At 61.0% G+C, this 113,812-nt stretch carries 110 protein-coding genes and 1 tRNA gene (2 of these 111 running past the window's edge); 71 read left to right on the forward strand and 40 right to left on the reverse strand.

The annotated features are described in order from the left end of the window. The 6 genes from B9A97_RS09570 to rlmN form a co-directional block, all read left to right on the forward strand. On the forward strand, window positions 1-122 hold the 3' portion of the coding sequence (locus tag B9A97_RS09570) for an ABC transporter permease (RefSeq protein WP_084365101.1). The gene continues 2,422 nt to the left of window position 1, outside the view; the window shows 122 of its 2,544 coding nt (coding positions 2,423-2,544); its start codon lies off the left edge, out of view; the stop codon is at window positions 120-122. 212 nt (window positions 123-334) lie between these two features. Next, window positions 335-1,078 (forward strand): Bax inhibitor-1/YccA family protein, encoded by a 744-nt coding sequence (locus B9A97_RS09575; protein WP_084365102.1) that lies wholly within the window; start codon window positions 335-337, stop codon window positions 1,076-1,078. 110 nt (window positions 1,079-1,188) lie between these two features. Beyond that, on the forward strand, window positions 1,189-1,491 hold the full coding sequence (locus B9A97_RS09580; protein WP_084365103.1) for a 4a-hydroxytetrahydrobiopterin dehydratase: 303 nt from the start codon (window positions 1,189-1,191) through the stop codon (window positions 1,489-1,491). Window positions 1,492-1,570: 79 nt separating this feature from the next. Further along, window positions 1,571-1,951, forward strand: a complete 381-nt coding sequence (locus B9A97_RS09585) for a YkvA family protein (protein ID WP_084365104.1) — start codon at window positions 1,571-1,573, stop codon at window positions 1,949-1,951. Between the two features lie 307 nt (window positions 1,952-2,258). Next, on the forward strand, window positions 2,259-2,762 hold the full coding sequence (locus B9A97_RS09590; RefSeq protein ID WP_084365105.1) for an invasion associated locus B family protein: 504 nt from the start codon (window positions 2,259-2,261) through the stop codon (window positions 2,760-2,762). Between the two features lie 372 nt (window positions 2,763-3,134). Next, window positions 3,135-4,307, forward strand: a complete 1,173-nt coding sequence (rlmN, locus tag B9A97_RS09595) for a dual-specificity RNA methyltransferase RlmN (RefSeq protein WP_179145262.1) — start codon at window positions 3,135-3,137, stop codon at window positions 4,305-4,307. A gap of 15 nt (window positions 4,308-4,322) precedes the next feature. Here rlmN and B9A97_RS09600 read toward each other — a convergent pair whose 3' ends face one another. Beyond that, window positions 4,323-4,964 carry a LysE family translocator gene (locus tag B9A97_RS09600; protein ID WP_084365106.1) on the reverse strand — a complete coding sequence of 214 codons (642 nt, stop codon included), beginning with the start codon at window positions 4,962-4,964 and terminating at the stop codon, window positions 4,323-4,325. A 62-nt stretch (window positions 4,965-5,026) separates the two neighbouring features. Then, window positions 5,027-5,890, reverse strand: coding sequence for an SDR family NAD(P)-dependent oxidoreductase (locus B9A97_RS09605; protein WP_084365107.1), 864 nt, complete (start codon window positions 5,888-5,890; stop codon window positions 5,027-5,029). 89 nt (window positions 5,891-5,979) lie between these two features. Here B9A97_RS09605 and B9A97_RS09610 point away from each other — a divergent pair, with 89 nt between their 5' ends. Then, the gene (locus tag B9A97_RS09610) at window positions 5,980-6,231 is read left to right on the forward strand and encodes a type II toxin-antitoxin system ParD family antitoxin (RefSeq protein WP_084365108.1); all 252 of its coding nucleotides are present in this window, start codon (window positions 5,980-5,982) and stop codon (window positions 6,229-6,231) included. A gap of 164 nt (window positions 6,232-6,395) precedes the next feature. Then, complete coding sequence (locus B9A97_RS09615) at window positions 6,396-7,619, forward strand: argininosuccinate synthase (protein WP_084365109.1); 1,224 nt, start codon at window positions 6,396-6,398, stop codon at window positions 7,617-7,619. A 55-nt stretch (window positions 7,620-7,674) separates the two neighbouring features. On the opposite strand, the gene B9A97_RS09620 is transcribed toward B9A97_RS09615, so the two are convergent. Both B9A97_RS09620 and B9A97_RS09625 read right to left on the reverse strand, forming a co-directional pair. Next, a complete protein-coding gene (locus B9A97_RS09620; protein ID WP_084365271.1) occupies window positions 7,675-8,853 on the reverse strand; it encodes a multidrug effflux MFS transporter in 1,179 nt (392 codons plus the stop codon). A gap of 168 nt (window positions 8,854-9,021) precedes the next feature. Beyond that, complete coding sequence (locus B9A97_RS09625; RefSeq protein WP_084365110.1) at window positions 9,022-9,444, reverse strand: hypothetical protein; 423 nt, start codon at window positions 9,442-9,444, stop codon at window positions 9,022-9,024. Between the two features lie 206 nt (window positions 9,445-9,650). Between B9A97_RS09625 and B9A97_RS09630 the strand changes: the two genes are divergently transcribed. The 3 genes from B9A97_RS09630 (at window position 9,651) to B9A97_RS09640 (ending at window position 14,412) form a co-directional block, all read left to right on the forward strand. Next, window positions 9,651-11,714, forward strand: a complete 2,064-nt coding sequence (locus B9A97_RS09630) for a M3 family metallopeptidase (protein ID WP_084365111.1) — start codon at window positions 9,651-9,653, stop codon at window positions 11,712-11,714. A 157-nt stretch (window positions 11,715-11,871) separates the two neighbouring features. Continuing rightward, window positions 11,872-13,695 (forward strand): translational GTPase TypA, encoded by a 1,824-nt coding sequence (typA, locus tag B9A97_RS09635; protein ID WP_084365112.1) that lies wholly within the window; start codon window positions 11,872-11,874, stop codon window positions 13,693-13,695. A 207-nt stretch (window positions 13,696-13,902) separates the two neighbouring features. Beyond that, window positions 13,903-14,412 carry a GNAT family N-acetyltransferase gene (locus B9A97_RS09640; protein WP_084365113.1) on the forward strand — a complete coding sequence of 170 codons (510 nt, stop codon included), beginning with the start codon at window positions 13,903-13,905 and terminating at the stop codon, window positions 14,410-14,412. Window positions 14,413-14,456: 44 nt separating this feature from the next. Here B9A97_RS09640 and B9A97_RS09645 read toward each other — a convergent pair whose 3' ends face one another. Beyond that, window positions 14,457-14,993 carry a hypothetical protein gene (locus B9A97_RS09645; protein ID WP_244564170.1) on the reverse strand — a complete coding sequence of 179 codons (537 nt, stop codon included), beginning with the start codon at window positions 14,991-14,993 and terminating at the stop codon, window positions 14,457-14,459. 305 nt (window positions 14,994-15,298) lie between these two features. Here B9A97_RS09645 and ppa point away from each other — a divergent pair, with 305 nt between their 5' ends. Then, window positions 15,299-15,832 carry an inorganic diphosphatase gene (ppa, locus tag B9A97_RS09650; RefSeq protein WP_084365115.1) on the forward strand — a complete coding sequence of 178 codons (534 nt, stop codon included), beginning with the start codon at window positions 15,299-15,301 and terminating at the stop codon, window positions 15,830-15,832. A gap of 2 nt (window positions 15,833-15,834) precedes the next feature. Here ppa and B9A97_RS09655 read toward each other — a convergent pair whose 3' ends face one another. Together B9A97_RS09655 and B9A97_RS09660 are read right to left on the reverse strand one after the other, a co-directional pair. Next, the gene (locus tag B9A97_RS09655; protein WP_084365116.1) at window positions 15,835-16,149 is read right to left on the reverse strand and encodes a DUF167 domain-containing protein; all 315 of its coding nucleotides are present in this window, start codon (window positions 16,147-16,149) and stop codon (window positions 15,835-15,837) included. Beyond that, a complete protein-coding gene (locus B9A97_RS09660) occupies window positions 16,146-16,490 on the reverse strand; it encodes a YggT family protein (protein WP_084365117.1) in 345 nt (114 codons plus the stop codon). The genes B9A97_RS09655 and B9A97_RS09660 overlap by 4 nt, the downstream gene beginning before the upstream one ends. Window positions 16,491-16,604: 114 nt before the next feature. On the opposite strand from B9A97_RS09660, the gene B9A97_RS09665 reads away from it, so the two are divergent. Further along, complete coding sequence (locus B9A97_RS09665) at window positions 16,605-17,852, forward strand: MFS transporter (RefSeq protein WP_084365118.1); 1,248 nt, start codon at window positions 16,605-16,607, stop codon at window positions 17,850-17,852. A 5-nt stretch (window positions 17,853-17,857) separates the two neighbouring features. Here B9A97_RS09665 and B9A97_RS09670 read toward each other — a convergent pair whose 3' ends face one another. The 6 genes from B9A97_RS09670 to hemC form a co-directional block, all read right to left on the reverse strand. Continuing rightward, complete coding sequence (locus B9A97_RS09670) at window positions 17,858-18,589, reverse strand: glutamine amidotransferase (RefSeq protein ID WP_084365119.1); 732 nt, start codon at window positions 18,587-18,589, stop codon at window positions 17,858-17,860. After that, complete coding sequence (locus B9A97_RS09675) at window positions 18,579-19,058, reverse strand: tellurite resistance TerB family protein (protein WP_084365120.1); 480 nt, start codon at window positions 19,056-19,058, stop codon at window positions 18,579-18,581. The genes B9A97_RS09670 and B9A97_RS09675 overlap by 11 nt, the downstream gene beginning before the upstream one ends. Window positions 19,059-19,075: 17 nt before the next feature. Then, entirely contained in the window at window positions 19,076-20,659 is a 1,584-nt protein-coding gene (locus B9A97_RS09680) for a heme biosynthesis protein HemY (RefSeq protein WP_179145259.1), read from the reverse strand. 10 nt (window positions 20,660-20,669) lie between these two features. After that, entirely contained in the window at window positions 20,670-22,004 is a 1,335-nt protein-coding gene (locus B9A97_RS09685) for a COG4223 family protein (protein WP_084365122.1), read from the reverse strand. Window positions 22,005-22,167: 163 nt separating this feature from the next. Further along, the gene (locus B9A97_RS09690; RefSeq protein WP_179145260.1) at window positions 22,168-22,914 is read right to left on the reverse strand and encodes a uroporphyrinogen-III synthase; all 747 of its coding nucleotides are present in this window, start codon (window positions 22,912-22,914) and stop codon (window positions 22,168-22,170) included. A 4-nt stretch (window positions 22,915-22,918) separates the two neighbouring features. Further along, complete coding sequence (hemC, locus tag B9A97_RS09695; protein ID WP_084365124.1) at window positions 22,919-23,848, reverse strand: hydroxymethylbilane synthase; 930 nt, start codon at window positions 23,846-23,848, stop codon at window positions 22,919-22,921. 73 nt (window positions 23,849-23,921) lie between these two features. Between hemC and tsaD the strand changes: the two genes are divergently transcribed. Genes tsaD through B9A97_RS09720 form a run of 5 tightly spaced genes read left to right on the forward strand, consistent with a single transcriptional unit; the run spans window position 23,922 to window position 27,412 of the window. Next, complete coding sequence (gene tsaD / locus B9A97_RS09700; protein ID WP_084365125.1) at window positions 23,922-25,019, forward strand: tRNA (adenosine(37)-N6)-threonylcarbamoyltransferase complex transferase subunit TsaD; 1,098 nt, start codon at window positions 23,922-23,924, stop codon at window positions 25,017-25,019. Continuing rightward, entirely contained in the window at window positions 25,016-26,005 is a 990-nt protein-coding gene (locus tag B9A97_RS09705; protein ID WP_084365126.1) for an NAD(P)H-dependent glycerol-3-phosphate dehydrogenase, read from the forward strand. Before tsaD ends, B9A97_RS09705 begins: the two co-directional genes overlap by 4 nt. Window positions 26,006-26,029: 24 nt before the next feature. After that, on the forward strand, window positions 26,030-26,323 hold the full coding sequence (locus tag B9A97_RS09710; protein WP_084365127.1) for a YciI-like protein: 294 nt from the start codon (window positions 26,030-26,032) through the stop codon (window positions 26,321-26,323). 3 nt (window positions 26,324-26,326) lie between these two features. After that, complete coding sequence (locus tag B9A97_RS09715) at window positions 26,327-26,758, forward strand: EVE domain-containing protein (RefSeq protein ID WP_084365128.1); 432 nt, start codon at window positions 26,327-26,329, stop codon at window positions 26,756-26,758. A gap of 9 nt (window positions 26,759-26,767) precedes the next feature. Next, window positions 26,768-27,412, forward strand: coding sequence for a class I SAM-dependent methyltransferase (locus B9A97_RS09720; RefSeq protein ID WP_084365129.1), 645 nt, complete (start codon window positions 26,768-26,770; stop codon window positions 27,410-27,412). A 10-nt stretch (window positions 27,413-27,422) separates the two neighbouring features. Here the strand turns inward: B9A97_RS09720 and B9A97_RS09725 are convergent, their stop codons facing one another. Next, on the reverse strand, window positions 27,423-27,812 hold the full coding sequence (locus tag B9A97_RS09725; RefSeq protein ID WP_084365130.1) for a hypothetical protein: 390 nt from the start codon (window positions 27,810-27,812) through the stop codon (window positions 27,423-27,425). A 308-nt stretch (window positions 27,813-28,120) separates the two neighbouring features. Here B9A97_RS09725 and sdhC point away from each other — a divergent pair, with 308 nt between their 5' ends. The 16 genes from sdhC (at window position 28,121) to B9A97_RS09805 (ending at window position 45,284) form a co-directional block, all read left to right on the forward strand. Further along, window positions 28,121-28,516, forward strand: coding sequence for a succinate dehydrogenase, cytochrome b556 subunit (gene sdhC / locus B9A97_RS09730; protein ID WP_084365131.1), 396 nt, complete (start codon window positions 28,121-28,123; stop codon window positions 28,514-28,516). A gap of 12 nt (window positions 28,517-28,528) precedes the next feature. Further along, window positions 28,529-28,909 (forward strand): succinate dehydrogenase, hydrophobic membrane anchor protein, encoded by a 381-nt coding sequence (gene sdhD, locus B9A97_RS09735; RefSeq protein ID WP_084365132.1) that lies wholly within the window; start codon window positions 28,529-28,531, stop codon window positions 28,907-28,909. A gap of 6 nt (window positions 28,910-28,915) precedes the next feature. Then, entirely contained in the window at window positions 28,916-30,760 is a 1,845-nt protein-coding gene (sdhA, locus tag B9A97_RS09740) for a succinate dehydrogenase flavoprotein subunit (RefSeq protein WP_084365133.1), read from the forward strand. Window positions 30,761-30,763: 3 nt separating this feature from the next. Continuing rightward, the gene (locus B9A97_RS09745; RefSeq protein WP_084365134.1) at window positions 30,764-31,687 is read left to right on the forward strand and encodes a glycosyltransferase family 25 protein; all 924 of its coding nucleotides are present in this window, start codon (window positions 30,764-30,766) and stop codon (window positions 31,685-31,687) included. Beyond that, window positions 31,680-32,459, forward strand: coding sequence for a succinate dehydrogenase iron-sulfur subunit (locus tag B9A97_RS09750; protein WP_084365135.1), 780 nt, complete (start codon window positions 31,680-31,682; stop codon window positions 32,457-32,459). Before B9A97_RS09745 ends, B9A97_RS09750 begins: the two co-directional genes overlap by 8 nt. Before the next feature lie 261 nt (window positions 32,460-32,720). Further along, window positions 32,721-33,242, forward strand: a complete 522-nt coding sequence (locus B9A97_RS09755) for a protease inhibitor Inh/omp19 family protein (protein ID WP_084365136.1) — start codon at window positions 32,721-32,723, stop codon at window positions 33,240-33,242. Window positions 33,243-33,379: 137 nt separating this feature from the next. After that, window positions 33,380-34,543, forward strand: a complete 1,164-nt coding sequence (zapE, locus tag B9A97_RS09760) for a cell division protein ZapE (RefSeq protein WP_084365137.1) — start codon at window positions 33,380-33,382, stop codon at window positions 34,541-34,543. Window positions 34,544-34,722: 179 nt separating this feature from the next. After that, window positions 34,723-35,685 carry a malate dehydrogenase gene (gene mdh, locus B9A97_RS09765; RefSeq protein ID WP_084365138.1) on the forward strand — a complete coding sequence of 321 codons (963 nt, stop codon included), beginning with the start codon at window positions 34,723-34,725 and terminating at the stop codon, window positions 35,683-35,685. 19 nt (window positions 35,686-35,704) lie between these two features. After that, window positions 35,705-36,898, forward strand: coding sequence for an ADP-forming succinate--CoA ligase subunit beta (gene sucC / locus B9A97_RS09770; protein WP_084365139.1), 1,194 nt, complete (start codon window positions 35,705-35,707; stop codon window positions 36,896-36,898). A gap of 17 nt (window positions 36,899-36,915) precedes the next feature. Further along, a complete protein-coding gene (sucD, locus tag B9A97_RS09775) occupies window positions 36,916-37,818 on the forward strand; it encodes a succinate--CoA ligase subunit alpha (RefSeq protein WP_084365140.1) in 903 nt (300 codons plus the stop codon). 169 nt (window positions 37,819-37,987) lie between these two features. Further along, entirely contained in the window at window positions 37,988-40,984 is a 2,997-nt protein-coding gene (locus tag B9A97_RS09780) for a 2-oxoglutarate dehydrogenase E1 component (RefSeq protein ID WP_084365141.1), read from the forward strand. Between the two features lie 64 nt (window positions 40,985-41,048). Then, a complete protein-coding gene (gene odhB / locus B9A97_RS09785; RefSeq protein ID WP_084365142.1) occupies window positions 41,049-42,284 on the forward strand; it encodes a 2-oxoglutarate dehydrogenase complex dihydrolipoyllysine-residue succinyltransferase in 1,236 nt (411 codons plus the stop codon). 18 nt (window positions 42,285-42,302) lie between these two features. Further along, complete coding sequence (locus tag B9A97_RS09790) at window positions 42,303-42,713, forward strand: MAPEG family protein (protein ID WP_084365143.1); 411 nt, start codon at window positions 42,303-42,305, stop codon at window positions 42,711-42,713. A 4-nt stretch (window positions 42,714-42,717) separates the two neighbouring features. After that, window positions 42,718-43,221 (forward strand): hypothetical protein, encoded by a 504-nt coding sequence (locus B9A97_RS09795; RefSeq protein WP_084365144.1) that lies wholly within the window; start codon window positions 42,718-42,720, stop codon window positions 43,219-43,221. 41 nt (window positions 43,222-43,262) lie between these two features. Next, entirely contained in the window at window positions 43,263-44,669 is a 1,407-nt protein-coding gene (lpdA, locus tag B9A97_RS09800) for a dihydrolipoyl dehydrogenase (protein ID WP_084365145.1), read from the forward strand. 114 nt (window positions 44,670-44,783) lie between these two features. Then, a complete protein-coding gene (locus B9A97_RS09805; protein WP_084365146.1) occupies window positions 44,784-45,284 on the forward strand; it encodes a cytochrome b in 501 nt (166 codons plus the stop codon). A 28-nt stretch (window positions 45,285-45,312) separates the two neighbouring features. On the opposite strand, the gene B9A97_RS09810 is transcribed toward B9A97_RS09805, so the two are convergent. Together B9A97_RS09810 and B9A97_RS09815 are read right to left on the reverse strand one after the other, a co-directional pair. Further along, window positions 45,313-46,407, reverse strand: coding sequence for a TraB/GumN family protein (locus B9A97_RS09810; protein ID WP_084365147.1), 1,095 nt, complete (start codon window positions 46,405-46,407; stop codon window positions 45,313-45,315). Window positions 46,408-46,499: 92 nt separating this feature from the next. Beyond that, on the reverse strand, window positions 46,500-47,435 hold the full coding sequence (locus B9A97_RS09815; protein WP_084365148.1) for a tyrosine recombinase XerC: 936 nt from the start codon (window positions 47,433-47,435) through the stop codon (window positions 46,500-46,502). A 140-nt stretch (window positions 47,436-47,575) separates the two neighbouring features. Here B9A97_RS09815 and B9A97_RS09820 point away from each other — a divergent pair, with 140 nt between their 5' ends. The 8 genes from B9A97_RS09820 (at window position 47,576) to B9A97_RS09855 (ending at window position 56,500) form a co-directional block, all read left to right on the forward strand. Beyond that, window positions 47,576-48,514 carry a GNAT family N-acetyltransferase gene (locus B9A97_RS09820; protein WP_084365149.1) on the forward strand — a complete coding sequence of 313 codons (939 nt, stop codon included), beginning with the start codon at window positions 47,576-47,578 and terminating at the stop codon, window positions 48,512-48,514. Between the two features lie 76 nt (window positions 48,515-48,590). Beyond that, window positions 48,591-50,807, forward strand: coding sequence for a primosomal protein N' (locus B9A97_RS09825; RefSeq protein ID WP_084365150.1), 2,217 nt, complete (start codon window positions 48,591-48,593; stop codon window positions 50,805-50,807). Between the two features lie 107 nt (window positions 50,808-50,914). Next, complete coding sequence (locus B9A97_RS09830; protein ID WP_084365272.1) at window positions 50,915-51,298, forward strand: AGROH133_08824 family phage infection protein; 384 nt, start codon at window positions 50,915-50,917, stop codon at window positions 51,296-51,298. 268 nt (window positions 51,299-51,566) lie between these two features. Next, a complete protein-coding gene (locus tag B9A97_RS09835) occupies window positions 51,567-52,127 on the forward strand; it encodes a F0F1 ATP synthase subunit delta (RefSeq protein WP_084365151.1) in 561 nt (186 codons plus the stop codon). After that, entirely contained in the window at window positions 52,127-53,656 is a 1,530-nt protein-coding gene (gene atpA, locus B9A97_RS09840) for a F0F1 ATP synthase subunit alpha (RefSeq protein WP_084365152.1), read from the forward strand. The genes B9A97_RS09835 and atpA overlap by 1 nt, the downstream gene beginning before the upstream one ends. Before the next feature lie 28 nt (window positions 53,657-53,684). Further along, complete coding sequence (locus tag B9A97_RS09845) at window positions 53,685-54,563, forward strand: F0F1 ATP synthase subunit gamma (protein WP_084365153.1); 879 nt, start codon at window positions 53,685-53,687, stop codon at window positions 54,561-54,563. A gap of 24 nt (window positions 54,564-54,587) precedes the next feature. Next, entirely contained in the window at window positions 54,588-56,027 is a 1,440-nt protein-coding gene (gene atpD / locus B9A97_RS09850; RefSeq protein WP_084365154.1) for a F0F1 ATP synthase subunit beta, read from the forward strand. A 65-nt stretch (window positions 56,028-56,092) separates the two neighbouring features. Then, window positions 56,093-56,500: a F0F1 ATP synthase subunit epsilon gene (locus B9A97_RS09855; RefSeq protein ID WP_084365155.1), complete on the forward strand. Its 408-nt coding sequence runs from the start codon at window positions 56,093-56,095 to the stop codon at window positions 56,498-56,500. Window positions 56,501-56,557: 57 nt separating this feature from the next. On the opposite strand, the gene B9A97_RS09860 is transcribed toward B9A97_RS09855, so the two are convergent. Then, on the reverse strand, window positions 56,558-57,457 hold the full coding sequence (locus B9A97_RS09860; protein ID WP_084365156.1) for a LysR substrate-binding domain-containing protein: 900 nt from the start codon (window positions 57,455-57,457) through the stop codon (window positions 56,558-56,560). A 109-nt stretch (window positions 57,458-57,566) separates the two neighbouring features. On the opposite strand from B9A97_RS09860, the gene B9A97_RS09865 reads away from it, so the two are divergent. The 12 genes from B9A97_RS09865 (at window position 57,567) to B9A97_RS09925 (ending at window position 70,736) form a co-directional block, all read left to right on the forward strand. Continuing rightward, window positions 57,567-58,706, forward strand: a complete 1,140-nt coding sequence (locus B9A97_RS09865; protein ID WP_084365157.1) for an iron-containing alcohol dehydrogenase — start codon at window positions 57,567-57,569, stop codon at window positions 58,704-58,706. Window positions 58,707-58,710: 4 nt separating this feature from the next. Beyond that, window positions 58,711-60,210, forward strand: coding sequence for an aldehyde dehydrogenase family protein (locus B9A97_RS09870; protein WP_084365158.1), 1,500 nt, complete (start codon window positions 58,711-58,713; stop codon window positions 60,208-60,210). A 198-nt stretch (window positions 60,211-60,408) separates the two neighbouring features. Then, window positions 60,409-61,533 carry a mandelate racemase/muconate lactonizing enzyme family protein gene (locus B9A97_RS09875; RefSeq protein ID WP_084365159.1) on the forward strand — a complete coding sequence of 375 codons (1,125 nt, stop codon included), beginning with the start codon at window positions 60,409-60,411 and terminating at the stop codon, window positions 61,531-61,533. Window positions 61,534-61,629: 96 nt separating this feature from the next. Continuing rightward, window positions 61,630-62,562: an L-lactate dehydrogenase gene (locus B9A97_RS09880; protein ID WP_084365160.1), complete on the forward strand. Its 933-nt coding sequence runs from the start codon at window positions 61,630-61,632 to the stop codon at window positions 62,560-62,562. A gap of 112 nt (window positions 62,563-62,674) precedes the next feature. Further along, window positions 62,675-63,031, forward strand: a complete 357-nt coding sequence (locus B9A97_RS09885) for an ArsR/SmtB family transcription factor (protein ID WP_084365161.1) — start codon at window positions 62,675-62,677, stop codon at window positions 63,029-63,031. 93 nt (window positions 63,032-63,124) lie between these two features. Further along, entirely contained in the window at window positions 63,125-64,018 is an 894-nt protein-coding gene (locus B9A97_RS09890; RefSeq protein WP_084365162.1) for a LysR family transcriptional regulator, read from the forward strand. A gap of 164 nt (window positions 64,019-64,182) precedes the next feature. Further along, on the forward strand, window positions 64,183-64,662 hold the full coding sequence (locus B9A97_RS09895; protein WP_084365163.1) for a formate dehydrogenase subunit gamma: 480 nt from the start codon (window positions 64,183-64,185) through the stop codon (window positions 64,660-64,662). Beyond that, the gene (locus tag B9A97_RS09900) at window positions 64,659-66,215 is read left to right on the forward strand and encodes a formate dehydrogenase beta subunit (protein ID WP_084365164.1); all 1,557 of its coding nucleotides are present in this window, start codon (window positions 64,659-64,661) and stop codon (window positions 66,213-66,215) included. Before B9A97_RS09895 ends, B9A97_RS09900 begins: the two co-directional genes overlap by 4 nt. Then, the gene (locus tag B9A97_RS09905) at window positions 66,212-66,439 is read left to right on the forward strand and encodes a DUF4287 domain-containing protein (RefSeq protein WP_084365165.1); all 228 of its coding nucleotides are present in this window, start codon (window positions 66,212-66,214) and stop codon (window positions 66,437-66,439) included. The genes B9A97_RS09900 and B9A97_RS09905 overlap by 4 nt, the downstream gene beginning before the upstream one ends. Next, window positions 66,439-69,318, forward strand: coding sequence for a formate dehydrogenase subunit alpha (gene fdhF, locus B9A97_RS09910; RefSeq protein ID WP_084365166.1), 2,880 nt, complete (start codon window positions 66,439-66,441; stop codon window positions 69,316-69,318). Before B9A97_RS09905 ends, fdhF begins: the two co-directional genes overlap by 1 nt. A 265-nt stretch (window positions 69,319-69,583) precedes the next feature. Beyond that, window positions 69,584-70,411, forward strand: coding sequence for a formate dehydrogenase accessory sulfurtransferase FdhD (gene fdhD, locus B9A97_RS09920; RefSeq protein ID WP_084365167.1), 828 nt, complete (start codon window positions 69,584-69,586; stop codon window positions 70,409-70,411). Continuing rightward, a complete protein-coding gene (locus B9A97_RS09925; RefSeq protein ID WP_084365168.1) occupies window positions 70,401-70,736 on the forward strand; it encodes a formate dehydrogenase subunit delta in 336 nt (111 codons plus the stop codon). The genes fdhD and B9A97_RS09925 overlap by 11 nt, the downstream gene beginning before the upstream one ends. An 80-nt stretch (window positions 70,737-70,816) precedes the next feature. Here B9A97_RS09925 and B9A97_RS09930 read toward each other — a convergent pair whose 3' ends face one another. The 6 genes from B9A97_RS09930 to B9A97_RS09955 form a co-directional block, all read right to left on the reverse strand. Then, window positions 70,817-71,296: a chemotaxis protein CheW gene (locus B9A97_RS09930; protein WP_084365169.1), complete on the reverse strand. Its 480-nt coding sequence runs from the start codon at window positions 71,294-71,296 to the stop codon at window positions 70,817-70,819. Beyond that, window positions 71,296-73,095, reverse strand: coding sequence for a methyl-accepting chemotaxis protein (locus B9A97_RS09935; protein WP_084365170.1), 1,800 nt, complete (start codon window positions 73,093-73,095; stop codon window positions 71,296-71,298). Before B9A97_RS09935 ends, B9A97_RS09930 begins: the two co-directional genes overlap by 1 nt. A 274-nt stretch (window positions 73,096-73,369) precedes the next feature. Continuing rightward, window positions 73,370-74,305 carry an arginase gene (rocF, locus tag B9A97_RS09940; RefSeq protein ID WP_084365171.1) on the reverse strand — a complete coding sequence of 312 codons (936 nt, stop codon included), beginning with the start codon at window positions 74,303-74,305 and terminating at the stop codon, window positions 73,370-73,372. Window positions 74,306-74,451: 146 nt separating this feature from the next. Then, window positions 74,452-78,615 (reverse strand): translocation/assembly module TamB domain-containing protein, encoded by a 4,164-nt coding sequence (locus B9A97_RS09945; RefSeq protein WP_084365172.1) that lies wholly within the window; start codon window positions 78,613-78,615, stop codon window positions 74,452-74,454. A gap of 63 nt (window positions 78,616-78,678) precedes the next feature. Next, complete coding sequence (locus tag B9A97_RS09950; RefSeq protein ID WP_244564171.1) at window positions 78,679-80,631, reverse strand: autotransporter assembly complex protein TamA; 1,953 nt, start codon at window positions 80,629-80,631, stop codon at window positions 78,679-78,681. Window positions 80,632-80,767: 136 nt separating this feature from the next. Beyond that, entirely contained in the window at window positions 80,768-81,019 is a 252-nt protein-coding gene (locus B9A97_RS09955) for a YMGG-like glycine zipper-containing protein (RefSeq protein WP_084365173.1), read from the reverse strand. Between the two features lie 312 nt (window positions 81,020-81,331). On the opposite strand from B9A97_RS09955, the gene B9A97_RS09960 reads away from it, so the two are divergent. From B9A97_RS09960 to hemA, 4 genes are all read left to right on the forward strand, one after another. Beyond that, window positions 81,332-81,820, forward strand: a complete 489-nt coding sequence (locus B9A97_RS09960) for a (2Fe-2S)-binding protein (RefSeq protein WP_084365174.1) — start codon at window positions 81,332-81,334, stop codon at window positions 81,818-81,820. Window positions 81,821-81,952: 132 nt separating this feature from the next. After that, window positions 81,953-84,301, forward strand: coding sequence for a xanthine dehydrogenase family protein molybdopterin-binding subunit (locus B9A97_RS09965; RefSeq protein WP_084365175.1), 2,349 nt, complete (start codon window positions 81,953-81,955; stop codon window positions 84,299-84,301). A 15-nt stretch (window positions 84,302-84,316) separates the two neighbouring features. Further along, entirely contained in the window at window positions 84,317-85,111 is a 795-nt protein-coding gene (locus tag B9A97_RS09970; RefSeq protein ID WP_084365176.1) for an FAD binding domain-containing protein, read from the forward strand. A gap of 238 nt (window positions 85,112-85,349) precedes the next feature. Beyond that, on the forward strand, window positions 85,350-86,564 hold the full coding sequence (hemA, locus tag B9A97_RS09975; protein ID WP_084365177.1) for a 5-aminolevulinate synthase: 1,215 nt from the start codon (window positions 85,350-85,352) through the stop codon (window positions 86,562-86,564). Window positions 86,565-86,603: 39 nt separating this feature from the next. Here hemA and dxr read toward each other — a convergent pair whose 3' ends face one another. From dxr to B9A97_RS10010, 7 genes are all read right to left on the reverse strand, one after another. Next, entirely contained in the window at window positions 86,604-87,797 is a 1,194-nt protein-coding gene (gene dxr / locus B9A97_RS09980; RefSeq protein WP_084365178.1) for a 1-deoxy-D-xylulose-5-phosphate reductoisomerase, read from the reverse strand. A gap of 211 nt (window positions 87,798-88,008) precedes the next feature. Continuing rightward, on the reverse strand, window positions 88,009-89,379 hold the full coding sequence (locus B9A97_RS09985; RefSeq protein WP_084365179.1) for an IS1182 family transposase: 1,371 nt from the start codon (window positions 89,377-89,379) through the stop codon (window positions 88,009-88,011). 120 nt (window positions 89,380-89,499) lie between these two features. Then, window positions 89,500-90,513: an NAD-dependent epimerase/dehydratase family protein gene (locus B9A97_RS09990; protein ID WP_084365180.1), complete on the reverse strand. Its 1,014-nt coding sequence runs from the start codon at window positions 90,511-90,513 to the stop codon at window positions 89,500-89,502. Continuing rightward, complete coding sequence (locus B9A97_RS09995; protein WP_084365181.1) at window positions 90,513-91,829, reverse strand: UDP-glucose dehydrogenase family protein; 1,317 nt, start codon at window positions 91,827-91,829, stop codon at window positions 90,513-90,515. Before B9A97_RS09995 ends, B9A97_RS09990 begins: the two co-directional genes overlap by 1 nt. 329 nt (window positions 91,830-92,158) lie before the next feature. Beyond that, window positions 92,159-92,392 carry a hypothetical protein gene (locus tag B9A97_RS10000; RefSeq protein ID WP_084365182.1) on the reverse strand — a complete coding sequence of 78 codons (234 nt, stop codon included), beginning with the start codon at window positions 92,390-92,392 and terminating at the stop codon, window positions 92,159-92,161. Between the two features lie 138 nt (window positions 92,393-92,530). Further along, window positions 92,531-92,607, reverse strand: a tRNA-Arg gene (locus tag B9A97_RS10005). 68 nt (window positions 92,608-92,675) lie between these two features. Continuing rightward, complete coding sequence (locus tag B9A97_RS10010) at window positions 92,676-93,839, reverse strand: M20 aminoacylase family protein (RefSeq protein ID WP_084365183.1); 1,164 nt, start codon at window positions 93,837-93,839, stop codon at window positions 92,676-92,678. A gap of 215 nt (window positions 93,840-94,054) precedes the next feature. On the opposite strand from B9A97_RS10010, the gene B9A97_RS10015 reads away from it, so the two are divergent. Both B9A97_RS10015 and B9A97_RS10020 read left to right on the forward strand, forming a co-directional pair. Beyond that, complete coding sequence (locus tag B9A97_RS10015) at window positions 94,055-95,107, forward strand: D-alanyl-D-alanine carboxypeptidase family protein (protein WP_084365275.1); 1,053 nt, start codon at window positions 94,055-94,057, stop codon at window positions 95,105-95,107. Window positions 95,108-95,124: 17 nt separating this feature from the next. Continuing rightward, window positions 95,125-96,237 (forward strand): CobW family GTP-binding protein, encoded by a 1,113-nt coding sequence (locus tag B9A97_RS10020; protein ID WP_084365276.1) that lies wholly within the window; start codon window positions 95,125-95,127, stop codon window positions 96,235-96,237. Between the two features lie 22 nt (window positions 96,238-96,259). On the opposite strand, the gene B9A97_RS10025 is transcribed toward B9A97_RS10020, so the two are convergent. The 5 genes from B9A97_RS10025 to B9A97_RS29770 all read right to left on the reverse strand — a co-directional run bounded on the left by B9A97_RS10025 (window position 96,260) and on the right by B9A97_RS29770 (window position 100,055). Further along, the gene (locus B9A97_RS10025) at window positions 96,260-96,493 is read right to left on the reverse strand and encodes a sulfurtransferase TusA family protein (RefSeq protein ID WP_084365184.1); all 234 of its coding nucleotides are present in this window, start codon (window positions 96,491-96,493) and stop codon (window positions 96,260-96,262) included. Window positions 96,494-96,498: 5 nt separating this feature from the next. Continuing rightward, window positions 96,499-97,749, reverse strand: coding sequence for a L,D-transpeptidase family protein (locus B9A97_RS10030; protein WP_084365185.1), 1,251 nt, complete (start codon window positions 97,747-97,749; stop codon window positions 96,499-96,501). Between the two features lie 166 nt (window positions 97,750-97,915). Further along, window positions 97,916-98,869, reverse strand: a complete 954-nt coding sequence (locus B9A97_RS10035) for an acetyl-CoA carboxylase carboxyltransferase subunit alpha (RefSeq protein WP_084365186.1) — start codon at window positions 98,867-98,869, stop codon at window positions 97,916-97,918. A gap of 63 nt (window positions 98,870-98,932) precedes the next feature. Further along, on the reverse strand, window positions 98,933-99,880 hold the full coding sequence (gene xerD / locus B9A97_RS10040; protein ID WP_084365187.1) for a site-specific tyrosine recombinase XerD: 948 nt from the start codon (window positions 99,878-99,880) through the stop codon (window positions 98,933-98,935). A gap of 13 nt (window positions 99,881-99,893) precedes the next feature. Continuing rightward, window positions 99,894-100,055 carry a hypothetical protein gene (locus B9A97_RS29770; protein ID WP_179145256.1) on the reverse strand — a complete coding sequence of 54 codons (162 nt, stop codon included), beginning with the start codon at window positions 100,053-100,055 and terminating at the stop codon, window positions 99,894-99,896. 147 nt (window positions 100,056-100,202) lie between these two features. Between B9A97_RS29770 and B9A97_RS10045 the strand changes: the two genes are divergently transcribed. From B9A97_RS10045 to B9A97_RS10055, 3 genes are read left to right on the forward strand one after another with little or no spacing between them, the layout of a single operon-like run. After that, window positions 100,203-100,805: a shikimate kinase gene (locus tag B9A97_RS10045; protein ID WP_084365188.1), complete on the forward strand. Its 603-nt coding sequence runs from the start codon at window positions 100,203-100,205 to the stop codon at window positions 100,803-100,805. After that, on the forward strand, window positions 100,798-101,925 hold the full coding sequence (gene aroB / locus B9A97_RS10050; RefSeq protein WP_084365277.1) for a 3-dehydroquinate synthase: 1,128 nt from the start codon (window positions 100,798-100,800) through the stop codon (window positions 101,923-101,925). The genes B9A97_RS10045 and aroB overlap by 8 nt, the downstream gene beginning before the upstream one ends. Beyond that, window positions 101,922-103,229 (forward strand): HlyC/CorC family transporter, encoded by a 1,308-nt coding sequence (locus B9A97_RS10055; RefSeq protein WP_084365189.1) that lies wholly within the window; start codon window positions 101,922-101,924, stop codon window positions 103,227-103,229. The genes aroB and B9A97_RS10055 overlap by 4 nt, the downstream gene beginning before the upstream one ends. Before the next feature lie 37 nt (window positions 103,230-103,266). On the opposite strand, the gene B9A97_RS10060 is transcribed toward B9A97_RS10055, so the two are convergent. Beyond that, a complete protein-coding gene (locus tag B9A97_RS10060) occupies window positions 103,267-103,548 on the reverse strand; it encodes a BolA family protein (RefSeq protein ID WP_084365190.1) in 282 nt (93 codons plus the stop codon). 95 nt (window positions 103,549-103,643) lie between these two features. Here B9A97_RS10060 and B9A97_RS10065 point away from each other — a divergent pair, with 95 nt between their 5' ends. The 4 genes from B9A97_RS10065 to B9A97_RS10080 all read left to right on the forward strand — a co-directional run bounded on the left by B9A97_RS10065 (window position 103,644) and on the right by B9A97_RS10080 (window position 108,378). Continuing rightward, entirely contained in the window at window positions 103,644-104,270 is a 627-nt protein-coding gene (locus tag B9A97_RS10065; protein ID WP_084365191.1) for a J domain-containing protein, read from the forward strand. Window positions 104,271-104,335: 65 nt separating this feature from the next. Beyond that, a complete protein-coding gene (gene cobS, locus B9A97_RS10070; protein ID WP_084365192.1) occupies window positions 104,336-105,328 on the forward strand; it encodes a cobaltochelatase subunit CobS in 993 nt (330 codons plus the stop codon). Window positions 105,329-105,339: 11 nt separating this feature from the next. Further along, entirely contained in the window at window positions 105,340-107,238 is a 1,899-nt protein-coding gene (gene cobT, locus B9A97_RS10075; protein WP_084365193.1) for a cobaltochelatase subunit CobT, read from the forward strand. A 147-nt stretch (window positions 107,239-107,385) separates the two neighbouring features. Then, window positions 107,386-108,378: an esterase-like activity of phytase family protein gene (locus B9A97_RS10080; RefSeq protein WP_084365194.1), complete on the forward strand. Its 993-nt coding sequence runs from the start codon at window positions 107,386-107,388 to the stop codon at window positions 108,376-108,378. A 4-nt stretch (window positions 108,379-108,382) separates the two neighbouring features. On the opposite strand, the gene B9A97_RS10085 is transcribed toward B9A97_RS10080, so the two are convergent. After that, window positions 108,383-109,018 (reverse strand): VUT family protein, encoded by a 636-nt coding sequence (locus B9A97_RS10085; protein ID WP_084365195.1) that lies wholly within the window; start codon window positions 109,016-109,018, stop codon window positions 108,383-108,385. A gap of 112 nt (window positions 109,019-109,130) precedes the next feature. Continuing rightward, window positions 109,131-109,421, reverse strand: coding sequence for a 50S ribosomal protein L28 (rpmB, locus tag B9A97_RS10090; protein WP_084365196.1), 291 nt, complete (start codon window positions 109,419-109,421; stop codon window positions 109,131-109,133). A gap of 244 nt (window positions 109,422-109,665) precedes the next feature. Here rpmB and B9A97_RS10095 point away from each other — a divergent pair, with 244 nt between their 5' ends. From B9A97_RS10095 to B9A97_RS10105, 3 genes are all read left to right on the forward strand, one after another. Further along, window positions 109,666-110,439 carry a DUF3108 domain-containing protein gene (locus B9A97_RS10095; RefSeq protein ID WP_084365197.1) on the forward strand — a complete coding sequence of 258 codons (774 nt, stop codon included), beginning with the start codon at window positions 109,666-109,668 and terminating at the stop codon, window positions 110,437-110,439. A 35-nt stretch (window positions 110,440-110,474) separates the two neighbouring features. Beyond that, a complete protein-coding gene (locus B9A97_RS10100; RefSeq protein WP_084365198.1) occupies window positions 110,475-111,344 on the forward strand; it encodes an aromatic amino acid exporter YddG in 870 nt (289 codons plus the stop codon). A gap of 111 nt (window positions 111,345-111,455) precedes the next feature. Further along, the gene (locus tag B9A97_RS10105) at window positions 111,456-112,088 is read left to right on the forward strand and encodes a lysoplasmalogenase family protein (protein ID WP_084365199.1); all 633 of its coding nucleotides are present in this window, start codon (window positions 111,456-111,458) and stop codon (window positions 112,086-112,088) included. Here B9A97_RS10105 and B9A97_RS10110 read toward each other — a convergent pair. Continuing rightward, complete coding sequence (locus tag B9A97_RS10110) at window positions 112,085-112,510, reverse strand: cupin domain-containing protein (protein ID WP_084365200.1); 426 nt, start codon at window positions 112,508-112,510, stop codon at window positions 112,085-112,087. The genes B9A97_RS10105 and B9A97_RS10110 overlap by 4 nt on opposite strands. Next, on the reverse strand, window positions 112,510-113,280 hold the full coding sequence (gene gloB, locus B9A97_RS10115) for a hydroxyacylglutathione hydrolase (RefSeq protein WP_084365278.1): 771 nt from the start codon (window positions 113,278-113,280) through the stop codon (window positions 112,510-112,512). Before gloB ends, B9A97_RS10110 begins: the two co-directional genes overlap by 1 nt. Window positions 113,281-113,364: 84 nt before the next feature. On the opposite strand from gloB, the gene B9A97_RS10120 reads away from it, so the two are divergent. Further along, on the forward strand, window positions 113,365-113,812 hold the 5' portion of the coding sequence (locus tag B9A97_RS10120) for a class I SAM-dependent methyltransferase (protein WP_084365201.1). 317 nt of this gene lie beyond the right edge of the window; 448 of the gene's 765 nt are visible here — the first part of the coding sequence; it begins with the start codon at window positions 113,365-113,367; the stop codon falls past the right edge of the window.

Here is a 113,812-nt window from a genome sequence, read left to right on the forward strand (position 1 = left end):
TCCTGCCGGAAATCGCGCTGGGCACGCTCGTGGTTTCGCTTGTCCTGACGATTGGAATAGGACTTGCCGGTACATGGCGGGTGCTTGGCCAGAAGGCAGCGCCGGTTCTGCGAGAACTCTGACAGGTTGACAGCTGTCACCGGATTAAATCTTTGTAAGAAGGCACGCCAAACGGCCTTCTGACGGACAACCCGCCGCTTTTTGCGCGGGTTGCTCTTGTTCCCCGTGCATTAAAGCATCATATTCGCTTCAGGCATGCTGGAGCTCCGCAGCGGCGCCTGACGATCGATCGTCCTCGCACCGTCAACACCTCGGAGCTTGTAAAGAGGAAATTATGTCTGATCTTCGTAACTACCAGAACCGGATGACGCCCGCTGGCGCTCAGTCGGCGACGATGATTGATGAAGGTCTGCGCGCCTATATGCTGAAGGTTTACAACCTGATGGCGCTCGGCCTTGCAATCACCGGCGTGGCCGCTTTCCTGAGCTTCCAGCTCGCCTTTGCTGACGGCCAGCTGACCGCCTTCGGTCAGGCCATCTATGTGAGCCCGTTGAAATGGGTCGTGATGCTGGCGCCGATCGCGCTGGTATTCTTCATGAGCTTCCGCATTAACTCCATGAGCGTCTCTGCCGCGCAGACCACGTTCTGGGCCTATGCGGCTCTGATGGGCCTGTCGCTGTCGTCGATCTTCCTGATCTATACGGGTCAGAGCATCGTCCAGACCTTCTTCGTCACGGCGGCTTCGTTCGGCGCTCTGTCGCTCTACGGCTACACCACGAAGCGTAACCTGTCGGCCATGGGCTCATTCCTGATCATGGGCCTGTTCGGCCTGATCATTGCCTCGCTGGTAAACCTGTTCCTGGCATCGTCGGCGCTTGATTTCGCGATCTCCGTGATCGGTGTGCTGATCTTTGCCGGCTTGACGGCGTGGGATACGCAGAAGATCAAGGAATCCTACTTTGAAGCCGATAGCGGCGACGTCGCAGGCCGCAAGGCTATCATGGGCGCCCTGCAGCTCTACCTCGACTTCATCAACCTCTTCCTGTTCCTCCTGCGCTTCCTTGGCAACCGCGAGTAACGGGCAAGGTCGGTAGGACCAGAGTTTTCGGGCCGCATCGCTTCGATGCGGCCTTTTTCATGCACTAGACATGTACGCCCATCGGTCCGATGGCACAGCGAGGAGCCCAGATGAAGCAGCCGAGACTGACTGAGCAGACGATCGCCGAAAGACTTGCCGAGGTGCAGGACTGGCAATTGACTGAAGATGGCAAGGCTATCACCCGCAGCTTATCCTTCGGGAACTTCATTGAGGCTTTCGGCTTCATGACCCAATGTGCATTGGTGGCCGAGAAGATGAACCATCATCCGGAATGGTCGAACGTCTATCGACGGGTCGATATCCTGCTGACGACCCATGATGCCGGTGGGTTGACGGAACTCGACTTCAAGCTGGCGGCGGCGATGGACAAGGCAGCCGCGCGTCGCGGCTGACAGGACAGGATTGTGGTCCCGCGATTGAAATGGGCAGGACCTGGGACCATATGATTCAATGGTACTTGAGGAAGCCACGATGGATGATGTGAAGATCGGTGAAATTCTGCTGCCCGGCGACGAAGACACGCAACGGGACCAGGAGCAGCAGGTCAAGGCAAAGTTCTGGCCGACGATGAAGCGGGCCATCCGTCGCATTCCGTTTTCACGCGATGTGGTCGCGGCCTTCTACTGCGCCACGGATTCCCAGACACCTCTGAGGGTCCGCGGCGTCTTGCTGGCGGCGCTCGGCTATTTTGTGCTGCCGATGGATGCCTTGCCGGATATCTTCGCCGTGATCGGTTTTACCGATGATATCGCTGTCTTGACCGCAGCCTTTGCTCTGGTCAACAGGCACATCCACGAGCGCCATTACGAAGCGGCGGATCGGGCGCTGGCGGAGAACGATCTCAAGGATTGAGCTCCTGTCTTGGTCGTGACTTCACGCCTGCGTGACTCGCCCGTTGTGCGGACGCTTTTGTCATGGGGGCCTAACTCTCGCCCGATTCCTTGTGTTTCAACTTGAACACATGTTCGGCGCCGGCACCTGCTTTCCAAAATGGTCGAATTCGTCGCGGCAGACACAAAATGAGGCGTTCCAGGCGCTCATTTGCTGTCTCGTTGACGGTTTGGTAACCAAAATTAAGTCAAACTGAATGCGGTTATGATTTGGAAAGCTCGGCTCACCCGGTTCGGGCGGAGGACGGCAATACAAACGGCAGGAAATCATGTTCGCACGCACTATCGCCATCGCACTTTCTCTCACGCTGGCCGGCGCGACGGGCGTCTTCGCCCAATCACCTAGCCTCATCAAGCAGTTCAGTGCTTGGGGCGCCTATTCCTACAAGGCGGGCAACGGGACGGTCTGCTATGTCCTGTCGGTGCCCAAGACCAAGGAGCCGGCGTCGGTCAATCATGGTGATATCTTCTTCATCGTGTCGCAGCGCCCGGGACAGAACATCGCCTACGAACCGCAGGCTATGATGGGCTATCCCCTGAAAGAAACATCCAAGGTCAACGTCACAATCGATTCCAAGAATTTCGTCATGTTCGTCAAGGACACGGCGGCCTGGGTGGAAAATGCCGCCGAGGAACCGGCCCTGGTGGCGGCCATGAAGAACGGCAAGGAAATGTCGGTCAAGGCGACATCGTCGCGTGGCACGGCAACCAACTACACCTACAGCCTTTCCGGGATCTCGGCTGCCTTGAAGCAGATCGAAGGCTGCAAGTAACTCCCAGGGCCATGACAGAAAATTTGAAGGCCGGCACATCGCATTGCCGGCTTTTGCATTTGCGGCGCATGCCATTGTAGCGCTTGCCGTGATGCACCATATTCCAGGTGACGCCGGGGCAAAGAGATGCTAAAGCGCCGGCCTTGGATGCGATATGCCGGGCGACGGGATAATCAGAGCGAGCCGATGCTCCTCGAGAATGCCCAGGTTCCGTGAATAGCTCAGTGTTTCTTTTTCCGCGACTGCTGCTTCTCCCAGGGCTTCCACCGTGGGAACGCGAAGGTCGTGCCGAAGGGTTTTGATGATATGGCAGTCATGGATGCGACGGTAGAAAAGCAGACGGCAAAGCCCGTCCTGCCGCAGAAATCGGGGATGACCGAGAAGCCCGTTCTGATCGGCCTGTCGCGCGAGGATCTTGCAGCGGCGCTCAAGGAACGCGGCGTGCCGGAGCGCCAGATCAAGATGCGGGTCAGCCAGCTATGGAACTGGCTTTATGTGCGCGGCGTATCCGATTTCGATGCCATGGCCAACGTCTCCAAGGACATGCGGGAGATGCTGAAGGCGCATTTCACCATCGCGCGTCCTGAGATCGTCGAGGAGCAGATCTCCAATGACGGTACGCGCAAATGGCTGTTGCGCTTTCCCGCGCGCGGTGCCGGCCGGCCTGTCGAGGTCGAGACCGTCTATATTCCCGAAGAAGGACGCGGGACGCTCTGCATTTCCAGCCAGGTCGGCTGCACGCTGACCTGTTCCTTCTGCCATACCGGCACGCAGCGCCTGGTGCGAAACCTCACGGCCGAGGAGATCCTGTCTCAGCTTCTTCTGGCGCGCGACCGTCTCGGCGACTTCCCCGACCGTGACGTGCCGCAGGGCGGCATGATCCCTTCGAGTGATCGCAAGATCACCAACATCGTGATGATGGGCATGGGAGAGCCGCTCTACAATTTCGAAGAGGTCAAGAAGGCGCTGCTGATCGCCTCAGATGGCGATGGCCTCTCGCTGTCCAAGCGCCGCATCACGCTTTCCACCTCCGGTGTGGTTCCGGAGATTTACCGGACCGGTGAAGAGATCGGCGTTATGCTCGCGATTTCGCTGCATGCCGTTCGCGATGACCTGCGCGACATGCTGGTTCCGATCAATAAGAAGTATCCACTGGCTGAGCTGATCGAAGCCTGCCGTGCCTATCCGGGTCTTTCGAATGCGCGTCGCATCACCTTTGAATATGTGATGCTGAAGGACGTCAATGACAGCCTTGAAGATGCCAAGCGGCTGGTGCAATTGCTGAAGGGCATTCCGGCCAAGATCAACCTGATCCCGTTCAATCCGTGGCCGGGCACCAACTACCAGTGTTCCGACTGGTCGCAGATCGAGAAGTTTGCGGATTTCATCAATGCGGCTGGCTATGCCTCGCCCATCCGTACGCCCCGAGGCCGGGATATCCTGGCGGCTTGCGGCCAGCTCAAGTCCGACTCCGAGCGCATGCGCAAGACCGAGCGGCTCGCCTTTGAGGCGATGATGATTGTCGGCCACGGCGAAGACGATTGAGCTGATAGGGCTGCCCTACCGCGCCTGCGTCAACAGTATCTTTGCGGCGAAGATCGAGAAGACTCCGGCAAAGGTGTAGTCGATACCGCGCAGGACCCGTCGGTTCGCCTGCAGCCAGCCCGACAGGAAGTCGGCGCCGAAGATGATCGCCACGCCGAGCGGCAGCGACAGGATGATCGACCAGATCCCGAGGAACAGCAGCTTGCCCTGCACATGGGGGTCTGAAGCGCTGACGAATTGCGGCAGGAAGGTCATGAAGAACAAAATGACCTTCGGGTTGAGCAGATTGACCCACAGCCCGTTCAGAAACGCCTTTGTTGCAGAGGTTTCGCTAGCGCCCTCGGCGCGCACGACGAAGGCGGAACCATGCCGGACCGCCTGGATTGCCAGCCAGAGCAGATAGGCGGCGCCCCCTGTCTTCAACAGCGTGAAAGCGGTTGGCGATGCGACGATCAGCGCCGAGATGCCGAAGGCCACCAGTACGGTGTGAACGCAGATGCCCAGGCTCGTGCCGGCCAGCGTCATGAGGCCGATCGACCTGCCATCCCTCAGCGAACGGCTGATCCACAGAGTCATGTCGGGACCCGGCGTAATCGCGAGGGCAAAGATGGCGGCGCTGAAGGCCATAGTCGTGGCAAGATCGGGAACGAAGTCCATGGGGCATCCGCGGGAATGGAGTTTGTTACCGCTTCCTTACCGACCTTCACGCGCCTTGCCAATCACTCCTTGCCGGCTTGCAGGTAGCTCGCGAATTTTTCCTTGTAATCGTCATGCCAGCGCGACAAGGGCGGACGGTTTTCAACGATGTCGCCGATGGCCCATTGCATGCGCAACTCATCAGTCCGGCGGTCGACGTCATTATCCGGGCAGAGAATGTAGAAATCGCCGCGCGCGAGGCTTTCCAACATGAATTCCACCGTCTGTTCGGGCGTCCAGGCGGCTGCGGGCTTTTCGGTCCGTCCGTTTGCGGTCAGCCCGGTATAGACGAAGCCGGGGATCAGCAGATGGGCCGTCACCTTGCTATCCCTGGTGTTGCGCAACTCATGCTGCAGGGCTTCGGTGAAGGTCTTAACGCCCGACTTGGAGACGTTGTAGGCGGGGTCGCCGGGCGGCGTCGTAATGCCCTGCTTGGAGCCGGTGTTGATGATCAATGCCGGTTCGCCATGGGCGATCATGCCAGGGCCGAAGATGCGGCTACCATGGATCACGCCCATGAGGTTGACGGCGAGCACGTTTTCCCAATTGGCGTCCGGTCCAAAAAGCGCGCTGCCTGGCTGGATGCCGGCATTGTTCATAAGAACATGCACGCGGCCGAAACGCTGGATGACGGCCCTTTCCAGGGCTTCCAGTTCGTCCTTGCGGCTTACGTCAGTGGGAATGCCAACCACGTCGGTCGCTCCATTGGGGGCGAGCGCGGCCACTTCCTTCTCAGCCTCTGCGAGCCTGTCGCCGACGAGATCGGCAATCACGACGCTCATGCCGCGGGCAGCAAAGACCTTGGCGGCGGCAAGCCCGATACCGGATGCTCCGCCCGTGACGACGGCGACATTCGATCTGGCAATAGCAGGATGAATACTGACCATATAGCGCATCTCCTTTGGGCCGTTTGGTGTTCGCACCGGTTTTGATATGGTAAGGTGCAAAGCGAAGTCAAACAGCGGAGTGGTTCGGGATGGGCAAGGTAACCTCGGTCACTATCGACGAGCAGCTCGATATGTTCATTGGCGAGCAGGTCACCCAGGGTCGTTTCAAGACGGCGGACGCTGTCGTTGAAGCAGGCCTGCGATTGCTGCAGAAACGTGAAGCGGAGATAGAGGCCATCCGCGCTGCCATCATCGAGGGAGAGGAATCCGGCGAGCCGGTGGAGTTTGATTTTGATAAGTTTTTGGAAGAAATGAACCTACGATACGTCAGAGCTCAATAAGCTTGGCGTATCGGACTTGCGCATGAACATTGCCGCGCATCTCTAACCCGAAGGGGCCTTGCGAGGCGCCCGATCCCCTTGCACGGCGCGTCAATCTCGCTAAAAGTGCGGCAAACCAACGGGCTTGGGTTCCGAGCCTCCCGCACACGAACGGACTTCTCATCATGGCATCCAGAAAAGACGTGAAGAAAGTCGTCCTCGCCTATTCCGGCGGGCTCGACACCTCGATCATCCTGAAGTGGCTTCAGACCGAACTCGGCGCTGAAGTCGTCACCTTCACGGCCGATCTCGGTCAGGGCGAAGAGCTTGAGCCTGCCCGCAAGAAGGCCGAGATGCTGGGGATCAAGGAGATCTTCATCGAAGATGTGCGCGAAGAATTCGTGCGCGACTTCGTCTTCCCGATGTTCCGCGCCAATGCCGTCTATGAAGGCGTGTACCTGCTCGGCACCTCGATTGCGCGGCCGCTGATTTCCAAGCACCTGATCGAGATCGCCAAGAAAACCGGCGCCGACGCAATTGCCCACGGCGCGACCGGCAAGGGCAATGACCAGGTTCGCTTCGAGCTTTCAGCCTATGCGCTGAACCCCGACATCAAGATCATCGCCCCTTGGCGCGACTGGTCTTTCAAGAGCCGCACGGATCTCCTGAACTTCGCCGAACAGCACCAGATCCCGGTGGCCAAGGACAAGAAGGGCGAGGCGCCGTTCTCGGTCGACGCCAACCTGCTGCACTCCTCGTCCGAGGGCAAGGTTCTGGAAGATCCGAGCCAGGAAGCGCCGGAATATGTGCATATGCGCACGATTTCCCCGGAAGCGGCTCCGGACAAGGCGACCGTCATCAAGGTCGGCTTCCGTAGGGGTGATGCCGTCTCGATCAACGGCGTCGAGATGAGCCCTGCGACGCTGCTCGCCGAACTCAACAATTACGGTCGTGACAATGGCATCGGCCGTCTTGATCTCGTTGAAAACCGGTTCGTCGGCATGAAGTCCCGTGGCGTCTATGAGACCCCCGGCGGCACGATCCTGCTCGCCGCCCACCGTGCGATCGAGTCGATCACGCTCGACCGCGGTGCTGCGCATCTCAAGGACGAGTTGATGCCGCGCTATGCCGAGCTGATCTATTACGGCTTCTGGTTCTCGCCGGAACGCGAGATGCTGCAGGCGCTGATCGACAAGAGCCAGGAGCATGTCGAAGGCGAAGTGACGCTGAAGCTCTACAAGGGCAATGTCATGGTCACGGGCCGCGAGTCCTCCAAGTCGCTCTATTCCGACAAGCTCGTCACCTTCGAGGACGACCAGGGCGCTTATGACCAGAAGGACGCCGCAGGCTTCATCAAGCTCAACGCGCTGCGCCTTCGCACGCTCGCCAAGCGCAACCTGTCCAAGTAAGCCAGTTTCGCAGATCCGTTTTCGTGGCCCGTCGCATCTCTGGTGCGGCGGGTTTTTATTTGCGGATCGGATTGGTGGCTGTCAGTGCGATATAGGCGATCAGCGCCACGAGTTGCATGGCCGGGATAATGGTGCCAAAGGCGGCCAGGGGATCCCCCATCATTGCCGCCACCACGCCGCCCATGAAGCCCGCGCTCATCTGGATGAAGCCGATCAGCGCGGCCGCAGAGCCGGCAATCTCCGGATGGGGGGCCAGTCCCGCCGTGGTGATCTGGGGCGAGATGAAGGCAAAGCCGAAGGTGGAAAAGGCAATCGGTCCCATGATCGACAGGAAGTTGGGCTCCAAAAGTGCGACCGATAGGGCAACAAGCGTGCCGCCAATCGCGATGAGGCCGAAGCCCGCATGCACCGATCCCTGGGGCCCGAGGCGTTTCGAGAGCACCCGCAGCAACAGGGAACCGAGAAAGAACGAGCCCGATTGCATCAGCATGCCGATCCCGAACTGGGTCGGCGTTAGCCCGATCCTGTCGATCATGATGAAGGGCAGCATGGCGGCCTGGGCATAGAGGCTGCCGATGGTGCCGGCCATGATGATGGCTGGCAACATGACGCGCGGATCCCGAAGCAGCCGGCCATAGGCCCCGAACAGTTGGCGCGGCTGGATCAACCGGCGGTCCGGAACGGCCGTTTCCGGCATGAACAGCATGGTGACCACGCTCGCGACGATGCCGAAGACGACCATCAGCGCAAACACCGCCTGCCAGCCGGATAGCGATAGCGCCAGGCCACCAATGGAGGGGGCGGCGGCAGGGCCGACGGCGAGGAATATCCCGATCAGGTTCAGGATGCGCGCGGCCTGTTCTCCGAGGAACTGGTCGCGGACGATGGCGCGTGAAATGGTAATGCCGACGGAGGCGCCGATGCCCTGGATCAGCCGCCCTGCAAGGAGAAAATCGATTGTCGGCGCAAAGGCCGCAACCAGGCTTCCCAGGAGATAGATCAACAGAAAGCCCGTGGTCGCCGGTCGACGCCCGAACGCATCGGACATCGGCCCAGCCAGCAGTTGCGCACAGGCAAAGCCCGCGAAATAGAGCGACAGGCTTAACTTGATCGCGGAATCCGTGGTTGCGAATGCATGGACCAGTTCCGGCATTGCTGGCGTGTAGACGGCCATGGAGACGGGACCGATGGTGGTCAGAAGCGCGCCGATCAATGCGGTGCGACGTTCACTCATGCGCGGATTGGTCATTTCGGTGGCATTACTCGGCAGCAGGGACAGGGGCAAGGAGCCTGGCCATGGCCAAGTTCAACGCGCTGATCCTAAACCGACACGGCTGTTATGGAAACCATCGTGTTGATCAACAGTGAGTATTCTTATCGACTGGCTATGAAAAACAGGCGCTTACGTATCGAGAAAATTCACCGCGGCGCGCAATACGCCGATATTGTCCTGATCGCCCACATTGAGTGCGATCTCAAGCTGGTCCTGATAAAAATCACGGAAGTTGAAGGGCGTATCGTCTGTCACGGCGGAGAGGTCGACTATCCGACCCTGCTGATCAATCGCCTGCATCGGCAGTTCGGCAGATAGCTGGCGATAGGTATCCTGATCGATCGCCCCGTTTTCGAAGCCGTGCAAGGCGCGTTCGCGCAATTGACGTGGTGTAATGGCACCGTATCCGGTGACCACTTCCTCGAACTTTTCGGTCGCGCTATCATTTCCGACAAGGGAAGACGTCTGGGAATAGGACGTCTGGTCGCGCTGGCTCTTGTTTTCGTTTTTGTATAAGAAATTCCCAATGGAACGCAGAGAATATATTTCCATGAAGGATATCCTCCGATTGATCGGCAGTTGAGAAAGCCTATCTTTGGCCGGAGATTAGCGTCAATCGTTAACGAAACGTCAAAGTTCAAATATTGGTGTTATCCACCAGTTTTGTTGGAATTAACGAGGCTCAGCTACACCGCTTGATAACTAACTTTCAGTCTATCTCCGCCTGACACATAACAGTTTTACAATAAGGAATGCCGATGTCGTCGAATTCACATGTCAATCCCGCTTTGGTCGAGTGGAGTGGCGTCCATGGTCTGCCGCGATTTGAGGCCGTTCACGATGACGATTTCGCGGCGGCCTTCGATGCAGCGCTGGCCGAGCATGATCGGGAGATCGATGCCATCGCCGGTGATTCGCAGGCGCCAAGCTTCAGCAACACGATCATTGCTCTGGAGATAGCCGGTGACAGCCTGTCGCGGGTATCGTCCTTGTTCTGGAACCGGGCGGGCGCCCATACCAACGAGACTATCCAGGCGCTGGAGCGGGACATCGCGCCCAAGATGTCGCGTCACTACTCGAAGATCGGCATGAATGCCGCACTGTTTGCGCGGATCGATGCGCTTTGGGAAAAGCGCGACACCCTGGGCCTGACCGGCGAGGAAATGCGGGTCCTGGAGCGGCATTGGAAGGGTTTCGTCAAATCGGGCGCGAAACTGCCGCGCGAACAGCAGGAGCGGCTGGCTGGCATCAATGAGCGTCTGGCGAGTCTTGGTGCGAAGTTCGGCCAGAACGTACTGGCCGACGAAAAGTCCTGGACGCTGCCGCTGGCGACCGAAGCCGATCTTGAGGGTATCCCCGCGTTTCTGCGCGATGCCATGGCATCGGCGGCGGCCGAACGAAAGGTCCATGCGCCTTACGCCGTCACGCTGTCGCGGTCGATCATCGAGCCTTTCCTGACATTCTCAAGCCGCAGGGACCTGCGCGAGCAGGCGTTCCGCGCCTGGGTGGCGCGCGGTGCCAATGGCGGGGAGACGGATAATCGCGACATCGTCAAGGAGACGCTGGCGCTGCGTGCGGAGAAGGCTGCGTTGCTGGGTTATGCCAATTATGCTGCCTACAAGCTCGACAATACCATGGCCAAGACGCCAGAGGCGGTGAATGGCCTTCTGCGAAAGGTCTGGGACAAGGCTCTTGCTCGCGCCCAAGACGAGGAGCAGGAACTGGCGCAATTGATCGCCGAGGAAGGCCGTAACCATGAGGTTCTGCCCTGGGATTGGCGTCACTATGCGGAAAAGCTGCGCAGCCGGAAGTTCAACTTCTCCGAGGCGGAGTTGAAGCCCTATCTCCAGTTGGAGAAGATCATTGCCGCCTGCTTCGATGTGGCATCGCGCTTGTTCGGCATCACGGCCGTGGAACTGCCTGATGTGGCGGCTTATCATCCCGATGCGCGGGTATTCGAGATCCGGGATCGCGACGGGCGGCTGGTGGCGATGTTCATCGGCGATTACTTCGCCCGGGCGTCCAAGCGGTCTGGCGCCTGGATGAGTTCGTTCCAGTCGCAGCACAAGCTCAAGCTGAAGAATGGCGCGGATGGCGAAATCCCCTTTGTCTACAATGTCTGCAACTTCGCCAAGCCCGAGGAGGGCAAGCCCGCGCTGCTGTCGCTCGATGATGCCCGCACCCTGTTCCACGAATTCGGACACGCGCTGCATGGCATGCTGTCCAACGTGACCTACCCGTCGGTCTCGGGAACCGGCGTATCGCGCGATTTCGTGGAGTTGCCGTCCCAGCTCTACGAGCACTGGCTGACGGTGCCCGAGATTCTGAAGCAGTATGCCGTTCATTTCGAAACCGGCGAGCCGATCCCGCAGGCGCTGCTGGACAAGGTTCTCGCCGCGCGAAACTTCAATTCCGGTTTTGCCACGGTCGAGTTTACCGCCTCGGCGCTGGTGGACATGGCCTTCCATACCGCCGATGCAGTGGAAGACCCGATGGCCGTGCAGGACAAGGTGCTGGCCGAGATCGGCCTGCCGCAGTCCATCGTCATGCGTCATGCAACGCCGCACTTCCAGCATGTCTTTGCCGGCGACGGCTACTCCGCAGGCTACTACTCCTACATGTGGTCTGAAGTGCTGGATGCCGACGCGTTCGCTGCTTTCCAGGAAAAGGGCAGCGCCTTCGACGGCGAGACGGCCCGGAAGCTGCGCGACAATATCTATTCGGTGGGCGGCTCCATCGATCCGGAAGAGGCTTACCTGGCGTTTCGCGGCAAGATGCCGAGCCCGGATGCCATGCTGGCCAAGAAGGGTCTCGCAGCCTGAAAGCGCGTGCAATGCGATAAATTCGGCGCCGCCGGTAACCATTGATTGGTTGCCGGCGGTTTGCCCTCTTTCGCAAATGCAAAAAACAAGGTATGAGCGCCGCAAAGTAAATCGGCGCCTCCTCCCATGTGCGCCCCAGCTATCAGAGATCATTGTCATGAAAATGCGCAACATCGCGATTATCGCGCACGTCGACCATGGAAAAACGACCCTAGTGGACGAGCTTCTCAAGCAGTCCGGTTCTTTCCGTGAAAACCAGCGTACCGCTGAACGCATGATGGATAGCAACGATCTCGAAAAGGAACGTGGCATCACCATTCTCGCCAAGGCGACGTCGATCGAGTGGAAGGGTCATCGTATCAACATCGTCGATACGCCCGGCCACGCCGACTTCGGTGGCGAAGTCGAGCGTATCCTGTCGATGGTGGATGGCGCGATCGTTCTGGTCGATAGCTCGGAAGGCCCAATGCCGCAGACCAAGTTCGTGGTCGGCAAGGCGCTGAAGGTTGGCCTTCGCCCGATCGTGGCGATCAACAAGATCGACCGTCCCGATGGCCGTCATGAAGAAGTCATCAACGAAGTCTTCGACCTCTTCGCCAATCTCGACGCAACCGACGAGCAGCTCGACTTCCCGATCCTCTACGGTTCGGGCCGTGATGGCTGGATGAACGTCAATCCGGAAGGTCCGAAGGAACAGGGCCTTGCCCCGCTTCTCGACCTGGTTCTCGAGCACGTGCCGGCACCCACCGTTGAAGAAGGTCCGTTCCGCATGATCGGGACGATCCTCGAGGCAAACCCCTTCCTCGGCCGCATTATCACTGGTCGTATTGCCTCCGGCTCGATCAAGCCGAACCAGTCGGTCAAGGTGCTTGGCCAGGACGGCAAGACCATCGAAACCGGCCGTATCTCCAAGATCCTCGCTTTCCGCGGCATCGAGCGCACGGCCATTGAAGAGGCGCATGCAGGCGACATCGTCGCCATCGCCGGCCTTTCCAAGGGCACTGTTGCCGACACCTTCTGCGATCCCTCCGTTACCGAGGCGATGAAGGCCCAGCCGATCGACCCGCCGACCGTCACCATGTCGTTCATCGTCAATGACAGCCCGTTGGCCGGCACCGAAGGCGACAAGGTCACGAGCCGCGTTATCCGCGACCGCCTGCTGAAGGAAGCCGAAGGCAATGTTGCGCTGAAGATCGAGGAAGCAGAAGGCAAGGATTCGTTCTTCGTTTCCGGCCGTGGCGAATTGCAGCTCGCCGTGCTGATCGAAACCATGCGCCGCGAAGGCTTCGAGCTGGCCGTGTCCCGTCCGCGCGTCGTCATGCACAATGACGAGAACGGCAACCTGATGGAGCCGATCGAAGAAGTCGTGATCGACGTCGATGAGGAACATTCCGGCGTGGTCGTTCAGAAGATGTCCGAGCGCAAGGCTGAGATGACGGAACTGCGTCCTTCGGGCGGCAACCGCGTTCGCCTCAAGTTCCTGGCCCCGACCCGTGGCCTGATCGGCTACCAGTCTGAACTGCTGACGGATACGCGCGGCACGGCGATCATGAACCGCCTGTTCCACGACTACCAGCCCTACAAGGGCCCGATCAACGGCCGCGTCAACGGCGTGCTGCTGTCGAACGGCTCGGGCGAGGCCGTTGCCTATGCCATGTTCAACCTCGAAGACCGCGGCCCGATGATCATCGAGCCGGGCGAAAAGGTCTATCAGGGCATGATCATCGGTATCCATACCCGTGACAACGACCTCGAAGTCAACGTTCTCAAGGGCAAGCAGCTGACCAACATCCGGGCTGCCGGCAAGGATGAAGCCGTGAAGCTGACCCCGCCGATCCGCATGACGCTGGACCGCGCGCTGTCTTGGATCCAGGATGACGAGCTGATGGAAGTCACGCCGAAGTCGATCCGGCTGCGCAAGATGTTCCTCGATGCCAACGACCGCAAGCGGTTCGAGAAGCAGCGGGCCGCGCAGGGATAAGCCCTGGGAATTTCGCTTGATACCTATTCAATGCCCCGGTCTTGCGATCGGGGCATTTTTGTTGTGGCCCATGTGCCGCGCGGCCTTGCGGCAAACCTTAAAGATGCGTTAAATTTCTTGCCAAGGTCCAGCGGATGGATCGAGGACGGAGCAGCTTTTGGCATGATGCCTGGGGCTAGCCCGCGCCGACGGGGCAAGAGAAGCGTTATGAAGACGTTGTCAATCGATGTCCGCCCTGCGGAACAGCAGGACGCGCGGGCTATTTCAGAGGCGCATCGCCTATCCTGGCAATCGGCCTATGCCGGTCTCATTCCGCACAAGCCTTTGACGAAGATGATCGAGCGTCGCGGAGAAACCTGGTGGCGCAAGGCGACCGTTGGACCTGCGACGGTGATGGTTGTCGATGTGGCCGGCGTCATCGCGGGTTACGCAACCATGGGCCTGAACCGGGCCCGTGCCCTGCCGCAGGAAGGCGAGATCTACGAGATTTATCTGCGGCCGGAATATCAGGGCATTGGCCTTGGCTATGTTCTCTTTGGTGAAGCGCGGCGTCTGCTGAAGTCGCTCGGCTGCAATGGACTGGCCGTTTGGTGCCTTGAGGACAGCGAGCACGCTGCACAGTTCTTCCGGTCTAATGGCGGCATCGATGCCGTCGAGGGCATGGAGGATTTCGGCGACGTGAAGCTCAAGAAGCTTGGTTTCATCTGGGAGCAATAAGGTTTGGCGCGGGCATGCCGTTTGGCGCCCGCGCCCTCTTTTTCCTACTGCTCTACCTCGGTCTCTGTCTCTTCACCCGGCCAGGAATGGGTTGCATCCGCAGCCTTGTCGCCGCGGCGACCGTGCCATAGCGCTTCTTGCTCCATGCATGCAAAGCTGGTTGCGTATTTGTCCGCCACCGCGCGGGCCAGTTCGTTGGATTGCGGGTTCGCAAGAGCATCGACATAGCCCACCACGCACCCCATTCTGTCATTCGGCTGGGCGACGCGGGAAATCACCAGGACCTGACCCAAGGACTTTTCGTCCGGCACGCCATTCTCACCGACATTCTCGATGAACCAGCGCAAGATGGCGGCATAGGGTTTGCCGGTGCCATCGACGCGCCATTCGATGCGGTTGTTGACGCGATTGAAGGGTTCGAAGGATTCAAATCCCTGCTCCAGGATGTCCTTGCGAATGGGCCCGTAGAAAACGCTTTGCCGCAGGTCGCCCTCGGAAAAGTGAACCTGATAGCTGCGATAGCCAGTACATGTCAGGACCGCCCCCATGTCGTCCGATGTCACGGTCTTGCAGCGGTCCAAATCTAGGTCCGTATAAACGCTATCGGCTGCGGATGCAGGCACGGTCATCATCGCTTGCAAAGCAATGACCGACAAAACCAAACTTACATGTTCTCGCCGCAAGCTCATCCCAACTCCCTCGATCCGCTTCGCGCCTTTTCATAGCACAGCCAAATAACAATTTCTGCCGGGGTTCGATCACCAAATATAGCGGCCTGTCACAGTAACCAAATGCTGCGATTCTATCGGGCTAGCCGAAAGCCGTGTTGCAATGCGCAAGAAATCCCATTACCAAGCGCCAGAAATCAAACCTCATGGGGTAGAACATGCGTATCGATGCAATTGCCATTGGTAAAAATCCGCCTGAAGACGTGAATGTCATCGTCGAAGTTCCGGTAGGCGGCCACCCCATCAAGTACGAGATGGACAAGGATGCCGGCGCACTGGTCGTCGACCGCTTCCTCTATACGCCGATGACCTATCCGGGGAACTACGGCTTCGTGCCCCACACGCTGTCGGAAGATGGCGATCCGGTCGATGTGCTGATCTGCAACACCCGTCCGCTGGTGCCCGGTTGCGTCATCGCCGTCCGTCCGATCGGCGTCATGATCATGGAAGACGATGGCGGCAAGGACGAGAAGATCCTGGCCGTGCCGGTTCCGAAGCTCACCCAGCGCTACGACAAGATCCACAACTACACCGACCTGCCTGAGATCACGTTGAAGCAGATCGAGCACTTCTTCGAGCACTACAAGGATCTCGAGCCCGGCAAGTGGGTCAAGATCGGCGGATGGCAGGATGTCACCGTCGCCAAGCGCCTGATCGTTGAAGCCATCGAGCGCTACAAGGCCAAGAAGTAACGCTAGCCGCCGGCCAAGACATCAAGTCTATTTGACAAATCCTCCGGGTCGCCAGCGATCCGGAGGATTTTTTGTCTCGAGGTGTCGCCCGAAATTATCTGTATCGAGGATTTTGGCGTGCCGAGGGTCTTGGCGAGAAGCTCGATCAGAGCCTTGTTGGCCTTGCCCTTTTCGGGAACGGCGGAGACACGCACCTTGAGGTGGATCTCCCCCGCGGCATTGGTTTCAACGCCGTCAATAGCATTGCGTCCGCCTGAAGGCGTCAGGCGGACGGCCAGTCTGATGTGATCGCGATGGACGATGAAGGCCTTGCTCAAGACACCAGTGACAGCAGTGCCGGCTGAATCGGGTTCGAGATGATCATCTGCAGGAAATAGATGATCAGAATCAGGACGATCGGCGAAATATCGATGCCGCCCAGATCGGGGAGAATACGACGGATCGGGCGCAGGACGGGTTCGGTTACGTTGTACACGAACGAGCCGACCGAGTTGACGAAGCGGTTGCTGGAATTGATGACATTGAAGGCATAGAGCCAGGAGAAAATGGCGCTGGCAATCAGGATATAGACAAACAGCGATAGCGCCATCTGAATGACTTGGATAAAGGCAAAGACTATTCCGGCCATTGAGCACTCCATTTCTCGGTTGACAGACATGTAGACATTGGCAACTAAGCGGGCAAGTACTGCGGGCCGGCGGATAACGAATCATGTTTAACGGGCGGCGCGGCCGCACGTTTTTTGTCATCGCCCCTGTAGGAAAGACCCTCGATGATCATCGCGGCCTCAGGCGATCGGTTTGCCGCATTCCGGCATGCGTCGTATACTAAATTCTTCATCGCGCGATTTCTTGGCGGTTTTGCCACGCAGATCCTCAGCGTCTCTGTCGGCTGGCAGATGTATGACGAAACCAAGAGCGCCTTTTATCTGGGCCTGATCGGCCTAGTGCAGTTCCTTCCATCGCTTCTGCTGATCCTTGTCACAGGCTCGGTTGCGGACCGCTACAATCGCCGCGCCATCGTCACGATCTGCATGGCGGTCAGTGCCGGCTGCGCCGGCGCCATGCTGTTCATCACGCAGACGGACAGCTTCGACCCCACGCTGGTGTTTATCATTCTCACCGTGTTCGGCATCGAGCGGGCTTTCAATGCGCCGGCCGTGCAATCCTTGGCGCCAAACCTGGTGCCGCCCGCCGACCTGCCCAATGCCGTGGCGTGGAACTCGTCGTCGTGGCAGATCGCCTCCATCCTGGGTCCTGTCGCTGGTGGCCTTCTCTATGGTTTCAGCCCCGTCATGGCCTATACGGTGTCGTTGGTCTTCTTTGCGGGCGCTGCCATCCTGGTGCTGCTGGTGAAGAAGCCGCATCAGCGGTCGTCGTCGAAGGCGGTGAGCTGGGGGACGATCCTTGCGGGGTTCCGATTCATCTTCGGCGAAAAGGTGGTGCTGGGCGCCATTTCGCTCGATCTCTTTGCGGTCTTGCTTGGCGGTGCCGTCGCGCTGATGCCGGTTTTCGCCAGCGATATCCTGACCCTCGGCCCTTGGGGTCTCGGCCTGCTTCGGGCAGCGCCGGGCATCGGTGCGATCGTGGTGGCGGTCGCGCTAGCGAGCTTCCCCATCCGTCACAATGCCGGCCTGTTCATGTTCATCGGCGTTGCCCTGTTTGGCGCGGGAACCATCATGTTCGGCCTGTCCGAGACCGCCTGGATCTCGATTGCTGCGCTTATGCTGATGGGGGCTGCCGACATGGCGTCGGTCTATGTGCGCGAGACCCTGATCGCGCTCTGGACGCCTGACGAGGTGCGCGGCCGGGTGAATGCCGTCAACATGGTGTTTATCGGCGCCTCCAACGAACTGGGCGAGTTCCGCGCCGGCACCATGGCCCACCTCATCGGGCCTGTCCCGGCTGTGGTGTTTGGCGGAGCGGGAACGCTGGCCGTGGCTTTGATCTGGGCGCTCGGTTTCCCGCAATTGCGCAAGATCGACAATCTTGACCTGCCGACGAGCCAGAGCAAGGGCTGAGCGGCTTATTGCGCCGCCTGTTCTTGCTTTTCGAACACCAGATCCAGGAAATCCGATAGCCATGCCTTGAGCGGGGCGTCGAACAGCATTCGCCCTTCGAGATGAACGCGCCCGACCTGGGCATTGGGCATGACGAAGCGGTGCGCGCCATGCACGACCCAACGCTGCATCATCGCGCGGGTCAGTTCCGCATGGAACTGCAGCCCCCAGGCGTTCTCGCCGTAGCGAAAGGCCTGGTTGGGGTAGGTATCGCCGGTGGCCAGAAGTTTGCTTCCGTGCGGCAGGTCAAAGCCTTCGCGGTGAAAGTGGTAGACCATCCTAGGCCAGTGCATCAGCAGACGGCCATGCTCCGTGGGATGGAGCGGATACCAGCCGATCTCCACCTGACCATCCGGCCTTGGGGCCACCATGCCGCCGAGATGACGGACGAGCATCTGCGCGCCGAGACAGATGCCGAGATAGGGGCGGTTCTCCTTGAGCGGCACGTCGAGCCAGTCGATTTCCGTGCGCACGAAAGCATCGGGATCATTGGCGCTCATCGGACCGCCGAAGACCACGGCGCCGGCATGCTGCTGCAAAGTATCGGGCAAGGATTGGCCGAGCACCGGCCGTCGGATGTCGAGCGGAAAGCCCTTTGCCTCCAATAGCTGTCCGACGCGACCCGGACTTGACCGTTCCTGATGCAGGACGATCAGGACAGGCCGTTTCCGACTAGGTCGCGACGGGTTATGGAGCATCGTCTTCTCGGGGATTGTCGGCACGGGCGGCTGCGTCGATGCGCTGCTGCACGCGCTCCCGGTCGGACACACCAAGGAGATCGGCGACGCGCCAGACAACATGGTCTTCCAGCTCGTTGCGCTGGCCGTCCGCATAGACGATATCCCAGAGCACACCGATCAACTGGTGGCGCTGGTCCTCGTCCAGCGTGCGCTTCAGGTCCGAGGTAAAGCGATAATAGTCGACCGCCTCGCTTTCGGCCTGGTGGCCGGCCTGGAGAACGGCATCCAGTTTCGCTTTGTCGAGACCATATTGTTCGCTGAGCAGCTCGCGAAGGCGCTTTGTCTCGACATCCAGCACGATGCCATCGGCCTCCATCACCTGGATGCACAGGGCAGCCACGGCAATCAGGGGATCATCGGGCGCAATTTCTCCTGCAGGACGGCTGGAAGCAAGGTTCTGGAAAAAGGATTGGAGGCGTTCAAGCATGAGCGGGTCGCGGTCACCTAAAAAAGTTTCAATCGGTTCTGGCCATCTGCGGGCTGGCTGCCGGCACGAACGCCGGGATCGTCAGGCGGGCGGCCGAAGAAAGGGTCGGCTGGACCCAATTTTTGTGATGGCGAGGCCTCCGCCGGCTTGGCGACGGGCGCAGACGACCCTTCTGGCATCACGATGGTCTCTGCGGCAGGTTCTGTCTTCGCGGGCTGCTCGACCACGATCTCGGTCCGCGATTGCAGCGGCGGCAGGGTGCTGAGCGCTCGGTCCACATTCGCTGACCGGCCATTTTCAAGCGCACCTTCCAGCTGACCGAAAGGCATCTTCCATTCGAATGCGTCGAGACGGCCCGAGACCGGCGACAGCGGAAGCCATTTGTCCGAGACGATGCCATCCGCCACCCAGGCCGGATCACCCGGCGCCTTCAGGGCCTGGCCCATCCAATGGCGCACGCGGCCCTGGTCGCCGGTTTCCGCTTCTTCGATATCGGCCAGCAGCAGGTAGACCCGCTCGCTCTGCTCCATACGGGCGGCGGCTTCCGCCTTGGCGCGAGCCTTGGCAAAATCCTGGGCGCTCAGTGCCGCCTCGGCCACGGCGAGCAAAGCCTCGGGATTGTTGGGTTTCAAGGATTCCAGCCGCTCGGCCCGCTTGACGCGGTCGACGGCTGCATCGCCGCTGCGCAGACGCAGATAGACGGTGGCGAGTTCCGGATGTGGGGCGAGCTTCCAGGACTGTTCGATCACGGAGGCAGCCTTCTTCAGATTGTCCTCGCGGATATAGGCCTTTGCCGCGACGACGGCGGCCGGCACCAGATCCTTGGCAAGCTTGAGCGCCTGCACGGCATTGTCGCGCGCGACGGCCGGATCGCCCTCCAGGGCATCCTGTGCCTTGGCGGTCAGCAGCACGGCCTTGAGGCGGTCGGCCTCCTTGCGATCCAGCACATGGGCGATGCGCTGCTGGTCGAGAAGGCGGATGGCGTCGTCCCATTGGCCGGACTGGCAGCGATATTCCAGTGCCGCCTTGGCAGCCCAAGGGAGATAAGGTGCCTGATCGGCTGCCTTTTCGGCATATTGCCGCGCGGCTTCATAAGCGCCGAGCCGTGTTGCTTCGGCATAAAGCCCACGCAGGCCTAGTTCGCGGGTTTCCGGGTCATTGGCCATCTGCTCAAAGAGCCGGCGGGCCTCTTCATGCTTACCCTCCGCTATCGCGGCCTGGGCCTCCAGCACCAGGATCAGCGGCTCCTGGTCGGCGCGCAGCAGACCACGGGCGCGGGCGCTCATCTTGCGCGCCATGACCGCATTGCCGGCGCCAGCCGCAATCAGCCCTGTCGAAAGCGCCTGATAGCCGCGGTCGCGGGTGCGTGCGCGGAAATAGCGACGGACGGAATGCGGCGAGGTCCAGAGCGTGCGAAGCAGCCACCAGGAGATCATGACGACCGCGACGATGGTGACGACCAGCGTTGCGGCGACCGTCAGGCTCATTTCGATGAGCTGACCTTCCCAGAGAACCGAAAGCTGTCCGGGACGATCGGCAAGCCAGGCAAAGCCGAAGCCAAGCGCGAGGACGACGAGGATGAATGCGAGAATCTTGATCACGTGTTCGCCCTCAACCCTTGCCGTTGACCGCATCCGTCAGCGCGGTGCTGACGATGGTCTCGACCTCAAGCCGCGTCTGGAGCGCGGAATGGAAATCCGTCGATGCCGCCTTGCCGGCCTCCGGCAGGGTCTGCCATTCGAGTTCGGCCCCCTTCAGGTCGCCGTTTCGCAACTTGTCTTCCATGCGGGCGACAATGGCTTCGGGTGCATCGCCTTCGATATTGCCGACAGGGCGGACCTTGACGACGGACATGGCGCTGGAGAGCAGGCGGTCGGTCCAGCCTTCGCCTTGAACCGGCTGGTTGATGGCATTGAGGATGGCGTCTGCCGTGGCCGGCATGCGCCGCACAAGTTCCGCGCGAGACAGGATGCCGACGGATGCATGGGGCTGGAGGGCAGCCACAGCCGGATCATCCGAGCGGATGCCGGCGAGTGTGTTGAGTTCGCCCAGGAAGGGGCCGCCGCGATCAATCGCGGTTTTCAAGGCCGCGACGGCAATGGCATGGGCCATGCTGACATCCTGGCGCGGCTCGTCCAGCTTGGTTTCCGCCTGGGTCAGGCGGGTTTCGACGGCGGCGGCGTTGTCAGACTGGGATTGCTTGACCGTGGCAAGCTCGGCCTTCAGGGCCGCGATATCCTGGGTGGATTGGGCGAGGGCCGCCTTCAACGCATCGATGGCCGCTTGTGCTTCACCGGACTGTCCAGCGGATCCCTGAGCGGCTTCGAGATCGGCGATGCGTTTTTCCAGCGCGCCATCCGCGACAACAGGAGTGCCGGTCGACAGACGCGCGACCTCGGCCTTCAGCGCCGCGATGTCGGAAGAGAGGCCTGATGTATCGGACGAGGATCTTTGCTCCGGCCCGATGCCCGGCAGGATGCCGCCATATTGGAGGGCTCCAGCACCGGCTAGCGCGATCAGGCCCCCGAGAATGCCGACCGCCGCAAGGCTCGCAAAGGCCGGCGATTTCTGCACGGGTGCGGGACGTGTCGCGGCGACCTCCTCCTTGGGAGCTTCGGTAGCCGGGGTCGCCGTCTCTGCACGGTCGGCATCCGGCTGCGCGGCGTCTTCGGTCTGTACGGTTTCCGATTCGGGCGCTGGCGTGCCGGCCGTGTTGATATCGGCGATGCTGTCTGCTGGTGCGGCGGCTGCCATGCCTTCCGGCACGGGCGATGCTTCCGGTTCGCCGGGTTTTGTGATCTCGGGATCGGATGCCCCGGTTGGGGTTGCCCCGGTGTCGATGGGCGCGTCCACCGCTTCCCGTGGCGTCTCGTCCCGCGCCTCAAGGTCAATGGTGACCGGATCGTTCTTGGGCCTGGAGTGGCGTGGCGGCTTTCCCGAAACCATGTCAACCTCTTATGCTTGCAGTATCCTGAAAGTAGTCAGATGCGTTCGCGAAGGAAAGGGGCGAGATCAATTTTGGCCCCCGACCTCAAAGCATTTCCGCATTCCCCCGAAACGCGAAAACGCTCCATGCCAGTGTCTCGTCGCAATGCCCGAGGCAAAGCCGCTAGGCGATTTTGCCGGGATTGCTTGAGATCAGCGCCAAGAGAGATGCCTCCTCCGGTGTCGCCGATGCCTCGGCTCTAGCGACAAAAGGTGAAGGGATCGCGGCAAGAACATTGGGACTGAGACAGAAAAATCGCATGTCCCGCAAAATGACATCGAATGCCGGGTTGGTGACGAGAGCAAAGAAGCGGCGAGCGGCTTCGGCGGAATAAAACAGCGCCGCCTCCGGTCGCTCCCGCCGCAATCGCTCCGCGAGATCATCTGCATCGTAGACGATGCTTTCCATTCGGTAACATTCGCAGACGACCAGCGGCACCCGTTGCGACGCCAGCCGCGCTTCAAAGCGCGGCGAGCGGGGAGAGCCGGCGAGATAGAGCAGGGGGTTTTCCGCGCTTGCGTCCGCCAAGGTCAGGGCGACCAGATCGGCAAGGGATTCCCCTTCGCCTGCTGCGATCCGGATATCGCGGAAACCGAGACCGCGCGCTGCCTTGGCGGAGGCTGCACCCACGGCGAACAAGGGTCGGGACAGATAGGGCGCGAGAGCGTCACCCAAGGGCGCGATTGCCCTCGTCGCCTCGGCGCTGGTCAGCACCAGTGCGGCATGGGGTCTCTGCATTGCTTGTTCGGCGGCGGCGGTGTCATGCACCGGCCTGCTGAGTGGCACGAGCAGGGGCTGATGACCCAGTTCGACAAGGCGGCTGGCCGTTTCACGCCCGGCATGGTCCGGCCGTGTCACCAGAACCCGCACCGTCTCAGCTCCAGGCCTCGAAAAAGCCGCTGCCGGCCTTGGCCCTGACATCCTGGCCGGCCTTCAGGCCCAGCGCCTTTGCCTCTTCCCGTCGACCTTCGACGGTGATGCTGTGGTGCTGGCTGCCATCAGGGGTCAGGATCATGCCGGAAAAGCGGAGATGATCACCCTCTGCTACAGCATAGCCGGCTATCGGCGTGCGGCAGGACCCGTCGAGCGCTGCCAGGAAGGCCCGTTCACAGGATACGGCATCGTGCGTTGGGCGGTCATCGATCGCGGCGAGCAGATCGGCAACGCGCTTGTCGCCAACGCGGCTTTCAATGCCGATGGCGCCTTGCGCGGGCGCGGGCGGAAAATCGGCCGGGTCCAACAGTTCGGTCACGACCTCTGGTTTTCCAAGGCGCCGGAGCCCGGCATATGCCAGCAATGTGGCATCCACCTGGCCCTCCGCCAGCTTGCGCAGACGTGTATCGACAAGGCCGCGATAGACCACCACGTTGAGATCAGGCCGAAGCCTGCGAATCAAGGCCTGGCGTCGCAGCGATGACGAACCGACCGTCGCGCCATGGGGCAGCTCCACCAGACGAGGAGCGGCGGCGCCGATGAAAGCGTCGCGCACGTCCTCGCGTGGAAGAAAGGCAGACAAATGCAAACCGTCGGGCAGCGCCGTCGGCATGTCCTTCGACGAGTGCACGGCAATATCAAGATCGCCAGACAGAAGCTGCTGCTCCAGCTCCTCCGTGAAAAGACCCTTGCCGCCGATCTCCGACAGCGATCGGTCGGTGATCCGGTCGCCTTTGGTCGACAGGACCACGATCTCGAACATGTCTTCTGGCATGCCGTGGGCGGCGGCCAGGCGGTCGCGGGTTTCATAGGCCTGGGCGAGGGCGAGCGGGCTGCCGCGCGTACCAATCCGGAAAGGTTTTGTTTGCATCCGAACTTATCCGTTGTTACCGACAGTCGTCGTAACCGGCTTTCGGCCCTATCGCAATCAATGAACTGATCAGATGGATTCCTTTCTGCGTATTCTCGGCATCGAGACCAGCTGCGACGAGACCGCTGCCGCCGTGGTCGTGCGACATGCGGATGGTCGCGGCGAGACCCTGTCGGACGTGGTGTTGAGCCAGCTGGACGAACACAGCCCGTTTGGCGGCGTCGTGCCAGAGATTGCGGCTCGCGCCCATGTGGAAGCGCTGGACGGTCTGATCGCCGAGGCGCTGGCCCGGGCCAACACGAAGCTTTCGGACATCGACGCCGTCGCCGCCACGTCAGGTCCCGGCCTGATCGGCGGCCTGATTGTCGGGCTGATGACCGGCAAGGCCATCGCGCGCGTCGCCGGCAAGCCGCTTTACGCCATCAACCATCTCGAAGGCCACGCGCTGACGGCGCGGCTGACCGACGAACTGACTTTTCCCTATCTCATGCTGCTGGTCTCCGGCGGGCATACCCAGCTCGTGTTGGTGCGGGGCGTCGGCGACTATCAGCGCTGGGGCACGACGATCGATGATGCGCTGGGCGAAGCCTTCGACAAGACGGCCAAGCTGCTCGGGCTGCCTTATCCCGGTGGTCCGGCCGTGGAAAAGGCGGCGAGGAACGGAGACCCCAAGCGGTTCACGTTTCCGCGACCCCTTGTTGGCGAAGCCCGGCTCGATTTTTCCTTTTCCGGGCTGAAGACGGCGGTGCGCCAGACGGCGGAATCGATAGCGCCTGTCGGCGAGCAGGCCATCGCCGATATCTGCGCCTCCTTCCAGCGCGCCATCGGGCGTACGCTGGAGGATCGTATTGGCCGGGGCCTTGCGCGGTTTCGGCAGGAGTTTCCAGATTATGATGGTATGCCGGCGCTGGTCGTGGCGGGAGGCGTGGCGGCGAACCAGGAGATCCGCCGTGTGCTGCAGGGTCTTTGCGACAAACATGGCTTCCGCTTCGTGGCGCCGCCCCTGCAGCTTTGCACCGACAATGCCGTGATGATTGCCTGGGCCGGACTTGAACGGATGGCGGCGGGCATGCCGGCCGATGATCTCGATGTGGCACCGCGCTCCCGCTGGCCGCTTGATGGCGAGGCGAAGGCCGTGATCGGTTATGGCAAGCGGGGAGCCAAGTCTTGAGCCAGCGCGAGAAGATCGTCGTCATTGGCGCCGGCGCATTCGGCACCGCGCTCGCCTCGGTGATGGCTCTTGAAGACAAGGCGGATGTGACCTTGCTGGGGCGTGACCCTGCGCTGATGGCCGACTTGAGAAATGACGGGTTCCACGATGCGGTGCTGCCGGGCATAAGACTGCCTGATCCGCTGACTTATGCCTTCGAGCCGGAGGTGTTGACGGATGCCGGAACCGTGCTGTTCGCCATGCCTTCTCAGGCGCAGGCGGATGCGGCCATGACCTACGCTCCCTATCTCTCTCCCGCGGCGACCATCGTCACCTGCGCCAAGGGGATCGATCGCAACTCGACCCGGCTTTTGACCGACGTGCTGGAGACGGAGCTGCCAAATCACGGCATCGCCGTGCTGTCCGGTCCCGGTTTTGCCGCGGATATCGCCAAGGGCCTGCCGACCGCCATGGTGATAGCGGCGGCTTCCCTGCCGGAGGCGGAACGGTTGGCTCACAGCATTTCCGGCCGCAGCTTCAGGCTTTATGCATCGGCGGATCGCACGGGCGTCCAGCTGGGCGGCGCCCTGAAGAATGTCCTGGCGATTGCCTGCGGTATTGTTGAGGGCATGGGGCTGGGGGATTCCGCCCGGGCGGCCCTGATTTCGCGGGGTCTCGCCGAGATGTCGCGCTTTGTTGCGGCGATGGGTGGCAGGGGAGAGACGGTACAGGGCTTGTCCGGCCTGGGCGATCTCGTTTTGACCGCCACCAGCCACCAATCACGCAACCTGCGCTTCGGTATCTCGCTTGGAAAAGGCGAGCCGATGGACCATGCGCGCGGGGGCCTGGTGGAAGGTGCCTTTGCCGCGGCCGTTGCCGCACGCCTGGCCGAGAGCCATGGCGTTGACATGCCCATCACCCAGGCGGTGGCGGCGATTGTCGATGGCAAGCTCGATATCCGCACGGCACTCGAGCAATTGATGACCAGGCCGATCACGACAGAATAACCGATCAATCAAGGAGACAAGACCATGCTATTTGCCGTCATCTGCGCCGACAAACCCGAAAGCCTTGATCTGCGCATGGCAACGCGGCCGCCCCATGTGGAATGGCTCAACGGCCTGAACGCCGCGGGAACGCTGAAGATTGCCGGCCCCTTCCTCGACGCCAACGGCAAGCCGAACGGCTCGCTGCTGATCATCGCGGCTGACGACATCGACGCCGCCAAGGCCATCGCATCCCAGGATCCCTATGCCAAGGCCGGCTTGTTCGCCAATGTCGAGATCAAGCCTTACAACTGGGTCTTCAACAATCCCGAGGCGTGATCCATGGCGCATTGGCTCTACAAGTCGGAACCCTTCAAGTGGTCCTGGCAGATGCAGAAGGATGCCGGCGAGAAAGGCACCGAATGGACCGGCGTGCGGAATTATCTCGCCCGCAACAACATGCGGGCGATGAAGATCGGCGACAAGGGGTTCTTCTACCACTCCAACGAGGGGCTGGAGATCGTCGGCATCGTCGAAGTCTGCGCCTTGTCCCACCCGGACTCGACGGCTGAAGGCGATCCCAAATGGGACTGCGTCGATATCCGGGCGGTCTGCGATATGCCGAAGCCGGTGTCCCTGAAGGATATCAAGGTCAATCCCGCGCTTGCCAAGATGTCGCTCGTCACCTCCATGCGCCTGTCGGTGCAGCCGGTCACGGATGAGGAATATCTGGAGGTGTGCCGGATGGGCGGCCTGGACAACCCGCCGCGCTGAGGGAAAACCTTGAAGACCGATGCCGAGCGCTTCATCCTCGACAACACCGCGCTGATCGCCCCGCCGCATGTCCCGGAAATCCGGCTGCGGCTGGCGAGCGAGGTGCATGATCTCTGGCTGAAGACCGAGGAAGACCTGGAGCAGATCGGCCTGCCGCCGCCCTTCTGGGCCTTTGCCTGGGCCGGCGGGCAGGGGCTTGCCCGCTATGTGCTCGATCACCCCGAGACGGTTTCCGGCAAGCGCGTGGTGGATTTCGCCAGCGGTTCCGGCCTCGTCGCCATCGCGGCAAAGCTTGCCGGGGCGGAGCATGTCTTGGCTGCCGATATCGATCCGTGGACCGAGACGGCGATCGGGCTCAATGCCGCCGAAAACGGCGTTGCGGTTGAATTTGTGGGTGCTGACATTGTCGGGCGCGACCTCGATGCGGACATTCTGCTGGCGGGCGATGTGTTCTACGATCGCGATTTCGCCAATGCGCTCATTCCCTGGTTCGACAGGCTCAATGCAGGCGGCGTCCGCGTGCTGGTCGGCGATCCCGGGCGCAGCTATTGCCCTAGGGATCGCATGGAGCCGCTCGCGACCTATGAAGTGCCGGTGACGCGGGTGCTGGAAGACAGCGAAGTCAAGAAGACCACGGTCTGGCGCTTCCGGTGATCAGAGCGTGTCAGGGGCGGATGACGCAGACGCCGACCTCGTAGCTGCAGGCGTTATTGCCCTGGATTTCGATGATCCTCGCCTTGGGCGCGAGGATGGGGCCATCGGCCGGACCGAGATTGCCGCTCACCATGAAATAGTTGCCGACGCCCTTGATGCGAACCGCGGAAATCGCCCCGGAATAGGTGCCAATGCCCGGAACGACCGAGGGCAGTCCGTTGGGCGAGGTCACGCCGGCGTTGTGATCCTTGCGATCATGGCGATGGTGCTTGCGATAGTCGGCTGATTCGCTGCCATGGCGGCGATCACCATGCCGTTCGTAGCCACCGGCCACGGCACTGCCTGCACAAAGGGCGAGGCTGAGGACGACAAGCGAGCAGGCGGAACGACGAAAAAACATGGGACACCTTTTCACTAAAAACCATCATTAACGCATCGTTAACGACAGCTTGATAGTTTTTGCTCCCGTTGTCATCCGATTGGACCGAGATTTCGTAAAATCCTTTGGGCTGCTGGCGCTTAGACCTTCGTAGGCAGGCGTTTCTCACCCGAATCGATTAAATTGGAACTCTAAAGCAATAGTGCTTGTCGTTCCTCAATTGGGCGATTAAACGTCGCGAATGATGCAATGCACCCTGTCTATTGCGCGTGCAGTGCACGGAGGAATTCCGAGTTCCTCGGAACGCATAGGAACGCCGCGAGGTAGTGATGGCGAATGTGAATAGCAACCGGCCGTTGTCGCCGCATCTTCAAGTCTACAAGCTCATTCCGACGATGGCGATGTCGATCATTCATCGCATCACCGGGGCTGCGCTGTATTTCGGCACCATCCTGGTCGCATGGTGGCTGGTGGCGGCCTCGACGGGCGCGGCCTATTTCGACTGGGTCAGCTGGTTCATGGGCACCATCATCGGGCGCCTGATCCTGTTCGGCTATACCTGGGCGCTGTTGCACCACATGCTCGGCGGCCTGCGGCATCTCATGTGGGACCTGGGCTATGGTTTCGAGAAGGAATTCTCGACCAAGCTCGCCAAGGCCAACATCATTGGGTCGATCGTGCTGACCATCCTGGTCTGGGTGATTGCCTACGCCGTTCGTTTCTGAAGGATTGACATCATGGACATGCGCACTCCCCTGGGCAAGGTTCGCGGGCTGGGCTCGGCGAAAGAGGGAACCGAGCATTTCTGGCGCCAGCGGCTGACTGCCGTTGCCAACATTCCCCTTCTGCTCTTCTTCGTCGGCTTCCTGGTGATGTATGGCAGTGCACCCTATGCCGAGGTGGTGGGCGCTTTGTCGCACCCGCTGGTCGCGGTGGTCATGGGTCTCGTCATCATCTCCGGCCTGATCCATATGAAGCTGGGCATGCAGGTGATCATCGAGGATTACGTGCATCACGAGGGTGGCAAGATCATTCTGCTGATGCTCAATACATTCTTTGCGATCCTGATGGGCGGACTCTGTCTTTTCGCCATCTTGAAGATCGCATTCGTAGGATAGTTCATCATGGCAACTCCCAGTTCTCCCGCTCAAAACGGCAAGGCCTACAAGTTCGTCGATCACTCCTATGACGTCGTCGTTGTCGGTGCGGGCGGCGCCGGTCTTCGCGCGACGCTCGGCATGGCCGAGCAGGGCTTCAAGACGGCCTGCATCACCAAGGTGTTTCCGACGCGCTCGCATACGGTCGCGGCCCAGGGCGGCATCGCCGCATCGCTGACCAACATGACGCCCGATTGCTGGCAATGGCATCTCTACGACACCGTCAAGGGCTCCGACTGGCTCGGCGACGTCGATGCCATGCAGTATCTGGCCATGGAAGCGCCAAAGGCGGTCTATGAGCTGGAGCATTACGGCGTGCCGTTCTCGCGCAACGAGGAAGGCAAGATCTATCAGCGGCCCTTCGGCGGCCATATGCAGAACTACGGCGAAGGCCCTCCGGTACAGCGCACATGTGCTGCCGCCGACCGCACCGGCCACGCCATCCTGCATACGCTCTACGGCCAGTCGCTGAAGAACAATGCCGAGTTCTTCATCGAATATTTCGCGCTCGACCTGATCATGTCCGAGGACGGCAGCCGTTGCGTCGGCGTGGTGGCCTGGAACCTTGATGACGGTACGATCCATCGCTTTGCCGCCAAGATGGTGGTGCTGGCGACCGGCGGTTACGGCCGTGCCTATTTCTCCGCGACCTCGGCCCATACCTGCACCGGCGACGGTGGCGGCATGGTGGCGCGCGCTGGCCTGCCGCTGCAGGACATGGAATTCGTTCAGTTCCATCCGACCGGCATTTATGGTGCCGGCTGCCTGATCACCGAAGGTGCGCGTGGCGAAGGCGGCTATCTGGTGAACTCGGAAGGCGAGCGCTTCATGGAGCGTTATGCCCCTTCGGCCAAGGACCTCGCATCGCGCGACGTCGTGTCCCGCTGCATGACGATGGAAATCCGCGAAGGCCGCGGCGTCGGCAAGAACAAGGACCATATCTTCCTGCATCTGGATCACCTGGATCCTGCAGTTCTGCATGAGCGCCTGCCCGGCATTTCCGAAAGCGCCAAGATCTTCGCCGGCGTCGATGTGACCCGCGAGCCGATCCCGGTCCTGCCGACGGTGCATTACAACATGGGCGGCATCCCCACCAATTACTGGGGCGAGGTGCTGAATGCCGATGGCAACAATCCCGAACGCATCCTGCCCGGGTTGATGGCCGTAGGCGAAGCGGGCTGCGCCTCGGTGCATGGCGCGAACCGCTTGGGCTCCAACTCGCTGATCGACCTGGTCGTGTTCGGCCGCGCGGCGGCCATCCGCGCCGCAGAGGTCATCGACCGCGCCTCGCCGGTGCCCTCGCTCAATGTCGCCGCCTGCGATCGCATCATGGACCGCTTCGACAAGACGCGTCATGCCAGCGGCTCGACGCCGACCGCGGTCCTGCGCGACAAGATGCAGCGCGCCATGCAGGAAGACGCCGCCGTGTTCCGCACTCAGGAAGCGCTGGAAAGCGGCTGCCGTCGTATCTCGGCCATCTGGAAGGAACTGCCTGACATCAAGGTCACCGACCGTTCGATGATCTGGAACTCGGATCTGGTCGAGACGCTTGAGCTGCATAACCTGATGGCCAATGCGATCACCACCGTCTACAGCGCCGAGGCCCGCAAGGAGAGCCGCGGTTCGCACGCCCGCGAAGACTACACGTCCGGCCCGTTTGGCGGTCGCGACGACGAGAACTGGCGCAAGCACACGCTGGCCTGGGTAAGCGAGGCTGGCGACATTAAGCTCGACTATCGCCCTGTTCACACCGAACTGATTGCCGACGGCATCGATCCCAAGAAGATCGCGCCAAAGGCACGCGTGTACTGATCCATGGCGACGGCAACTCTCCCCAATGCAGTGAAACGCGTCCCCGGGGGGAGTTCTCTTGGCCTGTTTGCGATCAATCTCGACCGGTCGCCAGACCGGTGGCGGCAGATCGAGGCAGGCTTCGGGTCATTGCCGTGGCCGCTTCATCGCGTCGCCGGTGTCGATGCGCGGAAGGATCCCCAAGCCGTGCTTGCCGTGCGGGGGTCCGAGCTGAAATTTCCTCCCGACGCCGTTGGTTGGAATGCCCATCGCAACCGGCTGTTCATGTTGGTGGAGGAAGCCTGTCTTTCCGGCCATGTGCTGGCATGGCGGCAGTTTCTTGCGAGCGGGCTGGATCATGCGCTGGTGCTTGAGGACGACGCGGTGCCGCAGCCGGGCTTCGAGACTGTGATACGCGATTTGCTGGCCGAGGGGTTCGAGGCTGATATCGTGAAGCTTGAAGGCATACCGCGTCCCGGAGGACGCAAGGCGTTGTGCGTGGCAAAGCTTGGAAGCCATCGGCTGGTGCGGTCCTTGCGTCCGTGCTCGGGGTCCGCGGCCTATCTGGTGACGCGCCATGGCGCGCGCGAATTGCTGGCGCGGGTCGGAACCTTGTGCCTGCCGGCCGACGACTTCCTCTGGACGCCATCCTGGCACGGGCTGAAGATTGCAGACGTGGCGCCATGGCCGATCATGCAATCCGGTGCAGATAGCGTGATTGCGACCGGGCGCTCGGCCAAGAAGTTGCGGCAGCGGCCGCCCTTCGGGCGCGCTGCCGCCGTGTTCATGCGCCGGGCTGCCGAGCGTATTTCTCTGTTGTGGGCGGCGGTCGATGGTCGCCCTCACGCATTCTTGACTGCGACAATGGCGCAATGGGCGCCGGATGTTTATAACCTAGGTAACAGAACGGCGGCTGCCGCCGAGGATCGAAGGTCCAGCAATGGTTGAACTCGCTCTCCCAAAGAACTCCCAGATCACCGAAGGCAAGGTTTGGCCGAAGCCCGCCGGCGCCAAGAATGTGCGCGAATACCGCATCTATCGCTGGAATCCGGATGACGGCAAAAACCCGCGGCTGGATACCTTCTACGTGGATGTGGACGATTGCGGTCCGATGGTTCTCGATGGCCTGCTGTACATCAAGAATAATATCGACCCGACGCTGACGCTGCGCCGCTCCTGCCGCGAGGGCATTTGCGGTTCCTGCGCGATGAACATCGACGGCACCAATACGCTGGCCTGCACCAAGGGCATGGACGACATCAACGGCACGGTAAAGGTATATCCGCTACCGCATATGCCGGTGGTCAAGGACCTCGTGCCCGACCTTACCAACTTCTACGCCCAGCACCGCTCCATCGAGCCCTGGCTGAAGACGGTGTCGCCGACGCCTGCCAAGGAGTGGAAGCAGAGCCACGAAGACCGTCTCAAGCTGGACGGACTTTACGAATGCATTCTCTGTGCCTGCTGCTCGACCTCGTGTCCGAGCTATTGGTGGAACGGCGACCGTTATCTCGGACCGGCCGTGCTGCTGCAGGCCTATCGCTGGCTGATCGATTCCCGTGACGAAGCCACTGGCGAGCGGCTCGATAATCTCGAAGATCCGTTCCGGCTTTATCGTTGCCACACGATCATGAACTGCGCGCAGACCTGTCCCAAGGGGCTGAACCCGGCCAAGGCGATTGCCGAGATCAAGAAGATGATGGTCGAGCGTCGCGTCTGATTGACCTGATGGCCGTGGCAGGTGTCGCGGCCATTTTTCGGAACGGAAGCCTCGACATCTTCGCGAGGGCGCTTATCTCTTGGAGGCGAGCGACGCAATCGTGGCGAAAGCTCGCAAGATTATAGTTTCGCTTTGTCCAGGCGATTGGCCTTCAAGATGCATTAACCCTATGTATGCTTGATTAAGCTAAGGCTTTGGCGATAATTTCGCCGCGTTTGTTAGCAACAAACCGGATGAAGGCGGATAACCGGGAGTTTAACGATGAAACTTAAATACGCCGCGACTGGTCTTGCGGTTGTTCTCGCCCTCGCTGGCTGCCAGCGGACCTCCTATAATCCGTATCAAAACTCGGCGCAGCAGCTTCCGCCGCTGCAGGCGCAACCGGTGCCGACGGTGCAGTCCGGCCAGCTTCCTGATCCGACGACTACGGCCCCTGGCCAGTTCCCCGCCGCCCCGGCCAGCGCCCCGGTGGCTGCGACCGATGCCGTTCCGGCAACGGCTCAGGACGTGACGAAGGAATCCATGGTCGGTAACTGGCGTGTTGCCAGCGGCGGCTCCAACTGTGACATGTTCCTGACGCTGACCAATCTCGGCTCGGGATCGCGCGGCGGTACGCGTGGCTGCGCCGGCGAACTGACCGGCATGGGCTCCTGGGAAGTGGCAGGCAAGCAGGTGCTGCTCAAGGACCGCAATGGCAATACGATCGGTCGGGTCTACAAGACGGCCGAAGCCCGCTTCGACGGAACCACGAATGGTGGCCAGCCGATCAGCCTGAGCCGCTGAGACGCCAGGGCGGTCCTCGTGACCGCCCTTTTTGCAGGCATTCCCATGTTTTCTTTCATCCCTGATCCAGGACGTCGACCTTTCACCGCCCGCCACCGTTGGGCCGTCAGCGGCGCCTGAGACGCGGAGTCCCCCTGATGAAGCCTATTCCCGACTATGCGATGAGTGTCAGCGAGCAGTTGCGGTCGCTGACTGTCGCCGGGACACTCACGGCCGATCCCGCGCAGATGCAGGTGGTAGCGAAGCTCGATCGCATCCTCGCCGAACTGAAACAGAAGCGACCCGCGACCAAATCCAGTGCGCTTGGCTGGCTGTTCGCCAAGCGGCCAAAGCCCGGACCGCAGGTGAACGGTCTTTACGTCTATGGCAGTGTCGGTCGCGGCAAGACCATGCTGATGGACCTCTTCTTCAAGATGGCTCCGATCGAGAAAAAGCGGCGGGCCCATTTTCATGAATTCATGGCCGATGTGCATGCGCGGATCCATGTCCATCGGCAGAAGCTGAAGGCCGGCGAGACACGGCAGGCCGATCCGGTTCCTCCGGTTGCCGCAGCACTTCTGGCCGAGGCGCAGCTGCTCTGCTTCGACGAATTCACCGTGACCGATATCGCCGATGCCATGATCCTGGCGCGGCTGTTTTCGGAACTGTTCTCCAAAGGCTGCGTGCTGGTTGCCACGTCGAATGTCGAGCCTGACAATCTCTACCGGGACGGTCTCAATCGCGGGCTATTCCTACCCTTCGTGGATCTTCTGAAGAAGCATGTCGAGGTTGTCTCCCTGGACTCACCCACAGACTATCGATTGGCCAAGCTCGATCGGCAGCCGGTCTACATTACCCCGCTGGACCGGAAAGCCGAAACGGCCATGAATTCGGCTTGGCGCGACGAGACCTCCGGGCTGGATGAGCGGCCCATCTCCATCGACCGCATGGGGCGTAGCATCGAGGTGCCACGCGCTGTTGACCGGGCGGCCCGCTTTACCTTCGCGGAGCTCTGCGAAAGGCCTCTTGGTGCGGCGGATTACCTCGCCATTGCCGACAGGTTCGACACGATCTTCATCGACGGGATACCCAAGCTGCCCGCCGAGCGCCGCAACGAGGTCAAGCGTTTCATCATCTTGGTTGACGCGCTTTATGACCATGGCGTCCGACTTTTTGCCTCCGCCGAGGGCTTGCCTGAGGAATTATTGACGGAACGCAAGGGCACCGAAGGTTTCGAGTTCGATAGAACAGTTTCTCGCCTGTTTGAGATGCGCAGCGCAGAATATCTTAACCGTCACGTGCGACGCTCCGCCGATTCATGACGCGATGATGACGGAAAAGCTTACGTTTACGTAAGAAATTATCATTATAACCGATTGAAATCTTTGGCTCCGAAATTATCGGTTGCCATTATTAGCAGTAACGGCTAAGCGAAGTGCCGCAATGGCGGTTATTCTTCGCGATGCCTGCCGTGGTTATGGATCTCAAAGGAAGCACTTCAATGGCGCGCAACAAGATCGCACTTATCGGTTCCGGAATGATTGGTGGTACGCTGGCGCATCTCGCCGGTCTCAAGGAACTGGGCGACATCGTCCTGTTCGACATTGCTGATGGCATTCCCCAGGGCAAGGGTCTCGACATTGCCCAGTCTTCGCCGGTCGAAGGCTTCAATGCGAAGCTGACGGGCGCCAGCGACTATTCCGCCATCGAAGGCGCTGACGTCTGCATCGTCACCGCCGGTGTCGCCCGCAAGCCGGGCATGAGCCGCGACGACCTGCTCGGCATCAACCTCAAGGTCATGGAGCAGGTCGGTGCCGGCATCAAGAAGTATGCCCCGAATGCTTTCGTGATCTGCATCACCAACCCGCTCGACGCGATGGTCTGGGCGCTGCAGAAGTTCTCCGGCCTGCCGAAGAACATGGTCGTCGGCATGGCCGGCGTTCTCGACTCTGCTCGCTTCCGCCTGTTCCTGTCGGAAGAATTCAAGGTGTCCGTCCAGGACGTCACCGCCTTTGTTCTCGGCGGTCATGGCGACACCATGGTGCCGCTCGCTCGCTACTCGACCGTCGGGGGCATTCCGCTGACCGACCTCGTCAAGATGGGCTGGTGCACCAAGGAACGCCTCGAAGAGATCATCCAGCGCACCCGTGACGGTGGTGCGGAGATCGTGGGTCTCTTGAAGACCGGTTCGGCTTATTACGCACCGGCCGCATCTGCCATCGAAATGGCTGAGTCCTACCTCAAGGATAAGAAGCGCGTTCTGCCCTGCGCCGCCTATCTCTCGGGCCAGTACGGCGTGAAGGACATGTATGTCGGCGTTCCCGTCGTCATCGGTGCCGGCGGTGTCGAGCGTATCATCGAAGTCGAGTTCAACAAGGCTGAGGAAGAGGCCTTCCAGAAGTCTGTCGGCGCCGTTGCCGGCCTCTGCGAAGCCTGCACCAACATTGCTCCCGCGCTGAAGTAATCGAAACAGGGATAGACCCATGAACATTCATGAATACCAGGCCAAGGCTTTGCTGAAGGGCTTTGGTGCACCGGTTGCGGAAGGCGTGGCCATCCTCAAGGTCGAGGAAGCAGAGGCTGCTGCGAAGTCGCTTCCAGGTCCGCTCTATGTGGTCAAGAGCCAGATCCATGCTGGCGGTCGCGGCAAGGGCAAGTTCAAGGAACTCGGCCCCGACGCCAAGGGCGGCGTTCGCCTGGCCAAGTCGATCGAGGAAGTCGTGGCTCACGCCAAGGACATGTTCGGCAACACGCTGGTGACCGCGCAGACCGGCGAAGCTGGCAAGCAGGTCAACCGCCTCTATATCGAAGACGGCGCCGACATCGCCCGCGAACTCTACTGCTCGCTGCTGGTCGATCGTTCGGTCGGCAAGGTTGCCTTCGTCGTCTCGACGGAAGGCGGCATGGACATCGAGGCCGTCGCCCACGACACGCCGGAGAAGATCCACACGATCGCGATCGATCCGGAAGCCGGCGTAACTGCTGACGATGTTGCGAAGATTTCCAAGGCGCTGGCGCTGGACGGCGCTGCCGCTGAAGATGCAAAGGCGCTGTTCCCGGCGCTCTACAAGGCCTTCAACGAGAAGGACATGTCCCTTCTCGAAGTGAATCCGCTGATCGTCATGAAGGACGGTCACCTGCGTGTTCTCGATGCCAAGATGTCCTTCGACGGCAACGCGATCTTCCGCCACGACGACGTCAAGGCGCTGCGTGACGAGACCGAAGAAGACGCCAAGGAAATCGAAGCCTCCAAGTGGGACCTCGCTTACGTGGCGCTCGACGGCAATATCGGCTGCATGGTCAATGGCGCCGGTCTCGCCATGGCAACGATGGACATCATCAAGCTCTACGGCAAGGAGCCTGCAAACTTCTGCGACGTCGGCGGTGGCGCCGGCAAGGAGAAGGTCGCGGCAGCCTTCAAGATCATCACGGCCGACCCGAAGGTCGAGGGCATCCTCGTCAACATCTTCGGCGGCATCATGAAGTGCGACGTCATCGCCGAAGGCGTCATCGCCGCGGTGAAGGAAGTGGGTCTCAAGGTTCCGCTCGTCGTGCGCCTGGAAGGCACCAATGTCGAACTTGGCAAGAAGCTCCTGAACGAATCGGGCCTCGCCATCACGGCGGCCGACGACCTGGACGACGCTGCCAAGAAGATCGTCGCGGCGATCAACGGCTAATCTGAGGGACCTATCCGATGTCTATTCTTGTAAACAAGAACACCAAGGTCCTCGTTCAGGGCCTGACCGGCAAGACCGGCACCTTCCACACCGAGCAGGCGCTGGCCTATTACGGCACGCAGATGGTCGGCGGTATCCACCCGAAGAAGGGTGGCGAAAACTGGACCGGCTCCAAGGGTGAAACCCTGCCGATCTTCGCGACCGTTGCCGAAGCCAAGGAAAAGACCGGTGCAGACGCATCCGTGATCTATGTTCCGCCGGCCGGTGCAGCCGACGCCATCATCGAGGCGATCGACGCCGAGATCCCGTTCATCACCTGCATCACCGAGGGTATTCCGGTCATGGACATGGTGCGGGTCAAGGCCAAGCTCGACAAGTCGAAGTCGCGCCTTCTAGGCCCGAACTGCCCGGGCATCCTGACGCCGGAAGAGTGCAAGATCGGCATCATGCCCGGTTCGATCTTCCGCAAGGGTTCGGTCGGCATTGTTTCCCGCTCCGGCACGCTTACATATGAAGCAGTCTTCCAGACGTCGAACGAAGGCCTTGGCCAGACCACGGCTGTCGGCATCGGCGGCGACCCGGTCAAGGGCACCGAATTCATCGACGTGCTCGAGATGTTCCTGGCGGATCCGGCCACGACCTCGATCATCATGATCGGCGAAATCGGCGGTTCTGCCGAAGAGGACGCTGCGCAGTTCCTCAAGGACGAAGCCAAGAAGGGCCGTAGCAAGCCCATGGCAGGCTTCATCGCCGGCCGTACGGCACCGAAGGGCCGCACCATGGGCCATGCCGGCGCTGTCGTTTCCGGCGGCAAGGGCGATGCCGAATCCAAGATCGCAGCCATGGAATCGGCTGGCATCAAGGTTTCGCCTTCCCCGGCACGCCTGGGCAAGACGCTGGTCGAAGTCCTCAAGGGCTGAGCCATCTGACGCATGCGCCAGGCAAGGTGGAGCCGATAACGCTCCCCTGCCTGGATTAGCATTTTAGAACGAACGAAATCGATTCGCCTGAGGGCGAGAAAAAGCGGCAGGCCGGCTCTCCGGCCATCAACTCAAAGCGGGAGGCGAACGGCGACGTTCGCAGGACACCATGGGTAGGCAAGAAGCCAATGAGCAGTTCCAGATCACGTCGTTCCTCGACGGATCCAACGCTGCCTATATCGAACAGCTTTATGCACGCTATGAAGAGGATGCATCCTCGGTTCCGGCCGAGTGGCAATCCTTCTTCCGGGCGCTGGCAGAAAACCCGTCCGATGTGAAGAAGGCCGCCGCCGGTGCCTCCTGGCAGCGCAAGAACTGGCCGATTCCCGCTGGTGGCGATCTGGTGTCGGCGCTTGATGGCAATTGGGGTCTCGTCGAAAAGGCGATCGAGACCAAGGTCAAGGGCAAGGCCGAAGCGGCTGCGGTTTCCGCTGGCAAGCCGGTCAACGAAGCCGATGTCCTGCAGGCGACCCGTGACAGCGTTCGCGCCATCATGATGATCCGTGCCTACCGCATGCGCGGCCACCTGCACGCCAATCTCGATCCCCTAGGCATCGCCGCCCCGGTGGACGACTATAACGAATTGTCCCCGGCCGCCTATGGCTTCACGGAAGCCGATTACGGCCGCAAGATCTTCATCGACAACGTGCTGGGCCTCGAATACGCGACCATCCCCGAGATGCTCGATATTCTGAAGCGCACCTATTGCTCGACCATCGGCGTCGAGTTCATGCACATCTCCAATCCCGAGGAGAAGCACTGGATCCAGGAGCGCATCGAGGGTCCCGGCAAGGGCGTGGAATTCACCGCCAATGGCAAGAAGGCGATCCTGTCCAAGCTGATCGAGGCCGAAGGCTTCGAGCAGTTCATCGACGTCAAGTACAAGGGCACCAAGCGCTTTGGTCTTGATGGCGGCGAATCGCTGATCCCGGCGCTCGAGCAGATCATCAAGCGTGGCGGCCAGGACGGCCTGGAAGAAATCGTGCTCGGTATGGCCCATCGCGGCCGCCTGAACGTGCTGACCAACGTCATGGGCAAGCCGCACCGCGCCGTGTTCCATGAGTTCAAGGGTGGTTCGTTCAAGCCCGATGAAGTCGAAGGCTCCGGCGACGTCAAGTACCATCTTGGTGCCTCGTCTGACCGTGAGTTCGACGGCAACAAGGTACACCTGTCGCTGACGGCCAACCCCTCGCATCTGGAAATCGTCAATCCTGTCGTGATGGGCAAGGCCCGCGCCAAGCAGGACCAGATCGCCAAGACCTGGGATGGCGACATTATTCCGCTCAAGGAGCGTGCCAAGGTTCTGCCGCTGCTGCTGCATGGCGATGCCGCCTTTGCCGGCCAGGGCGTGGTTGCCGAAATCCTCGGCCTGTCCGGCCTGCGCGGTCATCGCGTAGCCGGCACCATGCATTTCATCATCAACAACCAGATCGGCTTCACCACCAATCCGGCCTTCTCGCGCTCGTCGCCTTATCCGTCCGACGTTGCCAAGATGATCGAAGCGCCGATCTTCCACGTCAATGGCGACGATCCGGAAGCGGTGACATATGCCGCTAAGATCGCCACCGAATATCGCATGAAGTTCCACAAGCCCGTTGTGGTCGATATGTTCTGCTATCGCCGCTTCGGCCATAACGAGGGTGACGAGCCTGCGTTCACGCAGCCGAAGATGTACAAGGTCATCCGCGCGCACAAGACGGTCACGCAGCTCTATGCAGAGCGCCTGATCGCCGAGGGCCTGCTGACCGAAGGCGAATTCGAGAAGATGAAGGCCGATTGGCGCGCCCATCTGGAACAGGAATTCGAGGCCGGCCAGAGCTACAAGCCGAACAAGGCTGACTGGCTCGACGGTCAGTGGTCGGGTCTGAGGACCGCCGACAATGCCGATGAGCAGCGTCGCGGCAAGACTGCCGTGCCGATGAAGCAGTTGAAGGAGATCGGTCGCAAGCTGTCGACCGTTCCCGAAGGCTTCCGCGCCCATCGCACCATCCAGCGCTTCATGGACGGACGCGCCCAGATGGTGGAGACGGGCGAGGGCATCGACTGGGCCATGGCCGAGGCCTTGGCCTTCGGAACGCTTGCCGTCGAGGGTCACAAGATCCGTCTGTCAGGCCAGGATTGCGAGCGCGGCACGTTCTCGCAACGCCATTCGGTTCTCTACGATCAGGAAACCGAAGAACGTTATATCCCGCTGGCAAACCTTGCCCCCAACCAGGCCAAGTATGAAGTCATCAACTCCATGCTGTCGGAAGAAGCCGTGCTCGGCTTCGAATACGGCTACTCGCTGGCCCGTCCGAACGCGCTGACGCTCTGGGAAGCCCAGTTCGGCGATTTCGCCAACGGCGCCCAGGTGGTGTTCGACCAGTTCGTCTCCTCGGGCGAACGCAAGTGGCTGCGCATGTCCGGCCTCGTCTGCCTTCTGCCGCATGGCTATGAAGGCCAGGGACCGGAGCACTCGTCCGCCCGCCTGGAGCGCTTCCTGCAGCTCTGTGCGGAAGACAATATGCAGGTGGCCTATTGCACGACGCCGGCCAACTACTTCCACATACTGCGCCGTCAGATGAAGCGCGACTTCCGCAAGCCGCTGATCCTGATGACGCCGAAGTCGCTGCTGCGCCACAAGCGTGCGCAGTCGAGCCTGTCGGAAATGGCCGGCGAAAGCTCGTTCCACCGTCTGTTGTGGGATGATGCGGAGGTCATCAAGGACGGCCCGATCAAGCTGCAGAAGGACAATAAGATCCGCCGCGTGGTGATGTGCTCGGGCAAGGTCTATTACGACCTGTTGGAAGAGCGCGAGAAGCGCGGCATTGATGACGTCTACCTGCTTCGTATCGAGCAGCTCTATCCGTTCCCGGCCAAGGCGCTGATCAACGAACTCAGCCGCTTCCGCAATGCGGAGATGGTCTGGTGCCAGGAAGAGCCGAAGAACATGGGCGCCTGGTCGTTCATCGACCCCTATCTGGAATGGGTGCTTGCCCATATCGATGCCAAGTACCAGCGCGTCCGTTACACGGGCCGCCCGGCAGCAGCGTCTCCGGCAACGGGCTTGATGTCGAAGCATCTGGCGCAGTTGGAAGCCTTCCTCGAGGACGCACTCGGCGGCTGACCGGCCGCCCTGCGAGACGAAACTCAGCCACCGAAACCGCTATCTGATCAACGGAACTGAAATCATGGCCACTGAAATCCGCGTCCCGACCCTCGGGGAATCCGTCAGCGAAGCCACTGTCGGCACCTGGTTCAAGAAGGTTGGCGACACCGTAAAGGCAGACGAGCCGATCGTCGAACTGGAAACCGACAAGGTGACCGTCGAGGTACCGGCTCCGGCCGCCGGCGTGCTGGTCGAGATCGTTGCCGCCAATGGCGAAACGGTTGGTCTCGGCGCGCTGCTGGGCAATATCGATGCCGCCGGCGCGGGCACTGCCGCCGCTGCACCTGCCGCTCCGGCCAAGGCTGAGGCGCCTGCCGCCGCCGCCCCGGCTGCTCCGGCACCTGTCGCCGCTCCGGCCGCCTCGTCCATGCCGGCTGCTCCTGCTGCCGCCAAGGTCGCTGCGGACAACAACATCTCCACCTCCGACATCGAAGGCTCCGGCAAGCGTGGCCAGGTGCTGAAGGGTGACGTTCTCGCCGCCATCGCCAAGGGTCCGGTCGCTGCTGCCGCTCCGGCGGCACCGGCTGCTCCTCGCGCGCCTTCGGCAACGGACGACGTTGCACGCGAAGAACGCGTGAAGATGACGCGCCTGCGCCAGACCATCGCCAAGCGCCTGAAGGATGCCCAGAACACGGCGGCCATGCTGACCACCTATAACGAGGTGGACATGACGGCGGTGATGAGCCTGCGCAACAAGTACAAGGACATCTTCGAGAAGAAGCATGGCGTGAAGCTCGGCTTCATGGGGTTCTTCACCAAGGCCGTGACCCACGCCCTGAAGGAGTTGCCGGCTGTCAACGCCGAGATCGACGGCACCGACATCATCTACAAGAACTACTGCCATATCGGCGTCGCCGTCGGCACCGACAAGGGTCTCGTCGTGCCGATCGTGCGCGATGCCGACCAGATGTCGATCGCAGAGATCGAGAAGGATATCGGTCGCCTGGGCAAGCTCGCCCGTGACGGCGCGCTGTCGATGGCCGACATGCAGGGCGGCACCTTCACTATCTCCAATGGGGGTGTTTACGGCTCGCTGATGTCGTCTCCGATCCTCAATGCGCCGCAGTCCGGCATCCTCGGCATGCACAAGATCCAGGATCGTCCCGTCGCCATCGGCGGCCAGGTGGTTATCCGTCCGATGATGTATCTGGCGCTGTCCTATGACCACCGCATCGTTGACGGCAAGGAAGCGGTTACGTTCCTTGTCCGCGTCAAGGAAAGCCTTGAGGATCCGGAACGTCTGGTCCTCGACCTCTGATCGGGACGGAGAAGGCGGATGGAAGCGCTATCGGCACAGGCACAGCCCTATGTCCTGCTGCTCGTCTCGAGCGTGGCGCTTCTGTTCCTTCATGTCTTTCTGCAGGGGGGCATTGCCACCCTTGACCGGGGGCTTGCCTGGAATGCCGGGCCGCGTGACCAGGAAAAAAAGGCCGGCGGCGTTCTTGCCGGACGGGCCGAGCGGTGCTCTGCCAATTTTCGCGAAACCTATCCGGCCTTTGTCGGGCTGGTTCTGGCAGCGATGATCGTGCCCACCTCCGGTCTGGCATTAGCGGGCGGGTGGCTCTGGTTTGCCGCCCGGATAGTCTATGTCCCGCTCTATCTTGCGGGTGTGCCGTATGTCCGCTCGATGGTCTGGCTGGTCAGCCTGGGCGGTCTCGCCGCCATGGCGATCTCGCTGGTCTGGTGACGACATGCTGCGCGCCGCTTTCCCTTCCATACTGGCTATCCTGATAGTGCCGACCGTGGCGGCCGCAGCAGAACGCTGTGGCATCGAGCACGCGGTCTATGAGGAAGCGGATGCGGGAAGCCGGCTGGCGTTTCGTCCCGTGGGAGAGGATGCCGCGGCGGTCTCCCATCTGTTTGCCGTGACGGGCGGAACGCTCAAGCTTGATGGCCACATCATGTATGACGAGGATGGCCGTCGTCCCTCCGGCATGATCATGAACAACTGTCCCGAGGGCGATGTGACGGGCGACGATATCAGGGCATGCACGGTCTGGACCGGCATTCCCTATGCGGTGGCGGCTGCAACCGGGCAGATCGACATCCTCGGGCCGGCGGGCAGCCAGGCGCCTGACGCCATCCTGATGCCGGGCCTCGGACCGGCGATCCGGCATTCTGCCTTATGGGACAAGAGTGGTCTCAAGGATGTGCCGTGGGACCTCTATGAATTTCGGGAATGCAAGGCGCAATGAGCCCTCGGGAGCCAGCGCCAAAATAAAGAGAAGGATCTGTCATGGCTTATGATCTCGTCTTAATCGGAAGCGGCCCCGGCGGTTATGTCTGCGCCGTCAAGGCGGCCCAGCTTGGCCTGAAGGTCGCGGTCGTCGAGAAGCGCGCGACCTATGGCGGGACGTGCCTCAATATCGGCTGCATACCCTCCAAGGCTCTGCTGCATGCATCCGAGATGTTCCATCACGTCGCGCATGGCATGGATGCCCTTGGCGTGGAAGTCGCCACGCCCAAGCTGAACCTCGACAAGATGATGGCGCACAAGGAAGCCACCATCAAGTCGAACGTCGATGGCGTGGCTTTCCTGTTCAAGAAGAACAAGATCGACGGCTTCATCGGCACCGGCAAGATCGTTTCCGCCGGCAAGGTCTCGGTCACGGCCGAAGACGGCAAGGTGCAGGAACTGGAAACCAAGAACATCGTCATCGCCACCGGCTCCGACGTCGCGGGCATTCCCGGCGTCAATGTTGAGATCGATGAAAAGGTCATCGTTTCCTCCACCGGCGGCCTGTCGCTGTCCAAGGTTCCGGAAAAGATGATCGTGGTCGGCGGCGGCGTCATCGGCCTGGAGCTCGGCTCGGTCTGGCTGCGGCTCGGCGCCAAGGTGACCGTTGTCGAATATCTCGACACGATTCTTGGCGGCATGGACGGCGAAATCTCCAAGCAGTTCCAGCGCATCCTGGCCAAGCAAGGCATGGAATTCAACCTGAGCGCCAAGGTGACCGGCGTTGAAAAGAGCGGCTCGGGCGCCAAGGTGACCTTCGAGCCGGTCAAGGGCGGTGCCGCCACTTCACTGGATGCCGATGTCGTTCTGGTCGCAACCGGCCGTAAGCCATACACGGCTGGCCTTGGCCTCGAAGCCGTTGGCGTGGCGCTGGACAATCGCGGTCGCGTCGAAATCGACGGTCACTACAAGACCAATGTGCCCGGCATCTATGCCATCGGCGATGTCGTCAAGGGCCCAATGCTGGCGCACAAGGCCGAAGACGAAGGCGTGGCGCTCGCCGAAATCATTGCCGGCCAGCATGGCCATGTGAACTACGAGGTCATCCCGGGTGTCGTCTATACCCAGCCGGAAGTGGCCTCTGTCGGCAAGACCGAGGAAGAGCTTAAGGCCGCGGGCGTCGCCTACAAGGTTGGCAAGTTCCCGTTCATGGCCAATGGCCGTGCGCGTGCCATGCTGGCGACCGATGGTCTGGTCAAGGTTCTGGCCGACAAGGAGACCGACCGCGTTCTCGGCGTTCACATCCTCGGCACGGGAGCCGGCGAGATGATTCACGAGGCGGCCGTTCTAATGGAGTTCGGCGGCTCGTCGGAAGACCTGGGCCGCACCTGCCATGCGCACCCGACGATGTCGGAAGCCGTGAAGGAAGCCGCGCTGGCGACGTTCTTCAAGCCGATCCATATGTAATCAATCCCTAAAGATTAATTCTTCTCCATTTGGAAGGCCGCGTCTTGCAAGGCAGGACGCGGCCTTTATGCTGTTGCTGCACGTCGGTCTAACCCTTTGACAAAAGGCAAAAAAATGGTAGCGGCAGTTCCTACTTCCTACAGTATTCCGCAAAAGGCGCTGCATTGGCTGATGGCGGCGCTGATTTTCTTCAATCTCATCTTCACCGAGGGCATGGAGACCTATAGCCGGGCGCTCGGACGGGGCGAAACGCCAACGCCCGACCAGATCGGTTCGGCCAATATCCATGCCTATGTCGGGATTGCCGTTCTCTGTCTGGGGATCTTGAGACTGATCCTGCGGCTGGTGCAGGGGGCTCCGGCGGCACCTGTAGGCGAGCCGCCGCTCGGCAAGCTCGCCGCCAAGATCGCGCATGGTAGCTTCTATCTGCTGTTCGTGGCGCTGCCGCTGAGTGGCATCGGCTTCTACTACTTCGGCAACGAAACCGCCGGCGATGTTCATGGCGGGCCGCTGAAGCTCCTGATGTGGCTCCTGATTGTCGTCCACCTTGCGGCGGTGCTGGTCCACCAGTTCTATTGGAAGACCGGATTGGCCCAGCGCATGACCAAGGGGTAGACCGGGCGAACGGCCTTCGAGCAGGTGTTCAACCCTCGACGGCCGTCACCTGAAAGCCTTGGGCGCGCAGCAGTTCGACGAGACCCTGGTCGCCGGGCAGATGCAGTGCGCCGACGGCGATGAAGGCATTGCCCTCCGCGAGAATGGGGGCACTGCGCTCCGCCATCACCTTGTTGCGGTCAATGACCATCCGCGTTTCAAATGCCGCATAGCCGTCCTCGGGGTCTCCGCCTAGGTCCTTGGTGACCGCCTTCAGCATCGGCATGGTCATGCCCGTCTCGCCGGCGAGGTAAAGGGCTGTCATGGTTTCCATGATGTCCTTCATGCTGTCGCCGATCTGCAATGTCTCGATCAGCGCCTTCAGGTGAAATTCCACCGGCAGGTCGGCCATGGCCTGCAGCTGTTCGGCAAGCGTTTCCAGTCCCACGAGCTTCTTGCCGGCGGCAACGGCGTCCTCGGCAATCTTCTTGTCGAGGAAGGAGGCGCCCTTGCTCTTGCGCGATAGTTCGCAGGCGGGCAGGGCAATGAAGCTTGAGAGTATCCAGGGCTTCATGCGCGATACGGAAGCAAGGGAGACGCCGCGCGATTTCAAACCGTTCTCCAGAGTCTTGGCATCCTCGGGCGACAGATGGTCCGATAGTGTGGTGCCGTCTGTGAACATGGTCAGATCGGGCCGCGTCAGCATCGCCATGCTGGCTTTTTTCTCGTCCAGGATTTCATCGGATTCGATGACCACTGTGGATGCACCGGCGGCCGCGACGCGGGCTGCCGGCGGCATGCTCACCACCCGGGGGTCGGTGATATGCATGGTCCCCAGAAGATAGGATGCGGGAATGCCGATCTTTTCGACCTTCCAAAGCAGCCCTTTTCCATTGGGGACTTTCCGTGCCTCGGCTTCGAGGGCCGCATAACGGGCAGGATCGGATGCGCGCATCTCCGCAAGAAGATCGCGACCCCCGCATTCAGCGGCCGCATCCTCGGCATAGGCCGGCGCGGCGAAGGTCAGGATGACGACGATCGAAGCCAGCAATGCTACGTGGAAAGCGCCAAGCAGCCACAGCAGGGCCTCGCCAGGGCGGCGGTCGAGAGCGTCACGGGCGATCTGGGCGATATCAGGTGTCATTAGCAGGTTCCGTGGCAGCTTCCGTTGCATCGCCTCCAGCCTAGCCGCCTCACCCTCATGTTTGTTTAACATGCTTGGTTAACGACGCACGGTCAGGCCCTTGGATGGGCCTTCTCGTAGACATCAAGCAGTCTGGCGGTGTCGACGCCGGTATAGACCTGCGTTGTCGAGAGGCTGGCATGGCCCAGCAGTTCCTGGATCGTGCGCAGATCTCCGCCGCTGCCCAGAAGATGGGTGGCGAAGGAATGGCGCAGGGCATGAGGCGTGGCCGTTTCGGGCAGGCCGAGCGCTCCCCTCAGTTTCTGCATCTGCCGCTGAATGATGGCCGGTTGCAGCCTGCCGCCCTTTGCGCCGCAAAACAGTGGTTCGTCCTGCTCTAGATGCCAGGGGCAGAGGGCCTTGTAGGCCGCCACGGCGTCCGTCACCGCGGCAAGCAGCGGTACCAGTCTTGTCTTGCCGCCCTTTCCCTTGATGCGCAGCGTCTGAGCGCCCGAAGGGAAAGCCGCCGGCGTGAGGTCCAGCGCCTCGGATATGCGCAGCCCGCAGCCATAAAGCAGCGCGAGCACGGCGGCGTCCCTTGCTGCGATCCATGGCTCGTCGCGCATCTGCGCATCCTGCTCCATCAACGAGAGAGCCTGTGTGCCCGAAAGCGGTTTCGGAAGGGATTTCGGCTGTCGCGGCGAGCGAACAGCACCGGCGGCGGCCGCATTGACGAGCCCCTTGCGTTCCATGTGGTGCAGGAAGGACCTGATGCCGGCCATGAAGCGGCCAAGGGACCGGGCGCCCGCGCCATGGCGCCGCCGAGCCGCCATGAAGGCGCGCAGATCAGCGGGCTTTAGCGTCGCAACGTCTGCGATCGAAGGGGGCGCGCCCAGATGGGCGGTCAGGAAGGAGAGGAATTGCCGGGAGTCGCGTTCATATGCCTCCAGGGTGTTTCCCGCCAGGCGCCTTTCGCCGGCAAGTGAGTGCAGCCAGGTCTCGCGTTCCGACATCAGATCGGGTGCTGCAATCGTCAGAATTTCCGTCATACCGAAGCCTCGGACGCAATTGATTTGAGCATGACCATGACCCATTTCCTGTTAGGGAAAAGCTAAGGTGCCGTCGGATTTGTCATTCTTCGATCACAATAGCCTGCGATAGAAATCTGGTGTCAAAGACGGGGAAATCCATGGCGCGGCGCGAATCCATGACAATGCTCGGACAGTTCGCTGAGGCTTTGGCACTGGTTTCCCACGGGCAGCCCGGTCATATCGTCGATACCCTGATCGCCGAGCGCGGTCAGAAGATCGTTCATCATCCTCTCTGGCCCATCATGCGGCCTTTCCTGTACAGCCTGCTGCGTTACGACAAGGCGATCGAATTTGCCGATGCCGTTGCCAATATGCCCGGCTTCCAGGCCTTCGAATATCTGAGCAATGTGTTGAAGCTCGATATCAAGGTCAACAATCCCGAGCGTATTCCCGAAACCGGCGGCTTCATCATGGTCAGCAACCATCCGACCGGTATTGCCGATGGCGTTGCCGTGTTCGACTTGCTGAAGCACCGCCGGCCCGACATGACCTTCTTTGCCAACCGGGATGCCGTTCGCGTCAATCCGCGCTTTGCGGATGTCATCATTCCCGTGGAATGGCGGGAGGAATACAAGAGCAAGCTCAAGGCCCGAGAGACGCTGCAACTGACCAACCGGGCGGTAGAGGAGCAGAAGGCCACGGTGCTGTTTCCGTCCGGCCGCATCGCCTATTGGGCTGATGGCAAGCTGAACGAGCGGCCGTGGAAAACCTCTGCCGTGGGCCTGTCGCGCAAATACGGACTGCCGATTCTTCCTGTGCATATGAAGGCGCGCAATTCCGGCCTGTTCTATTGGTTTGCCAAATGGTCGACCGAACTCCGGGACATGACGGTCTTCTATGAACTGCTGAACAAGAAGGGCGACCTGTTCGAGTTCACGGTCGGCAACCTGATCATGCCGGAAGCACTGGAGGGGGACCCGGTGACGGTCACGTCGGCACTGGAGCATTACACGGTGCATAGGCTGAAGACCGATGGCGATGCGGCATTTTCGGTGCCGCCGCATGTTGTTTCTGACGAGGCAGCGGACAGTCACTAGCCCCAGCCCGGGGTTTTCGCCGCCGCTCCCTTCTTTCCGGTTTCCTTTTGTTCCGCCTTTGGGCATGGTCCGCGCCATGGGCAAAGATTCGTCCGACCTCTTTGGTCCCCTAGATAGCAAGCCAGCCAGTCTCCGCGCAGTTCCCGTCATGGTGCCTCTGCCGGCGCCGACGGCCTATTCCTATGCGGTGCCGGAGGGCATGGCCGTTCAGCCGGGGTCTGTCGTCCAGGTGCCGCTGGGTCCGCGGCAGGTGATTGGCGTGGTGTGGGACGAGGCGACGGCCGATCCCGTCGATCCGAAGAAGCTCAGGCCACTGACGCTCGTGTTCGATTGCCCGCCGCTGTCTCCCGATATGCGAACTTTCCTGGATTGGGTGGCGAGCTATACGCTCTCGCCGCCGGGCTATGTCGCGCGGATGGCTCTGCGCGCGCCGGCCGCGCTGGAGCCGGAGCCCATGGTGGAAGGCCTGCGCTATTGCGGGGTGAGGCCCGAAAGAGTGACGCCCGCCCGTCAGAAGGTGCTCGAACTTGCCGAGGATGGGCTGGCATGGACGCGTTCGGGCCTTGCCCATGCGGCCGGTGTCTCGCTGAGCGTCGTTGATGGGCTGATTGCCCAGGGCACGTTCGAAACCGTCTTCCTGCCGCCGCCGCCGATCGTGGCCTTGCCCGACCCCGAGTATCGGCCGCCGGCACTGGAGGTGGCCCAGAAGGAGGCAGCCGACGAGCTGTTCGAAGCCGTCGAAGCGGGTGGCTTCAGCGTCTCGCTGATCGATGGCGTCACTGGTTCCGGCAAGACGGAGGTCTATTTCGAGGCGATCGCCGAAACCCTTCGCAAGGGAAAACAGGTGCTGATCCTGTTGCCGGAAATCGCGCTGACGGCGGATTTCCTGGAGCGCTTCCAGGATCGCTTCGGCTCCAAGCCGGGAGAGTGGCATTCGGATCTCTCCAGCCGCATGCGGGAAAAGGTGTGGCGCCAGGCGACGACGGGCGAAATCCGCGTCGTGGCAGGTGCGCGCTCGGCCCTGTTCCTGCCGTTCGACAATCTGGGACTGATCATCGTCGACGAAGAACACGATCCGGCTTTCAAGCAGGAGGATCGGGTGTTCTACAATGCCCGGGATATGGCCGTCGTCCGAGCGCGGATATCCGATATTCCCGTGGTGCTGGCGTCGGCAACACCCTCGGTCGAAAGCCAGGTGAATTGCCTGCAAGGCCGTTATCGGCGCATCCATTTGCCGACGCGCTTCGCCGGTGCGGCCCTGCCGGACCTGCATCTCGTCGACATGCGCCGGCATCCGCCGGAGCGCGGCGGCTTCCTCTCGCCTGTCATGCTGCGCGGGATGAAGAAGACGCTGGAGCGCGGCGAGCAATCTCTGCTGTTCCTCAATCGTCGCGGCTATGCGCCGCTGACGCTCTGCCGCGTGTGCGGCCATCGCTTCCAGTGTCCGCAATGTTCCAGTTGGCTGGTGGAGCATCGGTTTCGCGGGCAAATTCAGTGCCACCAATGCGGCTACAGCGAGCCGACGCCGAATGCCTGCCCGGAATGCGGCACGTTGGACCATCTCGTGGCTTGCGGGCCGGGGGTGGAGCGGATCGCCGAGGAGGTGGAGAAGCATTTTCCCGATGCGCGCACACTGGTGCTGTCGTCGGATCTCGGTGGGGTCAAGCGTCTCAGGCTGGAATTCGAGGCCGTGGCCAAGGGTGAGGCCGATATCGTCATCGGTACGCAACTGGTGGCCAAGGGGCATAACTTCCCGCTCATGACGCTGGTCGGCATTATCGACGCGGATATCGGGCTTTCCAACGGCGACCCGCGGGCGGCCGAGCGTACCTTCCAGCTCCTGAGCCAGGTGACTGGCCGCGCCGGTCGCAGCGGGCGCAAGAGCCATGGGCTGGTGCAGACATTCCAGCCGCAGCATCCTGTCATGCAGGCGCTGGTCTCCGGCGATGCGGCGGCCTTCTATGAGCGGGAAATCGCCGAGCGTGAACGGGCTCTCCTGCCGCCCTTCGGCAGGCTCGCATCGATCATCGTTTCGGCCGATAACCGGGCCGAGGCCGAAACCCATGCGCGGCAATTGCGGCAGGCAGCGCCCGTGACCGATGGCATCAGCATCATGGGACCGGCAGAGGCGCCGCTTGCGCTGATCCGCGGCCGGCATCGATTTCGACTGCTGGTGCATGGACGCCGCGGCAGCGACATGCAGGCCTTCCTCCGCCAAATGGCGATCAATGGCCCGAAGGAGCGCAAGACCATTCAGGTGCAGGTGGATGTCGATCCGCAGAGCTTTCTCTGATCTCGCCTGGTTATTGAAATCGCTGAACATCTGCGGCGTGGCATTTCACCGGATTCAAGCCTGTGGCATAAGGTGCGAAGCAGGCCCGGAAGCATATGGGGGACATCATGGAGTTTTATTTTCCAACCGAGTTCGGCGAGCGGCTGGCCTTCTTTGCCGCGGCCTTTACCGCGCTGCTGGGTCTCGTCGTGATGCTGGCCCCCGGCATGGCCTTTGCCTTTCTTGGACTGCAGACCAAGGATGGGCGGCCGGAAGGCCTGGCGGAAGGCCGGTCTGCCGGCGGATTCCTGCTCGGCATATCGCTCGCCGCCCTGCTCTTGGCCCAGCCCATGATCTATCTGGCCTTTGGCAGCGCCGTGGGATTGGCGGCATTCGGGCGCCTGCTCTCGATAATGTCTGATCGGGGGAGCGTGATGGGCAATATTCTATTTTTGGTTGTGCAGATTTGCGTTGCCGCCCTGCCGCTCGGATATGTGTTCGGCTTTCTGTAGCCGTAGCTAAAGGCCTCGCTCCGGACGCCTTTTCGACAATATGACGCAGTATGACGGAAAAACGCCCTGGGGTGCTTGCCCTATTGGCGTATTCCGTTAATACGCGTGTTGCGAGTCCAGAGTTCCTATGCTAGACGGACCGCGAATTTCGGAAAGCAGGGGCCACACTGTCTCCTGTTTCTGGGGGAAAACGTAACAATTCCAAGATTGTATCGCCAGCGTTCTGTTCTGGTCGGTATCATGGAATAAAACCAGGGAAGATTTTGCTTTGGCAGACACATCCCAGCTCATTTCCGGAGTGGCTGAGCGCTATGCTTCGTCGCTCTTCGAGCTAGCCCTCGAGCAGGGTGCCATCGATGCCGTGGCCGCCGATCTCGGCCGTTTCCAGGCGATGATCGATGACAGCGCTGATCTGAAGCGGCTGGTCGCAAGCCCGGTTTTCTCCGCTGAAGACCAGTTGAAGGCCATTGTCGCGATCTGCGAAAAGGCCGGCATCTCGGGTCTCGTGGCTAACTTCCTCAAGGTCGTGACGTCAAATCGGCGGCTGTTTGCCGTGCCTGGCATGATCGCGGCCTATCGCCAGATCGTAGCCCGTCATCGTGGCGAAGTTACTGCCGACGTCACGTCGGCCCATGCGCTCTCCGCAGCGCAGGAAAATGAACTGAAGGCGGCGCTCCAGGGCGTTACCGGCAAGACCGTGGCGGTTAACGTCACTGTCGATCCCTCCATTCTTGGCGGTCTCGTCGTGAAGGTTGGATCCCGCCAGATCGACACGTCCCTTCGCACCAAACTTTCTACCCTTAAGCTTGCACTGAAAGAGGTTGGCTGATGGATATCCGCGCCGCGGAAATTTCCGCAATTCTTAAAGACCAGATCAAAAATTTCGGCCAGGAAGCCGAGGTATCCGAAGTTGGCCAGGTGCTTTCCGTCGGTGACGGTATTGCCCGCGTATACGGTCTGGACAATGTCCAGGCCGGCGAAATGGTCGAGTTCCCCGGCGGCATCCGTGGTATGGCGCTGAACCTTGAAGCCGACAACGTCGGTGTCGTTATCTTCGGTTCCGACCGTGACATCAAGGAAGGCGACATCGTCAAGCGGACCGGCGCCATCGTCGACGTTCCGGTTGGTCCCGAACTGCTTGGCCGCGTTGTTGACGCGCTTGGCAACCCGATCGACGGCAAGGGCCCGATCAACGCGACCCGCCGTTCGCGCGTCGACGTCAAGGCTCCCGGCATCATTCCGCGCAAGTCGGTCCATGAGCCGATGTCGACCGGCCTCAAGGCCATCGACGCCCTCATCCCGGTTGGCCGCGGCCAGCGCGAACTGGTTATCGGCGACCGCCAGACCGGCAAGACCGCCATCATTCTCGACACGATCCTGAACCAGAAGGCCATTCACGAAAATGGTCCTGATGGCGACAAGCTGTTCTGCGTCTACGTGGCTATCGGCCAGAAGCGCTCGACCGTTGCGCAGTTCGTAAAGGTGCTCGAAGAGCGCGGCGCACTGAAGTACTCCATCATCATTGCCGCGACCGCTTCCGATCCGGCTCCGATGCAGTATCTCGCACCCTTCGCAGGCGCTGCGATGGGCGAATACTTCCGTGACAACGGTATGCATGCGCTGATCGGCTACGACGACCTTTCCAAGCAGGCCGTTGCTTACCGTCAGATGTCCCTGCTGCTGCGTCGTCCTCCGGGCCGCGAAGCTTATCCCGGCGACGTTTTCTATCTGCATTCCCGTCTGCTGGAGCGCGCTGCAAAGCTCTCCGACGAAAAGGGTGCAGGCTCGCTGACGGCTCTGCCGGTCATCGAAACCCAGGGTAACGACGTGTCGGCCTTCATTCCGACCAACGTTATCTCGATCACCGACGGCCAGATCTTCCTTGAAACCGACCTGTTCTACCAGGGTATCCGTCCGGCCGTTAACGTCGGTCTGTCGGTTTCGCGCGTCGGTTCTGCCGCACAGATCAAGGCGATGAAGCAGGTTGCCGGCTCGATCAAGGGCGAACTCGCCCAGTATCGTGAAATGGCCGCCTTCGCCCAGTTCGGTTCGGACCTTGACGCTGCAACCCAGCGCCTGCTGAACCGCGGTGCCCGCCTGACCGAACTCCTGAAGCAGCCGCAGTTCTCGCCGCTGAAGACGGAAGAGCAGGTTGCGGTGATCTTCGCCGGCGTCAACGGTTACCTCGACAAGATCGCGGTCAACCAGGTCGGCAAGTTCGAGCAGGGCCTGCTGTCCTACATGCGTTCGGAAGGCAAGGGCGTTCTGGATACCATCCGCACGGAGAAAGCCATCAGCGACGACACCAAGGCAAAGCTCAAGGCTGCCCTGGACGCCTTCGCCAAGTCTTTCGCGTAATCGGGCTCGAGCCAAGGACGGATAACGGATGCCTTCACTTAAGGATCTGAAGAACCGGATCGCCTCCGTCAAGGCGACGCAGAAGATCACCAAGGCGATGAAAATGGTCGCCGCGGCGAAACTGCGTCGTGCCCAGGAGGCGGCCGAGGCCGCCAGGCCTTACTCGCAGCGCATGAGCGCCGTCCTTGCCAATATCGCCCAGGCGGTCGGTACGGACGACAGTGCGCCGCGCCTGATGACCGGCACCGGCAAGGACGACGTGCATCTGCTCGTCGTCTGCACCGCCGAGCGCGGCCTTTGCGGTGGCTTCAACAGCCAGATCTCGCGTTTCGCCCGCGACCACGCACGCAAGCTGCTGGCCCAGGGCAAGACCGTGAAGATCTTCTGCGTCGGCAAGAAGGGCTACGACAGCCTGCGTCGCGAATTTGGTCCGCTGATCGTTGAGCGTACCGACCTTCGCGAGGTCAAGCGGGTCGGTTTCGAAAATGCCGATGCGATCGCCCGCAAGATCATCGCGATGTTCGACAAGGGTGAGTTCGACGTCTGCACTCTGTTCTATTCGGAGTTCAAGTCGGTCATCAGCCAGGTTCCGACCGCGCTGCAGCTGATTCCGGCTTCCGCCGGCGATGTGCCGCCGGCTTCCGGTGCCACCGCGGTTTACGAATATGAACCCGATGCAGGTGCGATCCTGAGCGATCTCATTCCGCGCAACATTTCGGTCCAGGTGTTCCGGGCTCTGCTCGAAAACGTCGCCGGCGAAATGGGTGCCAAGATGAGCGCCATGGACAATGCGACGCGCAATGCTGGTGAGATGATCAACAAGCTGACGCTGAACTACAACCGTCAGCGTCAGGCGCAGATCACCAAGGAACTCATTGAAATCATTTCGGGCGCGGAAGCGCTCTGAGGTTAAGGAAAGAGGGTAAGAATCATGGCTAAGGCAGCTACCCCACAATCTACGGCCGGCAAGGTGACGCAGGTCATCGGCGCCGTTGTCGACGTTGCATTCGAAGGCAAACTGCCGGCGATCCTGAACGCGCTGGAAACCGATAACGGCGGCAACCGCCTCGTTCTCGAAGTGGCCCAGCACCTCGGCGAAAACCAGGTTCGTACGATCGCCATGGACTCGACCGAAGGTCTCGTCCGCGGTCAGCCGGTCACCGATACCGGTGCTCCGATCTCGGTTCCGGTTGGTAAGGAAACCCTCGGCCGCATCATGAACGTTATCGGCGAGCCGGTTGACGAAGCTGGTCCGCTGGTGACCTCCGGCAAGCGCGCCATCCACCAGGAAGCTCCGGCTTACGTCGAGCAGTCGACCGAAGCGCAGATCCTGGTCACCGGCATCAAGGTTGTCGACCTTCTCGCGCCTTACGCTAAGGGCGGCAAGATCGGCCTGTTCGGCGGCGCCGGCGTTGGCAAGACCGTTCTGATCATGGAACTGATCAACAACGTTGCAAAGGCACACGGCGGTTACTCGGTATTCGCCGGTGTTGGCGAGCGGACCCGCGAAGGTAACGACCTCTATCACGAAATGATCGAGTCGGGCGTTAACAAGCATGGCGGCGGCGAAGGCTCCAAGGCTGCGCTGGTTTACGGCCAGATGAACGAACCGCCGGGCGCCCGCGCTCGCGTCGCTCTGACCGGTCTGACGATCGCCGAGCAGTTCCGTGACGAAGGCCAGGACGTTCTGTTCTTCGTGGACAACATCTTCCGCTTCACCCAGGCAGGTTCCGAAGTGTCGGCTCTTCTCGGCCGTATTCCTTCGGCCGTTGGTTATCAGCCGACGCTCGCCACCGACATGGGTCAGATGCAGGAACGCATCACCACCACGACCAAGGGCTCGATCACCTCGGTTCAGGCCATCTACGTTCCCGCCGACGACTTGACCGACCCTGCGCCGGCAACCTCGTTCGCCCACCTGGACGCCACGACCGTTCTGTCGCGTTCGATCGCCGAAAAGGGCATCTATCCGGCCGTTGACCCGCTCGACTCCACGTCGCGCATGCTCGACCCGATGGTTGTTGGCGAAGAGCACTACGAAGTTGCTCGTAAGGTCCAGTCGACCCTGCAGCGCTACAAGGCTCTCCAGGACATCATTGCCATCCTTGGCATGGACGAACTGTCGGAAGACGACCGTCTGGCCGTTGCTCGCGCCCGCAAGATCGAGCGCTTCCTGAGCCAACCGTTCTTCGTGGCCGAAGTCTTCACCGGTTCGCCGGGCAAGCTGGTCGCCCTCGAAGACACGATCAAGGGCTTCAAGGGCCTGGTCAACGGCGAATACGACCATCTTCCGGAAGCCGCCTTCTACATGGTTGGTTCCATGGACGAAGCGATCGCCAAGGCCAAGAAGCTGGCTGCTGAAGCTGCCTGATAACGGATCGGCGGCGCGGATTCGTCCGCGCCCTCTTCCCCAAGCAATTGAAGAAGTGAACCGTCATGGCCGACAATTTTGATTTCGAACTGGTTTCGCCCGAGCGCCTGCTTCTGTCCGAGAAGGTGAGCGAAGTCGTCATTCCGGCGACCGAAGGCGAAATGACCGTGATGGCCAATCACGCGCCGACCATGACCACGATCAAGCCGGGCGTCGTTACGGTTAAAACGTCGTCGGGTCAGGTCACCAAGTATGTCGTGTTCGGCGGCTTTGCCGACATCGTTCCGACCGGCTGCACGCTGCTTGCTGAATCGGCCGTTCCGATGAACGAACTGAACCGCGATGTGCTGGCACGTCGTATCGAAGCGGCCAAGGCCGAACTCGATAAGTCCGACAGCCACGAGCACAAGACCAAGCTTGAGCAGTATCTGATGGAATTGACGCACCTAAACGGTATCGTCGTTCCTGCCTGATCTTCAGGGAATTCGTAAGTTCAAGGCGGCCCCAGTGGCCGCCTTTTGCGTTCTGGGTCAGTCGCTCCCCAGGAGATGCTGATAGAGTTGCAGCGCCTGGGGCTGCAGCGTTCGATATCTCGGGAAACCGAGATAGTAGCCGTAGCCGGTTTCGACCTGTTGGTCTCCGAGGACGACAAGCGATCCGGATGCGATGTGTTCGGAAATGAGGCCGAGGCTGCCGAGCGCCACGCCTTCGCCATCGACCGCCGCCTCCACCGCCATGACATAGGTTGAAAACGACAAGCGCGGCGCTGCGGGTTTGCGCTTCGGTGGCGTTGCGATCCGCGCGAACCACTGTCGGTAGGATATCCAGTTGGCATTGAACCGCTCATAGTCGATGAGGTCGAGCCCGGCGATCTCGTCGACATCAAGACTGGCGAATGGGATGCCCTTATGCGCCAGATAGGTCGGTGAGGCGACGGGAACCAGGACTTCCTTCATCAGCAGGCTCAGATGCCATCGGGGATGTTCGCCCGTGGAATAGAGGATGACCAGGTCGTTGGTTTCTGCCGCGAGTTCGGCTGGTGCATCTGTCGTCAGCAGGCGCACCGACATGCCGCTACTCTGCTTGGCGAAATCCTTGAGCTTGCGCCCCAGCCAGAGATGCGACACCGAACCGCTCGCGGCAATCGAGATGATCTGCGACGCACCGGCGCGAAACGGCTCCAGGCTTTCCTCCAGATACTCCAGCGTAGCCCGAACCCTCTGGAACAGCCGTTCGCCCTCCGACGTCAGCGCGAGATTGCGGCCGCGGCGGGTGAAAAGCCGTGCGCCGAGTTGATCTTCCAGCCCTTTGATCCGCCGGCTCACCGCGGCCTGGGTGATGTGCAGCTCCCGCCCCGCGCGGGAAAAATTCATGAAGCGAGCCGAGGCATCGAAGACCCTGAAGGCTTCCAAGGGAATTTTGTCGAGCATGCCCTCTCCATAACTTCAAGTCATCAAAATACCTGACAATTCCCCGTATTTGAAGCTTTGATGTTGTGTTGCAGACTGTGTCAAACGCTTTGCAGGAAAGAAGCCGCACGTGCCCTATACCCTTTCGCCTATACCGGAGATCAGATTTGGAGCCGGCACCATTGCCGGGCTCGCCACTGCCGCCAGCGCCTTCGGGGCGCAGCGCGCGCTTATTGTGATTGACAGTTTTCTCGCCACAAGCGGGCTCGGCGAAACGATAGCGGAGGAATTGCGCGCCGCGGGCGTCGAGCCGGTCTTGTTTCATGATTTTGCCGGCGAGCCAAAGATAGCCCATCTGCGCGCAGCCGCATTGGCGGGGAAGGGGGCTGATCTCGTGGTCGGCATCGGCGGAGGCTCGGCGCTGGATATCGCCAAGATCACAGCCTGCACCGTCGCATCGGGCGAGGATCCGATGCATTACGCGCTGGCAGCCAATCCGCTCCCCAAGGCGCCGCTCAAAAAGATCATGGTGCCAACCACGGCCGGCACCGGTTCCGAGACCTCGGCAACGAATATCTTCACCGGTCCGGAAGGCAAGAAGCTCTGGATCTGGGGTGCCGAGACCAAGGCTGACCTGGTGATCCTGGACCCGCAGCTGACGGCGAGCCTGCCCGCCAACCTCACCGCCTGGTGCGGGCTCGATGCCTTCATTCATGCCTTCGAGGCCTCCACCAACCGCAATTCCCATGCCGGCGCTCGCTTCTACGGTCATGAAGCGCTGCGAAAGATCGTTGCCAGCCTCGAAACGGCGGTCAGGGAGCCGCAAAATCTTGAGGCCCGAGGCGATGTGCTCCTGGGTTCATGCCTCGCCGGCATTGCCATCGACAATTGCGGAACTGCGATCGCCCATAACATCAGCCACGCCCTGGCCGGCCTTGCTCCGGTTCATCACGGGCTTGCCACCGCGCTCGGCTTCGAAGCCACGCTTGCTTGGCTCTGCGATGCGGATACGCCAGAGCTTGCCGCTGCTGCCAAGGCATGCGGCGTGGCCAGTGCTGCCGAGTTGCCCGCCTTTTTCAGCGAGTTCATGAGCCGATGCGGCGTCAATCGGGTTCTCCCCGCCGCCTTCGGGGCATATACGGCCGCCGATCTGGCGCGGGAAATGCGGGCATCCGAGAACCAGCCGATGCGTCGCTCGACCATTCGCGAGGTTGGCGATGCCGAAATCGATCAGTTCGCGGCCATCATGATGGCTCTGCCGAGGGAATGAGACCATGACCAAGGACTATACCCGCCAATACTGGGAAGACCTGCTGGCCAAAGCCCGGCCGGAAGGCCGCCATTTCATCGATGGAGCCTACACGGCTGCGGCAACCGGGAAGACCTTCCTCCGCCCGCGACCGATGGATGGCCAGCCCGGCACGGAGATCGCCCGCGGTGATGCGGAGGATATCAATCTGGCTGTTGCAGCGGCCAGGGCCGCCTTCGCCCGCGGGGTCTGGCGGACTAAGGAGCCGCTGGAAAAGAAAAAGATCATGCTGAAATGGGCCGATCTGATCCGTCAGCATGCCGAGGAATTGGCGCTTCTGGAAACGCTTGACGTGGGCAAGCCGATCATGGCCTCGCTGAATGTCGATGTGCGGCTCTGTGCCGACGGCATCCAGTATTATGCCGAGATGATCGACAAGCTGTATGACGAGATCGCGCCGACGGGGCCGAATGCCCGTGCACTGGTGCGCAAGGTACCGATCGGTGTGATCGGCGCGATCACGCCGTGGAATTATCCGCTGATCATCGATGCGTGGAAGCTGGGGCCGGCGATTGCAGCGGGCAATTCCGTGGTGCTCAAGCCCGCGGAACAATCGTCCCTATCGGCGCTGCGGCTCGCGGCACTCGGGCACGAGGCGGGACTGCCGGCTGGGGTGCTGAATGTCGTCACCGGGTATGGCGAGGAGACCGGCAAGCCGCTCGCGCTGCACATGGATGTCGACATGATCGCCTTTACCGGCTCGACGGAGGTCGGCAAGCTGATCATGGGTTATGCAGCGCAGTCGAACATCAAGCGCGTGGCGCTGGAACTCGGCGGCAAGTCGCCGATCGTCGTCTTTGCCGATAGCGATCTGGACGCCGCCGCATCGGCTGCCGCCTGGGGCTGTTTCTACAATTCCGGCGAGACATGCCATGCGTCCACCCGCCTTATCGTTGAACGTAGCGTGCAGGACACGCTCGTTGAGAAGATCAAGGCGGTGACGGCGCGGGAGATCACGCTCGCCCATCCCTTCGACATGAGCGCCCAGATTGGCGCCTTGATCGAGGAAAGCCATCTGCAAAAGGTGCTTGGCATGATCTCGGACGGCTTGGCCTCCGGCGGCCGACGGGCCTTCGGTGCTGAGCGGGTCCTTGATGATACCGGCGGCTATTACGTTTCGCCAGGTGTGATCGCCGATGTCAGCAACGACATGCCGATAGCGCGCAATGAAATCTTCGGGCCGGTGCTGGTGTCCATCCCCTTCGATACCGAGCAGGAGGCACTCTCCATAGCCAACGATACGATCTACGGCCTGGCGGGCGCGGTCTTCACATCCGACATGAACCGGGCGCATCGCTTCTCGGAGGCCATCCACGCGGGCACGGTCTGGGTCAACACCTATGACATGTCAAATTTCGCAACACCCTTCGGTGGCTTCAAGCAGTCCGGCTTCGGCCGTGACCGTTCGGTGCATGCGATCGACAAGTATTGCGACTACAAGACGATCTGGCAGCAGTTCGGGTGAGGCGGCTGGTCGGTGACATGGATCCTCGGGTCAAGCCCGAGGATGACGTGCGTGGTGAGAGGTTCGTCTAAAACGAATCGTTGAGAGATATAAAGCATTGAATTCGGACATTGCGGCACATCCCGTGGTTGGTCATCCTCGGGCTTGACCCGAGGATCCACAGCCGAGGATGCCGGCGCGGATAGGGAGAGAAACCCCATGAGCAAGATAACTGCCATCGAGATCAGCCATCATCGCCTGCCGCTCGATCCGCCGTTCAAGGCGAGCTGGGACGGGCGTGCGCGGCGGCATTTTGATGCGACCATCGTCCGCGTTCGCGATGACGAGGGGCGGGAGGGCATCGGATCCGGTGACCTGATGAAGGGCTTCGAAGGCCATGAAGACCTGTTCATTGGCCACGATCCGCGCCACCTGGAACGGCATTATGAGGTGCTCTCCCATATCAACTTCCACTATGGGCGTTGCTGGCCGCTGGATCTGGCGCTGTGGGATCTCTCGGGCAAGATCACCGGCGAGCCTGTCTGGCGCATGCTCGGCGGTCGGGCGGACAAGGTCAGGCTTTACGCGTCTTCTGGCGTGCTGCGCGATCCCGGTGCCATGGCAGAACAGGCCGAGCGCTACATCGAAGAAGGCTTTCCAGCCATGAAGGTGCGCTTCTCGTCCTCCTCGGGCGGACGCGGCAGCTGGCATGACGATGTTGCCGCGCTTGAGGCCATCCGCGAGCGGGTTGGCGACCGGCTGGAACTGATGGTGGACTGCAATCAGGGCTGGCGCATGCCGTGGGATACGACGCTGCCCTGGACCTTCAAGGATGCCCTGGCCGTTGCGCGCGAACTTGAGATGCTCGACGTCTACTGGATGGAGGAGCCGCTGCATCGTTCCGACCGAAAGGGCATGCGCGAGTTGAAGCTCTCGACGCCCGTGCGGATCGCCGGCGGCGAGATGACCCGGGAAGTCTATGAATTTCGCGACATCATCGAGGAGCGTGCCTTTGATGTGATCCAGCCTGACGTTGCCCTGGTGGGGGGCATCACCGGTTGCCGGCGCCTGGTCTATCAAGCCCGTGAAGCCGGGGTGATGTTCACGCCCCATAGCTGGACGAACGGGATCGGCGTGCTTGGCAATGCTCATCTGAGTGCCGGCGTCGGCGACGTGCCCTGGCTCGAATATCCCTATGACAATCCCGAATGGAGCGTGGAGCGCCGCGACTATCCGCTGGCGCAGCCGCTTGCCCACCGCGATGGATGGCTTGAGCTCGGCGAGCGACCGGGACTGGGGATCGTGCTGGACGAAGATCGCTTAAAGGCGACCCGGATAGGCTGACGACCAGCGCTTTGGCCTTGACGGGGTCACCACCCATGGGCGAGCCTGTGGCGGATCAAATCCGCATGGCCACGGTCAACACACAGGAGCGCACGCATGAAGGTCGGTATTGTCGGGGCAGGGATGGTGGGAAGCTCTGCGGGTTACGCCCTCGTCCTCATGGATATCGCCAGCGAAATCGTCCTGGTTGACATGAACGAGGCGCTGGCGATTGCCCAGGCGGAAGACATTTCCCATGCCGTTCCCTTCGTGTCTGCCACCGTGGTCCGGGCGGGCCATTACGACGATCTCGCGGGCTGCGGCGTGGTCATTCTGGCCGCAGGCGTCAGCCAGAAGCCAGGCGAGACACGGCTTGAGCTTCTCAGCCGCAATGCGGCGGTTTTCCGGGATGTGGTGGGTCAGGTCTTGCGGTTCGCGCCCGATGCCATCCTTCTTGTCGCCTCCAATCCCGTTGACATCATGACACAGGTGGCGACGCGCCTGTCGGGTCTGCCGCCGCACAAAGTGATCGGTTCAGGCACGATCCTGGATACCGCGCGCTTCCGCAGCCTGCTTGGCCGCCATCTCGAGATTTCGCCTCAGTCGGTGCATGCCTATGTGCTGGGCGAGCATGGAGACAGCGAAGTGCTTGGCTGGTCAAATGCGCGGGCCGGTTCGGTGTCGCTTACCTCCTTTGCCGAGCAGGTCGGCAGGCCGATCACCGAGCAGGTTCGCGCGCACATCGATGATGGCGTTCGCAACGCCGCCTACAAGATCATCAACGGCAAAGGCTCCACCTATTATGGTATCGGCGCCGGCCTGGCGCGAATCGTAAGGGCCATCGCACACGACCAGCGAGACGTTCTCTCGGTTTCCATCGTCACGGCGCGCGTGGAAGACGTCGAGGATGTGGCCCTTTCCGTGCCTCGGGTGGTGGGAGCGGAGGGCGTGCTGGCCGATCTCTTTCCTGATCTCGATACAGGCGAGCATGCTGCCCTTCAGCGCAGCGCGGCGATCCTGAAAGAGCGGGCCGAGTCGATCAAATTTTGATATTCGTCAAAATTGTTGTCCGTTGCGGTAACACACGTTGGACTTTTCTGTAACGATACCGTAGATCAAGATGGCGTTCTTACGCATATCTTGATCAGCGACCGGACCGCCGATGAACCTGCCGAAACTGGACAAAGATACTCCGCCTGACCAGCTGCACAGCTTCATGTCGAAGGCGAGAGAGGCGAGCGAATTGCTCAAAGCTCTGTCCCACGAAACGCGTCTTCTGATCTTGTGTATCTTGACCCGTGGCGAAAAAACTGTTGGCGAGATCGAAACAATACTTGGGCTGCAGCAGGCCGTCGTGTCGCAGCAGCTTGCTCGCCTCCGGATGGAGCACCTGGTCAAGACGCGTCGCGAAGGCCGGCTGATCTATTACAGCATCGACAATCCCGGGCTCAACGATCTCATCTCGGTGCTCTATTCCATGTATTGTGAGCCTGCCGGCACGCCCAAGGACAGCGCCTGATTACCAACGGGCCCGCGAATATTGGCGCAATCGCCTGTTCGCCTTGGCACCGGCCTCGCGCATCGATAGGATTTGCGGCGAGGTAGGGTGCGGATGATCGACAAGCTTGAATTCTTCATGGCGCTTGCGCGGGAACGGCATTTCGGGCGGGCCGCGGAAGAATGCGGCATCTCGCAACCGACGCTGTCCGCTGCCATTCGGCAGCTGGAAGACCAGTTGGGTGTCGTGCTGGTGCAGCGGGGTTCGCGGTTCCAGGGCCTGACCCCGGAAGGCCAGCGGGTGCTGGAATGGGCGCGGCGCATCGTCGGCGATAGCAGGACGATGCGGGAAGAGATGCGCGCGACCCGACATGGGCTGGCCGGGCATATTCGCATCGCGGCGATCCCCACAGCGCTTGCGATGGTGCACAAGATCACTGAGCCGTTTCAGGCAAAACACCCCGCGGTGACGTTCGAGGTCAGTTCAAGGAACTCCTTGCAGGTACTCGGTCTCCTTGAGAATTTCGAGATCGACGCGGGGATCACCTATCTCGACAATGAACCGCTGGGGCGGGTGACGAGCGTGCCGCTCTATGCGGAGCGCTACCACCTTGTCACGGTCGAAGGGGCGCCGCTTGCGGATCGCGAGGCGGTGACCTGGAGGGAGGCTGCTGATCTTCGGCTTTGTCTATTGACACCTGACATGCAGAACCGCCGCATCATCAACCAGCACATGGCCGAAGCGGGGGTGTCGATCACCGCCACGCTGGAGTCAAACTCGATGATCGTCCTGCTGTCTCATATCAATACCGGCAAATGGGCCTCTATCATGCCGCGAAATGTGGCGGAATCCTACGGATTTGCCAGGGGCATTCGCATCATCCCGATCGTCGAACCTGAGGCGCAACATCTGGTGGGACTGGTGGCAACCTATCGCGAGCCCTATACGCCACTGGTATCCGCCTTGTTGCATGAAGCCCGGCGGATGGCTGAGTCCGATATGTTTTGATAGAAATTTTCTATCGTCTGACGAAACAGCCTTATTGACGCTTTTGCGGGGAAAGGGCCATCGTATCCGCATGGTGACGCTGCATTTACATGCATGCTTCTATGATGGTGGCGGCTCGGCAAACACATCAGGTTGTTGCCGGCGGCTGGCGGGGAGGACTGACAATGAATGTGCGGCTGACGCCCGAGGATATCGCCAAGCGCACCCTCGACATCGTGGGTGACATGCGATGTCTTGACGGGCCGCTATTGCCCATTTTGCACGCCATCCAGGACGAGTTCGGCTATGTGCCCGACGAGGCAAAGCCTGTGATCGCGCGTGAGCTCAATCTGTCGCGCGCGGAAGTCCATGGCGTAGTCAGTTTCTATCACGATTACAGGGCGCATCCGGCGGGCGAGCATGTGCTGAAACTCTGTCGCGCCGAGGCCTGCCAGGCCATGGGTGGCGATGAGGTGGCAGCACACGTCAAGAGCCGGCTCGGTATCGACTGGCACGGCACGACGCCTGATGGTCGGGTGACATTGGAGCCGGTCTACTGTCTTGGGCTCTGTGCCTGCGCGCCGGCGGCGATGCTGGACGGCGAGGTTCATGGCAGGGTGAGTGCGGACGGCCTGGCGATACTGCTGGCGGAGGCCGGACAATGAGCATCACCATTTTCGTGCCGCGCGACGCGGCCGCTTTGGCTCTTGGCGCCGACAAGGTGGCTGACGCCATCGAGCAGGAACTGACAACCCGTGGGCTGGAAGCTATCATCGTGCGCAATGGGTCGCGCGGCATGTTCTGGTTGGAGCCGCTGGTGGAAGTGCGCAATGCCCATGGGCGCGTGGCTTATGGGCCCGTGACCCCGGCTGACGTGCCCGGACTGTTCGATGCCAATTTCCTGCATGGTGGGATGCATCCGCTCTGTCATGGGCAGACGAAGGACATTCCCTTCCTTCGCAACCAGACGCGGCTGACTTTCTCCCGCTGCGGCATAACCGATCCGCTATCCCTCGGGGATTACCGGCATTACCGCGGGTTGACGGGATTGGCCAAGGCCGTGGCCATGACACCGGCGGAGATCGTGGCAGAGGTGACCGCCAGCGGGTTGCGCGGGCGGGGTGGGGCCGGCTTCCCGACCGGCATAAAGTGGAAGACGGTGCTGGAGGCCGAGGCGCCGCAGAAATACATCGTCTGCAATGCGGATGAGGGCGATAGCGGCACCTTTGCCGACCGCATGATCATGGAAGGCGATCCCTTCGTCCTGATCGAAGGCATGGCCATTGCCGGAATCGCGACGGGCGCTACCAAGGGTTTCGTCTATATCCGTTCCGAATATCCGCACGCTATCCAGACCATGCGGGAGGCGATCGAGATTGCCCGGGCTGACGGTATTCTTGGCGCTTCGGTGCTGGGTTCATCGCATGCTTTCGATATGGAGGTGCGGGCCGGGGCGGGCGCCTATGTCTGTGGCGAAGAGACATCGCTGCTCAACAGTCTGGAGGGCAAGCGCGGGGTGGTGCGGGCGAAGCCGCCGCTGCCGGCCTTGCAAGGCCTGTTCGGTCTGCCGACGGTCGTCAACAACGTGCTGTCGCTCGCCTCCGTGCCTGTGATCCTCGACCAGGGTGCGGCCTTCTACCGGGATTACGGCATGGGCCGATCGCGAGGGACGATCCCGATCCAGATTGCCGGCAATGTAAAATATGGCGGGCTTTATGAGACCGCCTTTGGCCTGTCTCTTGGCGAAATTGTTGATCATATCGGCGGGGGCACGGCGAGTGGTCGACCCGTCAAGGCGGTGCAGGTCGGCGGGCCGCTTGGGGCCTATTTCCCGCGCAAGCTGTTCGATACCCCATTCGACTACGAGGCCTTTGCGGCGCGTGACGGTTTGATCGGCCATGCCGGGATCGTGGTGTTCGACGACCGCGCCGACATGCTGAAACAGGCCCGGTTCGCGATGGAATTCTGCGCGGTGGAAAGCTGTGGCAAGTGCACGCCCTGCCGCATCGGTTCGACCCGTGGGGTCGAGGTGGTAGATCGGATCGCGAAGGGGATCGAGCCTGACAAGAACAAGGCGCTGCTCACCGATCTCTGCAACACCATGAAGTTCGGTTCGCTCTGTGCGCTGGGCGGCTTCACGCCCTATCCGGTCATGAGTGCCATGAACCATTTCCCTGAGGATTTCGGCCCGGCCGAGATCGTGGAGGCTGCGGAATGAGCGAGACAGAAAAAGTGAAGGGGCCGGCCTCCTACTTCCCGTCTATCGAGAAGAAGTATGGTCAACCGATCGCGCACTGGCTTGAGATTGCCCGCGCCGAAATCGGAAAGCCGCATATGCAGATCGTCGCCTTGCTGAAGGATGTCCATGGGCTCGGTCATGGTCATGCGAATGCCGTTGTTGCCCATGTGCTGGCTGAACACGCGTCAAAAGGAAAAGCCTGATGAGCCTCGTTCATGAAATCGATTTTGGTACGCCGGCGTCCCGCTCCGAAAAGCTGGTGACGCTCACCATCGACGGGCGGCAGGTTACGGTGCCGGAGGGCACGTCGATCATGCGAGCCTCCATGGAGGCGGGCATACAGGTGCCAAAGCTCTGTGCGACCGACATGGTCGACGCGTTTGGTTCCTGCCGACTCTGTCTTGTCGAGGTCGAGGGCCGCAACGGCACGCCGGCCTCCTGCACCACGCCGGCCATGAATGGACTGGTTGTGCACACCCAGACCGAGCGGCTGAAGCAGATCCGCAAAGGGGTGATGGAGCTTTACATTTCCGACCACCCGCTGGACTGCCTGACCTGCGCGGCCAATGGCGATTGCGAATTGCAGGACATGGCCGGTGCCGTTGGCCTGCGTGACGTGCGCTATGGCTATGACGGTGACAACCATGTGCGCGCTCGCAATGGCGGCGACATCAACATGAAGTGGATGCCGAAGGACGAGAGCAATCCGTACTTCACCTATGATCCCTCCAAATGCATTGTCTGTTCGCGCTGCGTGCGGGCCTGCGAGGAGGTGCAAGGCACGTTCGCGCTGACGATCGAGGGGCGCGGGTTCGAGAGCCGGGTATCGCCCGGCATGCATGAACAGTTCCTGGCATCCGAATGCGTCTCCTGCGGCGCCTGCGTCCAGGCCTGTCCGACGGCGACGCTGACGGAAAAGTCCGTCATCGAGATTGGTCAGCCGGAACATTCCGAAGTTACCACCTGCGCCTATTGCGGCGTTGGCTGTTCCTTCAAGGCGGAGATGCGTGGCGAGGAACTGGTGCGCATGGTGCCGTGGAAGGATGGCAAAGCCAATCGCGGCCATTCCTGCGTCAAGGGGCGGTTCGCCTATGGCTATGCCAGCCACAAGGATCGCATCCTCAACCCGATGGTGCGCGAGAAAATCACCGATCCCTGGCGGGAAGTGACCTGGGAGGAAGCATTCGCCCATGTCGCCTCCGAGTTTCGGCGTATCCAGTATCAATACGGCAAGGATTCGATCGGCGGCATTACCTCCTCGCGCTGCACCAATGAGGAGACCTTCCTAGTGCAGAAGCTGATCCGCGCAGGCTTCGGCAACAACAATGTCGATACCTGCGCCCGCGTCTGCCATTCGCCGACCGGCTATGGCCTCGGCCAGGCCTTCGGTACGTCCGCCGGCACCCAGGACTTCGATTCCGTCGAACATACCGATGTCGTGATCGTCATTGGCGCCAACCCGACCGATGGACACCCGGTCTTCGGCTCGCGGCTGAAGAAGCGGCTGCGGCAGGGTGCCAAGCTGGTCGTCATCGACCCCCGGCGCATCGATCTCGTCAAGACGCCCCATGTGGAGGCGGCCTATCACCTGCCGCTGAAGCCCGGCACCAATGTCGCCGTGATGACGGCTCTCGCCCATGTCATCGTCACCGAAGGCTTGTTCAACGAAGCCTTCATTCGCGAGCGCTGCGACTGGTCGGAATTCGAGGACTGGGCGGCCTTCGTTGCCGAGCCGCAGCATAGCCCGGAAGAGATCGAGCAGTTCACCGGTGTGAAGGCCGACCTGATCCGCGGTGCGGCAAGGCTTTATGCCAAGGGCGGCAACGGCGCGATCTATTACGGTCTTGGCGTCACCGAGCACAGCCAGGGCTCGACGACGGTCATGGCGATCGCCAATCTGGCCATGGCGACCGGCAATATCGGTCGTCCGGGCGTCGGCGTGAACCCGCTGCGGGGCCAGAACAATGTCCAGGGTTCCTGCGACATGGGTTCTTTCCCGCACGAACTGCCGGGCTATCGCCACGTTTCCGATGATGCGACGCGCGAGACATTCGAGAAGCTCTGGGGTGTGAAGCTGGACAACGAGCCGGGCCTGCGCATTCCCAACATGCTGGATGCGGCGGTCGACGGATCGTTCAAGGGTATCTACATCCAGGGCGAGGACATTCTGCAGTCCGATCCCGATACCAAGCATGTATCGGCGGGTCTGGCGGCGATGGAATGTGTCGTGGTGCACGACCTCTTCCTCAATGAAACGGCGAACTACGCCCATGTCTTCCTGCCGGGTTCCACCTTCCTGGAAAAGGACGGCACCTTCACCAATGCCGAGCGCCGCATCAACCGGGTTCGCAAGGTGATGAGCCCGCGCAACGGCTATGCCGACTGGGAGGTGACGCAGAAGCTGGCGCAGGCCATGGGTCTGGCGTGGACCTATGCCCATCCCTCAGAGATCATGGACGAGATCGCGCTGACAACGCCAAGCTTCGCCGGTGTGTCCTACGACTATCTCGAGAAGATGGGCTCCGTGCAGTGGCCTTGCAACGAGGCCAATCCGGTGGGATCGCCGATCATGCATGTGAACGGCTTCGTTCGCGGCAAGGGTAAGTTCATCCGCACGGAATATGTGGCGACGGACGAGCGGACCGGTCCGCGCTTCCCGCTGCTGCTGACCACAGGCCGCATCCTCTCGCAATACAATGTCGGCGCCCAGACACGCCGCACCGCCAATGTGACATGGCATGCGGAGGACTTACTGGAAATCCATCCGCATGACGCGGAGCAGCGCGGCATTAAGGAAGGGGACTGGATCAAGCTTGCCAGCCGCTCGGGCGATACGACGCTCAGGGCGCTGATCACGGATCGGGTTGCGCCGGGCGTGGTCTATACCACCTTCCACCATCCCGATACGCAGGCCAACGTCATCACGACAGATTATTCCGACTGGGCAACGAACTGCCCGGAATACAAGGTGACGGCCGTTCAGGTATCGCCGTCCAATGGCCCATCGGAATGGCAGCAGGAGTATGACGACCTGTCGAAGCGCTCGCGGCGGATTGCGGGTAAGTTGGAGGCGGCGGAGTAGTGGATGTCGGTTGCAGAGGGGATGCCGATGGTTCGGCCACGCGTGCCAAGTATTTTTTGGCCGGTGGGCGGGCATCTCTGCGCATGAGGTCCACCCCCCTCTGGTGTGCCGACCATCTCCCCCTCAAGGGGGGAGATCGACTCGCGGTTACGTCTCGCGTCCTATCCCCGTGGCAATGCTTGGCTAGAGGCTGCAAAGGTCGGCGCGTCTATCCGATCTCCCCCCTTGAGGGGGAGATGGTCGGCAGACCAGAGGGGGGTTCCCGGTGACCCCCTTCAAGACCACATCGACCGTCGCCGAAATTGCAAGCCGTAACGGTGTCACCCGCGCCGGCTCCCGCATCGTGCCGGAAGAAGTGCCCATTGCCTTTTCCTATGGCGGTTCCACCCATGCCGTGATGATGGCGACGCCTGATGATCTGCAGGATTTCGCGGTCGGGTTTTCCCTAGCCGAGGGTATCATCACCAAGCTCAGCGATATCATCGAGATAGAGCCAGTCGAGGCGGGTGATGGCATCGACCTGCAGGTGACGCTTGCGGACCAGACTGCAGAGGCGCTGACATCCCGCCGCCGGCGGATGGCAGGACCTGTCGGCTGCGGTCTCTGCGGCGTCGAGTCGATCGAGCAGGCGACGCGGGCGGTCCCCACTGTCGATGGCGCCGATCTGGTGCTGACGCCCGCCGATGTCATGGAAGCTGTGAGCTTGCTTAGCGATGGCCAGGTGCTCAATCGCCAAACCCATGCGGTTCATGCGGCAGGCTTTTACATTCCCGGCCGCGGCATGCTGGCGGTTCGGGAAGATGTCGGGCGCCACAACGCCCTGGACAAGCTCGCCGGCGCGGTGCTGCGGTCCGGGACTTCAGGTGCTAACGGCGCTGTGGTCGTGACCAGCCGGCTGTCGGTGGAGATGGTGCAGAAAGCGGCCGTCCTGGGCAGCCCGGTACTCATCGCCATTTCGGCACCGACGGCACTTGCCATCCGCACGGCAGACCAGGCCGGGCTCACGCTTGTCGGAATTGCCCGTGGCGCCGATTTTGAAATCTTCACCCGGGCAGACCGGGTCCAGTCAGGAGTTTCCGCTGATGTCGCCTAGTCACACGGACGAAAAACTGGTTCGCATGGCCAACCAGATCGCGACCTTTTTTTTGTCCCAGCCGGAAGCCGTGCGGGCCGAAGGTGTTGCCACCCATATCAACAAATTCTGGGAGCCGCGGATGCGCGGCCGTTTCTTCGAGATGATCGATTCAAGCGTCGATGGCTTTCTGCCGCTGGTGGTCGAAGCCTCACCTCTGATCAGGAGGCCTGACGCGAAGGCCGGAGCCGGTGTCGGCGTTGGAGCCGATGCGGCTGCGGGCGCTTCGCAGGGCAAGGGACCGGCGGCCGGGGAATCGCTTTCGGAACCGAGCATTCCCGGCTGACCCTCAATTGAGGCGATCGCCAAAACGAAAATGCCCGCCGGTATGGCGGGCATTTTCGTTGGGCTCAATATCGGAAGCGCTCAGGCGGCGAGGTCGTCTGCCTCGGTGCCCTTGAACATCTTGGCAAGGTTCAGGAAGCAGATCATGCCGTTTTCGTTGGCGATGATGCCTTCGGAGAAGGACTTGTCGAACGAGGCGGAGATTTCCGGCACCGGCTGAACCTGGCTCGAGGGGATGGTCAGGATGTCGGAGACGCGATCGACCAGCATGCCGATCACCATGTTGTGGACTTCGGCGACAACGATGGCGCTGCGTTCGTTGGCGACGGTGCTCTTCATGCCGAGCTTGAAGGCGAGGTCGATGATCGGGATCACCGAGCCACGGAGGTTCATCACACCGATGACGTCAGCCGGCGCATGCGGGATTGGCGTCGATGGAGCCCAGCCGCGGATTTCGCGGATCGTCGTCGTCTTGACGCAGAATTCCTGGTCGTGAAGACGGAAGGCGATGATTTCGAGGGTGTCGCCGCCGAAACTTGTAGAGCTGATCGGTGTTGCCATTAGAATTCTTCCCAACTTTCCTGAGCCTGAGCAGTAGCGACTGCGCCTGTCGTCGCACGGGCGACCTTTGCCAAAAGAGCCCGCGCCGGCGATGCGACTGGCCGGGCGGCAGGTTTGGTGTCTACTCGCGCTAACTTCACTGTAGCGGAAGAGTGTTGCTCAAACCTAAACTGAGAAACAAGGTTTCGCAGGGTTTCTGCTTCCCGCGCCAAGCTGTGGCTGGCGGCCGTTGTTTCCTCGACCATGGCCGCGTTCTGCTGCGTATTCTGGTCCATGGCGTTGACCGCCTTGTTGATCTCTGCAAGACCTGTTGCCTGTTCTCGCGATGCCTCGACAATAGCCGAGACATTGCGATTGATATCCTGCACCTCGACGACAATTTGCTGCAGCGCCTTGCCGGTTTCGCCGACCAAGGCCACGCCATTGCGGACATGCTCGCTAGACGTCGTGATGAGGGTCTTGATTTCCTTGGCGGCGCTGGCAGATCGCTGCGCCAGTTCGCGGACCTCTTGCGCCACGACGGCGAAGCCTTTGCCGGCTTCACCCGCACGAGCGGCTTCGACACCGGCATTCAAGGCCAAAAGGTTGGTCTGGAAGGCAATGTCATCGATCACACCGATGATGTTGCTGATTTCCTTCGAGGAGTTCTCGATCTGGCCCATGGCGCCAATGGCCTTGGTGACCACTTCTCCGGAGCGTTCCGCGCCCGTCTTCGTCTTGGCGACAAGGCTTCCGGCTTCGGCTGCGCGTTTTGAACTGTCGCTGACAGTCTGGGTTATCTCCTCCAGGGCTGCCGCGGTCTGCTCGATGGCGGCGGCCTGCTGTTCGGTGCGCTTGGCGAGTTGGTCCGACGCCGATTGTATTTGCGTCGAGCCGGAAGCGATGGCGCCGGTGTTTTCGCCGACAACGCTCATCGCACGACAGAGCTTTTCCGCCGCATTGTTGAAGTCAGTGCGGATCCGCTCCAGTGAGGGGATGAATGGCTTATCCAGGCTGACCATGAGATTGCCGCCGGAAAGCTGCTCCAGCCCGACAGCGATGTCTTCTACGGCGCGCACCCGCTCGGTGATGTCGGTTGCGTATTTGACGACCTTGAACACCTTGCCGTTCATGTCGAAGATCGGATTGTAGGAGGCCTGGATCCAGACCACCTTGCCGCCTTTGCCGATACGCTTGAATTCTTCTGCGACGTATTCCCCGCCTGACAGCTTGCGCCAGAAGGCGCGATAGTCTTCGCTCTTGATATAGTCTTGATCGCAGAACATCGCGTGGCTCTTGCCCTTGATCTCGGGCAGGGTGTAACCCAGCGTGGTCAGGAAGTTTTCGTTGGCGGTCAGGATCTCGCCTGATGGCGTGAACTCGATGGAAGCCTGGACGCGACAGATGGCTTCGAGCTTGCCGGCATCTTCGGCACATCTAAGCTTTGCCGCGGTAATGTCAGTGGCGAATTTGACGACCTTGTAGGGTTTGCCGCCGCGCGAGACCGGATTGTAGGAGGCCTGTATCCAGACTTCCTTGCCATCCCTGGTGATGCGCTTGTATTCGCGTGCATCGAAGGTACCACGCGCCAGTTGCGCCCAGAAATCTCTGTACTCCTGGCGCTGCGTGTAAGCCTGATCGCAAAAGATGCGGTGATGCTTGCCGATGATGTCCGAGGCCTTGTAGCCAAGGAGGGAACAGAAATTCTCGTTGGCCGCAAGGATGTTGCCCTGAAGGTCGAATTCGATAATGGCCTGTGACTTGCTGACGGCAGCAAGGATCGCCTGCGCGTCCGGAGCGAACGCGGATAAAATGGACATGGATACCTCTTTCTCAGATACCGCAGCGCTGTGGTCTTCGGGTGCAGCATCCACTCTCAAGCGAGAGTGACAATTTTTCTTGACACAAGTCTCAGCAAAAATTGTTAAGCCAGAGTTTACAACGTGAAGCCTTGGCGCCTAAATATATAATAAAACTATTCCGTACTAATATATCGATCCCAGCATCTTCGCGTCTTCTAAGATACTGAAACTTTTGATTGTTTATGTGTGCGATCCAAGCGCAAAAGCCGCAGCTTCGTTTTACTTGAGATGGCTAGGCTGGTCTGGTCAGGCGGTCCAGAACCCGGCGACCGAATAGGCTGGCTGTCAACTCCACGAGAATGCGCGCACTTTTTCCGCGATCATCGAGAAACGGGTTGAGTTCGACCAGGTCGAGCGAAGAGACCAATCCGCTGTCGTGCAGCATCTCCATGATGAGATGCGCTTCACGAAAGGTGGCGCCGCCCGGCACAGTCGTGCCGACGCCGGGTGCGATATCGGGATCCATGAAATCGACGTCGAGGCTGACATGCAGGAGCCCGTTTTCGGCTTCCACCTTAGCCAGGATGGATCGCATGATGGCCGCCATGCCCAACTCGTCCACGGCGCGCATGTCGAAGACCACCACGCCGGATGCCTGGATCTGCTCGCGTTCATGGTCGTCCACGGAGCGTATCCCGACCTGGTAAACACGTCGTGGGTCTACGAAGGGCCTGTTTGCCGGCAGGATGGGCGCGAATTCGGCCTGGCCGCAAAAGAATGCCACGGGCATGCCATGCAGGTTGCCGGAGGGGGAGGTGTCGGGTGTATTGAAGTCCGCATGGGCGTCGAGCCAAACCACAAAAAGCGGTCGACCAAGTACCGCCGCATGGCGCGCCATTCCCGAAACACTGCCCATGGACAGGCTGTGATCCCCTCCCAGGATGACTGGAACGGAGCCAGAGGCGGCGGCCTCAAAGGTCGCCTGCTCCAGCGCACGCACCATCGCGCCGACGGTGGAAAGATTATGGGCATTTTCGTGGGTGGGCAGATCCGTTGCCGGCTGCGGCTTCAAGTCCCCCTGGTCGCTCACCCCATAGCCGAGGCTGGACAAGGCCTTCCACACACCGGCAATACGCAGCGCTGCTGGCCCCATGGCGGCACCCTGCTGGCCGGAACCCTCTTCCAGCGGCACACCGATCAAGGTTACGGCTTTCGACATATTGCTCATCGGTAAGTCTCCTGTCCGGTGGGGCCGCATAATTCCGCCATGGCCTGTCCTGGAAAAGAGGCAATGCTGGCAGAATCGACTGATGTTTGATCAGTTTGTCAGGTCCTCATGAAAAAATGTTCGGCCGACCCCTGGCGATCGACCGATCAGTATTCCTTTTCATAGAAGATGCCGCCGCCACCACCACCGGCGCCAGCCTCACCTTTCAGCTTCAGGCCGCGGCCAATGTCCAGATTGATGACGGCTTTTGCACCGCTGGTGCTGTCCTGCTGCACTTCGAGATAGGTGCGGTCGTTGAGATACTTGCCCGCCGTTACCCGTGCATTGCCTCTCTCATCGGTGCCGACATCGAGATCATCGACGCCAAGGCCGCTTCGCAGGCTTTGGAACAGCGAGGTCGAGCGCCCGCCGGCCAGTTGGCTGACGCTATCGGCCAGCTGGGCGATCTGCAGGGGGGACAGTTTCGCCATGGATTGGCCGAAAATCAGCTGCGCAAGAATCTCGTCCTGGGGCAGGGCCGGCGATGAGGAGAAGCTGATTTCCGGATCGTTGGCGGGGCCGGAAACACCCACCGTGATGGTGGTCGCACCCGAGGTCGTGGTCGCTGTCATCTCCAGGATCGGGATCAGCGCCCCGCCGAAGGTGATCGTCGCGCTGGTGAATTCGAGCCGCTTGGTCAGGATCGACAGCCGTCCGCGGCGCAGCGTGAAGGCGCCCGATACCTCTGGCGCTGCGGCGGTGCCGCGGATTGTCAGCGCTCCGCCCAGTTCGGCGTCGACCCCGCGTCCGCGGACATAGATCTGCGAATTGGCGTCGATGCGCAGATCGAGGCCGATCTGGCTGCCGCTGCCGTTGCTTTCCTTGCGTGTCACGTCTGCCAGCTGCGCCTTCACCTTTGCCGGCGCGTTGCGGTGGGTCACATCCAGCTGGGCCAGGGATGGCGGAAGCCGTTCCGGAATGGTGATCGATGTCTTGTCGAGCGTTACCGCTCCCGAGAGCACCGGTGAGGACAACAGCGGTCCCTGCAGGCGCAAAGTACCGCTGGCCGTTGTGGCGAGCATGGTGCCGTCGACATAGCTCGCCTTGTCCAGGATGAGCGAGATGTCTGCGGGAAAGCCCGCGGCCCTGATATCGATCGTGCCGCTGCCGCTGATGCCGCCGCCACTGGCGAGCGATCCGCTGAGGCCAGAGATCGTCACGCGGTCGCCTTCGAGCCGAGCGTTGAAGCCCAGTCCTTCGATCGCCAGGTTTCGCCTGACATCGACAAGCCTGATGCCGTTAGCGCTGATGCTGGCTGCGATCGCTGGCGCGGGCAGGTTGCCGGAAATGCTGGCCGTCAGATTGCCCGAGCCTTCCGCCGTCAGGCCTTGGGCGGCAAGCTGGGATGCAACGAGGGCGAAGGGAACGGAACCATTGAAGTTCATCTGGATGGCGCGCGCGCCCGTGAGCGACAGGTTCCCGCCGCCCCGGACGGACAGCCCGCTTGCGCCCGACAGCGTTAGATCGACCTGCAGCCGGTCACCGGCAAAGGTTCCATTCGCGGCTACGTCGACAGGCGGCAGTCCTGCGGACCGAAGTTGGGTGACGGAGCCGGCGCTCCAGTTGAAGCGATAGTCGACATTGGGACTGGTCAGGCTGCCGCGTGCGGAAACCTCGCCTGATATCGTGCCCGTGGCGCCGAGTCCCGGGGAAAAGGTATCGGCAATCGCGGCTGGTAAGCCTGAGAGGGTGCCCGTCAGGTCAAGCGTTTCGCCGGCTTTGCCACTGAGCCTGATCTGGCCGCCACCGGCGGACAAGGCCAGTTCGGCGATTTCGGCCGTGCCATCGGCGATCCGAACGGAGGTCGGTTTCGTGAGCGAAATCGCAATGCCGCGCGGTGCTGCCTGGAAAGAGGCGATATTGGCCAGGATCGCTGTTCCCTGCTGTTCCACCGATGCCTTGGCGGTCACCGGTGCGTTGTCGTAGCGCGCCGAAAGGTCGAGATCGGTTGTCGAGCCGCGACGGGTGAAGGCAAGCGTTGGCGCGTCCACACGATTGGCGCCGACGGACAGGGCCGAGGCTTTGACGGTTCCGTTCGCGGCAAGTGCGGCCAGATCCGAGATCGCGAGCGAGATCTCCGGCTGCGTTAGACTTATGTTATCCCGTCGCAGGCTGGTGCCGGCCGCCGAGATGGAGACGGCCATGGCATTGCCCGAGCTATCGACACGGACATTGCCCTTGAGGTCGCCCTCGGCGCGTTGCCCCGCCAGGGCGGCCAGCAGGCTGATATCGGGGAAGTCAAAGGTGACGGCGCCATCCGGCCGGAAGTTGGCATCCAGCCGAAGGGCGCCGCTCAGCTTGTTGGGGCCGACGGAAAGCGAGAGATCGGGGATGACGGTGCCACCATTTTCCGGGCGCAGCGTTGCCGCAGCATCGATCGGCTTGCCGTCGATCTGGCCCGAGGCGGCGATCGTGGCGGCAAGCGCGTTGGGGTCAGCCGTACCGCTGGCGTCGAGCGTCAGCCCATCCACCTGATAGCCGGCCATGCGAATCGTATCGGTGGTGGCCTTGGCCGTCACGTCCAGCGACTGCAAGGGACCCTCGGCCGAAACCGTGACGTTGGCGGCGCCTTGTGCGTCGGGCAGAAGCTGGCCGAGTTCGGGGACGGTGCCCTGCAATTCCGTCTTGAGAATGCCTTCGCCAAGGGTCGCGCTACCCGTGGCATCAAACAGGCTGGATCGGATGACGACATCGGAAAGGGCGACGGTGTCCGGGCGCTGGAAGCTGACGGCACTTGAAAGCGCGATGGTCCCGGTGAACTTTTCTGCGATGGTGGGTGGCAAGACACCCGGCAGGGCGAACAGTTTCACGGTGGCGTCTACGCTGCCATTCACGAGATCATATTCGCCGGTGCCGGAGCCGCCGATGCTTGCGCTTTCGATGGTCGCTTCGGCAAAAGCGATGCGCTCGGGCGAAACGGTCAGGGGCGCCTTGATCCGCGCCGGAGCCTTGATCGCACGGTCCACAGCTTCCTCGGTAAAGCGGCTGCGGGCAATCGCGGCATCGACCATCACCTCGCCGCTGCGGGTCGAGAGGTTGAAAGCCGCGCTTGTGGCGGAGAGGGAGACGCCTTCAAGACGGCCTTGCGGGTGTTCCGCAAAATCAAGGTCCGCCTTGAGGTCAAGCGCCACGGCGTCTGCCGGGCCGATAACGGAGAGGCGCAGATCGGATATCGCGGTCTTGAGCGCGCCTTCGGCCAGCGGCCATTCGAATGGCACCGCGCCATTCAACCCCTTGGCATCGATTCTGAGATCGTTGGTGCCTGTGGGGTCGTAGCGGCCGGTCGCGGCAAGGCTGAGGCTTGCTGTCGTCAGTATTCCCCGCTCGATGTCGAGTTGGCCTGTATTGCTTATGGATGCGGCGAAATCGATGCCAGTATCGCCCTCAAAAAGGGCTCGTACAGTGGGCGGCAGCAAGGCATCGAAACGACCGTTGCCATTTGCCGTGACCTGCCGCAAGCCGGGACCGAGGATCTTGTGGGTCGCCGCCAACGACAGCGTCGGTCCGTCCGTAATGGAGGCTGTGAAGGTTGCCTTCCAGTCCGACAACGGGCCTTCGCCCTTCAGTGTCATGCCGAAAGCAGGCTGGCCGGGCAGGCGCAATAAGCCGGACAGTGTGCCGCCCTGCGGTTCCTGCAGGGCCAGATCGAGATCCAGCCGGTTGGCGGCGGGTACATAGGCGAGATCGGCGTTCAACCGCGCGCCCACTGCTGCAAGCTCGGTTGCCGCGATGCTTGAGATGACGGAACTCTCGTCGATTGCGACGGATCCCTTGAGCGACAGCTCCATCCGCCGTCCTGCAAGCGCCTGGCCCACGATTGCCCTTCCGATCTCGACACGGTCGATGTCCACCCGGATCGGCAGGAGTGAACCTTGGTTATCGGTAGTGCTTGCGGCTTCATCCGCCCTTGGCGCGCGCGTCACCTCGACCGTGGCGGCGGTTATCGCGCTGGCCTTGAAAACGCCGCTCAGCAGCGCTTGCGGCGACCAATCAATCACGACCTCCGTCGCTTCGGCATAGATGCTGTCCGCATCGCCGATCTGGATGGAGGGTAGGCGCAGGTGCCCTGTCAGCAGCGGGCCGGGCGGCGCCAGCGCAATGGTGCGGTTCTCATTGGATAGCAGCTTCACGGCCAGCGAAGCGACGATATTGCCGCCGGCCGTGGTATAGCCGCCCAGCAGGAAGATCGCGCCGGTAAGCACAACCACAGTCAGCACCAGAAACGCGATGATGCGGAAGATGTGCCTGAAGATGCGCGTGAGAATTTTCATGCTAGCTGCTGCATTCCCTTTATGGCCCTGATGCCATTGGTGTCCGAGAGCCGATCCCCGGACCTAGAAACTCTGACCGATGCCAGCGTAAATCCCGTATTGGCTGCCACCGGGATAGCGATCCAGGGGAACGGCGAAATCGAGGCGGATCGGCCCGAACGGCGTCGCGTAACGCAAACCTATGCCGGCACCCATCCTGATATCCGAGAAATCGGGATAATTCGCGGCAGCGACCGTTCCCGCATCGATAAAGGGCACGATCCCGATCGAATCCGTTACCTTGATACGCGCTTCCAGCGAGCCCAAGGCATAGGAGCGTCCGCCGGTGGCGTCTCCCTTGGAATCATAGGGCGAGATTTCTTCATAGGCGTAACCACGCACCGACCCGCCGCCGCCGGCGAAGAAGCGGCTGGTCGCGGGAATGTCGGCCAGGCTGCCGGTGTCGAACAGGCTGCCTGCGGCCACCCGGCCCGCGAAAACGACCCGGTCTTCCGCTCCGATGCCATAATAGGCAGAGGCCGAGCCTTCGAACGAGGCGAAAAAGGTGGATCCGTATATGTCATAGCTCGGCGTGGCATTGGCGCTCAGCCGATAGCCTTCCGTGGCATCCAGGGTATTGTCTCTGGTGTCCCTGATGTAGTCGAACGGTGCGGAAAACGTGAGGTAGCGTCGCCGTCCAAACGCATCTTCGATGTCGGCCCATTGCAAGGAGACACCGCCCGAGACGGTGTCCACATCCGTGATCTCGTATGACAACGAGGTCAGGCCGGTGATCGAGGCCACGTCGTAGGAGGTCGTGTCCTGCGTGGCTGCCTTTATGCTGGCATTCAGGGTGGCTTCCGGAAAGAAAGCGCCCGGCTTGCTGAAAATGATGCCGGCCGCATAATCCAGCTCTTTCAAGTCGCGCGTATCGCCAAGCCGGCCGACAGAGCCCTCGATCCGCAGGGATTCGGCATTGCCGAAGAGGTTACGGTGGCCCCAATAGCCCTCAAGCCCCAGCCCATCGATGCTGGAGACCGTAGCACCGACGCCGAAATAGCGATGTTTGCCCTCGGAGACCTCGATCTGAAGCGGCAGCGAGCCGTCTGCGGCCAGCTCTTCGGCTTCCCGGATGGTGACGCTGGAAAAGACCCCGAGCTTGCGCAGACGCTCTGCACTCTTGCGGATCTGCTCCGGCGCGTAACGCTCGCCCGGACGAAGGCGTGAATACCGTTGGACGAAGCCGGAATTGACCTTTTGCGTGCCCGTAACGGAAACGTCGCCAAGATTTGCAACCGGGCCGGATTTGGCAACGATGGTGACATCAAGGGTTCGCGTCTCGTGATCCGCGACGACATCGCGGGAGGTGACGCGCGCCATGGGGCGGCCTTCCGCCTTCAGATCGGCAACGATTCGGTCGCCTGCTTTCAGGATATTCAGGGAGCCAGCATCGCCGCCTGGCACCAGGTCGTAATCGGCGGGATCAAGACGTGCCGCATCTTCCTTCAAGGCGATATTGCCCAGCGTGAAGACAGGCCCGGGCTGGACTCTGATTTCAACCGGGATCGGGCCTGAGCGGGTAAATTCGGGATCGGGGGGCAGGTCGTTGATATCGGTACCATTGACGGTCACCGTGACGGTGCCGCCGTAGCGCGCGTTCTCATAGAGTGCGGCCACCAGCCTGTCGCGGTCGTCGCGGGCCTTGATGACAAGACCGAGATCGCCCGATGCCGGCGTTCCTTCGTCGCGCTTCAACAGCGAGCTATTGTTCAAAGCTTCGGTGAGCTTTGTATCCGCATCGCTGGTATCCAGACGAATGGAATATGGAACGGGATCGATGACCTCGACATCGGTCTCATTCTTGTCGCCGAAGAGCGTGATGCCAAAAATGGTGAGCGCATGCGCTGGACTGGCCCAGCCGATCGGTAGGGCAAGGCACAGCAAGGCGGACAGAAGCAGACCTGTCTTAGAAAACGCAATACAATCGTTCGGTCTCGTCGTCATATCCGGCATGCACAGCTTTTCGTTTGCCGACATTGATGGCGCCTGATGTGCCACCCTGTGGTCCGAACCTAACCGCAAACGCGCGGCAAAGGAAATTGTTCAAACAAAAAAGCTAAAATTGCAGCGACGATGCGGCCGGTTAAGGCCGCATCGATAAGCAAGCCCGCTATCAGCAGCGGTCGATGTAGCGACGGCCATAACGGTCACGATAGTAGCACTGGCCGGGCTGGTCGGCGACATTGCCGATGACGGCGCCGGAAACACCGCCGATGGCCGCGCCAACGGCTGCGCCGCGTACGTCGCCCGTGATTGCTCCGCCGATGATCGCGCCGGCGCCGGCGCCGATTGCGGCGCCCTTTTCAGTCTGGGTGCAGCTTGTGATCGCCAGTGCGACCAATACCAACACGAGGGCTTTCTTCATGTTTTCTCTCCACTGATTTTCTTTGTCAGACAGCGTCCGCGTCCAGTGCCCCGATGAATCGGAAAGCGCCCTTCATGCCTTCGGCTGTCCCCGCGATTGGGGAGAATATATTTCGTCGCGCGAATGTCCACGGCCCCCATCTGAAATTGCCTAATGGTTTCGCCTCTGTGTGCGTGAAGTCACAAGACATGCCCGCCGTTGCTGCATTGCAGCATGCAAAAATCGCAGAGCGCACCGAAAGTAGTTGTTGATCCCTTGCTTAAAAAGACAAATGATATCGCCGTGTCAGGGAGAGACACGAGGAGGATCAACATGGCAAAAGTGACGCTGACGGTGAATGGCCGGGCGGTGAGCGGCGAATGCGAGGACCGCACGTTGCTCGTGAATTTCTTGCGCGAAAAGCTCGCTCTGACGGGAACGCATGTGGGATGTGACACCACGCAATGCGGTGCTTGCGTCGTCCATATGGATGGCAAGTCCGTGAAGAGCTGTTCTGTCCTGGCTGTCCAAGCGTCCGGGTCGACGGTCACGACCATCGAAGGACTTGCGTCGGGCGGGGAGCTTCATCCCGTGCAGGCGGCCTTCAAGGAGCATCACGGTCTACAATGCGGCTTCTGCACGCCCGGCATGGTGATGACCGCGGTGGACATGATCAACCGCCATGGCGGTGCGCTGGATGAAGCGACCGTGCGGCACGAACTGGAAGGCAATATCTGTCGTTGCACCGGCTATCACAACATCGTGAAAGCCGTTCTCGCTGCCAATGCGGAGATGCATGCAGGTCGCCAGGCCGCTGAGTGAGGCAATAGCCAGTAGGCAGTAGGCATTAGTTCACGCGACATCGCGGCCACATTGCCTCAAATCCTACTGCCTACTGCCCATTGGCTACTGCCTAATCCTGTCCCCTATCCCTATTCTCTGGAGGAGATGAACATGGGTATTGAAGGAATTGGCGCGCGTGTGGCGCGCAAGGAAGACAAGCGCTTCCTGACCGGCAAAGGCCGGTATACTGACGACATGATCGCTCCCGGCATGAAATATGCCTATTTCGTGCGTTCGCCGCACGCCCATGCCAAGATCAGGAGCGTTGATGCCAGTGCCGCGAAGGCCATGCCCGGCGTCATCGATGTTCTCGATGGCAAGCAACTGCTGGCTGACGGCATCGGAAACCTGATCTGCGGCTGGATGATCCACTCCAAGGATGGATCGCCGATGAAGATGGGAGCCTGGCGGCCCCTGGCCCACGAGACCGTTCGCTATGTCGGCGATGCCGTGGCAATCGTCGTGGCGGATAGTCTGGGCGAGGCACGTGATGCGGCGGAAGCCGTGGTCGTGGAATATGAGGAGTTGCCCGTCGTTACCAGCGCGGTTGCAGCGCTTGAAGCTGGCGCGCCAAAGCTGCATCCGGAAGCGCCTGGCAACCTGATCTACGACTGGGAGATCGGCGACAGCGCGGCGGCCGACCAGGCGATCGCCGCTGCCGCTCACGTGACGGAAATCGAGATCCACAACAACCGCCTGTCGCCCAACCCCATGGAGCCGCGCGCGACGCTTGGCATCTATGATTCGGCCGAGGATCACTACACCTGCTACACAACAAGCCAGAATCCGCATGTGGCCCGGCTCGTGATGAGCGCCTTCTACAATGTCGCGCCCGAAAACAAGCTCCGCGTGATTGCGCCCGATGTCGGCGGCGGCTTCGGGTCGAAGATCTATATCTATCCCGAAGAAATCGTCTGTCTCTGGGCGTCGAAGAAGACCGGCGTACCGGTCAAGTGGACCTCCGACCGCACGGAAGCCTTCCTGACGGACGCCCATGGGCGTGACCATGTATCCAAGGTCAAGATGGCCTTCGACAAGGACAACAAGGTCATCGGCCTGAAGGTCGACACGATCGCCAATCTCGGCGCCTATATGTCGCTATTCTCGTCGTCGGTGCCGACCTATCTCTACGCAACCCTGCTGTCGGGCCAGTATGCGATCCCGGCGATCCATTGCAATGTGCGGACCGTCTATACCAATACGGCGCCGGTCGATGCCTATCGCGGGGCAGGGCGGCCGGAGGCCACCTATCTGCTCGAACGGACGATGGAAACGGCGGCACGCGAGCTTGGCGTGTCACCTGCAGAACTTCGCCGGCAGAATTTCATCCGCACCTTCCCCTACCAGACACCCGTGATCATGAATTACGACGCGGGTGACTATGAGGCCTCGCTGGAGGCTGCGATGGCCGCCGCCGATTGGAACAGCTTTGCCGCCCGCAAGGCCGAAGCGGCCGGACGCGGCAAGAAGCGCGGCATCGGCATGAGCTGCTATATCGAGGCCTGCGGCATTGCGCCTTCGGCCGCCGTTGGTTCGCTTGGTGCGGGTGTGGGCCTCTGGGAATCGGCCGAGGTCCGCGTCAATGCCGTGGGAACTGTCGAGGTGCTGACCGGTTCGCATAGCCATGGCCAGGGTCACGAGACGACCTTCGCGCAGCTGGTCAGCGAGCGGCTCGGCATGCCCTTGGAAAACATCAACATCGTGCACGGCGATACCGACAAGGTGCAGATGGGGATGGGCACATACGGGTCGCGCTCGGGCGCGGTCGGCATGTCGGCCATCGTCAAGGCGCTCGACAAGGTCGAGGCGAAGGCCAAGAAGATCGCCGCCCACCTCATGGAGGCGGACGAAAGCGATATCGTCATCGAAAATGGCGAGCTGAAGGTGGCGGGCACGGACAAGTCGCTGCCGTGGTTCCAGGTGGCGCTGGCGGCCTATACGGCCCACAACCTGCCGGCCGGCATGGAGCCGGGTCTGAAGGAAGGGGCGTTCTACGACCCCTCAAACTTCACCTTCCCGGCGGGCTGCTATATCTGCGAGGTGGAGGTCGATCCGGAGACCGGCAAGACCGATATCATCCAGTTCGTGGCTGCCGATGACTTTGGCAATATCATCAACCCGATGATCGTCGAGGGACAGGTCCATGGCGGTATCGCCCAGGGGATCGGCCAGGCGCTGTTGGAAGGGGTCCACTACGACCCTAAAACGGGACAGCTCCTGACGGCCAGCTACATGGACTATGCCATGCCGCGCGCCGACGACCTGCCGTCGTTCCAGGTGTCGCACCAGAACACGCCATGCCCGGGCAATCCGCTCGGCATCAAGGGCTGCGGGGAGGCCGGCGCCATCGGCTCGCCGCCGGCGCTGATGAATGCCATCACCGATGCCATCGGCAACAACCAGCTCAACATGCCGGCCACCCCGCTTGCGGTGTGGAACGCCATGCAGGCCAGTCACTGAACGGGAGGGACGACCATGTATTCAACAAGTTACCATCGTGCGTCCTCGCTGGAGGATGCAGCAAAGATGATTGCCGGCGCCGAAGACGGAAAATTCGTCTCCGGCGGTCAGACGCTGATTTCGACATTGAAGCAGCGGCTGGCGCAGCCGAGCGACCTGATTGACCTGCGCCATGTCAGTTCCTTGAAGGGCATTTCGGTCGATGGCCGCAGTGTGCGAATCGGTGCGGGGGTCACCCATGCCGAAGTAGCCTCGTCCACGGCAATTGCGGCTGTCTGTCCGGCACTCTGCCATCTCGCCGGCTTGATCGGTGACCCGCATGTTCGACACATGGGCACGATTGGCGGGTCGATCGCCAACAATGATCCGGCCGCCGATTATCCTGCGGCCATGCTGGGTCTCGGGGCAACCATCATCACCGACCGGCGGGAGATCGCCGCCGATGACTTCTTCACCGGTCTGTTTGAAACGGCGCTGGAGGAAGGCGAGATCATCACCGCCGTTGCGTTCACGGCGCCTGACAAGGCGGGCTATGCCAAGTTTCCCAATCCCGCGTCCCGCTATGCCATGACCGGCGTATTCGTGGCACAGGTCGGGAGTGGCGCGCGTGTCGCAGTCACCGGTGCGGGTTCCGACGGTGTGTTCCGGCATGGGGGCTTGGAAGCGGCGCTGGCTTCCGGTTTTAACCCGGATGCCCTGGCCGGCGTTACGGTCGAGACGTCGGGCTTGATGGAAGACATGCATTGCAGCGCCGCCTATCGTGCGAACCTCATCAAGGTGATGGCGAAACGGGCGGTCGCGGCCGCCTGATCTCCAGAATCACTTGCCTTGATACAAGGGGCGATTTCGGTCGCCCCTTGGTATTTCCAAGGCATTTTCAGCTTGCTTGACGCAGATCAATTTTTGACCGGAAGGGATCGGTTAGCTATTTTCTGGAAAGATTCAAAAACGCGCGCCATTTGTCGCAGTTTAGAACGAATTTACATTCCTGGGGTTGACCGCATGCGCCGGTGGCCACAATAAGGAAACAAAAGGCTGGAGTGCGGCGATGGATTTCGAGAGTTTCTTCAAAAGCGAGTTGGCGGGGCTCCACGAGGAAGGCCGCTACCGCGTTTTTGCTGACATCGAGCGCCAGAATGGCAATTTCCCAAAAGCGACCCGCTACACCAATAACGGCACGCAGGATGTGACGGTCTGGTGTTCCAACGACTATCTCGGCATGGGCCAGAACCCGATCGTGACCGAGGCGATGAAGCAGGCGATCGATCACTGTGGCGCGGGTGCGGGAGGCACCCGGAATATTTCTGGCACCAACCACTACCATGTTCTGCTGGAGCGCGAACTTGCCGATTTGCATGGCAAGGAATCGGCGCTTATCTTCACCTCCGGTTACGTATCGAACTGGGCGGCGTTGGGCACGCTGGGCCAGAAGATTCCGGGCCTGATCATTTTCTCCGACGCGCTGAACCACGCCTCGATGATCGAGGGCATTCGCTATGCGAAATGCGATCGCGTGATCTGGAAGCACAATGACCTGAAGGATCTGGAAGCCAAGCTGGCTGCCGCCGATCCCAAGGCGCCGAAGATGATTGCCTTCGAATCGGTCTATTCTATGGATGGCGACATCGCGCCGATCAAGGAAATCTGTGATCTGGCCGACAAATACGGCGCCATGACCTATCTGGACGAGGTGCATGCGGTTGGCATGTATGGCGCGCATGGCGGCGGTATCGCGGAGCGCGAAGGCCTGATGCATCGCCTGACAGTCATTGAAGGCACGCTCGGCAAGGCCTTTGGTGTCATGGGCGGCTATATCGCAGCTTCGGCCGCGCTTTGCGACTTCGTCCGCTCGTTTGCGTCGGGTTTCATCTTCACGACCGCGCTGCCGCCGGCGCTTGCGGCTGGTGCGCTGGCTTCCATTCGTCATCTGAAGTCGAGCCAGATCGAACGCTTCGCCCATCAGGAGCGTGTGCGGCGGCTGCGGTCCATGCTGGATGCCCGCGGCATTCCGCACATGGTCAATCCGAGCCATATCGTGCCTGTCATGGTTGGCGATGCGGCCAAGTGCAAGTGGATCTCGGACCTGTTGCTCGACAATTGCGGCATCTATGTCCAGCCGATCAACTACCCGACGGTGCCGAAGAAGACCGAGCGCTTGCGCATCACGCCAACGCCGCTGCACAGCGATGCCGATATCGACCACCTGGTCGGCTCGCTGCACCAGCTCTGGTCGCGTTGCGCCCTGGCGCGCGCTGTCGCCTGACACCAGTCGACGATTTCTTGGAAGACGAAGCCGCCCTTGTCAGGCGGCTTTTTCGATTCGGCTGACCACGTCGGTTGCCCGCTGGCGGGCTTCCGCATCGGCGTGAAAGACATCCTCGATAGTCAAAGCCGCGCCGTGGCCGACCATTTCGTCCATGACCGCCTCGGCCACATCCGCCATCGCAAGGAAGCCGATGCGGCTATCGCAGAAGGCCTGGAATGCGGTCTCTTCGGCGGCATTCATGACGGCGCCTTGCAGGCCGCCGCGCTCCAGCGCGGTGCGCGCCAGCCGCAAGGCCGGGAACCTGACGGCATCGGGCGCCTCGAAATCGAGCCGGGCGAGCTTGGCGAAGTCGAGCCGCTCGACATTGAGGGCAGGACGACGGGGATGGGTAAGCGCGTAGCCGATCGCCGTGCGCATGTCAGGGCTGCCGAGCTGGGCGATGACCGAGCCATCGGAATAGCCCACCATCGAATGCACGATGGACTGGGGGTGGACGATCACCTCAATCTGGTCGGGACGAACATCAAAGAGATGCTTGGCCTCGATCATCTCCAGCGCCTTGTTGAACATCGAAGCACTGCCGACGGAGATCTTCAGCCCCATGGACCAGTTGGGATGGCTGCGCGCCGTTTCCACCGTCACATTGGCCATCTGTTCGCGACTGTATGTGCGGAAGGGACCGCCCGAGGCCGTCAGCACAATGCGCTCCAGCGCATGGCGTTGATCGGCCTCTAGGCATTGGAAGATCGCGCTATGCTCGCTATCGACTGGGATGAGCCGGCCACCGCCCTGCCGGACGGCGGAGACGAAAAGGTCGCCGGCGGAAACCAGGCATTCCTTGTTGGCGAGCGCAATATCGGCGCCCCGGGCTGCGGCGGCAAGGGTGGGCGCCAGGCCCGCTGTGCCGACGATGGCAGCCATGACCGTATCGGCGTCACGGGTTGCGGCCTCCAGAAGGCCAGACCGTCCGGCTGCCACCTCGATGCCGCTGCCGGCCAGTGCGTCTTTCAGCGCCTGATAGTGCCGTTCGTCTGACGTGACGGCCAACTGGGCGCGATGCTGCCGGGCTTGGTTCGCCAGCAGCGCGATATTGCCGTGGCCGGTGAGCGCCACCACTTCGAAATTTTCGTCTGCACGAAGCTGCTCGACGACATCGAGCGTGTTGCACCCGATGGAGCCGGTTGAGCCGAGGATCGTCAACCGACGCGGCGCCTTGCTGTCAGAGGTCATGGAAAATCCAGAGATGTCTGCCTTTCCCCTAGCGTCTACAAGGGAATAGCCGGGGCAGCAAGCTCAAGCTTAAATAAGGGCGTTTCAGACGCCGCCAGACTGCTGACAAACCCGTCGATTTTCTCGGCGGGTTTTTTGCGTTTCTTGGAGCTCACGCTCAGGTGGTGTTTTGAGCGATGTTGCGGTGCAGTTGGAAGGGGGGTGAGAGCCTTTATCCGCAGGCTGTCTTTGGGGCTTTGGTCATCGCGGTGGCGATCTTCTTGATGTTTTGGGCGCTCGCTGCCAGCAGGCATTGCCACCTGACCTTGATGAGACCGCGGAAGCGGGCGTAGCGGTGGCCGTGTAGCTGTTTGGCATCGGCGAAGGAGCGTTCGACCGTCTCCTTTCGTCTTTTGTAGATCGCCTTGCCCCAGGGCGTCTTGCGATTGGCGTCGGTGCGATCGCGGGCGTCTTGCCAGACATGGCGGGTGATGGTCCGCTCGGCTTTGGCGTTTGAGGTGCACGACGCCAGAAGCGGGCAGTCGCGGCACAGGGATGGGTCAGAGCGGTAGTGCTTGTAGCCGTTACGGTCTGTGGTGGCGTAGGTGAGCAACTGGCCTTCAGGACAGCGGTAGCCGTCGGTATCGGGTTCGTAGACGAACTTCGATTGGCGCATCATCCCGTCCTTGGGCGGGGTCGGGTTGCGATAGCCGGTTACGCCCAGGATGCCTCTGTCCTCCAGCCCCTTGGCGATGCCTGATGTGGCATAGCCTGCATCGAGCCCCACAGCTGCGACATCCAAGTCGAAGCGCTCACGCTGCCGGTCGAGCCGATCCAGATAGACGATACTGTCATGCACATTGGCCGGCGTCACATGGGTGTCGGTGATGATGGCATGGCTGCCATCAACCGTGCGATGATCGAGATAAAAGAAGCCCTTGGGCTTGCCGTCGCGCACCATATAGCCGCTGTCCGGGTCTGTGCGGCTGACCTTGGTTTCCTTGACCTCCGGCTCGCGCTCCTTGTCCTTCAACGGCGTCTGGCCATGGGCGGCGCGTTCGGCCTCAATCGCCCGGTCGAGATCAGCCCAGTAGTCGGCCCGCGACTTCTGGAGCATCTCAAGATCATATTTGCCCTTGTTGGCATTGGCCTTCAGATGCGTGGAATCCGTATAGAGCACGGTGCCATCCACCAAGCCGTGGCCGATCGCCTGCTCCACGATCGCATCGAAGATGTCCTGGGCGACGGACGTGTCGTTGAAGCGGCGGCGGCGGTTCTGGGAAAGCGTCGAGGCATCGAAGACTGGGTCGGTCAGCTTCATCCGCAAGAACCAGCGATAGGCGACATTCACCTCGATCTCGCGCACCAACTGCCGCTCGGAACGCACGCCGAACAGGTAGCCCAGAAACAGCGCCTTGAACATCAGCGTCGGGTCGAGCGGCGGGCGGCCATTGTCGGCGCAGTAAAGGCCGGCAACGCGATCATGGATGAAGGAAAAGTCGATCACTGCATCGATCTTGCGAAGCAGATGATCTCTAGGCACCAGGCTGTCGAGCGTCACCATCTCGACAGCCGTCTGTTCGGGAGCAGGTTTCTTCAACATGTCCCAGTGAATCATAAACCCCTGGATGTGGCCAGGGGTTTGTCAGCAGTCTGAGGGCGTTTCAGACGCCCCTAATGCTATTATCGGTGCGCAACTCGGAAGATGACGCTCTGCCTATCCCTAGAGATAGGCGCGAGCCTCCATGTACCAGTCGACGAAGGCCTTCACGCCCACGTCAAGCGTGGTTTCCGGCTTCGATCCGGTCAGTGCAACCAGCAGATCGGGGCTGGCATAGGTGCGTGGCACGTCGCCCTTCTGCATCGGCAGCATTTTCCGACGGGCTGGCCTGCCGATGATCTTCTCGACCGTTTCCACGAAATCGAGCAGGCCTACGGGCTGGCCGCCGCCGATATTGACGACGCGATACGGCGCCTCATGGGAGAGCGTGTCGATCACCCCTGACTTTTCAACCCGCGTCTCCGGCAAGGGCACCACGTGGGACAGCTGGATGATGGAATCCACGAGGTCTTCCACGTATGTGAAATCCCGGCTCATCTTGCCTTCGCCGTAGATTTCGATCTCGTCGCCGTCAACGATCGCCTTCACGAACTTGAACAGAGCCATATCCGGCCGGCCCCAGGGTCCGTAGACCGTGAAGAAGCGGAATGCGGTCGTCGGGATCTTGTGCAGATGGGCATAGCTATGCGCCATCAGTTCCGTGGCCTTCTTCGTTGCGGCGTAGAAGGTAAGTGGTTCATCGGTCTTGTCGGATTCGCGGAACGGGATCGACGGGTTCGCACCATAGACGGACGAGGTCGATGCCAGCATCAGATGCTTGACGCCGACATCCTTGGACAGTTCAAGAATGTTCCAGGTGCCGGACAGATTGGAATCCAGGTAGGCCTTAGGATTTTCAAGGCTGTAGCGAACACCGGCCTGAGCAGCCAGGTGCACGATCACATCAGGTGCGTCGCCCGCAATGGCCTTGTCGAGGGCTGCGCGCTCCTCCAGCATCCCGATGCTCGGCTTGAATGCGGGGAACTGATTGAGGGCGGCGTGCCGCGCCTCCTTCAGCTTGAGGCTGTAGTAAGGGGTCATGCCATCGAAACCGATGACCTCATGACCCTCCTGCAGGAGCTTGCGGGCCAGATGGAATCCGATGAAGCCAGCCGTGCCCGTGATGAGATACCGCATCAGGCATCGCCTCCGGCGCGACCGACGCCATGATATTCGAAGCCGTGGCGGGTGACTTCGGTCTTCGGATAGACATTGCGCAGGTCAACCAGCAGCGGATTGTTCATCGTGGCCTTCAGGCGACGGAAGTCCAGTGCACGGAAGGCATCCCATTCGGTGACAAGAACCAGCGCATCGGCCTTCTCGGAAATGCTGTAGGCATCCTGGCCATAGTTGACCGGACCGAGCAGATCGCGTGCCGCTTCCATGCCTTCCGGATCGTAAGCATGGACTTCCGCACCATTGTCCTGCAGGGCCTGGATGATGGAGATCGACGGCGCTTCGCGCATGTCATCCGTGTTCGGCTTGAATGTCAGTCCGAGGATCGCGATCTTCTTGCCGCGCACGGACCCGCCGCAGGCGGCAATCACCTTGCGCGCCATGGCACGCTTGCGATTGTCATTGATCGCGACGGTGGTTTCGATCAGACGCATCGGGCTTTCGAAGTCCTGCGCGGTCTTGACCAGAGCCAAAGTGTCCTTGGGGAAGCAGGAGCCGCCGTAACCGGGACCGGCATGAAGAAATTTCTCGCCGATGCGCTTGTCCATGCCAATGCCCTTGGCCACCTTCTGTACGTCGGCACCGACGCGTTCGCACAGATCGGCGATCTCGTTGATAAAGGTGATCTTCATCGCCAGGAAGGCATTGCCGGCATACTTGATAAGCTCCGATGTCCGGCGCTCGCAGAAGAACAGCGGTGCTGCGTTGAGCGACAGCGGACGATAGACCTCCTTCATCACCTCGATGGCGCGCTCGTCCGTCGTTCCGATGACGATGCGGTCCGGGCGCTTGAAGTCGTCGATGGCCGCGCCTTCGCGCAGGAATTCCGGGTTGGACACGACAGCGATGTCGGCCTCGGGATTGGCTTCGCGGATCACGCGCTCCACTTCGTCACCGGTGCCGACAGGAACAGTCGACTTCGTTACGACAACTGTGAAGCCGGTGGAGGCCTGTGCAATCTCGCGGGCTGCAGCATGGACATAGCTCAGGTCGGCATGGCCATCGCCGCGACGGGACGGCGTGCCGACTGCGATGAACACCACATCGGCATCCTTGACGGCGGCGGCAAGATCCGTCGAGAAGGAGAGGCGGCCAGCCTTGTAGTTAGACTCGACCAAGGCATCGAGGCCCGGCTCATAGATCGGGATCACGCCATTCTTCAGGGCCTCGATCTTGGCTTCGACCTTGTCGACGCAGATCACGTCGTGCCCGAAGTCTGCAAAGCAAACTCCCGATACAAGACCAACATAGCCGGACCCAACCATCGTTATACGCATAGCTTCTCTCAAAAAATACTTGCGGAGGATAGAAGCGGAGGAAGCCCCACGCTCCGTGGCGTTGTATGTCCCGTTTCACGTCGCATATTTTCAGCTTGAAAAAAAGCGAATATTGCAGGTGCGAATAGCCGGACGCCAAATGTCGTTAATTCGAAGGTCTGGAAAAATTGCCCTGCTACCTGTTCGGCAGATGGCATGCGCAGGCCATCTTGAACCGCGCGGCAGTCAGGTGGAATGGCGGCCGTCGTTCCAGGCAGAACCTGCCGTCCAAACCACGCCCAATCGGATGGTGCCGCGCCTTGCCTGCGGATAGACTGTCATCACACCGCTCAGTCGAAGTGACCGGAGACCGGGTCGTAACGCTTGCCGTCTGCAAGCATGGCCAACTCGACGAGCTCGTCCTCGTCGCAAATGCCGTTTTCGAACAGATAGACAACGAGATCAGCTGCGTTCTCCCGCCGGATATCTTCCGATCCCAAGGCTCCGCGCAGTTGTATGCGGCGGATCGCTCTTTCAACCGCGTCGGCCTTTCCGATCGCAATTGTAGGGGGTGACGAACCCATGATGGTGTCCTCCCGTCAACTCGACCGCATCAGTTGCGGTCGTCGATGCAAGTCTATCACACGATCTGGTTTTTTTAAGACGATGCCGGCCCGGTAAGGAAACAAACATTTCCTGGGCTGCGGAATATGACCTTGAAGTGGTGATCCCGGCGCGATTCGAACGCGCGACCCCCAGATTAGGAATCTGGTGCTCTATCCTGCTGAGCTACGGGACCAGCGGCCACATCCATACAAAAGGTGAGGCCGCAAGCCAAGCCTTTTCTCGGCTGTGCCGTATCGCCGGTTATTCCGTCAGGCGTTGTTCCGCCAGCCTCACCCAATAGGAAATGCCATAGCCGAGGGCCTCGTCGTTGAAGTCGTAGGCCGGGTTGTGCAGGCCTGCAGTGTCGCCATTGCCGATCATGATATAGGCGCCGGGCCGGGCCTGCAGCATGAAGGCAAAGTCCTCGCCGGCCATGGAGGGATCGACGTCGTCGTTGACCAGCTGCTCGCCCACCACGTCGATGGCCGCCTTGGCGGCATGCCGGGTTTCCGTTGGATGGTTCGAGGTCACGGGACAGGCCCGCTCATACTCTACCGTCACCTCGGCGCCATGAGCGGCTGCAATTCCGGCTGCGATCTGGCGGATCCGAGCTTCCGCCATGTTCCGCACGCTTTCATCATGGGTGCGCACCGTGCCGGAGAGATGCGCGATCTCCGGGATGATGTTGTGCGTGGTGCCCGCATGAAACTGGGTGACCGAGACCACCACCGAGCGCACGGGATTGGCGTTGCGCGAGGCAATCAGCTGCAGGCCGCCGACGATTTCTGCGCCGATCGCAATCGTGTCGATGGTCATGTGCGGCTCTGCCGCATGGCCGCCGCGGCCGTTGATGGTCACGAAGAACTTGTCGGGAGCGGCCATGATGCCGCCGTTGCGGATGCCGAAACTGCCGAGCGGCATGCCGGGCATGTTGTGCATGCCATAGACTTCCTCGATGCCGAATCGCTCCATCAGCCCGTCTTCGACCATCGCCCGGGCGCCAGCGCCACCTTCTTCCGCCGGCTGGAAGATCACGACGGCCCGCCCATTGAAGTTACGGGTCTCGCAGAGATGTTTGGCCGCGCCGAGCAGCATGGCGGTGTGGCCGTCATGGCCGCAGGCATGCATCTTGCCCGGCGACTTCGATGCCCAGGGCTTACCGGTGATTTCCTCCAGCGGCAGGGCGTCCATGTCGGCCCGGAGCCCGATGGCCCTGTCGCTCTCTCCGCGGCCCTTGATTACGCCGACGACGCCGGTGCGGCCGATGCCGGTCACGATCTCGTCGACACCGAATTCCTTGAGCTTTTCTGCCACGAAGGCTGCCGTGTTGTGCACCTCGTAGAGAATCTCCGGATGGGCATGCAGGTGGTGTCGCCACTCGCGGGCCTCGTTCTGGAGTTCGGCTGCGCGGTTCAGTAAGGGCATAGGTCGTTCCTGTGATGAATTGCGGGACTTGGACCGGTCGCGCGAAAGTGACTTGAGTAATCGGTGCGATCAGTCCGCTTTGCCATTGCAAGGCTATATAGGGTAAATATAAAACCCTTACGAGCCTTTATCAGACCGTCGGAGGTCCAGACTTGACCAGAAAGATTTCACGTTCGCTTCTCAAGGCGTCCAGATTTGCGCGGCTTGGCGCAATTATGGTCGCTGCGCTGGTTGCGTTGCCGATGGTTGCTTCAGCAAATCCGGTCATGGTTGTGGATGTTGCGACGGGACGGGTGGTCGAGCATCGCGATGCCTTCCGCAAATGGTATCCGGCATCGCTGACGAAACTGATGACGGCCTATACCACGTTCAAGGCGATCCGGCGTGGAGAAGTCACCTTGCAGACGCCGGTGACCATGACTAAACGTGCGGCGTCGGAGCCGCCAAGCCGGATCGGTTTCAAGGTCGGCTCGCAGATGACGCTGGACAGTGCCCTCAAGATCATGCTGGTCAAATCGGCAAACGATGTTTCGGTCGCGGTGGCGGAAACGGTCGGCGGCTCGCTTGAGAATTTCATGGTGCGGATGAATGCGGAAGCGGCGGGCCTCGGCATGACCTCGTCGCGATTCATCAATCCGCACGGGCTACCGGGTGCCGGGCAATACACCACGGCACGCGACCTCGCGATCCTGTCTCTGGCGATCCGCCGCGAGTTTCCGGAATATGCCGGATATTTCTCGCTGGAAGGCATCGATACCGGCAAAAAAGTCTATGCCAATTACAACCTGCTGATCGGCCGGTTCGACGGGGCTGACGGCATGAAGACGGGGTATATCTGCGCCTCGGGTTTCAACCAGATATCATCTGCAACCCGCAACGGGCGCACGGTCATCACCGTGGTGCTAGGCGCCGATAGCCTGGGTGCGCGCGCCGACATGTCCGCGGATCTCCTGCAGAAGGCGCTGGTCAGCCGGCCGGAAGGACCCAAGATCGAAACTCTTGCGCCCTATGGCGAAGGCCGCGACGTGGTGACCGATATCAGCGCCGAGATTTGTAACCCGAAGGCACGGCAGGTGCGCAGCGAAGGCCGCGACGATGCCGGGCGCATGAAGATGCTGTCGCCCTACATCCATGAATTGGCGCATCCGCCGCGCCCTGTGTTTGCCGGCGTTATTCCGGGCACGGAGCCGGTCGACGCGAAGCCGGAAAAGGGTGGGGCTAACAAGATTGCCAACGTGCCGATCCCGATTCCTCGCCCGACATTCTGAGTGCCAAGACCATGACAATGTTCCAGGGGCGTGACCGCGTTGCCGTTTCCGTTCTCACGGGGTTTCTAGGCGCGGGTAAGTCCACGCTTCTGAACCGGATCCTCAAGGATTCCGCCATGAAGGACGCGGCTGTCATCATCAACGAGTTCGGCGAGGTCGGGATAGACCATCTGCTAGTCGAGTCCTCTGGTGATGGCTTGATCGAGCTATCTGACGGATGCCTCTGCTGCACGGTTCGCGGCGAACTGGTCGATACACTGGCATCGCTGATGGACGGCATGCAGACCGGTCGCATCAAGCCCTTGTCGCGCATCGTCATCGAGACGACGGGACTTGCCGATCCAGCGCCGGTACTCCAGTCCGTTATCGGCAATCCGGTGATCGCGTCGAATTTCGAGATCGAGGGCGTCGTCACGGTGGTGGACGCCGTGAACGGCCTGTCCACGCTCGATCGCTTTGAAGAGGCGGTCAAGCAGGTCGCTGTCGCAGACAGGCTGGTCCTGTCGAAAGCCGCGCTTGTTGCGGACGAAGAGGGCCTCGTTGCTCTCAAGGGGCGCTTAGCGCAACTCAATCCGCGCGCGCCGCTGATGGATGGCGACGCAGATGAGACTGGCCGTGCCAGCATCTTCGAAAACGGGTTGTACGATCCGGCCACGAAGATTGCCGATGTCGATCGGTGGCTGAAGGACGAGGCGACGTCGGATCACCATCACCATCATCATCACGATCATCATGACGTGAACCGGCATGGCGAGAGTATCCGGTCCCATTCCATCATCCATGACAGGCCGATCGATCCGGCCGCGATCGAGATGTTTGTGGATCTGCTCCGCTCTGCCCATGGAGAGCGGCTGCTGCGCATGAAGGCGATCGTTGCCTTGGCGGACAATCCGGATCGGCCGCTGGTGCTGCACGGCGTGCAGTCCGTCTTTCATCCGCCCGTGCGGTTGCCTGCCTGGCCGGATCCCGCGGACCGCCGCACGCGCCTTGTGCTGATCACGCAGGATATGCCCGAGTCCTACGTTGAAGATCTGTTCGCGGCCTTCATCGGCGCGCCTCGGATCGACCGGCCGGATCGTGAGGCCCTTGAGAACAATCCGCTGGCGGTGTCGGGGATGACGTTCCGCTGACGTGAAGCGGATCAGTGCTGAGTCAGCCCTTGCGGATCAGGAAACTGTGCCCGCTTTCGGTGCGGTTGTTCTCGAGCAGTTCGTGGCCCTCTTCCCGACAGAAATGCGGGATGTCGATTCCTGCCAGAGGATCCGTCGTCTCGACCGAAAGCAGATTGCCTGACGACAAGGTCGCCAGGCGTTTGCGGGTTTTCAGCACCGGCAGCGGACACTTCAGCCCTTTGAGGTCCAGCGCGACCGTCTCAGGCGACTCCACCCTGCTTACCAGATCTTCCAGAATGGCTTCTTGGCTTCAGCTGATGGTGCCACCTGTGCCTGCTCCCTTGGATCAGGCGTCGGGATCGGAGTGCTGCCTGCCGCTGCCGCCACCTGCGGAGCGGGCTGTGCCGGCGTCGCAACTGGCTGGGATTGCGGTGCAACGGGCTGCGACTGAGCTGCTGCTGCGGCCGGGCGACCAGATGCCGTGGAAAGCGACGGCGCCACGGACATCAGGGCCTGCTGGCTGTTTTGTGCGGTGGCCGTTTCGATGTCGAGGAAACGGCCGGCTTTCAGCGCCGAACCGGTCGGTGCATAGGCCAGGTCGCGACCCTTGCGCTGATTGGCCACAAGTGCCTTGCGCTCGGCTTCGGTCGGGTCATACCAAATTTTGCCGTCGTATTTCTTTGCCGCCTTTTCGAAGTCGCGGGCATAGGCGACCTCGTAGGTTTTCAGTGCTGAGGCGAGCGCCGGTGGCGTCGACATCGGCGGGCAGGCTGCACCGGCATTGAAGGACGCATTGCCTTCGACGGATTGGTTGAAAACGTATTTGCGCTCACAGACATTCACGTCCGGCGGGCGTTTGGTCACCTCGAAATTGTCGTAGCCAACCTTCAGCATCTTCCAGAATTCGAAGTGCGGGCTGTGTTGGTGACGCGCCATGTTTTCCGCCGTCATGCGGAAGGGGAATGCCTGGAGCTGGATCGTCTTTTGGCCGCCCTTAAAGGCGTCGCGCGCAAAGGCATAGATTTCCAGCATCTGGCCGTCTGTCATCGAGTAGCAGCCCGATGACGAGCAGGCTCCGTGGATCATCAGGTTGCTGCCGGTGCGGCTGTTGGCCTGGTCGAAGCGGTTGGGAAAGCCGGTGTTGATGGCGAGGTAATATTTGGAATAGGGGTTAAGATGCGCGGGCGAGAGCGGGTAGAAACCCTCCGGCGCCTGCCGGTCTCCCTCCTTGACCTTCGGACCGAGACGGCCGGACCAGGCACAGATCTGGTATTCCGTGATCTTCTCGAAGCGATTGTCGGTCTTGGCCTTCCAGACCTCCAGGACACCCTCTTCCTTGAAGATGCGGATCGCGATCGGCGAGTTGCGATCCATACCCTTGGCCTTCATCTGCTGAAGGATGCGAGGCGGCAGGGGATGCTCAACCTTGTTGGCAATGGTCTTGGGGTCGAAGGCTTCATCCATGGTGTCGTTGCAGCCGACCAGAACGGCAGCTGCAAGGAACAGAACGGCGGCTGATGTCAAACGCATTGCGAAGGGCTCATCTCAAACTTTTTGCGGCGATTCGATAGCTCGCCGAGCACGATCATAGGCCTTGCGGTTTTTCAAAAGGTAAATGCAATCTTTCCATCGGGACTTCAATTTATCGTGTATACCAGCACCTGAGCAGGATTATGGCATCCACGATACCCAAGCATCAAAGATGCCGACCGATTTCCAGGAACTTCTGACGCCGCGCGGAACGAACCTGATCGCCTTGCATATCCGCAAATTCGGCAAGTGCAGAGGCAATCACGTCACCGGTGCGATCGATCACCGATTCCGGATCGCGATGGGCGCCGCCCACCGGCTCGGTAATGATGCCGTCGATAACGCCGAGTGCCTTCAGATCATCTGACGTAATCTTCATGTTGGTCGCGGCTTCCTTGGCGCGGGCAGAATCGCGCCAGAGGATCGAGGCTGCACCCTCCGGCGAAATGACCGAATAGATCGCATGCTCCAGCATATAGACCCGATTGCCGGTCGCAATCGCGATGGCGCCACCCGAGCCCCCTTCGCCGATGACGACGGAGATAATCGGCACCTTCACATTGAGACACATTTCGGTGGAACGTGCGATGGCTTCCGCCTGGCCGCGCTCTTCCGCACCGATGCCCGGATAGGCGCCAGCCGTGTCGATCAGCGAGACGATGGGCAGCCCGAACCGGTCCGCCATTTCCATGACGCGGATGGCCTTGCGATAGCCTTCGGGACGGGCGCTGCCGAAATTGTGTTTCAGCCTCGTCTTGGTATCGTTGCCCTTTTCCTGGCCGATCACGGCCACGGGCTGGCCACGAAAGCGCGCGAGCCCGGCCTGGATTGCGGCATCCTCGGCGAACTTGCGATCACCAGCGAGCGGGGTAAAATCCGTCAGCAGGCGCGTGGCATAATCGACAAAATGCGGCCGCTGCGGGTGGCGCGCGACCTGGGTTTTCTGCCATGCGTTCAGCTTGGAATAAATCTCTTCCATAGCCTCGCGGACACGCGTCTCAAGGCGGCCGATTTCTTCCGAGGTGTCGATACTCTCGTCTTCGCCGGCCAGCTTCTTAAGCTCGTGAATCTTGCCTTCGAGGTCTGAGATAGGTTTTTCGAAGTCGAGATAATTGTGCATCAAATCCGTTTCCGATCGTTTCGCCCTGCGGATTTTCATCCTCAGGTACCGGCGCTGCCGGTCCTAATCCCGTTTTTTGCCCTGTTTGGCAAGGGGGTGATGGTTTTGAACCAGTTGGTGCAGGCGTTCTTCCAGTACATGGGTATAGATTTGTGTCGTTGAAATGTCGGAATGGCCGAGCAGTTCCTGGACGACGCGCAGGTCCGCGCCGTTCTGCAGCAGATGACTGGCGAAGGCGTGGCGCAAGACATGGGGTGAGACCGCTTCGGGATCAAGCCCGGCCCTGATGGCAAGCCCCTTGAGGTCGCGGGCAAAGACCTGGCGGGGAAGATAGCCCTCCTTGCTGGCGGCGGGAAACAGCCAGGGGCTCTGCTGCTTCTGGTTCGCTTCAAGCTCGGCGCGGATCTCCCCATAGGTCTTCAAGGCTGCGATGGCGGTCCGCGACAGGGGCACCATGCGCTCCTTGTTTCCCTTCCCGCGGATGACGAGAAAGCGGCCCTCCTGGCCCAGGACCCGCGCCGGCAGTGAGACCAGTTCGCTGACGCGCATACCCGTCGCATAGAGCAGTTCCAGAAGGGCCAGCAGGCGCACCGCCCCCAGCCGATCTGGCCCCGGCATCGCCGCCTCCTGTTCTGCCAGTGTCAGAAGCCGCCCCACGTCGTCCACGCTCAGGATCTTTGGCAGCGCGCGTCCCTTCTTTGGTGCGTCGAGGGTGGAGGTGGGATCATCCTGTCGCAACCCCTCCGCATAGAGGAACTTGTAGAACTGGCGCATGGACGAGAGGTGCCGCGCCTGTGTCGTCGCCTCGAAGCCGCGGGAGGCCAGGTCGGCGAGATGGGCGGCAAGATCCGTCGCCTCGGCCGTCATCGGGGTCGTTCCCCGCCTGGTCAGGAAATCGTGGAGATCGTCCAGGTCGCGCTGATAGGACTGCAGCGTGTTGATGGCCGCGCCCCGTTCGGCGCTCATCATTTCCAGGAAAGCCTCGATGCGGGCACGGCTGAGATCGGACACTCTATCTGCCAGCTTAAGGGCGCGTGGGATTGACGCGTTCGGAGGGGACGCGGACGGTGACTTCCCGCTCACGAGGCTCCACGAACGTCACCAGAGACCACATCACGCCATAGACCATGGCCGCGAGGGTCGCGAGCACGAAGAGAAATCGGAACAGGGTCGGCATTGTTGTCACGCCCTTCGGTCAGGATACCGGGTTCTTTATGATCGCGGATGGCTGAAAGTGCAAGAAGTCAGCGCCGGATGCGCAGTTTCCCCGCGCATGGCTTGACGCCTCGGGTTCATTTGTCAATACCGTTGGAAAACATGTGCGAAAAGGCCGATGACCGACTTGATCCTATCTCCAGCCCCCAAGCTGAGCGAGCAGGCGCTTAAGGCGCTGGGGCGACGAAATCTTGTGCTGGTGGGCCTCATGGGCGCCGGCAAGTCGGCGATCGGCCGCATGGTAGCAGGCTATCTTGGACTTCCCTTTATCGATACCGACCATGAGATCGAGCGTGTGTCGCGCATGTCGATCAGCGAACTGTTCGCCGCCTATGGCGAAGAGGAATTCCGGGCGCTGGAAACCCGAGTGATCAAGCGCTTGCTGAAATCCTGCCCCCGGGTCATTTCGACGGGCGGCGGCGCCTTTATTAACGAGCGCACCCGCAAGCAGATCGAACGGGGCGGCGTTTCCCTGTGGCTGAAGGCGGATCTCGATGTATTGTGGGAGCGGGTCAACAAGCGCGATCATCGGCCATTGCTGAAGACCGAAAATCCGAAGCAGACGCTCGAAAACCTCATGCGTCAGCGCTATCCCATCTACGAGCTTGCAGATCTGTGCGTGCATTCGCGCGATGTCCGCAAGGAAGTTATTGCCGAAGAAGTTCTTGCCGCCATTGCCGGCTTGACGAGTGAGAGTGCCCGAAATGTCCGACATGATTGACTCCGCGACGACCGAACGCCTTGTTCACGTACCCCTTGGCGACCGTGCCTATGATATTCTGATCGGCCCCGGGATGCTGGAGCGGGCAGGCGGAGAAATCTCGACCCGGATCAAGGGTCGCCGCGCCGCTATCGTCACCGACGAAAACGTGGCTGGCCACTATCTGGAAAACCTGATCGACAATCTTGGCTCCGATGGCATCGAGGCGATTTCGCTGATCCTGCCGCCGGGCGAAAAGACCAAGAGCTTCGAGCACCTGACACGGGTCTGCGACGCTCTGCTGGAAGCCCGTATCGAGCGCAATGACGCCGTCATCGCGCTTGGCGGCGGGGTGATCGGCGATCTTACCGGTTTTGCGGCCGGCATCGTCAGGCGCGGTGTGCGCTTCGTGCAGATCCCGACGACACTTCTATCTCAGGTCGATTCGTCGGTTGGCGGCAAGACGGGCATCAACACGCGCCACGGCAAGAACCTCGTCGGCGTGTTCAACCAGCCGGATCTAGTGCTCGCCGACACATCTGTATTGGACACTTTGACAGCGCGGGAATTCAGGGCCGGCTATGCCGAAGTCGCCAAATACGGTCTGATCGACCAGCCGGACTTCTTTGCCTGGCTGGAAACCAACTGGCAGGATGTGTTCTCCGGCGGTCCCTCCCGCATCGAGGCCATTGCCAGGAGTTGCCAGGCCAAGGCCGATGTCGTCGTGGCCGACGAACGGGAGACCGGCCGCCGCGCGCTGCTGAACCTGGGGCACACTTTTGGACATGCTCTGGAGGCAGCGACCGAATATGACAGCAGCCGTCTCGTGCATGGCGAGGGTGTGGCGATCGGCATGGTGCTGGCGCATCAGTTTTCCGCGCGCATGAACCTTGCCAGCCCCGATGATGCGCTGCGGGTCGAGGCGCATCTGAAGGCTGTGGGCCTGCCGACGCGGATGGATGACATTCCCGGAGATTTGCCGCCGCCCGACGTGCTGATGAAGGCGATCGGCCAGGACAAGAAGGTCAATAGCGGCAAGCTGACCTTTATCCTGACGCGCGGCATTGGCCAGTCCTTCGTCGCCGATGACGTGCCGTCGTCCGAAGTCGTCAGCTTCCTGACGGAAAAAAGGAAAAAATGACCTTGGAATACCTGCTCTCGATCCTGTCCGAATACTGGCACCTGTTGCTGGCAATCCTGGGATTGATCGCGGCTTCGGCCTTCTTTTCCGGGTCGGAAACGGCGCTGACGGCAACGTCCCGGGCGCGCATGCACACGATGGAGGTCAATGGCGATCCGCGCGCGGCCATCGTCAACGCCTTGATTGTCCGCAGGGATCGCCTGATCGGGGCGCTGCTGATCGGCAACAACCTGGTCAATATCCTTGCCTCCTCGCTGACGACAAGCCTGTTCCTGGGTCTGTTCGGGGATACGGGTGTCGCTCTGGCCACAATCGTGATGACTGTCCTGCTGGTCATCTTTTCTGAGGTGCTTCCCAAGAGCTGGGCGATATCTGCGCCGGATCGTTTTGCGCTGACGGTGGCGCGCGTTGTTCGCGTCTTCGTTCTCGTCGTCGGCCCGTTGTCGTCCGGTGTAAACCTGATCGTGCGCGGGCTTTTATCATTGTTCGGACTGACGCTGTCCAAGGAAGTGTCCATGCTCTCGGCCCATGAAGAACTCCGAGGCGCGGTGAATCTGCTGCACCGAGAGGGCTCCGTGATCAAGGCCGATCGCGACCGTCTCGGGGGCGTGCTGGATCTCGGCGAGCTCGAGGTTTCCGACGTGATGATCCATCGCACGCGCATGCGGGCCGTGAATGCCGACGACCCGCCGGAGGTGGCCGTTCGTGCCGTGCTGGAAAGCCCCTATACGCGCATGCCGGTCTGGCGCGGAACCACCGAAAACATCATCGGCGTCGTGCATGCCAAGGATCTGCTGCGCGCGCTGGCGGAGCCGAATGTCGAGCCGACCAATCTCGATATCGTCAGGATCGCACAAAAGCCCTGGTTCGTGCCGGATACCACCAACCTCAAGGACCAGCTCAATGCCTTTCTCCGTCGCAAGGTGCATTTCGCTGTCGTCGTGGACGAGTATGGCGAGGTTCAGGGCATCGTGACGCTTGAGGATATCCTTGAGGAAATTGTGGGCGATATCGCTGACGAGCATGATCTGGAAATTCAGGGCGTGCGGCAGGAGGCCGATGGATCGATCGTCGTCGATGGCGGCGTGCCGATCCGCGACCTCAACCGTGCCATGGACTGGCAGTTACCGGATGAAGAGGCGACGACCATTGCGGGTCTCGTGATCCATGAATCCAAGAGCATACCCGAGGAACGCCAGGCATTTACCTTCTACGGCAAGCGCTTCATCGTCATGAAGCGGGAGCGCAACCGCATTACGAAACTGCGCATCCGACCGTTGGAAGAGGCTGCCAAGGCGGGTTGAAAACCGTCGGAGCCAGGGCCATCTAGGCCCAGGGGAATTACCAGCGCGTCGGTTCTCCGGGGGCGGCGGCATCGATGGCCAGCGCATGCAGACCCGCATCGAATTCGCTCTTCAACAGATCGGTGATGGCGCGATGGCGCGAGAGCCGCGTCAGGCCTGAAAACTTTGCCGAGACGATGCGAACCCGCATATGCGTTTCGCCATCCTCCGTCATGCCGGGCTGATGGCCTGCATGATGGTGGCTTTCATTGAGGACATCGAGCCGTTCCGGCGCGAATGCCTCCACCAGCTTCGTTTCAATCGCTGATCTGATCGACATGGCGCGAATGCCTCCGGAAAAAGCCCTCACAAAGCCCAGAACAATCTGATTTGTCAATTCTTGTCGTGCCCGGACCAAAGGACCATAATTACCGGATGAAACTCGATTCAAAATATTTCGACCGGATTCGTACCCGCCGCAAGCGGCCCCAGGAGAGCGAACCGACCAACCCGGTTTGCCAGTGGGACGGGTGCGAGAAGCCGGGGGTGCACAAGGCACCGGTCGGGCGCAATGCCGAGGGCCAGTTCTTCCTGTTCTGCTTTGAGCATGTGAAGGAATACAACAAGGGCTACAACTATTTTTCCGGTCTCTCGGATACGGAGATTGCCCGCTACCAGAAGGAGGCGATCACCGGTCATCGCCCGACCTGGACCGTTGGCGTCAACAAATCGGCGAAGTCCAGCCCGCTGCATTCCACCGCCCGCTCCGGCAGCGCCGGTGCCCAGGCGCGGATGAAGGACCCGTTCGGCTTCGTGTCCCAAGGGCGCGGCAATGGGCCGCGGCTGCAGCCGCAACTGCGAAAACTGAAGACTTTGGAGGCGAAAGCCTTCGATACCCTCGGCCTCGGCGGCAATTCCACGGCCTCGGAAATCAAGAGCCGCTACAAGGAACTGGTAAAAAAACATCATCCGGATGCAAATGGCGGAGATCGGGGCTCTGAAGAGCGCTTTCGCGCTGTCATACAAGCATATCAATTGTTAAAGCAGGCTGGTTTCTGTTAATCGAAAACGCTACGGAAAAAGCCTTGATTATGCGGCCGGCGGGACCCGACCGGCATGGAGTCACGATGAGCAAGATTGAACTCGATATTACCAATCTCCCGGATACGACCGTTTCGGTCAGGGATGTCTTCGGGATTGACACCGATATCCGCGTCCCGGCCTATAGCAAGGGCGATGCCTATGTGCCCGACCTCGATCCGGATTACCTTTTCGACCGCGACACCACGCTCGCCATCCTCGCGGGCTTTGCTCATAATCGCCGCGTCATGGTGTCGGGCTTCCATGGTACCGGCAAGTCCACCCATATCGAGCAGGTCGCAGCCCGGCTGAACTGGCCTTGCGTGCGCGTCAACCTCGACAGTCATGTCAGCCGTATCGATCTCGTCGGCAAGGACGCCATCGTGCTCAAGGATGGCAAGCAGATCACCGAATTCAAGGACGGCATTCTGCCTTGGGCCTATCAGCACAATGTTGCGCTCGTCTTCGACGAATATGATGCCGGCCGTCCGGATGTCATGTTCGTCATCCAGCGCGTGCTGGAATCGTCGGGCCGCCTGACACTGCTGGACCAGAGCCGTGTCATCCGTCCTCACCCTGCCTTCCGCCTGTTCGCGACCGCCAACACGGTTGGCCTCGGCGACACGACCGGCCTCTATCACGGCACGCAGCAGATCAACCAGGCGCAGATGGACCGTTGGTCGATCGTGACGACGTTGAACTACCTGCCGCACCAGAAGGAAGTCGATATCGTCCTGGCGAAGGTCAAGAGCTTTGCCGGCAGTGAGTCCGGCCGCGAAACCATCTCGAAGATGGTTCGGCTGGCCGATCTCACACGCTCGGCCTTCATCAATGGTGATCTCTCCACGGTCATGAGCCCGCGTACCGTGATCACCTGGGCTGAAAATGCCGAGATCTTCGGCGACGTCGCCTTCGCCTTCCGCATCACCTTCCTCAACAAGTGCGATGAACTGGAGCGGACACTCGTGGCCGAACAGTATCAGCGTGCCTTCGGCGTCGAGCTGAAGGAAAGTGCTGCGAACATCGTATTGGGTGCCTGAGGAGAGGCTGCATGGCCGGACGCGGCGATAATTCCAAGGCCAAGCCAGGCGCCCCGGCGGACACGGAGCCGTTCCGCCGGGCTGTTGCCGGCTGCGTGCGCTCGATTGCGGCCAGCAGCGAGGTAGAAGTCGTTTTCGCCAATGAGCGTCCGGGACTGGCCGGCGAACGGGTTCGCCTGCCCGAACTGTCCAAGCGACCGACGGCGCAGGAGCTTGCGGTTACGCGCGGCCTGGGTGACTCCATGGCGCTGAGGCTCGCCTGCCATGATGCCAAGGTCCACGCGACAATGGCGCCGGCGGCGCCCGATGCCCGTGCGGTCTTCGACGCCGTGGAGCAGGCTCGTGTCGAATCAATCGGTGCGCTCAGGATGGCGGGCATGGCATCGAACCTGAGTTCGATGAATGCGGAGAAATATGCCAAGGCGAATTTCGCCGGCATCGCCAAGCAGGAAGACGCGCCTTTGCCGGAGGCGGTCGCAATGCTCGTGCGGGAGACGCTGACGGGCGAGCCAGCGCCGGCCAGCGCCGGCAAGGTGCTGGACCTCTGGCGTCCCTATATTGAGGAAAAGGCAGGCGGCGATCTCGCCAACCTCAAGACGGCGATCAACGATCAGGAATCCTTTGCCAGGGTCATCCGCCACATGCTCTCGTCGATGGAGATGTCGGAAGATCTGGGCGACGATACCGAACAGAGCCAGGACGAGGACAATACCGACGAGGAGCAGCCGCGCTCCAACGAGGAGGAGCAGAACAGCTCCGAAGACGAGGCCGGGTCCGATCAGGCACCTGCGGAGGAAAGCGAAGCCTCCCAGGAGCAGATGGATGACGGCGAGATGGACGGCGCCGAAATCTCCGACGAAGACATGATGGAGGACGGCGACGAGGATTCCGAGACGCCGGGCGAAATGCGCCGGCCGGCGAGCCCGTTCGACGACTTCAACGAGAAGGTCGACTACAAGATCTTCACGCAGGAATTCGACGAGATCACCACGGCGGAAGAACTGTGCGACGAGACGGAACTCGACCGGCTTCGGGCCTTTCTCGATAAGCAGTTGGCCCATCTCCAGGGTGCCGTTGGTCGGCTGGCGAACCGGATGCAGCGCCGCCTGATGGCGCAGCAGAATCGCTCCTGGGACTTCGACCTGGAAGAGGGTTATCTCGACAGCGCCCGACTGGTGCGGCTCGTCATCGACCCGATGCAGCCGCTGTCCTTCAAGATGGAGCGCGATACCAAGTTCCGCGATACCGTCGTCACCCTGGTTATCGACAATTCCGGCTCCATGCGCGGTCGCCCGATCACGGTTGCCGCGACCTGCGCCGACATCCTGGCCCGCACGCTCGAGCGTTGCGGCGTCAAGGTCGAGATCCTCGGCTTCACCACGAAGGCCTGGAAGGGCGGCGCGTCTCGTGAGAAGTGGCTGGCGGGCGGCAAGCCGCCGACACCTGGCCGACTCAACGATCTGCGCCACATCATCTACAAATCCGCCGATGCGCCGTGGCGCCGGGCGCGGCGCAATCTCGGCCTGATGATGCGGGAAGGCCTGCTCAAGGAAAACATCGACGGCGAAGCCCTGATGTGGGCCCACCAGCGGCTGATCGCGCGCCCTGAGCAGCGCAAGATCCTGATGATGATTTCCGATGGCGCGCCGGTCGATGATTCCACGCTTTCGGTCAATCCGGGCAACTATCTGGAACGGCATCTGAGGGCCGTCATCGATCAGATCGAGACCCGCTCTCCGGTGGAATTGCTGGCGATCGGTATCGGTCATGACGTGACCCGCTATTATCGCCGGGCCGTGACCATCGTCGACGCCGACGAACTGGCGGGCGCCATGACCGAGCAGCTTGCCGCCTTGTTCGAAGATCAGGCTGTGAGCCCGCGTCGCGGCCGCGGACGCCGGGCTGGCTGACAGTGATATCGGGAGCCGGACAGCGGCTCCCGGTTGAGACCTGGCCGGTTTGGTGGCCCTGAGATCACTGGCCGTAACATCGCACTTTGCGGCTATGCAAGATCGATGGCATAACGGAAACCAGATTCGAACCCGCAGGCATCACCTTTGCACCTTCGCTCCATCAGCCTTCTCGCCGCCCTCTTGCTCGCCACCTCCAGCCTGACGGCAAGTGCCGAGCAGGCGGTTGTCGAGAGTCGGCAGATCACGCAGTTTCGAAACGGTTCGGAAGAAACCCGTTTCGGTCCCTTCGAATTCCTTGGCGGCATCGAGATGAATTCGCCTGATGAGCGCTTGTTCGGCGCCTGGTCGGGCCTGCGCACGCGTGGAGACGGGCGCAATTTCGTCGGCGTTCTCGATACCGGTCACTGGATATGGGGCGCTCTGGAACGTGACGCATCCGGCCGCATCAGCGGCCTTTCCGGCGTTTCCATGGAGAAGATGCTGAACGCTTCCGGCGGGACGGATCCCGGCAAATCCCGCATGGACGCCGAGAGCCTGGCGCTGAGGCAGAACGATATTCTTGTCGGCTTCGAGCAATGGCACCGTGTCGATGTCTATTCCGGCAGTGAGCTTTCCACATCGCGTCCGCGTCGATCTCTGCCGTTGCCATTTCCCACCTCGCGGCTGCGTGGCAATGGCGGGCTGGAAGCGCTCGCCGTTGCGCCATCCGGCAGTCCGCTGAAGGGGGCTGCCGTGGCCATCGCCGAGAAGAGCGTGGACAAGAATGGGCGCCTCTATGCCGGGATCCTAGACGGTCCGTTGAAGGGCGCGTTTTCGGTCGTGCGACGGGACGACTATGACGTGACGGACGGCGCCTTTCTGGCCAATGGCGACATGCTGCTGCTGCAACGCCGGTTTTCCCTCGCCACTGGTGTTGCCATGCGGATTGCGCGGATCCCGGCGGGGGATATTCGCCCCGGGGCAGTAATCGAGCCGCAAATCCTGCTGGAGGCTGGCTCCGGCTACCAGATCGACAACATGGAGGGGCTCGATGTCTTCACCGGCCCTGATGGCTCCACGCGTATCATCCTTGTGTCGGATGACAATCACTCGATCCTGCAGCGCAACCTGATGCTGGAGTTCAGGTTGCTGCAGTAAGCTATCAGGCGGTCCGGGCAGCGTTGACCGGCTTCAGCACGTTCATCAGCGCGCCATAGGGCAGCAGCATGGCAAGGCCCACCAGCATCTTCACCGCGAAATCGCCGAGCGCCCAGGAGATCCAACGCGGGGCTTCCGTTGCGAGCACGCCCAGGATCGGTGCCGAGCCGATCGCGAACTCGTCGTTCGCACCGAGTAACACGAAGGCGGGCGCGAAGGAGAGCGAAAAGAAGATCGCGGTATCCAGCACCGAACCCAGCAGCGAGCCGACCAATGGAGCCTTCCACCAGGACTGCTGGCGCAGGCGATTGAAGAGGGTGATGTCGAGCAACTGGCCCGCCAGGAAGGCAGAGCCGGAGGCAATCGCAATGCGAGGCTGCGAGGTGATGAAGGACAGGGCCACGCCGACCACGAAGCCCAGGAAAACCACCTTACGCGCAGCCGATGGTCCGAACTGCCGGTTGGTCAGGTCTGTGATCAGGAAGGCGACGGGATAGGTGAAGGCGCCGTAGGTGAGCAGGTCGCCCAGGCTGATGCCGGCCAGTGTGCCGGAAAGCGGGAACTGCACGAGGAAGTTCGAGGCGACCACGATCGCGGTCATCAAAAGGCTGTAGACAGCAATATGCTTCATGTTCAGCATTTTTTTATCCTGGGTGATGCCACCAGTTGGAGGGATGATGATGTCAAATGAAAAGGCCTGGCCGACGAATGCCGGTCAAGCCTTCAAGACTTATAGAAGATATCAGTGCAGCTTACGCGGCTTCTGCAGTCTTCTTGACGATCTGGCGGCGCAGCAGGCGAGCGCGCATGCTCAGTTCGTTCTCGCTGGCCTTCAGCAGGAAGGCGTCGAGGCCGCCACGATGCTCGACCGAGCGCAGGGCTGCTGCCGAAACGCGCAGACGATAACGCTGGCCAAGCGCATCAGAGATCAACGTGACGTCGCACAGGTTCGGCAGGAAGCGGCGCTTGGTCTTGTTGTTGGCGTGGCTGACGTTATTGCCCGTCTGGACGCCCTTGCCGGTCAATTCACAACTACGGGACATGGTACACCTATTCTCTCGGTCATCGGGTGTGCAAGCCAGCAAACGCACGGCGGCAATCCCAATGAGCATGATTGGAAAGTTGCGGTTCTATAGTCAGACTGGTCGGCGCCGTCAAGCCAAACCTTGGAATTTCTCGCATTGCGATCGAAGAACATGCTATTTTATTGCCACAGTCTCGGCCATAAATGACGTCTGCACGCCAAAGTCACCGCTTCCTGTCCCAACTCTTGCTGGATTTGAACCCATGCTGCGCCATGCGCTTGCTCTTGTCGCGTCGATATCACTGACCCTCACTGCCGGCGCCGTCAAGGCGGACGATATCCGCTACCAGACCGATTACAGCGTGACGCTGGCAGGCATGACGGTAGCGAAGGCTTCCTTCGTGACGGAGGTCTCGAAGAAAAACTACACCATCTCCGGCAGCTTCAATGCCGCTGGCCTTGTCGATGTCTTCACTGACATATCTGCGCAGACCAGTGTTTCGGGACGGCTTGCGCGAAACCGGATGGAGGCGCGCCGCTATTCCCTGGTCTACAAGTCCGGGCGTGTCGTCAGGACCTATGACGTGCGCTACCAGAACGGCAATGTGACCGAGACCACACTGGAACCCAAGCCCAATGGTCGGCCCGATACCTGGATACCGGTGAGCGACAACGATCTGAAGGCGGTGTTTGATCCGATCACCGGGCTGATCCTGCCGCAAAGCGGCGCACTGTGCCCGCGCACCGTGCCCGTCTATGACGGTGAAAGCCGCATGGACCTCGTGCTGGCCCCCAAGGGCACGAAAAAGGTCAAGCTCGACAAGGTCGAGACAGAGGTGGTCGTTTGCGGGGTCCGCTACGTTCCCAAGTCGGGTTATCGCAAGGGCCGCGATGACATCGAGTATATGAGCAAGGCGACCGGCATGGAAATCTGGTTTGCCAAGAATGACATCCTGAAGGTATACGCTCCGGTCTATGCACGCGTGCCGACACGGGTCGGTCCGTTGCATATCAAGGCCGTCGCATTGGGCGGCTGACGGAGGCGCGGGCCGTTTCCCGCCGGGAAAAGGCCATGAAACTGAAAGCCACGCTGATTGGATTTACCGCGATCCTGATGTGGGCCTTTCTTGCGCTCTTCACCGCTGCCTCCGGCAAGATGCCGCCGTTCCAGTTGACCGCGATTACGTTTTTCATCGGCGCCCTTCCGGGCATCGTGATCTTTGCGGTGCGTCCCGAGAGGCTGTCGCACCTGAAGCAGCCTGCCAAGGTCTGGATCACCGGCATTGCTGGCTTGTTCGGCTATCACTTCCTGTATTTTACCGCCTTGAGAAACGCGCCGGCCGTTGAGGCCAGCCTGATTGCCTATCTCTGGCCCTTGTTTATCGTCGTCGGCTCAGCCTTGCTGCCCGGTGAGAGGCTGCGATGGTATCATGTGGCCGGCACCGTTTTTGGCCTTGCCGGCACGGCGCTTATCGTGGCCGGCAAAGGCGTGTCCTTCGAGGGAGCCTATGCACTCGGCTATGGTGCGGCACTGGCCTGCGCATTCACTTGGTCAGCCTATTCGCTGATGTCGCGGAAGTTTGCGGCTGTGTCCACCGATGTTGTCACCGCGTTTTGTCTGGCGACATCGGTGCTATCGCTGGTTTGCCACCTCGGGCTTGAGACGACCGTCTGGCCGGAAAGCACGGGCGAGTGGATTGCCGTGATCGGGCTCGGCCTGCTTCCCGTCGGGGCCGCCTTCTATGCCTGGGACTACGGTGTGAAGAACGGCGATATCCAGGTGCTGGGCGCGGCAAGCTATGCCGCTCCGCTCCTGTCCACGCTTGTCCTGATAGGTTTTGGATTTGGCGAGCCCAGCCTGCGGGTCTTGATCGCCTGCATCCTGATCACCGGAGGCGCCGTGCTGGCGGCAAAGGACATGCTGCTTCGGCGCGGCGGATAAAGCACGGCGAGACCTTCGGCATGTTTTTGTCCGGAAAACGGTGGCGGCTTTCGGGAGACTTGCCCTTGTCGCCGGCTTGACGACGAAGCGACAAGGCATCACACTGTTGCCATGATATTTCTTTATTTAGCCATAATCTGTGGCGCCGCTTATTTCTTCATCCTGACGCGCCCGGAAAGCAATTTCCGCGCTGCGGCGAAGGCATCGGCGAATGTCCTGTTCGCGGTCTACCTGCTCTCAACCAACGGGCCTCTGCTGCTGATCGCCACCATGCTGATTGCCGCCATTGGCGATGTCGTGCTCGCCTTCAAGGGCGAGCGGCGGTTCGTGATCGGTCTGTGGTGCTTTCTCTTTGTCCTGATCCTGTATTCCATCCAGTTCTATCAGGCGGGAAATTACGCGGTGGTGCAGGACGATCCATGGCGTTGGGTTGGCGCCGTGCTCATCGTGCTGTCAACGATCGTGCTGCTGAAAAACCTCTGGAAGCCCGCGGGCACGCTTGCTCCGGCGGTCGCGGCCTATAGCGCGGCCATGCTGGTCATGGGCCTGTTATCGCTGATCGTGCCGTCGCCCATGGTGTTCATCGGAGCGGCGCTGTTTCTCACCTCGGATGCCGTGCTGGCCATGGAAACCTTCACCTTGTCCGATGACCAGCCGCTGCGGCGGGTTACGGGTTTCATCGTCTGGGGGAGCTATTTCATCGCGCAATGGGTTCTGGTGCTGGCCCTGACTGGCGCATTTTAATTCTTACCTGGTTCCCACTCCGGCGATGCCATTTCGAAGCTGGCATAGTCGAAGCCCGGGGCGACGGTGCAACCCACCAATGTGAACTCGCCCAGGCTTTCCGCCGCCTGCCAGCCATTGGCCGGAATGACAGCTTGCGGACGCTCGCCGCGCAATATATCTGCGCCCAAGACGATGGTCTCTACCGTCAAGCCATCCTCCGAACTGTAGAGCGCAAGCGGCGCCCCGGCATAGTAGTGCCAAACCTCTGCGGCATCCCGAACCCGGTGCCAGTGAGACCGTTCGCCTGACTTCAACAGGTAGTAGATCGCGGTCGAGTGGCCACGCCTGCCGCCGGCCGGATCGCGATAGGTCTCGACAAACCAGCCACCTTCCGGATGGGGCTGCATGGCAAGGGCTGTGATGATATCCTCGGCTTTCATCAGAAATTGTCCTTGCGCTTGCGGATTTCGGCGAACACCTCTTCATTGGTGCGGCTTTCCATGAGGAGGCCGCGCCTGATGGACGGGTCGGCTGCGCGCAGGAAGGGGTTGGTTTCCTTTTCGAGACCAATCGTTGTGGGAATTGTGAATTTTCCCTCGGCACGCAGGGCTTCGATCTCGGCGGCCCGCTGCCGCAGCCTGGCATTGTCGGGATCGATGGTCAGTGCGAAGCGGGCATTGGACAGGGTATATTCGTGGCCGAAATATACGGCAGTCTCATCGGGCAGAACGGCCAGCTTCTGAAGCGAATGCCACATGTCGGACGCGGGGCGCTCGAACAGGCGCCCACAGCCCAGGGCAAACAGCGTATCGGCGGCAAACAGCAGCTTGCTGTCGGGCAGGTGATAGCAAATATGGCCCGCTGTATGACCTGGAGTTTCGATGACGTTGACGCGATGGCTGCCCCACTCGAAGCTGTCCCCGTCGCCCATCGCACGGTCGAGGCCGGGTATCGCGACGGCCTCGTCGCGCGGGCCGATGATCTCACAGCCAAAGCGTTCCTTCAGGGCCAGGTTTGCTTCGACATGGTCGCCATGATGGTGCGTGGTGAAGATATGGGTGAGGCTCCAGCCGCGACGTTCTGCGGCGCTGAGGATCGGTTCCAGCTCGGGCGCGTCGATCGCGGCCGTCAGATTGCTGTCAGGACAATGAAGGAGCACGCCGAAGTTGTCGCTCCGGCACATGAAAATTTCCAGTTCGAGCGATTTCATGCTGAAAATCCGATTGATGGCAGATGCGGCGAATGTAGCGTCTTCATGCTTGAAGTCCAACGGGCGCCTGATATCAATTAAGCCATGCAAGTCGATATCGTCGATCTCCGGGAATTCTATCATTCGACGCTCGGCCGCCTGGCGGAGCATTCCATATCGATGGCGCTGAGTACACTGTGGCCGCGATTGCCGCAGGAGCGGCTCGTTGGTTTGGGATATGCCGTGCCGTTTCTGGATCGCCTGCGTGGTGATACCGAGCGCACGTTCGCGTTCATGCCCGCCGGGCAGGGGGCGGTGAACTGGCCGGTGGGCGAGCTTTCCTCCACCGCCCTCGTCTTTGACGAAGAACTGCCTCTGCCGGATGCCAGCATCGATCGGGTGTTGATGGTGCATTCGCTGGAATTTGCGGAGAACCCGCGCGAGACCTTGAAGGAGATCTGGCGCATTCTGGCGCCGGGGGGACGGCTCGTCATCGTCGTGCCCAACCGGCGCGGCGTCTGGGCGCGGCTGGAGCACACGCCTTTCGGATCGG

Origin of the sequence: Rhizobium sp. RU36D, from assembly GCF_900176345.1 — a bacterium.
GTDB lineage: Bacteria > Pseudomonadota > Alphaproteobacteria > Rhizobiales > Rhizobiaceae > Allorhizobium.

Coding starts and splice junctions, on each gene's coding strand:
- cobS (WP_084365192.1), top strand. CDS start 104,336: ATGAGCAAGATTGAACTCGATATTACCAATCTCCCGGATACGACCGTT.
- B9A97_RS10045 (WP_084365188.1), top strand. CDS start 100,203: ATGACCGACTTGATCCTATCTCCAGCCCCCAAGCTGAGCGAGCAGGCG.
- B9A97_RS09600 (WP_084365106.1), bottom strand. CDS start 4,964: ATGGACTTCGTTCCCGATCTTGCCACGACTATGGCCTTCAGCGCCGCC.
- B9A97_RS09640 (WP_084365113.1), top strand. CDS start 13,903: ATGAAGACGTTGTCAATCGATGTCCGCCCTGCGGAACAGCAGGACGCG.
- B9A97_RS10100 (WP_084365198.1), top strand. CDS start 110,475: ATGAAACTGAAAGCCACGCTGATTGGATTTACCGCGATCCTGATGTGG.
- B9A97_RS09950 (WP_244564171.1), bottom strand. CDS start 80,631: ATGTCGGCAAACGAAAAGCTGTGCATGCCGGATATGACGACGAGACCG.
- B9A97_RS09895 (WP_084365163.1), top strand. CDS start 64,183: ATGAATGTGCGGCTGACGCCCGAGGATATCGCCAAGCGCACCCTCGAC.
- rpmB (WP_084365196.1), bottom strand. CDS start 109,421: ATGTCCCGTAGTTGTGAATTGACCGGCAAGGGCGTCCAGACGGGCAAT.
- B9A97_RS09755 (WP_084365136.1), top strand. CDS start 32,721: ATGAAACTTAAATACGCCGCGACTGGTCTTGCGGTTGTTCTCGCCCTC.
- B9A97_RS09675 (WP_084365120.1), bottom strand. CDS start 19,058: ATGCTTGAACGCCTCCAATCCTTTTTCCAGAACCTTGCTTCCAGCCGT.
- zapE (WP_084365137.1), top strand. CDS start 33,380: ATGAAGCCTATTCCCGACTATGCGATGAGTGTCAGCGAGCAGTTGCGG.
- B9A97_RS09885 (WP_084365161.1), top strand. CDS start 62,675: ATGAACCTGCCGAAACTGGACAAAGATACTCCGCCTGACCAGCTGCAC.
- B9A97_RS09965 (WP_084365175.1), top strand. CDS start 81,953: ATGGGTATTGAAGGAATTGGCGCGCGTGTGGCGCGCAAGGAAGACAAG.
- B9A97_RS09845 (WP_084365153.1), top strand. CDS start 53,685: ATGCCTTCACTTAAGGATCTGAAGAACCGGATCGCCTCCGTCAAGGCG.
- B9A97_RS09830 (WP_084365272.1), top strand. CDS start 50,915: ATGGAGTTTTATTTTCCAACCGAGTTCGGCGAGCGGCTGGCCTTCTTT.
- ppa (WP_084365115.1), top strand. CDS start 15,299: ATGCGTATCGATGCAATTGCCATTGGTAAAAATCCGCCTGAAGACGTG.
- B9A97_RS09795 (WP_084365144.1), top strand. CDS start 42,718: ATGCTGCGCGCCGCTTTCCCTTCCATACTGGCTATCCTGATAGTGCCG.
- B9A97_RS09575 (WP_084365102.1), top strand. CDS start 335: ATGTCTGATCTTCGTAACTACCAGAACCGGATGACGCCCGCTGGCGCT.
- B9A97_RS09875 (WP_084365159.1), top strand. CDS start 60,409: ATGAGCAAGATAACTGCCATCGAGATCAGCCATCATCGCCTGCCGCTC.
- B9A97_RS10000 (WP_084365182.1), bottom strand. CDS start 92,392: ATGGGTTCGTCACCCCCTACAATTGCGATCGGAAAGGCCGACGCGGTT.
- B9A97_RS09745 (WP_084365134.1), top strand. CDS start 30,764: ATGGCGACGGCAACTCTCCCCAATGCAGTGAAACGCGTCCCCGGGGGG.
- B9A97_RS09810 (WP_084365147.1), bottom strand. CDS start 46,407: ATGACACCTGATATCGCCCAGATCGCCCGTGACGCTCTCGACCGCCGC.
- B9A97_RS09710 (WP_084365127.1), top strand. CDS start 26,030: ATGCTATTTGCCGTCATCTGCGCCGACAAACCCGAAAGCCTTGATCTG.
- B9A97_RS09825 (WP_084365150.1), top strand. CDS start 48,591: ATGGGCAAAGATTCGTCCGACCTCTTTGGTCCCCTAGATAGCAAGCCA.
- rlmN (WP_179145262.1), top strand. CDS start 3,135: ATGACCGAGAAGCCCGTTCTGATCGGCCTGTCGCGCGAGGATCTTGCA.
- B9A97_RS09630 (WP_084365111.1), top strand. CDS start 9,651: ATGTCGTCGAATTCACATGTCAATCCCGCTTTGGTCGAGTGGAGTGGC.
- B9A97_RS09900 (WP_084365164.1), top strand. CDS start 64,659: ATGAGCATCACCATTTTCGTGCCGCGCGACGCGGCCGCTTTGGCTCTT.
- B9A97_RS10055 (WP_084365189.1), top strand. CDS start 101,922: ATGACCTTGGAATACCTGCTCTCGATCCTGTCCGAATACTGGCACCTG.
- mdh (WP_084365138.1), top strand. CDS start 34,723: ATGGCGCGCAACAAGATCGCACTTATCGGTTCCGGAATGATTGGTGGT.
- hemC (WP_084365124.1), bottom strand. CDS start 23,848: ATGCAAACAAAACCTTTCCGGATTGGTACGCGCGGCAGCCCGCTCGCC.
- B9A97_RS09925 (WP_084365168.1), top strand. CDS start 70,401: ATGTCGCCTAGTCACACGGACGAAAAACTGGTTCGCATGGCCAACCAG.
- B9A97_RS09820 (WP_084365149.1), top strand. CDS start 47,576: ATGGCGCGGCGCGAATCCATGACAATGCTCGGACAGTTCGCTGAGGCT.
- dxr (WP_084365178.1), bottom strand. CDS start 87,797: ATGACCTCTGACAGCAAGGCGCCGCGTCGGTTGACGATCCTCGGCTCA.
- gloB (WP_084365278.1), bottom strand. CDS start 113,280: ATGAAATCGCTCGAACTGGAAATTTTCATGTGCCGGAGCGACAACTTC.
- B9A97_RS09685 (WP_084365122.1), bottom strand. CDS start 22,004: ATGGTTTCGGGAAAGCCGCCACGCCACTCCAGGCCCAAGAACGATCCG.
- B9A97_RS09930 (WP_084365169.1), bottom strand. CDS start 71,296: ATGGCAACACCGATCAGCTCTACAAGTTTCGGCGGCGACACCCTCGAA.
- sucC (WP_084365139.1), top strand. CDS start 35,705: ATGAACATTCATGAATACCAGGCCAAGGCTTTGCTGAAGGGCTTTGGT.
- tsaD (WP_084365125.1), top strand. CDS start 23,922: ATGGATTCCTTTCTGCGTATTCTCGGCATCGAGACCAGCTGCGACGAG.
- B9A97_RS09970 (WP_084365176.1), top strand. CDS start 84,317: ATGTATTCAACAAGTTACCATCGTGCGTCCTCGCTGGAGGATGCAGCA.
- fdhF (WP_084365166.1), top strand. CDS start 66,439: ATGAGCCTCGTTCATGAAATCGATTTTGGTACGCCGGCGTCCCGCTCC.
- B9A97_RS10030 (WP_084365185.1), bottom strand. CDS start 97,749: ATGCGTTTGACATCAGCCGCCGTTCTGTTCCTTGCAGCTGCCGTTCTG.
- B9A97_RS09995 (WP_084365181.1), bottom strand. CDS start 91,829: ATGCGTATAACGATGGTTGGGTCCGGCTATGTTGGTCTTGTATCGGGA.
- B9A97_RS10085 (WP_084365195.1), bottom strand. CDS start 109,018: ATGCTGAACATGAAGCATATTGCTGTCTACAGCCTTTTGATGACCGCG.
- B9A97_RS09905 (WP_084365165.1), top strand. CDS start 66,212: ATGAGCGAGACAGAAAAAGTGAAGGGGCCGGCCTCCTACTTCCCGTCT.
- B9A97_RS09855 (WP_084365155.1), top strand. CDS start 56,093: ATGGCCGACAATTTTGATTTCGAACTGGTTTCGCCCGAGCGCCTGCTT.
- B9A97_RS10020 (WP_084365276.1), top strand. CDS start 95,125: ATGTTCCAGGGGCGTGACCGCGTTGCCGTTTCCGTTCTCACGGGGTTT.
- B9A97_RS09615 (WP_084365109.1), top strand. CDS start 6,396: ATGGCATCCAGAAAAGACGTGAAGAAAGTCGTCCTCGCCTATTCCGGC.
- B9A97_RS09605 (WP_084365107.1), bottom strand. CDS start 5,890: ATGGTCAGTATTCATCCTGCTATTGCCAGATCGAATGTCGCCGTCGTC.
- aroB (WP_084365277.1), top strand. CDS start 100,798: ATGATTGACTCCGCGACGACCGAACGCCTTGTTCACGTACCCCTTGGC.
- B9A97_RS09805 (WP_084365146.1), top strand. CDS start 44,784: ATGGTAGCGGCAGTTCCTACTTCCTACAGTATTCCGCAAAAGGCGCTG.
- odhB (WP_084365142.1), top strand. CDS start 41,049: ATGGCCACTGAAATCCGCGTCCCGACCCTCGGGGAATCCGTCAGCGAA.
- B9A97_RS10015 (WP_084365275.1), top strand. CDS start 94,055: ATGGTCGCTGCGCTGGTTGCGTTGCCGATGGTTGCTTCAGCAAATCCG.
- B9A97_RS09670 (WP_084365119.1), bottom strand. CDS start 18,589: ATGCTCCATAACCCGTCGCGACCTAGTCGGAAACGGCCTGTCCTGATC.
- B9A97_RS10095 (WP_084365197.1), top strand. CDS start 109,666: ATGCTGCGCCATGCGCTTGCTCTTGTCGCGTCGATATCACTGACCCTC.
- B9A97_RS10105 (WP_084365199.1), top strand. CDS start 111,456: ATGATATTTCTTTATTTAGCCATAATCTGTGGCGCCGCTTATTTCTTC.
- B9A97_RS09725 (WP_084365130.1), bottom strand. CDS start 27,812: ATGTTTTTTCGTCGTTCCGCCTGCTCGCTTGTCGTCCTCAGCCTCGCC.
- sdhC (WP_084365131.1), top strand. CDS start 28,121: ATGGCGAATGTGAATAGCAACCGGCCGTTGTCGCCGCATCTTCAAGTC.
- B9A97_RS09870 (WP_084365158.1), top strand. CDS start 58,711: ATGACCAAGGACTATACCCGCCAATACTGGGAAGACCTGCTGGCCAAA.
- B9A97_RS09985 (WP_084365179.1), bottom strand. CDS start 89,379: ATGTTGAAGAAACCTGCTCCCGAACAGACGGCTGTCGAGATGGTGACG.
- B9A97_RS09610 (WP_084365108.1), top strand. CDS start 5,980: ATGGGCAAGGTAACCTCGGTCACTATCGACGAGCAGCTCGATATGTTC.
- sdhD (WP_084365132.1), top strand. CDS start 28,529: ATGGACATGCGCACTCCCCTGGGCAAGGTTCGCGGGCTGGGCTCGGCG.
- cobT (WP_084365193.1), top strand. CDS start 105,340: ATGGCCGGACGCGGCGATAATTCCAAGGCCAAGCCAGGCGCCCCGGCG.
- B9A97_RS09790 (WP_084365143.1), top strand. CDS start 42,303: ATGGAAGCGCTATCGGCACAGGCACAGCCCTATGTCCTGCTGCTCGTC.
- sucD (WP_084365140.1), top strand. CDS start 36,916: ATGTCTATTCTTGTAAACAAGAACACCAAGGTCCTCGTTCAGGGCCTG.
- B9A97_RS09880 (WP_084365160.1), top strand. CDS start 61,630: ATGAAGGTCGGTATTGTCGGGGCAGGGATGGTGGGAAGCTCTGCGGGT.
- B9A97_RS09585 (WP_084365104.1), top strand. CDS start 1,571: ATGGATGATGTGAAGATCGGTGAAATTCTGCTGCCCGGCGACGAAGAC.
- lpdA (WP_084365145.1), top strand. CDS start 43,263: ATGGCTTATGATCTCGTCTTAATCGGAAGCGGCCCCGGCGGTTATGTC.
- B9A97_RS09890 (WP_084365162.1), top strand. CDS start 63,125: ATGATCGACAAGCTTGAATTCTTCATGGCGCTTGCGCGGGAACGGCAT.
- B9A97_RS09935 (WP_084365170.1), bottom strand. CDS start 73,095: ATGTCCATTTTATCCGCGTTCGCTCCGGACGCGCAGGCGATCCTTGCT.
- B9A97_RS09665 (WP_084365118.1), top strand. CDS start 16,605: ATGATCATCGCGGCCTCAGGCGATCGGTTTGCCGCATTCCGGCATGCG.
- atpA (WP_084365152.1), top strand. CDS start 52,127: ATGGATATCCGCGCCGCGGAAATTTCCGCAATTCTTAAAGACCAGATC.
- B9A97_RS09960 (WP_084365174.1), top strand. CDS start 81,332: ATGGCAAAAGTGACGCTGACGGTGAATGGCCGGGCGGTGAGCGGCGAA.
- B9A97_RS10065 (WP_084365191.1), top strand. CDS start 103,644: ATGAAACTCGATTCAAAATATTTCGACCGGATTCGTACCCGCCGCAAG.
- atpD (WP_084365154.1), top strand. CDS start 54,588: ATGGCTAAGGCAGCTACCCCACAATCTACGGCCGGCAAGGTGACGCAG.
- B9A97_RS10035 (WP_084365186.1), bottom strand. CDS start 98,869: ATGCACAATTATCTCGACTTCGAAAAACCTATCTCAGACCTCGAAGGC.
- B9A97_RS09590 (WP_084365105.1), top strand. CDS start 2,259: ATGTTCGCACGCACTATCGCCATCGCACTTTCTCTCACGCTGGCCGGC.
- B9A97_RS10010 (WP_084365183.1), bottom strand. CDS start 93,839: ATGCCCTTACTGAACCGCGCAGCCGAACTCCAGAACGAGGCCCGCGAG.
- rocF (WP_084365171.1), bottom strand. CDS start 74,305: ATGAGCAATATGTCGAAAGCCGTAACCTTGATCGGTGTGCCGCTGGAA.
- B9A97_RS09815 (WP_084365148.1), bottom strand. CDS start 47,435: ATGACGGAAATTCTGACGATTGCAGCACCCGATCTGATGTCGGAACGC.
- B9A97_RS10110 (WP_084365200.1), bottom strand. CDS start 112,510: ATGAAAGCCGAGGATATCATCACAGCCCTTGCCATGCAGCCCCATCCG.
- B9A97_RS09955 (WP_084365173.1), bottom strand. CDS start 81,019: ATGAAGAAAGCCCTCGTGTTGGTATTGGTCGCACTGGCGATCACAAGC.
- B9A97_RS09620 (WP_084365271.1), bottom strand. CDS start 8,853: ATGAGTGAACGTCGCACCGCATTGATCGGCGCGCTTCTGACCACCATC.
- B9A97_RS09625 (WP_084365110.1), bottom strand. CDS start 9,444: ATGGAAATATATTCTCTGCGTTCCATTGGGAATTTCTTATACAAAAAC.
- sdhA (WP_084365133.1), top strand. CDS start 28,916: ATGGCAACTCCCAGTTCTCCCGCTCAAAACGGCAAGGCCTACAAGTTC.
- B9A97_RS10060 (WP_084365190.1), bottom strand. CDS start 103,548: ATGTCGATCAGATCAGCGATTGAAACGAAGCTGGTGGAGGCATTCGCG.
- B9A97_RS09860 (WP_084365156.1), bottom strand. CDS start 57,457: ATGCTCGACAAAATTCCCTTGGAAGCCTTCAGGGTCTTCGATGCCTCG.
- B9A97_RS09715 (WP_084365128.1), top strand. CDS start 26,327: ATGGCGCATTGGCTCTACAAGTCGGAACCCTTCAAGTGGTCCTGGCAG.
- B9A97_RS09945 (WP_084365172.1), bottom strand. CDS start 78,615: ATGAAAATTCTCACGCGCATCTTCAGGCACATCTTCCGCATCATCGCG.
- B9A97_RS09580 (WP_084365103.1), top strand. CDS start 1,189: ATGAAGCAGCCGAGACTGACTGAGCAGACGATCGCCGAAAGACTTGCC.
- hemA (WP_084365177.1), top strand. CDS start 85,350: ATGGATTTCGAGAGTTTCTTCAAAAGCGAGTTGGCGGGGCTCCACGAG.
- B9A97_RS09780 (WP_084365141.1), top strand. CDS start 37,988: ATGGGTAGGCAAGAAGCCAATGAGCAGTTCCAGATCACGTCGTTCCTC.
- B9A97_RS09660 (WP_084365117.1), bottom strand. CDS start 16,490: ATGTCTGTCAACCGAGAAATGGAGTGCTCAATGGCCGGAATAGTCTTT.
- B9A97_RS09990 (WP_084365180.1), bottom strand. CDS start 90,513: ATGCGGTATCTCATCACGGGCACGGCTGGCTTCATCGGATTCCATCTG.
- typA (WP_084365112.1), top strand. CDS start 11,872: ATGAAAATGCGCAACATCGCGATTATCGCGCACGTCGACCATGGAAAA.
- B9A97_RS09750 (WP_084365135.1), top strand. CDS start 31,680: ATGGTTGAACTCGCTCTCCCAAAGAACTCCCAGATCACCGAAGGCAAG.